The following is a 115,343-nucleotide window of genomic DNA, read 5'->3' on the forward strand; positions in this document are numbered from 1 at the left end:
GGACAGCTTTACGGGGATAGGCCTGAGTGCTAGTGGCTTGCTGGCGAATCTTGCGAAGACGGGCTTTGCGGCGGCCAACACGACGGATGAGAGAATGGAGGCGCTAAACGCCGCGGACATGGCGAGCCAGGGTCTCAACGCGGGATTGGGGAAGAGCGGGATCCTGACGGGAGCGTTTGCCCATGGAGCGGCGACAGACGTTGACTACAACCTTATAGGGATCACGGCGTCCTTCACGCATTCATCGAATAAGAGTCACATGACGTCGACGACGGTCACGGATACCGGATCGACCATAAAGGCTGGAGAGAGAGTGAGTGTGAATGCGGTGAAGGATATCAATGCCACGGCCAGCAGTATCAGCGGGAATGACGTGATATTCAACGCGGGCCGGGATATCAGCCTGGATGCGGGATACAGAACCAGTCGAAGCAAGACGACCATTTCCGGGAACAGGGAGGATATAGGGGCGAATGCCAATGTGGGAGCGCACGGGTTCGCGTTTGGAGCGAGAGGTGATGCATCGGTGAGCTGGGGCAAAACCACGACCTATGGCAGGACGGCCATTGACACGGTCGTGAACGGAACAAACTCGGTCACCATCAATAATGAAAACGGCAGGCTCGCTCTCAATGGGGCGCAGATTGTCAACAAAAATCCCGATGTGAAAAACGGGGATGGAACAATCACCAGGGGAACACCAAGCAACGGTTCCATCACCATCAACACAGGCAGCATGTCCATTGCCACACCGCAGAATGTCAACAGGTATCACAGCAACAACAAGACGGTTGGCATGGAGTTCAGCACACCCCTTAGCGACTATCACAATTGGGGTGAACAGCCTAAAGGTTCATCAAAACAAAATGATGTTCTTTTACAAAGTAATGACAAACCCAATAAACCAGACACGCCCTACACAAACGTTGATCTTTTCGGGGACATACGTGTCATTGACAATGATTACGCGTCAACAGAAAAGGAGATGTCCGGGATTTATGCCGGCACGGGAGGGCTGAATGTCAATGTGAGGGGAGACACGACCCTGACAGCCGGCGCCATCACCAGTGCCGCCGATGCCTCCAGAAACCAGATCACCACAGGAAGCCTGCAGGGCAATTCAGTCAGGAACCATTCGATATGGAGCGGTTTCGATATCCAGATGAAACAAAATCTTGATACCAAATATGGTATAGATACGGTTGGCACGGTTGAGGGTGGTAAGGAAGTCATAAGTATTCCTGGGAACATACTCGGGAACGGAACGGGCACGAGGATATCGGGCAACAGCATCGTTCACAACAAGCATTCAACGACTGAATCCGTGATCGGGGACAATATCGCCGTGAACGCGGGCAGCGTGAGTGGCCATTTCTCGCATGATATCAACGAGGCCAACGGCTATATGGAGGACAAGTTCAATCCTGGCAAGATCAACAATGATTTCAATCTCCAGAACAAGGCGACAGAGGTCATGAACAAGTATGGCAACATGATTGTCGACACGGTTGTCAGTGCGAACAAGCGTGCGGAGAACGTGAAAAACGAAGAGGACAAACTGGATCTCAATCATGCGCTTTCGGAAATCGGCCTGAATAAGAAACCTGATGAATCCCTGATCAATGGCGCGAACGCCACGGCGATAGTCGGGGCCGCGTCCTCGATTGGCGGGGCGATCATGGGGGGTGGCAATGTCGGGCCAACGGCAGCGGGTGCAGCCGGTGGATTGGCTGGCAACATCATCTATAACCACTTCTTCCCTGATGGTCCTTTCGGAAAGGATGACAATAGACTAAATCCCAATAGCCCTAATTATCATCAGGGTGGAAATACTGAAGAAAGAAAAGAGGGAATATATTTACATGAAAATCAAAATAATTCTTTAAAACAACAAGCACAAAATATTAACGGACATAATATAAAATACGATGACACGACGGACATAAACAAGATAGCCAGCGGCATGATCCATACCGGGATCATTGGCGGTGCGAGTGCGATTACCGGCATCATGGGTGGCAGTGACAATCTCAATGGCACCAACACAGCCATTGACGCCATCACGGGTGGCCTGACAGGACTTGCCCAAAACGCACCCAAAATTGAGAAGGGCAAAAACAAAGGCAAAAAGCCGACCGGTAAAGCGGGGTCAAAACCCAAAGCCGAACAGGCTGACAGGAACCCAAACCAGACTGAAAAGAAAGGGGATACAAAATGAGACTTCATTCTTTGGCAAGTTTAATGATGCTGTGTTTATCCTTAACTGCCTGTGCAAATAAATTTTTTATTCCTATCTGGAACGAGAAAGGGACAGCGAAGCCCCTTTCCAAAACGGATGATGTAATCAGGGTTGTAGTATCGGATAGACTTAAAAAATATGTTGAGAAAACACGAAGTGATGATCCTGATTGGTTAGAAGGATCAAAATTAGGGGCATATATAATGGCGGCAAAACTGAATACAGAAGACAGGTTGCAGAATTTAGGCTATCAGTTAACTGATACACGTTATATTAAAAATGATATTGGAAAATCAAAAAAAATCAAATGGATCAATAATCAGGGTAATACACAGTATGCCATGACACATGGAGGAAAGCCAACCGTATTTGCATTGGTTGATTCTAGATTAGTTAATACTTATACACAAAGATTCATATCCAACGAACCATATTCAAGTGATCCAGGCACAGGTGCGACCACCATGTGGACAAACCATGTCGATGAGGTCACCATGAATAAGGTGGCTATAGGAATTAAACTGGTAAGGCCCATTGGTGAAGATAATCCTCTTTATCAATGTAACAATTCCTCTTTAAGTGCTGATCTATGTATTTTTCCCGACAGTTTTTGGCTAGATACATCTCATTATGACACAATCTTTTACGGTGTGGGTACGATGACCACGAGTGCACGAGATCCTGATTACATTGAAAATCATTTGGTGTCATCGGTATTGTATCAATATCCCAACTTGCTGGGTAGAAAACGTGTAATTCAAATCAGCCAGCCTTTCTTCCAGGTCACCAAAGTCACCGATGATAAATAAAACATCATATATTCATATAATTCTCCCCTTTCAACAGGGACAGCTTTACGGGGATAGGCCTGAGTGCGAGTGGCCTGCTGGCGAATCTTGCGAAGACGGGCTTTGCGGCGGCCAACACGACGGACATAAACAAGATAGCCAGCGGCATGATCCATACCGGGATCATTGGCGGTGCGAGTGCGATTACCGGCATCATGGGTGGCAGTGACAGTCTCAATGGCACCAATACAGCCATTGATGCCATCACGGGTGGCCTGACAGGACTGGCCCAGAATGCACCCAAGATTGAGAAGCGCAAAAACAGGGGCAAAAAGCCGGCCGATAAAGCGGGGTCAAAACCCAAAGCCGAACAGGCTGACAGGAATCCGGAGCAGACTGAAAAGAAAGGGGATACAAAATGAGACTTTATTCTTTGGCTAGTTTAATGATGCTGTGTTTATCCTTAACCGCCTGTGCCAACAAATTTTACATTCCTATATGGAACGAGAAAGGGACAGCGAAACCCCTTTCCAAAACGGATGATGTAATCAGGGTCGTTGTTCCGGAAAGGTTGACAAAATATATAGCTAAAGCACGAAGTAACGATCCTAATTGGTATGATAAAGGTTCAAAACTTGCATTTTATATTGGTATGGCTAAACTTGATACAGAAGAAAGATTGCAAGATTTAGGATACCAATTAACTGATACAGGTCTTCATTCTGGTGATAGTGGACAAGCAAAAAAAATAGACTGGATTGATAGCCAGGGTAATGAAAGACAGGCCATGACGCATGGCGGAAAGCCAACCGTATTCGCATTGGTTGATTCTAGATTAGTTAATACCTATACACAAAGGTTTATATCCAACGAACCATATTCAAGTGATCCAGGCACAGGTGCAACCACCATGTGGACAAACCATGTCGATGAGGTCACCATGAATAAGGTGGCTATAGGAATTAAACTGGTAAGGCCCATTGGTAAAGACAATCCCCTTTATCAATGTAATTATTCCTCTTTGAGTACAAATTTTTGTACTTTTCCTGACAGTTATTGGCTAGATACCTCCCATTATGAAACAATCTTTTACGGTGTGGGCACGATGACCACAAGTGCACGAGATCCGGACTATATCGAAAATCATTTGGTGTCATCGATATTGTATCAATATCCCAACTTGCTGGGTAAAAAACGTGTAATTCAAATCAGCCAGCCTTTCTTCCAGGTCACCAAAGTCACCGATGATAAATAAAACATCATATTCTCATATAATTCTCCCCTTTCAACAGGGACAGCTTTACGGGGATAGGCCTGAGTGCTAGTGGCTTGCTGGCGAATCTTGCGAAGACGGGCTTTGCGGCGGCCAACACGACGGATGAGAGAATGGAGGCGCTAAACGCCGCGGACATGGCGAGCCAGGGTCTCAACGCGGGATTGGGGAAGAGCGGGATCCTGACGGGAGCGTTTGCCCATGGAGCGGCGACAGCCGTTGACTACAACCTTATAGGGATCACGGCGACCTTCACGCATTCAACGAATAAGAGTCACATGACGTCGACGACGGTCACGGATACCGGATCGACCATAAAGGCTGGAGAGAAAGTGAGTGTGAATGCGGTGAAGGATATCAATGCCACGGCCAGCAGTATCAGCGGGAACGACGTGATATTCAACGCGGGCCGGGATATCAGCCTGGATGCGGGATACAGAACCAGTCGAAGCAAGACGACCAGCTCCGGCAACAGGGAGGATATAGGGGCGAATGCCAATGTGGGAGCGCACGGGTTCGCGTTTGGAGCGAGAGGTGATGCATCGGTGAGCTGGGGCAAAACCACGACCTATGGCAAGACGGCCATTGACACGGTCGTGAACGGAACAAAATCGGTTACCATCAATAATGAAATTAAATTGTAGAAAAATATGTTAATAGTTTTTTAATGAATAACGATTGAGTAGTTATAAAAAATTAGATAATTTTATCATTAAAAATGATATGAATAATTAATGGAAATAAGTTAATAAGTTATTATACAAAACGTATAATATATATTATGCCAACTCGTTTTATAAAAAATATATATTTTTATCAATTAGTTCTTTAAAATTTTAAATATGACTCCAACCTAATTTCCCTAATTTGATTTCATTATCATATTCATCCAAAATGTGTATTTGACCATTGTTATATTCTATACAATAACCAATTTTTGTTAATTTGATACCAACACGTTTAGATTCTTCAAGTGCTTTATTTTCTTTGTTAACAGGTATTGTAAAAATAAGTTCATAATCATCACCGCCTGTAATATACGTTTGAAAATAATCCTTTTGAAATTTTTTAGCTTCATTTGATAATGGTATTGAATTGGTATATATAACTGCGTCAACCCTACTTTCTCGAGTTAAGTGACTAAGATCCTGTACAAGACCATCTGAAATATCCATGGCCGCTGATGCAATTTGATTTAATGATAATTCAATCCTAGGTTGAGGTATATGATAACGATCAATAAAATACTGATTGGTAGATATTTTACCATCCAATGCTAATAAACCCATGGCAGCATCACCAATGGTTCCTGTTACCCAAATCCCGTCAGTTGGTTTAGCAGTATTTCGACGTATTGCTTGACCTTTTCTAACTTTTCCTAACATTGTTACTGATAAGGTCATATTATTCAAATTTTTTGTTGTATCTCCTCCAAATAGAGAAAGACCATATTTCTTTTGATCATGGGCCAATCCTTTTGTGAAAAGATTCATCCACTGGTGGTTAAAATATTGATTCGGAAGTGATAATGCCAATAAATATCCATATGGTTTTGCCCCCATTGCAGCTATATCAGAAATATTACATCTCAACAATTTGCGAGCAATAAGATCAGCTGGATCATTTTTGAAAAAATGGACACCTTCAGACATAGCATCCATAGTCAAAACAATTTCTTCATTTTGATTCAAAGATACTATTGCAGCATCATCTGTGAGATCAAGAGCTTCAGGGCCACTTAATTTTTTAAAATATTGATCAATAATCTGAAATTCGGGTGGCAATTCCATAAATTAGGCCTTGTTTTCAATCTCTTTCCTTAAACGGTTAGCAAGATTATTTAGAATTCCATTAATCAATACAGATTCATCACCATTACTAAACGCATGTGAAACATCGATATATTCATTGATAATAACTTTTTTTGGTGGTTCAATATTATCAAGTAAAAGTTCTGTAACTGCAGCTCTTAATATGGCTCTAATAATAGGATCCAATCGTTGAAAAGGCCATTCATTTGGTAACGATGATTTAATTATTGTATCAATTTCTGGAGATCGATGTACAAATCCCTGAACAACAGAAGTAAAAAGTGGAATGTTAGGGATATGAGTTTTACCATCAATATAAGTTTCATCATGAAAATCAGGTGAAATACGATGAATCAGAAATTGCTCTATCAATAAATTTGCAGCTTTTTCAATACCCTGTTCCCATTGAAAAATAGCTTGGACAGCTGCAATTCGGGTTAACGTTCTTGGCCTCTTTATTATATTTTTTTGGTCGCTCATTATCATCCTAAAAATTAAAAAACTTATATTAATTATAATCTACTATTTTTCATGATGTTCAAGGGTAGGAAGAAGTTCGGCAAAATCTTCAATAACCTGAAAATCACAGTAAACACTGGCAAAACGTATATAGGCAACCTTGTCAATTTTTTTCAGCATTTCCATGGTTGCAGCACCTATAGATTCAGATGTAATAACATTGTCACCTAAATCAACAAATTGTTTTTCTAGTTTATTGGCAATCTGATCAATATCTGTAGCCCTAAAAGGACGTTTACGCATTGCAAGTTCGATTGAACGCACAAGCTTTTCTTTATCAAACGGAACTCTTTGTCCATTTCGTTTCAAAACCATCAAGTCTCTTGGTTGAATTCGTTCAATAGTTGTAAAACGCTGATTGCATTTAATACAAATGCGCCTACGTCGGATGGCAGTCCCGTCCTCTGTGGTGCGGCTATCCTTGACCTGGGTATCTTCATTTCCACAAAATGGACAGAACATTTTTTAACCTATATCCCTAATAAAATAATGAATGTAATAATATTTTATTAATAATAACAATAACGGATTAAAATACGGATATTGATATTCAATTTATCTTTAACTTAATAAAGAACATTGAAATCAAATATCAAGGTTTGCAACGGTCAACGCATTATCAACAATAAAATCTCTTCTTGGTTCCACAACATCACCCATCAATGTTGTGAAAATTTCATCTGCATTTTCCAAATCACCCACTTTTACCTGCAATAGAGTCCGTGTAGCAGGATCAAGAGTTGTATTCCAAAGCTGATCATCATTCATTTCACCAAGCCCTTTAAAGCGATTAATGGCCAAACCTTTTTTTCCGTTATTCATTAGCAATTTATATACTGAAGATGGACCGCTCACTTTTTCATCTCTTTTATCAATGGACAAGTTTGCAGGTTCATTAAAATCAGTAATCAATTTTTGCCTGTGCTGATTAATCCAAGCAGCATTTTTACTTTTAATAATGGATAAAGGTATAGAATAAGATTCCTTGACACCTCTCACTACACGATGAATTTTCATTCCATCTTCAACACTGATTTGCCATCCTCTTTCTGATTTTGCGGATAAACTGTCAAGTCGATCTTGTAATTCCTGGCGACATTTTGGATCATTCATATCATCTTCGTTTAAAACACCGCACATGACCGCTTGTTCGAGAATCCATAAAGGTACATATTTTTCAAAAAATCTCAAACGATGAAGTATAGATGAATAATCTTTTACATGATTTTCAAGCTCGTTTTCTCTAAGCTCTGTTCCATCAGCCAAATACAAAGCTGTATTATTTATCGCTTTTTTCAATAGATAATCTTCAAGCGCTTCATCATTTTTTAAATATCGTTCGTCATTACCTCTTTTTGCTCTGTATAGTGGGGGTTGCGCAATATAAACGTATCCTTTTTCAATCAGTTCAGGCATCTGACGGAAAAAGAAAGTTAATAATAATGTACGTATATGTGATCCATCCACATCTGCATCTGTCATAATAACAATCTTGTGGTATCTTAACTTTTCAAGAGAAAAGCCACCTTGTTCAACATCTCCTCTACCAATACCTGTTCCAAGGGCTGTTATAAGCGTACCAATTTCAGCAGAATTTAACATTCTGTCAAATCGTGCACGTTCAACATTCAAGATTTTGCCTTTTAGTGGCAAAATTGCTTGAAAACGGCGATCCCTTCCCTGTTTTGCAGTACCACCAGCTGAATCTCCCTCAACAATAAAGATTTCCGATTGTGCAGGATCTTTTTCCTGACAGTCAGCTAATTTACCGGGTAAGGAAGAAACGTCCAGAACGCCTTTTCTTCGGGTAAGTTCTCTGGCTTTACGTGCTGCTTCACGAGCTGAAGCAGCATCAAACGCTTTGGAAATGATTAGTTTTGCCTCTTTTGGATGGGTTTCAAACCAATGGCCAAGCATATCGGATATTGAATTCTGAACAGCTGGTTGAACTTCCGAGGATACAAGTTTATCTTTTGTTTGTGATGAAAATTTAGGATCTGGAACTTTTACAGATAATATAGCGGTCAACCCCTCACGCATATCATCTCCTATTAATCCAAGCGATCCTTTTTTATTATTAAAAACTTCATCCGCATATTTTCCCACTATACGTGTTAGGGATTGACGAAAACCTGCGAGATGAGTTCCACCATCCTTTTGGGGAATATTGTTTGTGAAACATAATACATGTTCATTATAGGTATCATTCCATACCAAGGAACATTCCACTTTAATGTTGGTTTTTTCGTTATAGAAACTACCGGTAATGGGATCAATAAGGTTATTTTTCGATTTAGTTAACCATTTGACAAATTCACTTAGACCACCCTCGTAATGGAATTCTTCCTTTACAACTTCATCTTCACGTTCATCTGTAACGATTATTTCCATACCTGAATTCAAAAAGGCCAGTTCACGTAGGCGGCGAGTTAATATTCCGAATTCAAATACAATATGCGTAAAAATTTCTTTACTTGGTTTAAAAGTGACTTCAGTACCAGTCGGTTCATCACTTGATCCTTTTTCCGTTAAGGATTGAACAGTTTCACCATTTTCAAAACGAATAAAATATTCCTTACCATTTCGCCAGATACGTACTTCCATCCATTCAGACAACGCATTGACAACTGCCGCACCCACCCCATGGAGCCCTCCTGAAACCTTATAGGAATTCTGGTTAAATTTTCCTCCTGCATGCAATTTTGTCAACACTACCTCTGCTGCACTTATTCGTTCTTCAGGATGAATATCAGTGGGTATGCCACGACCGTTGTCTCTGACCCTTATGCTGCCATCCTTGCATAACGTTAATATACACTGATCGGCAAATCCGGCTTGGGCTTCATCAACGGCATTGTCAACGATTTCAAATACCATATGATGCAATCCGGATCCATCATCTGTATCTCCAATATACATGCCGGGTCTTTTCCTAACTGCCTCCAGCCCTTTTAATACAGAAATTGAAGAGGCATCATATTCATTATCACTATCATTATTTAAATGAGATGAATGAATTGAATTATCGTTAGTATTAACCATGTTCAATGGGGCTCCAGAAATAATTAAATTTATATTTATATTTATTTTTATTTTTATTAAACAATAGATGGGTAATAATGCGCATAAAAGAACATTTATTTTACCAGAAAGAATAAATAATCATACTATTTTTCCGTGATTCAAGTTTAAAAAATCATAGTTTTTCTCAAAATCATAAAAATCAGATATCTCGTTCCCTGTGATAATAACAAAACTATCAATATCGAGAAGACTGGAAAGCAGAATCTTCCTATGATAGGAATCAAGATGCGTGAGTGGTTCGTCCAAAAGTAACAAAGGTTGAATTTTCTTATTTGTTTTAACTAATTCAAGCAGTTTTAATATAACACTAATTAAAATCGCTTTTTGCTGACCTGTACTCGCCATCTGCGCAGAAATATTACTTTTATTTTCAAAAAATACAACATCCATCCGATGGCAACCTAAAGCAGTTGATCTATTCTCCGCATCTTGAACTCGATTCATTTTCCATTTCTGTTTCAGATAGTCTTCCGTTACCAAGGCAGGATGTTTCATAAGATAATCGGCAATGGAACAATTTAATTTTAACAGGGTTTCAGGAAAAGCTTTTTGTATAATATTTATTTGATTTAATTGCTGGATAAAATTAATTCTCGCTGCAGTTATAGCCACGGCATGTCTTGCCATTGATTCTTCAACCGCTTTCAGCCAATTATGATCCAACACATTTGCTGAAAGTAATTTATTTCTTTGAAAAAGTGATTTTTCATAAGCTGCCAATTCTTTGGCATAATATCCCTCCAGACTAATTATAAGTTGATCAAGAAACCGTCTTCGACCAGATGGACCTTCTAAAAATAGTCGATCCATTTGAGGTGTTAACCAAACAGCCGCAAGATAGCGGGTAATTTCATTCTGATTTTGAATTATATTGCCGTTAATCCTGTATTGTCGTTTTGTTGAAAAAGGAAAACAGCCCGTAGAAAGTGTAAAATTGCTATCGTATTGCTGATTTGAAAATTCACCTACTATTCCCCATCCCTGAGTCTGATTATTATTTTTGGCCAAATCTTCAATTCTTGCTTTACGTAACCCTTTACCAGGAACCAACAAGGACAACGATTCTAATAAATTTGTTTTACCACTTGCATTTGGACCGTAAGCCACGATTTTTTGGCTTGGAACAGTCCAAACAAGTCGTTCAAAATTACGGAAATTTGTTAAAGTAAGACGTTCTAGCTTCGTCATACTCATTATATAAGCATTGAAATAAGAATATTAAACCCGCATTGGCATTAATACATATAATGCAGAAGGATCATCAACATCACGAACAATTGTCGGGGCTGAATTGTCAGCAAGAATAAATTCTACCTGATTGTCAATCTGGTCGGTTATGTCATTTAAATATCGTGCTTGAAATCCAATTTCCAACGGCGTGGATTCATATTGAACTTGTGAACTGTCAAGTTCTTCCTTTGCATTGCCTTGGTCAACGCTGCTCGCAGATAAAACAAGGGAATTGTTATCCAAAGACAATTTGACTGGACGGGATCTTTCCATACTAATTGCAGCCACTCTTGCCACAGCTGTAGCAAAATCTTGTTTTCCAACCCGTAAAACCTTTGTATTGTTTTTGGGAATGACCCTTTCATATTCCGGAAATGTACCATCAATTAACTTGGACGTTAATGTGACACTTCCAAAATTTAACTGAATACGAGTATCAGATAACATGATCTGGATATCTTCTTCCGCTTCTTCCAGCAATTTATATATTTCATATATAGTCTTGCGGGGTATTATTACACCAGGTATATTTTCTGCACCTTCAGGCATTGTACATTCGACCTTGGCAAGACGATGACCATCAGTTGCGACAGCGCATAATTTACTTTCATTTTCACTATTTGTAATATGAAAATATATGCCGTTCAAATAGTAGCGCGTTTCTTCAGTTGAAATAGCAAATCTTGTCTGTTCAATAAGTTTTCTGAGCACTTCTGTTGAAATCTGAAAATTATGGGGAAAATCACCAGACGTCATGGAAGGAAATTCTTCTACATCCAGAACATTTAGGCTGGTTGCATATTTGCCCGCCCTTAGCGATAATGGCATATCAATACTTGTATGGGTCAGTTCGATTATGGCACTGTCAGGTAGCTTGCGTACAATTTCATATAAAACCGAAGCCGGTGCGGTAACAGCGCCATTTTCCAATGATTCTGCTTGAATGGTTTCAACAATTGCGATTTCCATGTCTGTCGCAGTTAATGTCATTTGTCCATCCTGAACCTCAATTAAAACATTGGCAAGAATGGGAATAGTATTACGTTTTTCAGCCACACTTTGAATATGAGCCAGGGCTTTAAGTAATATTGTACGATCAACCTTTAGTTTCATTAACTAAAACCTATTCAAGATATATATAAACAATATAAAATGCTATAAATTATAATGTTTAGCAGTATTCTAAAATAAATACCACAGGAAAATGTCTTAAGTTTCCAACATTCTGCGAAGCAACTCCACATCTTCAGCAAATGCAGAATCTTTTTCCATCAATTCAGCCACTCTACTAATGGCATGCATCACGGTAGTATGATCCCTGTTCCCGAATTTTCTGCCAATTTCAGGTAATGACCTGCTTGTTAATTGTTTCGCCAAATACATTGCGATCTGTCTTGGTCGCGCAACTGCACGGGCTCGTCGGGCAGATGTCATGTCCGTTTGACGAATATTGCAGTGTTCAGCAACCTTTCTTTGAATCTCCTCAATTGTAACACGTCGTTCATGGGATTTTAAGATATCATGAAGAACTTCTTGGGTTGCTTCCAGTGTTATGGGACGTCCGAAAAGATTTGCATGTGCGATTAAACGGTTTAGAGCCCCTTCAAGCTCTCTTACATTTGTAGTAATTTTATGAGCCAGAAATTCCATTACTTTTGGTGAGATAACTACCTTGGCGGATGCCGCCTTAGCTTCTAGAATGGAAATTCTTAATTCATAAGTTGTAGCATGAATATCAGCAACCATTCCGCACCCTAATCGTGTACGCAAACGATCTTCCAGCCCCGATAAATCAGAAGGTGATTTATCGGCAGATACGATGATTTGGCGACCCGCATCAATCAAGGCATTGAATGTATGGAAAAATTCCTCTTGTGTATTGTCTTTGCCAATTAAAAACTGTAAATCATCAATCATCAAAACATCAACCGATCGCAATTCTTCCTTAAATTCTATTGTGGATTGAGAACGAATAGAGGCAATAAAACGGTACATAAATTTTTCAGCTGACATATAGGAAATTGAAATATTTCCTGCCTTTGCCAATTCAAATCCGATTGCATGCATCAAATGGGTCTTACCCAATCCTACCCCACCATATAGAAATAATGGATTAAACCCTGTGCTTGAAGGGCATTCAGCCACTCTTCTTGAACACGCATAGGCAAATTCATTTGGTTTACCGACTATAAAATTTTCGAAGGTAAATCGTGGATCTAACTGTAAATGTAAAGGAAGCTTATCTTCTTCTTTTGTCCTATCTCCCAAACTGGTATCATTATTAATAACATTTATAGAATGGGCTTCCTTAACATGATTGAGTTTAGTATCTGATTTTTGTTGGTTTGAGAATTCTGTTTTGATATTATCTATGCCAGAATATTTTTCCGTATCGGAATTATTTTTATGAGATAAATTTTGATCATTTTCAATTTTTGAAGTTAACTTTAACTCTACTCGACGAATTTGAGGCAATTCAGCATGCCATAACTGACTTAACTTGTTGTTGTATTGAGCTCTAACCCAATCTCTTAGAAAACGAGTGGGTAGATATAAGGTCAGTTCATCTTCATCAATTGCGCCAAGCGTTATTTGCTTCAACCATGTACGATATTCCACCTCACCAACTTCAACCTGCAGACGGCTACAAATACGCCCCCAATGTATTTCCAATATTGATTTAAGCGTATTGGGGTCTGCATCCTGAAGCGATAATTTAAATTCTTGAGATTCGTTTGTAGGTTCGGACATACGTGAAGAAAACTTATTGAATATGAAAAGTAAGCGGATGTTTTATAACGGTTTCTTTAAAATACACCTCTTTTACACTTTTATAAAGTACCAAAATTTTCCTGATTATAATTTATTATTTCAACATTTAAAGTAAAAAAAACCCGATGAATGATATTCATTCGTCGGTTTTCTTTTATAAAGCGAGTTTACAGCAAAATGTGTAATTTGCTGTATATATTTAAGCCAATAATTAAGCTGTTTTTAAATTCTTTATCTTTCCTGCCAAGCGAGAAATTTTACGAGCAACAGTATTTTTGTGCATAATACCTTTTGTGCATGCTCTTTGCAATTCTGGCTGTGCATGACGAAGTGCTTCAACAGCGCCTTCTTTGTTCCCTGCCAAAAGAGCTTCTTCAACTTTTTTTACAAAAGTACGAACCCGCGACTTGCGAGCTTTATTACGTTCAGTGCGTTTTAAAGTTTGACGTATACGCTTACGCGCAGATGCGATATTCGCCATGGATTTCCTGTTTGTCTATTTTCGTTTAAATGGGTTAATACTACACATTAATGCATGTTATTAATAGCTTACTGTTCATACGTCAAGCGAATTATTCAATGATTTTTTCATTTTTGGCAAATTTCGCAATAAAAACTTGAACGCCCTGCCTGAACCGCTCTTTTTATAACTGTTTTTCTTCCCTTTTGTAAACAGTAATTGCACAATTCGCCTTCTTTTCCATAAACATTCCATTGCATTTGGAAATAACCTTTTTCACCATTTGAATGAACATAATCACGCATACTAGATCCTCCTGCCTCGATCGCTTTAAGCAAAATGGATTGAATGGACTGAATCAACAACAGAATTTCTTGTCTTTTTAATTCACACGCACTTTGAAAAGGTGAAATTCCAGCAAGAAATAAAGATTCACAAACATAGATATTACCTAACCCAGCAATAACACGTTGATCAAGCATTGTATTTTTAATAGATTGTTTTTTAAGTTTAAATTTTTCATAAAGATAATCACATAATATCGCCTGGTAAGAGGAAACATTAATCCCTGTATCGGGCAAAGGTTCGGGTCCCATCATTTTTAAAAGATTATGTGTCGTATTTGTTGGAAACAAATCTATTATTCCAAAACGCCTTGGATCTATAAACTGAAGACATTCATCTTCATGGGTTAATATCGTTAGATGTTCGTGTTTTTGTTTTTCATAACCTGATCCAGAAGGTTGCACGATAATTTTTCCAGACATTCCCAAGTGAAATAAAACGGTCAATCCGTTGCTTAATTCCATTAAAATATATTTGCCACGTCTATTAAATTTTACAATTATGGTATTTGCCAAGCATGTTTCTAATGTTATAGGTATAGATTGACGTAGGTTAATTCGATGGCGTTGAACGCTTTGGATTGTATGATTAGTCAATTTTTTTTCCAATCCACGTCTAATTATTTCTACTTCAGGCAATTCTGGCATAAGTTTTTCTGAAAATTAATCGTATGAAAAATAATAATGATACCGCTTCTCAATCCAACGAACATATTACTGATTTTGGATTTCGACAAGTTAATGATAAAGAAAAACCTTCAATGGTAAAGGCTGTTTTTGATAGTGTCGCACAAAAATATGACATAATGAATGACTTAATGTCATTGGGCATTCATCGGGTTTGGAAACAGATTTTTATACAAGAGCTGCATCCCACCCCCAATTTAACATTACTTGATTTGGCTGGAGGTACAGGGGACATAAGTTTTGGTTGGTTAAATCGAGGAGGTGGCACGGTTTTTTTAACAGATATTAATTACAGTATGCTTCATGTAGGTCAGGAACGTGCACTTGACCGTGGATATGTGGACAATATCCATTTTTTTTGTGTTGATGGGGAGAAAATTTGTTTGCCTGATCGATCTGTTGATCGTGTAACTATTTCATTTGGCTTGAGAAATTGTACACACAAGAATCAAGTTCTAGAAGAGGCACGACGGGTATTGAAACCGGGGGGAAGATTTTTATGTCTTGAATTTTCTAAATTGATCATTCCCTTTTTACGCCCTCTATATGATGCATGGTCTTTTCAGGTATTGCCACGTATAGGTCAAATTATTGCCAAGGATCGTGATAGCTACCAATATCTGGCAGAAAGCATTCGTACTTTTCCAGATCAGGAAACACTTAAATCCCTGATGGAACAGGCTGGATTGGAACGTGTTACTTATCAAAACCTTTCCGGTGGTATAGCAGCAATCCATTCAGGTTGGCGCATATAATTAGTTACAATTTGAAAAAAAATTCCATGACACCCAAAAACATTTTACTTATCATTTCTGGCGGAATAGCAGCCTATAAAGCTTTAGAACTCATAAGTTTATTTCGCAAAAATCATCATAATGTAAAATGTGTTTTGACGCAATCAGGGGCTGAATTCATCACTCCCCTTTCCTTACAAACCTTAAGTGGCAATGAAGTTTACCAAGATTTATTTTCATTGACCCAAAATCATAATATTGAACATATTTCATTAACCAGAGAAGCGGATCTCATAATTATCTATCCCGCCTCTGCCAATTTGATTGCAAAAATTGCCTTGGGTATTGCCGATAATCTTGCCAGCACTATTATTTTAGCCGCTCCACCAACTATGCCTGTTCTTATTGCTCCGGCAATGAATGTTCATATGTGGGAAAATCCTATTACACAAAATCATATACAAACACTTAAAGAAAGAAATATGGTCATTGCAGGACCCGCAAAAGGAAAGATGGCCTGTGGAGAGTATGGTTATGGACGCCTTATCTCTCCAGATAAATTTACAGATCATATTCGTAATATCTTGGCGCCTGATCGCCCCTTGGAAGGCAAGAAAGCACTTGTCACAGCTGGTCCAACTTTCGAACCGATTGACCCTATCCGTTTTATAGGTAATTATTCATCAGGCAGACAAGGTTATGCCATTGCAGAAAGCTTACGAGATGCTGGTGCAGAGGTTACCCTGATTTCAGGACCCGTATCACTATCACCACCTGACAATATAAACATTGTAAAAATTAAGACAGCTAATGAAATGCTAGATGCATGTCTTGCACATTTACCTGTAGATATGGCTGTTATGACTGCTGCAGTTTCTGATTGGCGAGTCAGGAATGTTGCCAAACATAAAATCAAAAAGACAGCGGCTATTTTCCCACCAATTCTGGAAATGGAAATCAATCCTGATATTCTTGCAAAAATTTCTCAACTTAAAAATAATCGTCCAAAACTTGTTATCGGATTCGCAGCGGAGACTGAAAACCATTTAAAAAATGCAGTTGATAAAAGAATACGTAAAGGTTGCGATTGGATAGTTGTTAACGATGTCCAATCTTCAACAAATATCATGGGGGGCTCAGAAAATGAGGTGACAATTCTGTCATCCTCTGGTAAGCAGCATTTTGAGAGAGCCAGTAAAGAAAAGATTGGATATCTTTTGACGCAGGAAATCATTACATTTTTCAAATCAGAAAATAGGGGGTAATTAACATGTCCTTGGCACCCTTTCCTAGAATTCGAGTAAAAAGGCTGGCACATTCCATAGAACTGCCACTCCCTTCTTATGCAACCATTGGTGCGGCAGGAATGGACTTACTGGCTGCCGTTAATGAAACGATTACAATCTTATCGCAAGAAATAGCGCTTATTCCTACAGGGTTACAGATAGCTTTACCCCATAATTATGAGTTGCAAATTCGTCCCAGATCAGGATTGGCCCTGAAACATGGAATATTACTTCCCAATTCTCCCGGTACGATTGATGAAGATTATCGTGGTGAAGTTAAAGTGATTTTATTGAACACTGGGAAAGAATCCTTTGTCGTCGAACGTGGTATGCGCATTGCGCAAGCTATTATAGCCCCAGTTATTCGGGCAGTTTGGGAAGAAACAGATATTCTTGAAGAAACGGAACGATCGTGTGAAGGTTTTGGAAGTACGGGTGTCTGATCATTTTTTATAAAATATGATCGAGTTTAGTGAATAATTATCGTTCAATCTAACAATAAAATACAATTAAGAGGACTAGGCGGGCAAATGAAAAAACAGAATATTCCCGCCAGCGTAACTGTTCAATCGAAACCAAATATTTTTGATGCAATCACCATTATATGTGTGATTGCACTAGGGGTATCGATTGCAACAGCTACACGGCACGTTATACAACCCTTGAATATGCCAAATGCGCAAATTATACACCTGGATCCCATCTATTTGCCAGGATATGCCATGCGTACAACTTTACGCATGTTTGCCGCTCTTTTCGCTTCTTTACTTTTTACCTTTGGATACGCAGTCTTAGCAGCCAAAAGTCGTAAGGCGGAAATGCTGCTAATTCCTGTTCTCGATATATTGCAATCTGTGCCCATTTTAGGGTTTTTAACCTTTACAGTTGTCTTTTTTATGGGATTATTTCCCGGCAAAATTCTTGGTGCCGAACTGGCTGCAATATTTACGATTTTTACCAGTCAGGCATGGAATATGGCATTTAGTTTGTATCAATCCCTCAAAACGATACCTCCTGATATGGAAGAAGCCGCACGTTGTTTTGGTTTAACTGGATGGCAACGTTTTTGGAAACTGGAAGTTCCATTCGCTATTCCAGGATTGATCTGGAATATGATGATGTCCATGTCCGGTGGCTGGTTCATGATTGTCTATTCAGAAACAATCACTGTTGGAAATACAAACATTGTTTTGCCTGGAATAGGATCATATGTTGGAATGGCAATTGAACAAAGAAATCTGGCCGCAATTTTTTATGCAATTGGAGCAATGTTGTTTGTTATTTTGGCATATGACCAATTACTATTCCGTCCCTTGGTTGCATGGTCATCAAAATTTAGATTTGAAACTACACAAAGCGAAACAGACACTGCTCCTTGGTTTTTACGTCTTATACATAAAACCTATTTTATTCGGTGGGTAATGACCTTTATTGGTAAATTAATGCATAAGATTGCCAACCTGCCTCTTGGCAGGAAAAATAATTTCTTCAATGAAAAATTCATTGCAACAAAAACATCAGATGTCATTTATATTTCTGTATTATGTTTTCTGGGCATAATCGCTGGTTTTTACATTTATCACACTGTCCATAACCAATTGACCATTCATGAAATTTTATATGTTATCTGGCTGGGATTTTTAACACTTTTAAGAGTTATAAGCATGATAATTCTGGCAAGTATCATTTGGGTACCTGCAGGAATATGGTTGGGATTACGTCCCAAATGGGCAAAAAGAACACAGGTTATCGCGCAATTCATGGCTGCCTTTCCAGCCAATCTGTTTTTTCCGTTTTTTGTTGTTGGAATTGTTCATTTTCACTTAAGTAGTAATATTTGGTTGACGCCATTGATGATATTGGGAACACAATGGTACATTTTATTTAATGTTGTTGGTGGTGCCTCAAATTTTCCCGGTGATTTGAGAGAGGTGGTAAACAATTTACAAATCCATGGAAAACTATGGTGGTTTAAGGTTATGTTGCCTGCCATTTTTCCCTATTATGTTACAGGAGCACTCACTGCATGTGGAGGAGCTTGGAATGCTTCCATCGCTGCAGAATTAGCAAGTTGGGGCAATACAACCTTGATTGCTGAAGGTTTGGGATCATATATCGCACTTGCAACAGAAATGGGCAATACATTCAAGGTCGGACTTGGCATGGTTGTAATGTCGGCGTTTGTCATTCTTTTCAATCGGATTGTCTGGCACCCTTTATATAGTTTTGCTCAACGACGCTTGTCATTTATCTAAGGAAAAAACCATGAACCAAAAACAGGATATTTTACTTCAAATCAAGAATTGTCAAAAATCATATAAAAAAGATAATAATTCTGAATTGGTGGTTTTAGATAACGTCAATTTAACCTTGAAACAAGGGGAGATTGTCGGATTATTGGGACGCTCTGGCTCTGGAAAATCCACTTTATTGAGAATTATTGCTGGTTTAACCCCACCAAGCAAAGGAGAGGTAAAATGGAAAAACCAATTATTGTCAGGTCCGGCAAAGGATGTGGCAATGGTTTTTCAATCTTTCGCTCTTTTTCCATGGTTGACTGTACAAGATAATGTTCAGCTGGGACTTGAAGCAAAAAACACCCCACGAAAAAATATGGAACAGTTAAGTGAAGAGGCAATAGATCTTATTGGTTTAGGGGGTTATGAGAAGGCTTATCCAAAAGAGCTTTCGGGTGGAATGCGTCAACGTGTTGGATTGGCAAGAGCGTTGGTAGTGCATCCAGATCTTTTATTGATGGATGAACCCTTTTCTGCCCTTGATGTTCTTACAGCGGAAAATTTAAGAACTGATCTTATTGAACTGTGGGTAGAAAAAAAATTACCAGTAAAATCCATTTTGATTGTTACACATAGTATCGAGGAAGCTGTATTGATGTGTGACCGTTTACTTATATTTTCTTCAAATCCGGGTACAATTGCCCACGAGTTGGAAGTTACGTTTCCTCATCCCCGTAATCGGGAAGATCCGGCTTTTCGACAATTTGTTGACCGGATTTATATTCTCATGACTCATCGTGATCCAATCAATGTCGATCCAAACAATATCGATATGAAACAAGCGGTAAATAATCGTTACGCAGCGCTTCCACGTATGTCAATGAATCTTATGATCGGTATGATGGAAACATTATATACAGAACCCTATTGTGGAAAGGCAGATTTGCCTCAATTGGCCAAGAGTCTGCAAATGGAGCTTGATGATTTACTGCCTATTGGTGAAACCCTGCAAATGCTTGAATTCGCTGATATGGCCGAAGGTGATATCCGCCTAACTGAACTGGGAAAAAAACTTGTTAATTCTGAACTGGAAGAACGTAAGGATATTTTCCGTAAGAGCTTGATAAAGAATGTTTCATTGATTCGTTCGATACGTTCCATTCTGGATGAACGATCCAACCATAGAGCAAGTGCTGAAAGGTTCCGCGATGAATTGACTGATACCATGTCACCAAATTCAGCACGTCAGACTTTGTTAACCATTATCGGTTGGGTCAGATATGCAGAAATTTTTGATTTTGATGAGGAAACTGACCAGTTTTTTCTTGATGAAGATGATAAGAATATTGATAAAACATAATATTATTTTTTTAGGTGGTCGATAAATTTCTGTCGGAATTTCCTGACTTTTGGTTCAATTACAGTCTGACAATAAGCCACTTCAGGATGTAATTCAAAATAATTTTGATGTTCTTTTTCAGCTGGATAGAATTTATCCAGCATTTTAATTTCTGTTACAATTGGATTTTTCCATATTTTTTTATCTTGAATTTCTTTTTTAATTTTATAGGCAATTTTTTCCCGCTCTACAGATGCGGGTAAAATTATTGAACGATATTGCGAACCGATATCTCCACCTTGTCGATCTTTCGTCGTGGGATCGTGAATAACAAAAAATAATTTTAATATGTTATCAAGGCTAATAGTATCCGGATCATAAATGATTTTTACCACTTCGGCATGCCCAGTTTGATTGGTGCATACTTCCTTATAAGTTGGGTTTTCAGTATATCCTCCTGAATAACCTGGTATAATAGTATGGATACCCTTAACATTTTTTAAAATTGCTTCTATACACCAAAAACATCCACCACCCAAAACAATATTGTTTGTCAATTGATTTTTTTCATTTACATGCATATTTTTTCCTTTATACAAGATAAATTTTTTCGATGAATAATCAAACATGATATTTGTACAATTAAAAGGATATTGAATTACCTTTTCAACATCCTTAATAGTTGAAAAATTTTACTTTTAATTTAAATGCAATAAAGCGGTTTTAAATCGCTTCTCAGATTTTACCAACTGTTTTAACCGTTCACGATTTTCTTCAACAATTTCAGGTCTTGCCTTACTAAGAAAATTCTGGTTGGATAATTTTTTATTCAGTTGTTCAATTTCCAATGCGATTTTTTCGATTTCCTTTGTTAAGCGTTCTTTTTCTTTCTTTATATCAATAATGCCTTGTAAGGGTAAAACTAAGATTGTATCATCTATAATTGTTTGAATCGAACCAGATGGTATTTCATTCTGTAATTTGGCAATAGATTGCACTCTGGCCATTCTGCCAATAGCATCTGACCATTGTTCAATAATTTGGTAATGTTTTTGATCAATATCTTTAACCAGAACAGGTATTAATTTTGCTGGCGGGATATTCAATTCAGCTTTTAAAACACGAATTTCAGTTATTAATTTTATTATAAAGTCTATTTCATCATTTGCCTTTTGAGAAACAACTGTTTCCGATTCATAACTTTTTGGCCATGAAGACGTGATCAGGCTTCCTTTTTTACCAAATCCAAATTCAGCCCAAATAATTTCTGTTACAAACGGAATAACGGGATGTAGAATTTTTAACAAATTCTTTAATACAAAAGCAGTGATTGTTCTAACTTCTTTTACTGTATCGTGGTTATTTTTTTGAAACGCTGATTTTGCAAATTCTAAAAACCAATCACAAAATTTATCCCATGTAAAATGATAACAAACAGAAGCATATTCATCATAACGAAAATTATCCAGAGCAGCTGTGGCCTGTCTAATCGTTTTTGATAATTCTGCTAAAATCCATTGACTTAGGGATAACTGAATATCGGATAGTGAAAATTCAGTATTTTCAGTCACTTGATTCATTTCGCAAAATCGTGCAGCATTCCATAACTTGGTGATGAATGTACGATATTCCTCAATACGTTTTTTACCTAGTTTGATATCTCGACCCGGCCCTGTCAAAGCGCAAATAGTGAATCGCATTGCATCAGCACCGAACTCGTCGATTATTTCAATAGGATCGATACCATTCCCTTTGGTTTTGGACATTTTTTGACCTTTTTCGTCACGTACAAGTCCATGTAAATAAATGGTTTTAAAGGGAATATCTTTCATAAAATGCATTCCCATCATCATCATTCTCGCAACCCAAAAGAAAATGATATCAAAACCTGTTATCAACACGTTTCCGGGATAATAACGGTCTAGCTCTATTGTTTCATTTGGCCACCCCAATGTCGAAAATGGCCACAATGCAGATGAAAACCATGTATCCAAAACATCTTCATCTCTTCGTAATTCCTGCTCACATCCATAATATTCTAATGCTTGCTGTTTAGCCTCATTTTCATCATAGGCTACAAAAACAGTATTATCTGGACCATACCACGCGGGTATTTGATGCCCCCACCATAATTGGCGACTTATACACCATGGTTGCAGATCCCTCATCCAAGCAAAAAAAGTGTTTTCCCATTGTTTGGGAACGAATTTCATCCTTCCCGATTGTACCGCCCTGATAGCAGGTTCAGAAAGTGTTTTTGCGTCACAATACCATTGTGTGGTTAATCTAGGTTCAATAACTGCCCCTCCACGTTCAGCATGAGGAACCTGATGTTTATGCGATTCTATTTTTTCAATATATTCAAGCTTTTTTAATTCTTCGATAATGATTTTACGTGCTTTATCACGAGGTAATGATTGTAAAGAACATATAAAATCTGATTTTTCATTTTCAGATAACTCATTTAGATCAATTGCTGCACTTTCATCCAAAATTGTTATCAATTTCAGGTTGTGACGACGACCTACTTCAAAATCATTAAAATCATGAGCAGGTGTAATTTTCACTGCTCCTGTACCTTTTTCAGGATCTGAATATTCATCGGCAACAATTATAATTTCACGATTAGTTAATGGAACAACAACTTTTTTGCCTATTAGATCTTTATAACGGTCATCTTCTGGATGAACAGCGATTGCTGTATCACCCAACATTGTTTCTGGACGAGTTGTTGCAATAACGATAAATTGAGTATTATCCTTCACTAACGGGTATTTGATATACCAGAGATTTCCCTGTATTTCTCTATTCTCGACTTCAAGATCGGAAACGGCAGATCTGAAAACAGGATCCCAGTTCACCAAACGTTTATCCTGATAAATTAATCCTTCTCGATAAAGCGTGATGAAGACTTTTTTGACAGCTTCAGACAAACCTTCATCCATTGTAAAGCGCTCTCTCCTCCAATCAAGAGATGCACCAACTCGTCTCAATTGTTGGGTAATTTGACCACCAGATTCCTCTTTCCATTGCCAGACACGTTCAATAAATTTTTCCCTGCCCAAGGTTTTACGATCAATGCCTTGAGCTGTTAATTGACGATCAACAACCAATTGAGTCGAAATACCAGCATGATCCGTACCTGGTTGCCACAACACATCATATCCCTGCATACGACGAAACCTTACAAGGGTATCCTGTAAGGTCATCGTTAGGGCATGTCCTATGTGCAAGGTACCCGTCACATTTGGTGGCGGGATCATTATGGCAAAAGGTTTTCTTTCATTTATTTCCGGGTTGGCTGAAAAAGAACCATTTTTTTCCCATATATGGTATAAATCGTTTTCACAAGCAGATGGATTAAATTTTTTATCTAACATTTATTATTTTTATTATACTAAAGAAAAATTATTAACGTCCAGGTTGATCCTGTGCGTAGTCACTCATACCCCACCATCTGTTTTTAACAGCATTATAATATGCTGTATAATCATAATGGGGAACATTCAGTTTAAGGTCTTGTGCCGTTAAACGCCCAATGGCTGAAGCAATACTATAAGATGCCGTTACCATTGAGCTTAAATTCTGAATAAGTGTGGTTTGTGAATTTAACAAGGTTTGTTGCTGTTGTAACATTTCCAATGTTGTACTTGTTCCAACAACAGCCTGTTTTTCAACACCAGCCAAAGCAATAATATTTGACGCAATGGCGGCACGGTTGCTTGCTATGGCCGCTTTGGCTGCCATTAATTTTTGCCAGTTTGTAGAGGCAAGCTGCATGGCACTTCTTCGTTGAGAACTGACTTGACGATGTGCAGCCTGAGCCAACTGTTTTGCTTCACGTATTTTAGAATATTCCGCACCACTTTGATAAATGGGAATGTTTAATTGCAACATACCCATTTTTTGATCTGATGTATTCTGTCCTACTCCTTGATTGACCATGCGTTGATAGGATAAAGAAGCATTAAGCTTAGGCATAATTTCCGATATAGCCACATTTACATCATCTTTTTGTGATGCTTCAGTAAACAGGGCTGAAATCACGTCTGGATTATTTGATGCTGCCTGTGCAATTGCCTCTTGTTCTGTTTTGATCGGTAAAATCAGAGGTTGAGGTGGTTTGAGATTAGGAGCCGGCGCAATCCCCACAACTTGGGTATAGGTTGCCTCAGCACCACGCAAATCTCCTTCAGTCGTTTGACGCTGTGCTCGTGCTGCGGCTAATGCCGCTTCCGCCTGTGCAGAATCGGTTCGCGTAACTTCTCCAAGATTAAAACGCTGATGTGTGGCCTTGACCTGTTCAGCCAGAATTTTTTCATTGTTAATATTAATCTGTAACAGCTGCTGATATTGTATAACAGCTACATAAGCATCAATAACCTTGCTAAAAACCTTTTGTTCAGTTGATAAAAGTTTTGCCCTTTCAGCCATGACCTTGTTTATTGCCTCATGCGTTTGAGCAGTCGTTTTCCCACCCTGATAAATAGGTTGTGTTATATTAACATTTGCACCATATCCAAGTCGTCCACCTGATTTTTGTTCTGTAGTAGATTTAGGATAATGAACCCCTGCAGCACCTAATGCCGGTTCAGAAACACCTAAGTTATAACCCTCTGTCACAACACCAGTCAAACCTGTCGTGATAGTCGGTCTCCAACCTGCATGTGCTGTCGAAACCTGTTCATCCACGGCTCTCAAGCTGGCACGTTCCTGTTGCAAATCTGGATTGGTTAGATAAGCTGTCGCCAGAGCTTCTTCAAGCGTATGCGGAATAAAACTTGGCATACCTGATCCATCATAATTTTGAGCATATACAGTAGTCGATGCAAAAAATGTTAATAAACTTATTCCAAAATTACGATTAATGATCATGATAATACCTTATTAATAACACTTCAAAATAAAATAGCAGCTAAAAAATATAAATTATTTCATGAATTCTGGTAAATAAGGTAAGGCAGCATAAAAACTTTTTTGTATTACTATACCTTCATCAGTCTTTTTTGCTGTAACTGCATGACCTATATCACCATCTTTTTTTAATACCGTAATAATATGACCATTTTTATTTAATTGATCAATCAGTTTTTTTGAAATTTCCTTAATACAGCCGTCAATTATTATGGCATCATAAAATTTATTTTTTGGATATCCATCCTGTAATGTTCCATCACACCATTGCACGTCAGATGCATATTCATTACAGAATTTTTTTCCAATAACAGACAACTTTTCATTTTCTTCCAATGCATATACTTCCGCACCCATTAAGGAAATAATGGCCGAAAGATATCCAGTCCCTGCACCAATAACCAATATTTTTTGCTTTGCCTCAATATTTGCCAGTTGAACAAGTCTGGCAAGCACTCTTGGCTCACTAAGATACCGTTGATCAAAAAGTGAAATATTAATATCTGAATAAGCCATTTCTTTTTGGTTATTCAGAACACAATATTCGCGTGGTAAAACACGCATTATTTCTATTAATTTAACATGACTGACTTCAGCAGGACGTAACTGATTTTCAATCATGTTTTGCCGGGCCTGAACAAAATCAAAATTCGGATGGGTCATTGTTTATAAAATCTCTATATCTATGCTTTCAAAATTAATACCATGAACTACTCAAATATGAAAAGTAAAGTTTTTATACATTTTTTTCTTGACCTTTTTACCAATTTCATTGATATAGGCAATAGCTTGATCAAATGGTCCGGTGGCAGAGTGGCTCATGCAGCGGATTGCAAATCCGTTTACGGGGGTTCAATTCCCTCCCGGACCTCCAGATCTCAAGATTGTTTCACTTTAAGACGAGAGAGAATAAAGTCTTTTAATCTGTTAGGCATAACAAGATCAATCCATTTTAGATAAACAAACAATTTAGGCATAATTAGCTCTGCTTTTCCCTCATCAACCGCTTTAATTATTTTTTGAGTTGCGGTTTCTAATGAAATCATAAAAGGTTTGTTACATTCCAACCTTTGGCTCATGGGTGTATCGACAAATCCAGGAGTGATTAAAGTGATTTTTATATTCCATTTTTTCACGGAAATTCTCAAAGAATCAACAAAACGACTTAAACCGGCTTTTGAACTACTATAGGCAGTTGCAAAAGGCAATGAATGAAATGCAGCAACCGAACCGACAAAGACCAATTGTCCATAAATTCCACGATCAATCATTTGTTGAGCTATTTTATTACCCATGACACATGGTGTTACATAATTCAAATGCATCAGTTTCAATAATAACTCATCACTTTCCAAATTATTTTTATCCTCCCTTATATCCCCAGAACCGGCAGCCATGATTGCCATATCAATTGTATAATTGATTAATAATGTTTCCAGTTGGCGTAAGCTATTTTTTGAATCTGCAAGATCTATACTAAATATTTGAACCTTTGCCCCTCTGTTTAGACATAATTGTGCCGTTCTATCCAACTTTTCTTGAGAACGACCCCATAAAAAAAGAGTTTTGCCTTTGTTTGCACATGCTATTGCCAATGATTGGCCTATTCCACTGGAAGCCCCGGTAATCAGAATATTTTTTGCAGAATTAAATTGATTTTTTGGTTGATAATTTAAGGTTTGATTGTTTTTTGATAAATTTATATCTATCAAGACAAAATCCTTTTATATATAAAAGCAGAAAATGCTATTTTATAGTTTACATTGGTAAAATTCAAAAATAATAATTCATAATTTCTATGGTTTTTACATGTCCCTTAATTCTTGCTCCATCAATAATATTGATATTGTTCCTGTTCAAACCAAACAACAGCTTAAACTTTTTATTCAATTGCCACGTCTTCTATATAAAGGTTTATCTGGATATGTCCCTCCCTTGGACTGGCAAGAATCAAGCTTATTAGATCCAAAAAAATCAGCTTTTTTTCGATATGGTTCAGCAAAATATTTCATAGCATATAAAAATCATCAACCTGTTGGACGTATTTCAGCACAAATTGATCCGAATGCGTTAAGACAATGGAAGGAACCTGTCGGTTTGTTCGGTGCATTGGATGCAATTGATGATTTATGCGTCGTAAAAAAATTAATAGACGCTGCAACCAAATGGTTGAAACATAATGGTATGGAAAAAATCAGGGGACCTTATACTCTAAATGCCAATTCTGAAATAGGGATAATGATAACAGGGCAAAATGCCTTACCAACCGTTGCCATTCCCTGGCATCCAACTTGGCTTCATCACCATATTGAAGCAGTCGGTCTTGAAAAAGCCATGGATCTACTTTCATATCAGATGAAATTCGGTCCACGAGCTAAACAGGCCCATAAAATACCTGCAGGTTTGAAAATGGGATGTGGAAAATTGGGTAACATTACAACCAGAAAATTAAATACAAAAGAAATTGCGCGAGATGGTGAAATTCTTCGCCAACTTTACAATGATGCATGGCATGATACTTGGGGCTTTGTTCCTCTCACCTCAATCGAGATGTCTGTATTAATTAAAGATTTAAAATCCATGCTAAAACCTGATAATTTTGTTCTGGTTGAACAAAATTATATTCCAGTGGCTGTTGCTTTGGTAATTCCCAATATTTATGATTTAATCATTGATATCGGACCTGATCCATCCCTTTTGGGATATAGTAAATTGATCTATCGAATCTTACGACACCAATTTCATTCAGCCCGCGTTATTTTGCTTGGTATAAGTGGATCCATAAGAGATACAGCTCTGGGAGCTTTGATGCCATCATTGGTTATATCCGAACTTTTTGAACGTGGAGAAGTCTTACCCTATAAAACAATTGAATTGGGATGGATTTTGGAAACAAATCATGGTATGCGAAACTTAATTGAACGGATTGTTCCAGAACCCAATAAAATTCATCGAATGTATGAAATGAAAATATAAAAAAATTTTAGTACGTATAAAGCTGTTCAAATCGAACTCTATCTATAGGAGAAAGTAACAGCGTTATCTGAATGATTTTTTCGCTATCATGACGCTCAAGAATTTCTCCATGATCATAAAGCCATGCTAAAGCTGAACCATCAACAATATCAATAGCATATGTCAATTTTTCCATTGAACATTGCAATCTTTGATCAATTTTAGAAATGAGCGAGGGTAGATTTTGTCCTGTCAAGGCAGATACACCGACAATATTATCATTTTTGCCTGTTAATTCAGTATAATCTACGAGGTCGATTTTATTGAGAACTTCAATTGTCGATGACCTCCAGTTTTCACTCAATACATCATCTTTCACCATCATGTCCAATACAGAAGAAACATCTTGTTGTTGTTGACGGGTCTCTGGATGTGAAATGTCTCTTACATGTAATATGATATCCGCTTCGGAAATTTCTTCAAGCGTTGCTCTAAAAGCAGCTATCAATTCGGTTGGGAGGTCGCTAATAAAACCAACTGTATCAGAAAGAATGACTTTTTTTCCTGATGGCAGATCAATCTTGCGCATGGTTGGATCAAGTGTAGCAAAAAGTTGATCCTGAGCATGAACAGAAGCCCCTGTCAAATGATTGAATAAAGTGGATTTTCCTGCATTTGTATAGCCAACCAAGGCAATTATAGGAAAAGGGACTTTTCTTCGAGCCTTACGATGCAATCCTCTTGTCCTTCGAACCTGTTCAAGATCTTTTTTTAAACGGGTAATCCGTTCATCAATCAGCCTTCTATCCGCTTCAATTTGGGTTTCACCGGGCCCCCCCATAAACCCAAACCCACCTCTCTGCCTTTCTAAATGAGTCCATGATCTAACCAGTCGGCTACGCTGATATTGTAGGTGGGCAAGTTCAACCTGTAACACACCTTCTCTGGTCTGCGCTCTTTCACCAAAAATATCCAGTATTAAGGCTGTTCGATCTATAACCTTGCAATTAAGTTCTTTTTCAAGGTTTCGTTGTTGAATTGGACTTAAACGTGCATCAAAAACAACGACTTGAATCTTTTTCTCAATAATAACAGATTTTAAATTTTCGATATTTCCCCGCCCTATTAAGGTTGAAGAACGGAATGACCGAATATTTATAATCTCTCTATAGACAATATCAATTTTAATAGATGATACTAATCCAACAATCTCATCAAGCCTAGATTTAGAATTCCTATCATTTTGTTTTAGATTTACATCCCATGGAACAATGACTGCAGCAAAATTTGATGATTTCACTGAATCGGATTCAATCATAAAAATAAATTCTCACTTTTCTTCAGATGTTGTGGAAGTTGAAGTCGCTGCAGGTGCATTAAAGGGGAGTTGAACAGGTGACGAGGGCATAATCGTACTTACAGCATGTTTATAAACGAGCTGCGCATGACTTTCTCTACGTAATAATATGGAGAAATTATCAAATCCAGAAATGATTCCCTGTAATTTCACGCCATTCACTAAGAAAACAGTAACTGAAACTTTAGAACGGCGGATCTGATTTAAAAAAACATCTTGAATATTTTGATATGTATCTTTTGACAAAATAAAACCTTTACCAATCACATTATGAAATTGAAACTTGCATATATTAACAGTTTAATTATTTATATTATTATTATTTCTTTCTTCTGATCCGGTAACTCCTAACTGTTTCAATTTTCTGTGTAAAGCACTTCGTTCCATTCCAACAAAACCAGCAGTCCGGCTGATATTGCCACCAAACCGCATTAATTGAGCTTGTAAATATTGCGTTTCAAAAATATCACGAGCCTCTCTTAACGGAAGACTGATGATATCAGTTTGTGTATCGATTTTCAATAAACCCGGTGCGTTTTGACCGACATTTGATGGCAACATATCAGTACGGATGGCTTCATTAACATTTCCAGGCATCATGATTAAAAGCCGTTCCATTAAATTGCGTAATTCACGTACGTTTCCTGGCCATTCATAAGTCTGTAAGGTTGTTAGAGCATCTGCTGATAATTCAATGACTGGCACTCCGGTTAATTCAGAATAATGCTTCAAAAAGAAAGTTGCTAGTTCAGGTATATCTTCTCTTCTTTCCTTCAAGCTTGGAATCTTCAAAGGCACAACTGCAAGACGATAATATAAATCCTTGCGGAATCTGCCATTGGCAATTTCCTGGTTTAAATCCTTATTCGTAATGGCAATAACTCTCACATCAACCTTAACGCGGCTGGAACCGCCAACACGTTGAAATGTTTGATCCTGTAATGCTCGAACAATCTTTCCCTGTGTTTCAAGAGGCATGTCGGCAACCTCATCTAACACCAGCGTACCTCCATGAGCCTTTTCAAGAACACCGGTACGTCTTTGCAAATTATTTAGTGTATTGCCCTCAATACCAAACAATTCTTCTTCAAATCTTGTTGGAGAAAGGGTTGCGCAATTTAATACAAAAAAAGGTCCCTCTGCTCTTTTGGATAATTTATGTATAGCTCGAGCAGCCACTTCTTTTCCCGTACCTGGCGCACCATATATTAGAACTCGAGAATTCGTTGGCGCAACACGCTCAATTTGACTTTTGACAGAATTGATAGTTTGACTTTGTCCATTTAATTTAACTTCGTATCCACTTCGGAAACGTAATTCTTCATTTTCCCTTGCCAATTTTGCAGCTTCCAGAGCACGACGGACTACTACTAGTAGATGATCTGTCTTGAAGGGTTTTTCAATAAAATCATATGCACCATGTTGAAGTGCGGAAACAGCAGTTTCTATTGTTCCATGACCTGATATCATGATAGTGGGAACAGCAGGTTTTTCATTTTGTATGAGTTTAAGAATTTCCAAACCATCCATTTTTGACCCTTGCAACCATATATCAAGAATGACTAAGGATGGTCTTCTTGCATGAAAGGCCTTAATCGCTGAATCCGCATCCCCAGCAAGTCGAGTTTCATACCCCTCATCTTGTAAAATTCCCTCAATGAGTAGTCTAATATCTGGCTCATCATCGACGATTAAAATTTCATGCGTCATATTGTCCTCGTATTTGAAAAGTCAAAATTGATATTGTTCCCCGACCTTCGATCCGATCTTTTAACTGCAATGTCCCATTATGTTCTTCCATAATTTTTTTTACAATAGCGAGACCTAATCCTGTTCCCTTAGGTTTATGGGTTACATAAGGTTCAGTTAACCTTAACCTGTCTTCCTGTGGAAGACCAATTCCATCATCTTTTACTGAAATGATAATAGTATTCTTATTTAACTCTAATGTAACCCAAATATTTCCTATGTAATTTTCATGACCGTTACTTTTTTCATTTTCCATATTTATAGCATCTGATGCATTTTGAAACAAGTTAGTGAGAGCCTGACTTATCAATCGCGCATCACAATTCATTTCAATTTTGTCATTGGGTAAATCCGTATGATATCTTATTTCACAATGTGCATTCTGCTGAAGAAATAATGTTTCCCTAATAATGCGTGTCACTTCGTTTGTTTTGATAACAGGTTGGGGAAGTCTAGCAAAAGATGAAAACTCATCCACCATTCTACCTATATCACCAACGTGACGTACAATTGTATCAATACACTGATTATATATATCCTGATCTTTGGATATCTCTTTAAGAAAACGTCTTCGAAGTCGTTCTGCAGAAAGTTGGATAGGTGTTAAAGGGTTTTTGATTTCGTGCGCAATTCGACGGGCTATATCTGCCCAGGCGGCTTTTCTCTGCGCCGCTTGTAAATCCGTTATATCATCAAAGGTAATTACAAATCCCTCAATTTCATTTCCCCTGATTTCTGGCCCAATCTGGGCAAGCAACATTCTACTCCCAGCAGAGGTTTTGATCTGAATTTCCTTTTGAATTAATTTATGATTGTTATTGATGGTATCTCTTTCTTCGGAAATAATTGATAGCAAGGGAGAGAATTCTGGTACAACATTCGTAATTTTATGTCCTATATAATTCATTAAATCAATAGATAAAAGTTGATTTGCTGATCGATTAGGCAATTCAATTATTGCCTGCTTATCCAACCCAATCACTCCACTGGAAACACCGGATAAAACCGCTTCGGTGAAGCGTCTGCGTTCATCAATTTGCTGATTGGCCTCTATAAGTTCTTTATGCTGGAAAGAAAGTTGATTGGTCATTTGATTAAAGGCACGTGCCAAATCGGTTATTTCATCATCCTTACCATATTCAGGCACCCTAACATTGAGGTTACCCTTACTGATCTTTTGTGCAGCTAACGTCAATAACCCGACAGGACGAGCAATTTGGTTGGCAATAAAAAGGCCTATCAAAATGGCCACCAAAACAACAAGCAATGCAATCAATGCAAATATAATTACAAACATCACCTGAATTTTTGAACTTTTATTGTTTAAATCATTATACTGCATAACAACTTTTTCAGTTTTATGCATATGATTAAGAATAACTGGATCAACAGGCCTTATAATCAATAAAACGAGCGGCGGAGTATCGTTAATAGGAATGGCAGCACGAACTGTTTCCTCATCAGGTGAATCCAAAATTGCCACATCATTATGCGACATCAAGGTCGCTGATCGAGGTAATTGTTTGGCGTATGATGTGTTATTGAATAAACCGCCCGACGCAATTATTTTTTGGGTAAAAGAGTTATAGACAAAGGCAGCATTTAATCCTCTTAATGTTGCTTGAGAATCAAGAATCTGATCGAGGCTATTACCATCATCATATAGATCCTGACCTGCTTGAGCGTAATTGTTTTGAATACCTTGTATATAATTGGCCAAAGAAAAGGCTTCAGTACGTATATTATCATTATGTTCCTGTAAATAACCTTTTGAAGCCAGCAAAGCCTCGTTAAGCGCTGTGCTTACCCTGTTATTAAACCAGTTTTGAATGCCAAAATGAAATAAAATTGTCGCAAAAATTCCAACCAAAATGGTTGGAACTATGGCAATAATACTAAATAACACAATCAGCTTGATATGTATTTTTGAACCAACCAACCGTCGTCTATGTTCGGAAATCAAACGAAATATACAAAAGAATAAAGCTAGTATCAATAAAACAAGAACAAATCCGTTAATACTTAAAATAACAAATTGTACCGATGATTTATGAGATGTAACAATTCCACCTGAAAGAATAACAAAAGTGATGATTGTAAAAATCAAGGCCAGCACAACCAAAAAAATAGTGGCTTTTCTATTAGAAAATTTTTCAGTAACCTTATTCACTTTCTGCTTATAGATTTTTCCAGACATGTTGAGCCTTTATGTTTTTTACTCAATTCAAGAAGATTAAACATTTTCATTTTTTTACGTAACGTATTTCGATTTATTCCCAGCATCGAAGCCGTTTTTATTTGATTGCCTTCAGCTTCCACAAGAGCCATTTCAATTAAGGGTCGCTCAACTTCCATTATAATTTTTTCATGTAAATTTGAAATTGGTTGACCTTTATTTTCAATAAAGTAACGGTTTAGATGACTTTCAATCAGTTTTGACAAAGGCTTTAATCTGTCCAACTTGAATGATTTATCAATCATGGAAGAATCATTTAAAATCTTTTTTACAAAATCAACCTCGATTGTTTCATAGGGATATAAAATCAATAGACGAGTTATGATATTCTTTAATTCACGAATATTTCCTGGCCAACTATAAGTCAAAAAATAATCCATAGTCTCATTAGAAAAATTTATAATATTTTGATCATTTTTTAAAAAATGTTGGATAAGTAAAGGTATATCCTCAGTTCTCTCCCTTAAAGGGGGAAGATATAATGGTGCAATATTTAAACAATAAAAGAGATCTTCTCTAAAATGCCCGGTTTTAACCAACTCAAATAGATTGTTTTTTGACGTCGCTATGATACGGTAATTTTTTGTGTTTGAATTATTCGTTGAGAAACAAAAATTTTTTTCAAGAAATTTCAATAGATGAAATTGAGCAGATAATGATAACTCACCTATTTCATCCAAAAATAATGTACCTTTATAGTTTTTTTCCAGATTATCTATTTCTTTTTTATTTTCATGAATAAAAGGAGTATATTTCAAAAGCTCATTTTCAATATCATCATCTTGTAAAATAGCCAAATTTATCATTATAAATGAATTGTTTTTTCCATTACCATAATTGTGTAAAACTTTTGCAACGAGCTCTTTACCTGTTCCGCTTTCTCCCGTGATAAGAACAGTTAAATCAGATCGAATTAGCCTAGCGATCATACGATACAATTCCTGCATCGCTGTTGACTGACCAATTAAGGGTAAATTTTCTTCATGAATAATTCCATCAAAATTGTAAAAATTGACCTTTAAGGATTTTAATGCTTTTTGTACCGTTGCAATTAACTTATTAAGGTCAAAAGGCTTTGGAAAATATTCAAAAATATTCTTTCTTTCAACCTCTAATGCCGTTGAAAGTGTTGATAATGCACTTATAGCAATAATAGGTATGTCAATATTAAATGATTTAATCCTGTCAATAACATCAAAACCATTTATATCAGGCATCATTATATCTGTTATGACAAGATCAACTTTATTTTTCTTAACCCAATCCAATCCCAATTCAACTTTTGTCGTTGCCATTACATTATATTCTAGTCGTGTAAAGGCCTGACTTAAAACTGTTCTGATCGAGGCATCATCATCCAGAATTAAGATTGTTGATTTTTTTATAACCATTTTTAATTAATTACAACTTAATATCTCAGATTCGATCTGGATTGTTTGATGGGAAGATATATCTTAAAATCAGTGAATTTCTTATTTCGTTCAACATCAATCATACCTCCATGATTTTGAACAATTTTTTTACATAAAGCTAATCCAATTCCCAATCCATTTTCCTTGTCACTAATAAACGGATTAAAAAGATGATCTTTTATTTTTTCAGATATGCCTGCTCCAGTATCTCGAATAACAATCAATAATGGTAAAAAAATATAGTGATGACACGCCTCTTTTATCATCAAATCTGATTGATATTTGGTTATTATACTTATTTCATCTTGATTATCAAAATTTTGCAATGCTTCTGAAGCATTTTTGATAAGATTAAGAAATAATTGTATTAATGCATCTTTATCGCCCATTATTAAAGGTAAGGATGGATCGTATAATGCATTGATTCTGATATCTTTAGCAAAACCATTTTTTGCGATTTGAATAACATGATTCAAAATAGCATGAATATTCAACTTCGAATATTTGATATGTTTATGCGTTTCATCAATATATCTATCAAGCATATTACTTATCCGCTCAACTTCTGTACAAATTAAGCCGGTTAGCTTTTTATCTTCATTTGCAACAGTTTGTTGCAGCAATTGTGCCGCACCACGAATACCCGATAATGGATTTTTTATTTCATGCGAAAGCATTAGTGCCAGGTTTTTTTCAATTTGATTGAAATCAGTTGTTTCCCGTGAATTCCTGATCATATTAAATAAGGAATGATCATGAAATGTAACGATATATAGATCATCATTATTTTCAACTGGGGCCAGAGAAAGAAAAAATTCTTTATTATTATTACCGTTTTTCAATCTTAATTTCATTCCGTATTGCGTAACAACACGTCTATTTTCTTTTACTTGCGAAAATAATGTTGAAAAAGATATATTTTCCAGTAAAAAATCATTCAATTCACAACAATAGGCGGATTTTCTGGAAATATTCAAAAACAATTCTGCCTGATAATTCAGATAAACAATTTTTCCGAATTGATTGATAATCATCAATGGAAAAGGTAAAGCCTCAATTATCTCATTACTATCTGTAAAAACATGAATATTTTTGCTCATCATAAATTTCAATTAACAAATTCATGCCTTATTAAAAATTCATCACTATGGATATCATAGAATTCGTTAATTGCATAAATTACATCCCTGGCGTTGTCCATTTTATTAATTGATGCTCTGAATGAAGCGGAATCAGGTAAGCCCGCACAATACCATGATAAATGTTTACGGGCCAATCTTAATCCAGAATATTCCCCATAATAGGTTAACATGGAATCATAATGAGATAGAACGATCTCTTTTTCTTCCTGCAAGGTTATAGGTGCTGGAATATCCTTGCATTGCAAGTAATGGATAATCTTGGATAAAAGCCAGGGTTTTCCGTAAACACCTCGTCCAATCATAATTCCGTCAGCCTTTGATTGTTGCAAAGCAATCACAGAAGTATTGAAATCAACAATATCACCGTTAACGATTACTGGAATTTTAACAGCTTCCTTAACATACTTCACAAAAGACCAATCTGCTTTCCCCTTATATAATTGCTGTCGTGTTCTGCCATGCACTGTAATCATTTTAATCCCACATTCTTCAGCAATTCTGGCCAATTGCGGGGCATTTAGGGATTGATGATCCCATCCCATACGCATTTTAAGCGTAACCGGAACATCAACAGCTTTAACCACTGCTTCCAATATAATTGATGCTTTTAATTCATCCTTCATCAGGGCTGAGCCAGCTTGTTGACCCACAGCCACTTTCTTGACGGGGCAACCAAAATTAATATCAATAATATCAGCGCCTTTATCAACAGCGATTCGTGCAGCCTCAGCCATGGCTTGAGGATCTGAACCAGCCAATTGGGTAGAGTTCAAGCCCTTTGTAATGGGTTCAGCCATTTGCAACGTTGTCTTGTTTTCACGAATCATGGCCCATGAGGCTATCATTTCGGAAACAACCAGACCCGCACCGAATTTCTTGACCAATTGTCTGAATGGAAAATCTGTCACTCCTGCCATAGGTGCCAGAATAACAGGATAGTTGATTATTTTATCCCCAGCAAGGCAAATCGGCTTCAAATCAGGAATGTCTTTAGCGGTATCTGTAATCATTTTCAGTATTTTTTTCAATTTGATTTCGTAAAATTTATCACAATTGATTTATTATTTAAAACATGATTAATAAAGTCTTTTACTTTAATTATAGTTTAACAAAAATATCTTTTTTTATACAATTCAGTTATTATGCGCATCGCTCTTATTCTTCTATCTGCCGGTTCAGGTAAACGGTTCAATCAAAATGGAACGTTACCAAAACAGTATGTTCGATTGCTGGGCCATCCTGTCATCTTTCATGCTGCCAAAGCATTTTTACCTCATGTTGATCTTGTACAGCCCGTAGGTGATGCCTCATTGCTGTCTCCAGTTTTAAATGATCTAAAAAATAATAAGATTTTACCAATCATTCAAGGGGGGGAAGAACGACAGGATAGTGTAAAGGCCGGTCTGGAAGCATTGGCAAAACTTCCCGAACCTGAACAGCCTGATGTTGTTCTAATACATGATGGAGCAAGACCGAATGTATCATCTGAGATTATTACAAAGGTAATTGACGCTCTTAAACAATATCCTGCAGCTATTCCCGCCATTCCCGTTGCTGAAACACTTAAAAAATCTAAACAAAATATTATTGAGAATACAATTTCGAGAGATGATTTATATCGTGCACAAACACCTCAAGGATTTAATTTTCGCCAATTACTTAAAATTCATCGCGGTTCATTCTCCAAAGGAGCAACAGACGATGCAGCGCTTTTTGAACAGGCAGGATTACCCGTTATGTTGGTCATGGGTGATGAAAACAATATTAAATTAACTTACAAAAATGATTTGAAACGATTGGAATGCCTTATGTCTAAAGTGATGATTCCGAGAATAGGTTCCGGTTTTGACGTGCATGCTTTTGAAAAAGATCGTCCATTGATCCTGTGCGGTATTAATATACCCTATGAACATGGATTGGCAGGCCATTCAGATGCCGATGTTGCTTTGCATGCTTTATGTGATGCTATCTACGGTGCTTTGGCTGAAGGGGATATCGGCAGTCATTTTCCTCCCTCTGATCCTCAATGGAAAAATGCGGATAGCCAAAAATTTATTATTCATGCCGGAAAACGCATAATAGAACGTGGTGGTAAAATAAGTAATCTGGATATTACCCTGATTTGTGAAAAACCGAAAATGCGTCCGTATATCGCTTCAATGAGGCAAAAAATCTCAGAATTGTTGCAACTCAAACTTTCAGCTATATCCGTTAAAGCGACAACTACCGAAAAACTGGGATTTACAGGCCGCCAGGAAGGTATTGCCTGTCAAGCGGTAATATGTTTGCTTATGCCAGAAGAGGAAACTTGGTCTAAAATTTAACTTTCAAACTATTTTCTGAGGTTTGATAATCAATTTATTTGAACCTCAATTATTAACATATTCAAGATAATCTACACATTCATTGATTTCTTTCTGTATAAGGTTTAATCTTTGTTGTTGTTCTGCATCATAACCCCAAATTTGAGATTGAATATGTTCATCCAGATAAGCATACTCAAATCCTTGCTGTGCTGATAACTTTCTTTCAAAAATGGCAATTGATAATACAACACTTCCCAATAATGGTATAATTACAGCAAAAAAAGTCAACTCTTCATCAGAAAGCCTCATAATATAGGTTTTTATCTTATTGATTGTTTGTTTATCCTGCACAATAGGCATAACCCCTTTTGTCACCCTAAAGGTTATATGTAAAAACTCTTCAATCCATTGCAAAATAGGTTGCCATAGCTGATTTTGTCTATTTACTAATTGTTTAGGTTTTTCCGCACGATAGCAAAGCAATTCACCATTTACATAGGGAAGAAGGACATCAATATATTTCTTACGATCAGGTTTGATTTTTTCAATAAGAGTACTGATTATTCGCGTAATGGGTAAAGTATCAAATGAAAAAATATCTCCTTTTTTACAACCGGCATTTTGCCATTCATCTACTATTCTTTTTGCTAGCGTTTCGTTAGATACTTTTAATATCGATTTCTGCGGAAGACGTAATAATTGTTTATCAAGATATATCCTAAAACCATCATCATCTTTGATATAAGTTGCCTTATCCCAAAAACGGCGCAATTTTAATGGTTTGTTCATATAATTTTTCCAATATCAGGTATTTATAATTATTGTGCTCTAGCTTTTGATAAGGAATCTGAACAATAATTGGTGCGTTCAAGCATTTTTTTTATCGTATTAATACTTAGGGTAAAAACCTTATCTTTATTTTTTTCAAAGTTTATAATCGGTTTGTCAAGATTGCCTTTAATAATGATTGGCACGGAGGCACTGAATGAACCCAATGAGATATCGGGAACAATATGAAAATCAATTTGATGTGCGGGTATAGAATAATACCCTGTTCCATTCAGGGCAAATTTTTTAGCCTGAAGTGTAAATGTATCAAAATATAATTGATCATTTTTCAGGTTAAAATGTACCGCCAAGCATTGCGTTGAAAGATTCTTTTTCAATGGCAAAGTATCAGCCGCTTTACCTAGATAATGTCTTAATCCTTCAGCCTTGACGATTCCTCCAATTCCGGCCATTCCAACACGTCCAACCATTGAATGAATCCACTGATCATAATTTGAACCTTTAGCTGAAATATTTCCAGTCACTTCAATAGGACCACTATACAATTCTGCCAACTTATATCTTTGTTCCAGCCACTCCATCGGAAAAACGGATGGATGGATCGTAACATACAGTTTTTGATCATCATTGTTATGATTATAGGCGATATCAAGATTAAGATGATTTTGTTTATTAATGAACTGTGCATTGTTAATTTTTAACTGATTGTTATTCCAATTAAAATAATTTGAAAAATTATTAAAATTATATTGATTAAATTGAAGATTTTTACCGTTTATACTACCTTCTGCACCCAAATTGTGCAAAATTTCATCGCGAATATGATTGATTGACTGAATGTCAACTCTAAAAGGCAAATATATTTTACCACTATAAAATATATCATGTGCTTCAACAAAACCAATTTTAGAAAATTGATGGTCAATTTTTAATGCATTTAATTTTATTTTGAGAGATGGATTTTTTCCTCCCACTGTCCCATGAATCTGTGCCGAATAATTATCTGATGACAAATTTCCCTTTATGGGTATTTCCTTGAGATTATCTGAAAACAATATTTGTTGAAAATTATTCAATGTTCCCAAATCGCCAGCCCAACTGAATATATTGTCATTCAGTTTTCCCTTAAACTGGATATTTATATTTTCATTAAACTGATTGGCCATGATTTGGACATTCGTCAAATCGAAATCTTTGTATGATTCCCTAATTGGAATATAACCCATATTTAATTGTAACAGTTTTATTTTTGGTTTTGAATTTTTCTCCGTTTCTGTATCAATATCTTCAAGTAACGTATTGAAGGTAATATTTTCAACCAATGGTAAATTGGCATGTGGGAATAACAAATTAAGGTTCTGCAGGTTTAGAATCGCACCTCTTGCCGATATTGAGAAATTTTTCAAATTGATAGAATCTTTTACAGTTCCATTGACATGTATATTTCCGACATTTTGGTTTTGAAAATACTCTGTTAAAACCATTTGGAATTTAACAGGAGATGAAGAAACTACATTTCTATGCAATAGCAAAGCATCCGCATGATTGATACGTCCAGATAATGAAAAATTCGCTTGATGATTATGTCCATTAATTTCAAAACGTATCTTATTCCCTTCAAACTGATCAATATCAACAGTTTTCAAAAGAAAATGGGCATGTTTATTATTTCTAAAATTATCGTAACATGTCTGAACATGACTGAAATTGATTGTCCTGAAATTAACTGTCCATTTTTTCTTATTTTTTTTCTTATTTTTTTCAGACAGAATATCTGATTTTTTATAGGGATGAAATTCCCAGTTTTTTATACCTTCTTGATTTTCTTCCAAATTTAATTTTACATTTGAAAGTTCCAATGCATGAATATTGATATTTTTTTTTAACAAAGACAATAAATTAATTTTCGCTGAAAATTTCCCTGCATGAATGAAATAATCAGCCTTGCCATCTTTTATATTTTCCAAAGCAATATCCGATGCTTTGATTTCAGGCCAGGGAACCAATTGAAGAGACAAATGATTTAAATGGACTTTTCGTCCTGTTTTTTTCTCAATTATTTCTGATAATTGATCATTGATTTTTTGCCGGTCAATCATGTAATTGATTGCAAGGTTACTTCCCGCTATCAATAATACAGAGGCTCCCAAAACACCAATAAATATCTTTTTCTTTTTTAGCATCATTAATCTTTGGATTCATTTAATAATGGTAAGTTAAAAATATAAACTAATCAGAAATAACATGATGGTTTTTTTATGCAATCATAAAACGAAATTAATTTTTCAAATGAAACATTTTCAATTATATTTCTTATCTTTTATTAACTTTGACACAATTACCGGATGGCATATCAAATCCCAATCTCTTAAATGTTTCTTTCATATGGGATGACAATTCAACTTCAACCTCCAGATACCCACCCTGGGGATGAGGAATGATTATTGCGCGAGCATGAAGATGTAGTAATTCTGGAAAACCTTCGAGTGAGCCATTCACTTGATTATATTTTCTATCCCCCAATATAGGACAGTTCATGGCCGAACAATGAACACGAAGTTGATGCATACGTCCAGTAAGGGGATATAATTCGACCCAGGCAAATTTCCTGGCGGCATAATCTTTAACCATATATTCCGTTACAGCTTTTTGCGCATTTTTATTTTCTTCTGAAACAACGACATATGATTCGCCCGGACGTTCAACTTTCAATAATGGAAGCGTCACCCTACCACTTAATGAAACAGGACGACCTGTTGTAATGGCCCAGTATATTTTTTTTACTGCCCTGCCTCTGAACGCAGCAGTTAGTTTTGCTGCAGCAGCTGGATGACGAGCAATCAATAATACACCGGAAGTATCTTTATCCAAACGATGAACCAAACAGGGACGATAATTACTATTTTCCCTCAATGCTTCGAGCATTCCGTCAATATGAAATCTTACATTACTACCCCCCTGAACAGCAATACCGGACGGTTTATTTATAACAAATAAATCGCTATCTTCATAAATAATCCAGCTTTTAACTTTTTTTGAAAAATGGGAATCCATGTCATGATTTTTTTTTGATGATAGAACACCTTTTTCAACAAGAGGAAGCCGAACAACATTTCCAGTATTCAAATGTGTAGATGCCTGAATTCTTTTTTTATCAACCCTTATTTGACCGGTTCTGCACAATTTTTGAATCATGCCCTGCGTAAATTGGGGGTAATTTCTTTTTACCCAACGATCAAGACGCACTTCACCATCTTCATCTTTAACCGTAATATTTAAAATTTTCATATAATCTATTTATTTCTAAGTTTATTCCACTGTTCAAGACGTTTTGAAATGATCTCTTCTGTTCCCCGATGTGTGGGAAAATAAAACTGTTCACGTTTCATACGATCAGGAAAATAGTTTTGTCCAGAAAATCCCTCTTCTGTATCATGATCATACTGATATCCCTTGCCATAACCAAGTTCTTTCATCATTTTGGTTGGCGCGTTCAATATATGGGCGGGAGGCATCAAGCTTCCCGTTTTTTTTGCAACCGCTCTCGCTTTGTTAAAGGCTTTATAAACAGCATTGGATTTTGGTGCTGTTGCCAAGTAAACTACCAGTTCAGCCAATGCTATTTCCCCTTCAGGTGATCCTAACCGTTCATAACTCTCCCAAGCTGAAATTGCCAGTATTTGAGCATTAGGTGAGGCTAATCCAATATCTTCCGATGCAAAACGGGTCAATCTTCTTGCAATATATCTTGGATCCTCTCCACCCTCCAACATTCTAGCGAACCAGTACAAGGCAGCATCGGGATCCGAACCTCGAAGTGATTTATGCAGGGCTGAAATCAAATTATAATGCCCATCCCTATCCTTATCATACAATACTGCTTTTTGGCTTAGTAATTCATTTAACGCATTTTCATCAATTTTATGATCAAAATTTTGTTTGATTAATTGTTCTACCATATTCAAGAGATAGCGACCATCTCCATCTGCCATGGCAATAAGAACATGTAAGGCTTTATCCGTAAGAGGCAATTTCTTTTCAGTATTAATTTCAACACGCTGAATGAGTTGTTTCAACGCTTCTTCATCAAGACGTTTCAGTACCATCAATTGGCAACGGGATAACAAAGCACCATTTAACACGAAAGATGGATTTTCAGTGGTCGCCCCTATCAGAATAATAGTTCCATCTTCAACAACGGGTAAAAAACTGTCTTGTTGAGTACGGTTGAAACGGTGAATTTCATCCACAAATAATAGGCTACCCTTACCGGTTTGTTGTCTATATTTTCTTGCCTCGTCAAAAATTTTTTTTAATTCTGCCACCCCGGAAAAAATTGCGGATATTTGAACAAATCTCAAATTTGTATACTGGGAAATAATCCGGGCAATCGTCGTTTTCCCTGTTCCAGGATAACCCCACAAAATCAAACTTGATAAAGTACCATGATTAATCATACGGGTAATAATGCCCTTTTTACCAACCAAATGATTTTGTCCGACAACTTCCTCCAATTCCACTGGCCGCAATTGATCAGCCAGAGGAACCTTATTATCAATCATTGACTTCTTATTTGAATTCTCACTAAAAAAGGTGTGATCGGAGGCAAAAAGATCCTTATCATTCTTTGATGCGGAAAAGATCATGAGGAATTCCGAATTAACTTGTCAATTTTATTTATTTCGCGTGAACATTACCGTAGGAGGGCGCTCCCACACCAGGACAACTGCATGGAGAACCCAGAGGAACTTGATATGGAGTATGACAGCTATAAATTCCTGCCTTGCAAACAGATCCATAACCAACAGATGATTGTGTTCCTGCCGGAACTGGTGTTTCAGCTGTTCCTGAACATCCATCAAGAAACAGCGCGGATGAAACTAAACAGATACCGATACAAAAACAGTGTTTGATATTATTTATTCTTAAATTTACCATTTTCTTTCCATTCATGTTCTTCAATACTATTTTTATTAACTTCATGATTGAATATTATAATTCTCTATCCAAGGATTAATTTTTATCCGACATAAAGTTATCCACAATTTGGGGGATAAACTTGAGGAATAGTTTGTGTGTTATTATAGGATAATATGCTAAAAAACTGTATAAATATATCATTTATGTTATAAACATATATAATATAAAGGTTTTTATCTAACTTTAACAGCTGGATAACATAAACTTTGCAATTATGAAATCAAGCCTTAACTAGAGACTAAATTGAAAAATAGAACAAGATTTTTAACTTTTATAATCACCCTATTTCCCTTGACTGTTTATGGACAATCAAGTGATGAAAAATCAATCAGTTTTTCATATGAACAATTACAACCTATTTTCAAAATTTTACGAACCCAATCAACAACAATAAGTCCCTCATGTATTGAAACCTTAAAAGATATTCATGAATTGAAAAAACAAAAAGCCAATAACAAGTTTGACAATGACAGGGATGTCAACAGTAAAATATTAAGAGCCCTATACAACAATGCATTGGAATTTTGCAAAGTGGACGCGAGAAATATATGCAGTCACCAAGTTCCCATTTCCATACGCATGGAATGTAGAAAGCTTTCCGATTAACAATCTCCATACGCTGAAAAACCGGATCAATATATATATTTACAATTTTTTTATTTCCAACGCCAGTTTTTGATTTCTGGCATATCTTCACCATATTGGCGAATATATAATTCATGCTCAACAAGTTTGTCTCTCACAAACTGGTCTATATAAGCTATTTTTGATTTGTAACGATCAACCCTGTTCATGATATTTGATACCAAGTGATAACGATCAAGATTGTTCAATACAACCATATCAAAAGGTGTTGTGGTTGTTCCTTCTTCTCTGAAACCATGAACATGAAAATTTCTTGCATTGCTTCGTTTATAAATAAGCGAGTGAATTAATCTTGGAAAACCATGATAAGCAAAGATAACTGGTTTGTTGATTGTAAACAAGGCATCAAATTCTTGATTTGACAATCCATGTGGATGCTGATCATCTGTCATGAGAGTCATCAGGTCAACAACATTGATAAAACGAATTTTGAGATCTGGTACATATTCGTTAAGAATTTTGGTAGCCGCCAATGCTTCAAGCGTTGGCACATCACCAGCGCATGCCACAATGACATCGGGTTCTATTCCTTTATCGTTACTGGCCCATTCCCAAATGCCAAGGCCTTTATAACAATGTTTAATTGCCTCATCCATGGTAAGCCACTGGGGCTCTGGCTGCTTGCCGGCAACAATAACATTGATACGGTCCGAACTTTTTAAACAGTGACTCGTGACCAGCAACAGGGTATTAGCATCTGGTGGCAAATAAACCCTGCTCATTTTAGGTTTTTTCGAAACAATATGATCTATGAAACCGGGATCTTGATGACTGAACCCATTATGATCCTGCCGCCAAACATGTGAAGTCAAAAGGATATTTAAAGACGAAATTGGCCGCCGCCATTCCACCTTGCTCGCCTCGTCCAACCACTTTGCAAATTGATTGACCATTGAGTCGACAATATGGATAAAGGCCTCGTAACAGGAAAACAATCCATGTCTTCCAGTCAATAAATATCCTTCAAGCCAACCCTCAACCGTATGTTCACTTAAAATTTCCATCACCTGTCCCTTATGGGCCAAATGATCATCGTAATCATATATTTCGGCATTCCAGACCCGATCGGTTACTTCAAATACCTTATTCAAACGATTTGAATTATTTTCATCAGGGGAAAGAAGCAAAAATTTTTCAGGATTCTTTTTAATGACATCTCTTAAAAACTCCCCCATTATCCTGGTTGATTCAGCAATTACATGACCATGTTTCGTCATTTTTACTGCATATTGTCGATAATCAGGTAACTTCAAGGGTCGTCTGAGCAACCCGCCATTCCCATTGGGATTGGCGCTCATACGTTTATCTCCCTTGGGTGCCAATTCAGCAATTTCAGGAAATATTGCCCCTTTTTCATCAAATAACGCATCAGGATGATAGGATCTCATCCATTTTTCTAATAATTTCAGATGTTTTGGATTGCTCAAATCCCCAAAAGGAACCTGATGTGCACGCCAATAATCCTCCACTTTTTCTCCATCAATGGTTTTCGGACATGTCCAACCTTTTGGGCTTTTAAAAATAATGGCTGGCCATAATGGACGACCGGTATCATTATTTTTGCGTGCATTCTGTTGTATTCGATGAATACGATTGAATGCAGTATTCATGGCTGAAGCCATTTTCTGATGCATTGAATCTGGATCATTGTCTTCAACAAAAATTGGATCATAGCCGTACCCCTTGATTAAATTGATTAATTCCTGATGGGATATACGTGCCAATATAGTTGGGTTTGCAATTTTATAGCCATTCAAATGAAGAATGGGTAAGACAGCACCATCTGTTTTTGGATTAACAAATTTATTACTGTGCCATGATGTTGCCAAAGGTCCTGTTTCTGCCTCACCATCACCTATAACACATGCAACGGTCAGATCAGGATTGTCAAATATTGCCCCATATGCATGTGAAAGCGAATATCCAAGTTCTCCACCCTCATGAATGGATCCTGGTGTTGGTGCACCTGTATGGCTTGGAATGCCGCCGGGAAAGGAAAATTGTTTGAACAATTTCTGCATTCCCACTTCATCCTGTGTAATCTCGGGAAAAAGTTCTGTATAAGCCCCTTCAAGATAGGTTGACGCCACAACCCCAGGAGCCCCATGACCTGGCCCAGCTATAAAAAGAATATCGTTATCTCGTTCTCTGATAATACGGTTGAGATGAAGATAAATGAAATTGAGGCCCGGGGTTGTTCCCCAATGTCCAAGCAATCGTGGTTTGGTATGTTCCAGTTTCAATGGTTCCCTCAATAAAGGGTTATTCATTAGATAGATCTGTCCGATGGATAGATAATTGGCGGCATGCCACCATTTATTAAATAAGTCCACTTCATGTTCAGATAAAAGCTTTTTATCAGTCATTTTTTACTCCTTGATAAATAGCTATTGTTAAACTCAATAAGAGTTATTAAAACCCCGGATTCATGCACGCTGTTTCGAATTTAATAAAAGCTGTTGTATTTCTTTCAATATGATGAACTCCTCATTGGTCGGGATTGTATATACCTTGATATTGCTTTCCGAAGTACTGATCAGTTCATTTCCATCTTTATTTGCCTGTTCATCGATTTCAATCCCTAGCCAAGACAAAGTCTGACAGACTACAGACCGGACATATGTGGCATGTGCACCGATACCAGCTGTAAAAATCAATCCGTCAATCCCTTTTAGACAAACAATTAGCCGACCTATTTCTCCAATCAGTTTATAAATAAACAAATCCAGTGCCTGTTTGGCAAATTTCGATTTTGGTCCATTTTGGGCAATTTCATGAATAAGACCTCGCATATCACTTGAAACCTCGGATACACCTAACAAACCAGATTGTTTCCAGATTATATCCTCAATTTCATCGGGAGACCTTTTTTCTTCACGAGTCATATATAAGACGACATTTGGATCGATCTGTCCAGTACGTGTACCCATCACCAAACCGTCCAAGGGCGTAAAACTCATGGACGTATCAATGGACTTTCCCTTATTTATAGCCGCAACGCTTGAACCATTTCCAAGATGCGCCACAACTATCTTACCCTTAATCAGGGGGGATTTATTTTTTTGCAAATAATGCACGATATAATGATAGGAAAGACCGTGAAACCCATAACGTCTCAATCCACTATCATAATATTTTCTTGGAAGGGCAAAGCGTTTAGCTTTATCTGGCATCGTGGCATGAAAAGCGGTATCAAAACAAGCAACCTGAGTAATATCCGGATATTTATCCATTATGACTTTCATGGGAGCAAGGCTGGCCGGTTGATGCAAGGGTACAAACGGTGTTAATGAATCCAGATAACTGTAAATTTTTTGATCAATAACAACAGGACGGTAATATTTCATCCCACCATGAACCACACGGTGACCGATTGCCAGAATTCTATCTTTTTTCATAAAATCGAAAAGCCATTTCAAGACCTGATCCAACAATTCATCCCTGGCATCAAGTTTTGCATATTGACCATCTGTCCATTTTTTTTCATGAATGATTTTATCTTGACGATCGGTTATTTTCAAATGGGGTCCTGATCCAATCCCCTCTAGTAATCCTTTGGAATATAATTCAAAATCTGAATTATTCTGACTCCGATACAGAGAAAATTTTAGACTTGATGAACCCGCATTAATGATTAATACGACCGATGCCATACACGAAACCCTTCTAGAAAAATAACCTATATATCTAGAAAAGCATAAAGTTAAAAAACTGTTTTAATCAATCAATAGCATAAATAATTGTGGATAAATCAATTAATTCATAAATTTATATTCAGTTTCTCTTCAGCCTTTCACATACTTAATGATTAATCGTAATTCTTTTTTTGTCAAAAGGATAATGTTAAAATTTACTCCTTAATAATCTTGCCTGATCACGTTTCCAGTCACGATCAGCTATTGCCTGACGTTTATCCGCTTTTTTCTTACCCTGACCTAGACCTAGTGTTACCTTGGCTATCCCCCGGCTGTTAAAAAAAATATCCAGTGGAACCAATGTCATACCATTCCTACTTATAGCCCCTAGCAATTTAAAAATTTGTTTTTTATGAAGTAGCAGTTTCCTGGGGGCGCGTGGATCAAATTTTGAAAAAAATCCGCCCTGATATTCAGGAATATAGCTATTGAAAAGCCATATTTCCCCTTCCCTTTCCCCTGCATGGGCCTCGTTAATCGTGGCCCGTCCTAAACGCAAACTTTTTACTTCCGGACCCTTTAACATTAAACCCGCTTCCACCTTATCAACAATGGAATAGTTGAACGTGGCTTTACGGTTTTTTGCCACGTTTCCAAAAGAGATTAGAGAATTTTTCTTTTTTTCCGCCATTTAACCCAATAATCCCACTTTTTCCAATGCCTCTTTAACCCTAATCCGCGTTTTCTCCGCAACAGGCGCAAGCGGTAAACGGCAAGTCTCTCCTGCCAACCCCAAAACGGACGCTGCAAATTTAACGGGGCCTGGATTGCTCTCAATAAAAAGGGCATCATGTAAAACAGACAAACGATCCTGCATAGCCATTGCATTGGCAATATGACCATCCTTCCAGGCCTGTTGCATTTCTGCGCATAATTTTGGTGCAATATTAGCCGTCACACTGATACAACCATCACCACCAGCGGCCAAAAATGAAATCGCGGTACCATCTTCCCCCGACAACTGGTTAAAATTCTTTTTAACCGCCCGTCTTACCTGAATGGGTCGGACAAGATTAGCCGTCGCATCTTTGACACCAACAATATAGGGATTTTCTGCAAGTCTTGCCATAGTCTCCACAGACATGTCAATTACTGAGCGGGCTGGTATATTATAGATATAAACAGGAAATTCCGTCGCCTCTACAATTGACATATAATGACAATACAATCCTTCCTGGGTTGGTTTGTTATAATAAGGTGTTACGACCAAAGCAGCTGTCGCGCCAATTTCTTTTGCAAATTTAACCATTTCAATAGCTTCAGATGTACTATTTGATCCGGCTCCTGCCAAAACTGGAACCCTACCATTTGCAACCTTGACCGCCACTTCAACAATTTTCCGATGTTCTTCATGAGATAAAGTTGGACTTTCCCCTGTTGTACCAACGGGAGCCAGTACAGAAGTCCCCTCCTGGATCTGCCAATCCACAAATTTTTCAAAAGTAGGAATATCCAGTGAACCATCCTGTTTCATCGGGGTAATTAATGCCGTGATTGAACCTTCAAACCATATACTCATGTTGTCATTATTCCTTATCAATCATTGATATTCAATTATATATTAAATAAGTGTATCAAAATTTTATAAAATTATATATGGACTATACACTCTGACGATATTGTGAAGCAGGATACACCCCCAAAAGAACATAATCATCTGAATAAAATTTCAGTTCATTCAAGGCCTGATTTAACGGGTCATTGTGAACATGTCCTTCCACATCAACCAAAAATTTGGTTGCAACAAACCCCCCTTTATCCATACAGCTTTCCAAACGTGTCATATTTACATTATTTGTCGCAAAACCTCCCAATGCCTTGTAAAGGGCGGATGGAATATTTTTCGTTTTAAATAAAACAGTCGTCATCATGTTTTCACGTTGCGTTGGAATTTTCTTCTCACGTGAAACGATATAAAAGCGGGTTGTATTATAATTTTCATTTTCAACATTGTATCTTAATACATCCAGCCCATTCAATTCTGCCGCAAGTTCCGATGCAATTGCCGCATCTTCCCTGTTATTCATTTTTGCTATAATTTCAGCAGCACCTGCTGTATCAAATTCTGTTATCCGTTCAAGCGACAAATCATTGATTATTTCCGAAACCTGCCCCATTGCCACCGGATGTGTGTGAACCCTTTTGATATCAGAAATTTTTGCATTCTTGATACCTATTAGACAATGTTCAATCCTTTGGAAATGCTCACCAACAATAAAAAGTCCCGAAGAAGGCAAAAGATTATGAATATCAGGCACTCTTCCAACTAAATTATTTTCGCATGGCAACATGGCTTGTTCAGCCTTTCCAGACTGCACAGCTTTTATCGTTTCAATAAAATTTTCACAAGGTAACGTTACCCATCCCCGCCTTGCCGAACGACAGGCCATATCCGAATAGGCACCTGGTCGACCCTGAAAGGCAATAATTTTGGCAGTCATAAAATAATCCTATTAAATAATTCGTTTTCTTATCCGTTCAAGATCGTCTGGTGTATCAATTCCCAATGGCGCTTCATCTATTACAGCACAACCAATATTCATTCCAGCTTCCAAAGCTCTCAATTGCTCGAGTTTTTCTCGTTTCTCAAGTAAAGATTGAGGCAAGTTTATAAAACGGTTGAGAGATTTTCGCGTATATGCATAAATACCGACATGATGCCATAATGGACCCTTTCCCCATGGAATTGTTGCACGAGAAAAATACAGAGCCTTCGCAAATAATAAATCCTCAATAAAACTGCAAGCCACCTTTACTACGGAAAAAGCCGTCTTTTCAAATTCATTTTTCACGGGAGCTATTAAGGTTCCGATATCTATTCCAGAATACTTCAGCGGTATCATTGATTTACAAATATCTGATGGATCAATGAGGGGTAAATCGCCCTGAACATTGATAATCGTATCAATGTGATCATATTCCCGCAGTAAGGATAGCGCCTGATAAATTCGGTCTGAACCAGATAAAAGATTTGGATCCGTATCAATTGCCCTGCCCCCGTTCTCCCTGACAATCTCCGAAATTTCCCTGTCACCTGAAGCTACAACCACTGGTCCGATTTTCGTTTTTAAAGCCTGTTCCATCACCCTGACTATCATAGGTTTTCCACCGATATCAACCAGGGATTTTCGTGGCAGTCGAGTTGAGGCCAATCGTGTTGGAATAAGGATCAAAGCAGGCTTCATCAACAATTCTCTATAAATAATATATATATCAGTTTTTCTTTATGTTGTATTATTAATAATAAGCTTTTATTCTATAATCAATTTAATAATCATAGTTGTTGTTCAAGAAACCAAAGAAAAATAAAATGGATAGTTTTGACTGGAACCGTATAGCTGCAGCTTGTGTCATATCCTGTGAAATATTGTTTGGTAGCTGGTTGATAAGTAAGATCCTGATTCCTTACTCACCGCTTACATCATCAGTATATGCTAGTGAAAATCAAGAAACCATTGATCTCAAAACCGCCGATATAGGCAAAGGAAAAATCATTGCCTCACAACAATGCGGAGTATGCCACAGTTTCAGACAGGGTGAACCTGATAAAATAGGGCCTTCACTTTTTAATATCAAAAATAAAAAAATTGCCTCCAGTCCAAACTTTAATTACTCTTCCTCGCTTAAAATTCATGAAAACGAATACTGGACAGTGGAAAATCTAAATAAATGGCTTGCCAAACCACTCGCTTTTGCTCCCGCTACTCTAATGGCTTATGGTGGTCTTTCATCTAATAAGGATCGGGCGGATGTTATTGCATATCTGAATTCTCTGACAGGCAATAATCCTCCTTCAGGACAAAAATAAAAAAACTAAAATAAAGAACCATTTGCATATGTAATAAATTGCAACTATGCTTACCCCAAAAAATGATTTTTGAAAAATTATAATATATTAAATTTTATTGATTTCAAATAATAGGTTTTATAGTCTTTATACTCCAACAATTTTAATGTTAAAATTATAAATCAATTAATTTTTTACCCTTATCACCTATTGTCTAATCAGGAAAATATAGTGAAGAATTTAAATTCTTATCTTCAGATTGCTGAACATGCCCTTCAAGAGGCACAAAAAGTTATTTGTCCCTATTTTAGACATTCAATTCATGTAGATGACAAATTTGATGAATCCCCCGTAACAAAAGCCGATCGTGAAGCTGAACAAACAATCCGGCAAATCCTAAAACAAGAAACACCCGGTTTTGGAATTATTGGGGAGGAATATGGATCAGATAATATAAATTCCAAATTTCAATGGGTTATAGATCCAATTGATGGAACCAGAGCTTTTATAACAGGCCGTCCCTTATTTGGAATATTAATCGCCTTATTGTATGAGGGTAATCCTGTATTGGGAATCATTGACCAACCGATACTCAAAGAGCGCTGGATTGGTCTTGAAGGGTATGAAAGCCAATTTATTTCAGAATTTGGTGGTCATATAGGTACAAGAAAATGTATTGACCTTTCCATAGCCGAAGGTTCTTGCACTGCACCTGAAATCCTTGATCATTCTCCAAACACCCGCTGGAAATCATTGTGCAAAAAAATCAAGAGAATGAGCTGGGGTGGAGATTGTTACGCGTATGGTTTATTGGCATTGGGTCAAATTGACCTCATAATTGAATATGGCAATAAAATTTGGGATTGGGCGGCCTTGGTTCCAATCATAAAAGGAGCCGGAGGATCAATAACCGACTGGAATGGAAATTCCCTATCTCTTCAAAACAATAATAAATCTGTGCTAGCTTTGGGTGATCCAGGCTTAAAACAGGACGTTATCAAAATTTTAAATTTTTAGTTTCTATATATTAAAGAGAAAATTAATGAATTCAAATCTATCATTACCCAAAGACAAAATTCATATTCTTTTATTAGAAGGTGTTCATCAAAGTGCCGTCGATTTATTAAAAAAGAATGGGTATAACAACATTACCTATCTTAAAACAGCCTTGGAGGGCGATGCTTTAAAAAAAGCGATCAAAGGTGTACATTTAATCGGTATTCGCTCCCGTACACAATTAACCAAAGAAATCTTGGATGAGGCCGATAAACTGATTGCTATTGGATGTTTTTGTATCGGCACAAATCAAGTTGATCTTAATGCTGCACGCAATCTGGGTATTCCTGTTTTTAATGCCCCCTTCAGCAATACCCGTTCGGTGGCGGAATTGGTAATGGGTGAAATCGTCATGCTGTTAAGGCGCATTTTTGTTCGCTCATCCGAATGTCATAAAGGACTCTGGGACAAAAGCAGTATAAACAGCTGGGAGGTAAGAGGCAAAACTTTAGGAATTGTGGGATATGGATCCATCGGATCACAATTATCAATTTTAGCCGAATCTTTTGGATTACAGGTTATATATTATGACATAGTTGATAAGTTAAGTCATGGAAATGCGCGTCCTGTCCAGTCATTGAAAGATCTTTTACAAATAAGTGACATTGTTAGCCTGCATGTGCCTCATAATAAAGGCACTATCAATCTGATAGGCGAAAAAGAGATAGCCTTGATGAAACCCGGTTCATTTCTTATCAATAACGCTAGAGGACAGGTTGTTGATATTGATGCCCTTGTACAAGCATTGAAATCCAATCATCTTTTAGGTGCGGCAATTGATGTATTTCCTGTAGAACCCAAAGTTAAAGGTGAGGAATTCACTTCACCATTACGCGGATTGGATAATGTTATCCTAACACCTCATATAGGTGGATCCACAATCGAGGCGCAAGAACGAATTGGTCGGGAAGTAGGAAATAAGTTTATTGAATATTCGGATGTCGGTTCAACCCTAAGTGCCGTAAATTTTCCAGAGGTTCAGTTGCCAATCCGTTTAAAGGGCACACGATATATGCATGTTCATCAAAACATTCCTGGCATTATGCAAAAAATTAACAACATATTTACCAAGATCAACGCCAATATTTCCGCTCAATATTTACAGACGGATGGTGAAGTGGGTTATGTTGTCATTGAGGCAACAACCGATGGGGATAAGGAAATTGATATTGAAATTTTGCGAGCCTTACGCAATCTTGAGGGAACGATCAGGGCTCGAATCCTTTATCGTCCAAATGAGTTATAATTAATTAAAATTTTAAAGTCAGGATCCATATTCTATAATGGCAATAACCAGAATATCAACTTTTGCCTTTTCTGGTATTGATCCTATTTCTGTGGAAATTCAGGTTCAAATTTCTCGAGGCTTACCCGCATTTACAATTGTTGGCCTGGCTGATAAGGCCGTGACTGAATCCCGTGAACGGGTTAAGGCCGCCCTTATCTCAATGGGTATAGCCTTACCACCGAAACGGATTTTGATAAATCTTTCTCCAGCCGATATTATTAAAGAGGGCACTCATTATGATTTGCCTATTGCATTGGGACTGTTGGTCGCTTTGGATATTATTCCTGAAGGAATGTTATTGAATTATGCAGCTGTTGGCGAATTATCACTTGATGGAAAAATTAGTGCTGTCAACAATGTAATTTCAGCAACTATTGGAGCTGTTTCTCAAGAAAAAGGTTTGATTTGTCCAGCCATACAAGGAAGCGAAGCCCTATTGGGTGGAGATATAGATATAATTGCTGCTCCCGATCTGCTTTCTATCATCCAGCATTTTTTGGGAAAACAGATTTTAACGCCTCCTAAAATGTTACAGTCTCCAAAAACCTCCCATGATTATGATTTGTTTGATATCAAAGGTATGGAAAGTGCAAAACGTGCCCTGGAAATTGCCGCTTCAGGTGGGCATTCAATGTTAATGATTGGGCCGCCAGGATCTGGCAAATCCATGCTTGCAACAAGATTGCCCAGCATTTTACCTGATTTAACCGCACAACAATCTTTAGAGGTTACTCGTATTTATAGTGCTGCGGGATTATTAAACGGTTCTGTCCCTATCAGACAACCTCCCTTTCGAAACCCGCATCATTCTGCCAGTCAAGTTTCATTAACTGGAGGAGGAATAAAAGTGAAACCGGGTGAAATAAGCTTGGCTCATCATGGAATATTATTTTTGGATGAATTTCCTGAATTTACGAGGAACAGTCTTGAAGCATTAAGACAACCGCTTGAAAATGGTAAAATATCTATTGCCAGAGCGATGAATCATATAACTTTCCCTGCGAAATTTCAATTAATTGCCGCAATGAATCCCTGTCGATGTGGATATATGGGCGATACAGAACGTGAGTGTCATCGTGTCCCCCGCTGTGGTGAAGAATATACTCGTAAGATTTCTGGTCCATTATTGGATCGTATCGATATTGTTACCTATATTGAACCGATACCACCACGCGATATCGTTTCCATACCGAATGGTGAAAAAAGTGTAAAAGTTGCAAAACGTGTTAAAAAAGCCAGAGAAAAACAATTTGAAAGACAGAAAAATTTAAATTGTGAATTAAATAATAATCAAATATCTTTATCTGACTCCGTGGCGGAAATAGTAGAAAAAGCTTCAATGCAATTACGCCTTTCTGCCCGAGGCATCACAAGATTATTGAGGGTGGCTCTTACAATCGCAGATCTTTCAGAAAAGGATGAAATTGATATTTCCAGTATTACTGAAGCGTTGTCCTATCGAAAACGTAATCTACTTTAACGTTTTATCAAAAGCTTGTTTTAAATCTTCAATCAAATCATTTTCATTTTCTAAACCGATATGAAACCTACAAGCCGAACCAGTTAAAGTTCTGCTTTTATATTTCCTTCTTATCTCTCCATCAGTGAGTAAAACCAGACTTTCATATCCCCCCCAAGAAGCACCAATTGAAAAAAATTTAAGATGATTAATCATTTCAATAACTTTTTGCAAAATAATATTTTTTTTGAAAACCACTCCAAATACACTGCTTGCACCTGTAAAATCTCGTTTCCAAAATTCATGCCCATAACAACTTGGCAATGCGGGATGAAGAACCCGTTCAACATAAGGTTGCCGACTGCACCATTGTGCAATTTTTAATCCGGTCACTGATTGTTTTTCGAGTCGCGCTGCCATAGTTCTCAACCCACGCAATGTTAACCAGCATACATCTGGTGCTGCCACCTCTCCCATGGCGACAGCATAATCCCTTAAAATATGCCAGTCATCATCACATTTAACTGTAATGGCACCAAGTACTAAATCTGAATGACCATTGGCATATTTTGTTAATGCCTGAACAGATATATCCACTCCATGCTCGAAGGGCTTAAATATACCTATTCCCCATGTATTGTCTAATATTAGTTTAGCTCCATATCTATGAGCTATTTCAGCCGTACCGGCAATATTCTGAATTTCAAAACTATGACTACCGGGACTTTCCGTAAATATTAATTTCGTATTGTTTTGAATATAGGTTTCAATTTCATCAAGATTACAATCAGCGGGGTAGTAGCTGATTTTAACTCCAAATTTTTCCAAAACAGTCTCTGCAAACCGTTTGGTTGGCCCATAGATACTGTCAATTATCAAACAATGATCACCTGACGATAAAAAACCTAATAGAGGTATAGTACAAGCTGCCAAACCCGATGATACTACTTGACAATGTGATCCTCCTTCAATTTGGGCTATAACTTGCTCAAGCTGATGCTGATTTGGTGAACCCATTGCTCCATAAAGCGTTTCATGTTCATACTTACCTTTTTCCGAACGACGCATAGCCTCAACTGAAGGATATATAACTGTCGATCCCCGTGCGAGCGGATCATTTACAAACACACCTTTCTCGGGTAATGAGTATGTCTGTCTACCTATTTGGACCAAAAATGTTGACAAAATTTTCCATCCATAGGAAACGGCCAATTCTTCAGATGATATATAAGACATGCTTTAACCTTTTTGATAAAAAATCTTTTACTTTCTGAAAAATCATTTTATAAAGATTCGTCATATTTTTATATTTAAATACTGTTAGCAATAATTGAAATTCATACTTTATAATATTTGCCAATTAGTAATTGTTATCGATAATTAATTATCCCAAAAATGTTACTAAAATTCTTATATATTGAAAAACAAAGATTAATTCTTAAATTTGTTGGATCAGAAATAGGTAGTAATATTAATTATATTATCAGATAACTATCCAAGAATATCAATTCATGACCCTTTCAATTACGCCACATTACAAAATTTCTAACATTCCTAAAATATTTTCTCAAATGAAAATTATCAGCTGGAATTTGTTAAGAAAAATTGGAGCATCCCCATATGACGTTGCTTATTTGATCAATAATCACAAACCTGATTTATTGTTAATGCAGGAAGCAACAGAGGAAATTAATATTTTACCCGATCTTGTTGGTGGTTATTACAGTCGTTTTCCATTACCTGGCAGAATTCATGGTGTTGCTTGCTGGAGTCCTTACCCATTTTTTTCGCCACCCACGATTTGCGATTTACCCCGAGGCACGTTAATCAAACGTGTTGCCCAATTGATCGATTATGGAAATTTCTGGATAGCTAATGTCCACCTATCCCATGGTCAGATATTGAACCGTAAACAATTACAGGCTCTTGCCGGTATTCTACCTGATCACGCTGCAGTTTTAGGTGACTTTAACCAGATTGGTCCCGCATTATTACATGGATTCAGAGATGTTGGGCCCAATGAACCAACACATAAAATGGCCAATCTTGTGCCAATTCGTCTCGATCGTTGCTTGATCAAGGGTATGGAGTGTATTGCAAGTCAGGTTTTATCCAGATTTACATCCGATCATCATCCAATAATGGTGATACTGCGTCCAGTCTTATAAATATGGAAGCAGCAATCGAGTGGTAGCATCTCTTAATTTTACCAGGAAGAATCTTTTTTCAAGCTCTTTTAATTTTAATGGCTTGTTTCTATGCAATATAATGAAATCGTCGATTTTTTCTGAAAATTTTTCATGATAAACTTCCATATTGATTTCAAAATTCAATCTTAAACTGCGCATGTCAATATTTGAACTACCAACAAAGGACCATAAACGGTCAATAACCATCAGTTTGGAATGATTGAAAGGGGGTTTGGCCAACCAGATTTTACATCCATAACGTAAGGGTAATTTATTGTTTATGTTTCTGGCCCAATCAACCAAAAACTGATTGCTTTGTTCAGGGGTAATTATATCAATTTCCACCCCTCGAATGGCAGCCATACATAACAATGATAGAAAACGGTCATCTGGCAAAAAGTAAGGGGTCATAATCCTTATTGATTTACGCGCCAAACTTATTGCCTGCATCATTGTATATTTGATTTTTTCCATATCTGAATCAGGACCAGCGGTTATAATGCGACATACCATATCTCCCTCCTCTTTCACTTCTGGAAAAAATTTTTCATCATCCAGCTTTTCCGATGTAATAAAAAACCAGTCCTGCAAAAAAGCTTCGGTTAATTCATGAACAATGGCGCCTTTTACCCTAAAATGAGTGTCTGAAACCGGATTTTTAGGGCATTTTGATAACACATTTACAGCAGCGATATTTAAACCTCCTATAAACCCAATCTTTCCATCTACCACCAAAATCTTCTTATGAGTTCTTAGGTTTATAAATGCCATTTTCCAGGGAAGAAATGTATGCATAAACCTGTCTATACGAACGCCATGAGCTTTTAAATATTTGGCAATGGGACAATAGAAATAACCGCTACCTATTCCATCGACAAGTACACGGACAACAGCGCCCCTTTCATGTGCCCTGATTATTGCATCGGCAAATTTCCTGCCAATATCATCACTTTTAAGAATATAAGAGGATAAGAAAACGCAACTTTTTGCAGAATTTATTGATTCCAGCATAACGGGATAGGCTTCATCCCCATTATGATATATATCAATATTATTTCCCTTTAATAATGCCCTTTGTGTAAAGCTTTCTACAACTTTAGCCAATGGATAAAAATGACCTTGAACTGTATAATTAAAATTGCTTTTGGTAAATTTATGATGCCAAGGCCTGTGTGTGGCCAATTTTTGTGCCTTTCGGGTAACACGATTTATACCAAACATAAAATACAGAATAAAACCCGTAATTGGCATTATCCACGAGAATCCGATCCATCCTATCGCAGCTTTGGTATCTCTCACATGTTTCAAAACATGATATGTAACCACTATTAATAAAAATAATCTTAGAACCGCCATTACCCAATCTTGCTTGACATCAATAAAAAACAGATAAGTATAAAAGGCAGTCATAAAATTCCATTCCAAATAATTAACAACATATATTTTTATTCTATTTTAATTATGTTATGCTTTAATTATGATCAAATTTAGTAATCGTCAAAACGATTTTAATTCTTATTCTTTCACCAATAAAAACTATTCTGCTGGATTATTTGCTGAAGAAAAAGTAGCGATCTATTTAAAAAAACTTGACTGGAACATATTGAATCAAAGATACCGCTGTCCATTTGGAGAAATTGATTTAATTGCACAACGTGCTGACTATATATTGTTTGTGGAAGTAAAAAAAGAAAAACCTTGCGAAAAGCTCTTTTCGCTCTTACCAATAGACAAAAACTAAGATTGATTAATTCCGCGAATTGTTATCTTGAAACATATAACTTGAATAATATCAACAATGTTCAATTTGATTATATTATACTAGATTCTCAAAATCGAATTGAACGTCTTGAAAATATTACCGCTTATTAGCTGCGATGACGACGAGCTTTAGATTTTTTATGGGATGAAACATTATATAAAACATTTCTTACCCTCATTTTTCCTAGATTTCTTTGTCTATAGGAAATTTTATGAACCAATGACGAATAACTTTTTTTTGAACTCGTGTGATAGGCAACATTCCTTAGCATTGGATGTCTTGATTTTCTCACAGAACGTTTGACAGGACGGTAATGATGCACTATAGGTGCAGCCGTAAGGGATGCAAGGGTTAACTTACCAGCTTCCGATTCCGTAACAATATGTTGTGCCTTAACAAAAGAAGGCGTTGAACATCCTAATATTGTAACCCCTAAAACCCAATAAAAAGTTTTTTTTACATTTTTTATCATTATCCCAGACCCTTAAACCAAATACCAACCTAGATATCAAGAAACACATTAAAGGATAATTTAGCAAGAATAAAAAGAAATAAAATAGAATTTTTATTCTTGCGTTGTAAAAATTCTACTATTTACTTGCTGATAATATTTTCATCCTGAAAAAGGGTTTTCAATTCGCCAGTGGCATACATCTCGCGAACAATATCACAACCACCGACAAGCTTTCCCTTGACATAAAGCTGAGGAAAAGTTGGCCAACTGGAAAACTCCTTTAATCCCTGCCTTAATTCATCATTTTCAAGAATATTTACATCCTTGAATGAAACGCCCATATCAGAAAGAATATGAACCACTTTTGCAGAAAAACCGCAACTAGGAAAGTCTGCTGTACCCTTCATGAAAAGAACAACAGGATTGTTATCAATTTCTTTTTGGATTTGTTGAAATAACGGATTACTCATTTATTGTATAATTCCTTGATTAGATTATTTTAACACAGACGTTTGTAAAGCCAAGGCATGTAAATCTTTATCCATATAATTTTCCAATGCCTTATAGACAAGCTGATGTTGCTGAACTTTGCTCAATCCATCAAATTCTTTAGCGCTGATCTTGCAATAGAAATGTCTTCCATCATTTTTCAATGCACCAACATCAATAATAGCATCAGGAAATACTTCGACTAAGCGATCTTTAATTTCTGAAATATTCATCTTTAAACTTTCATTAAATTTTCAAAGAAGGACTTGGACGCAGCTTTCATTCTTGCAATTGTAATCATGGCACCTGATGGCATGACAAGGCTATCCCCACCAGTATACCCTATTAATCTTGCAGCAACACCCTGTTCTTTTGCTTTTGATATCATTAAATCGGCATCGGAAGTCATGACAATATAACGTCCCTGATCTTCACCAAACCAATAGGCTTCTGGTCGCATACCACTTTCAGGAACATCAAGCGTGCAACCGGTATTTCCTGCCATTGCCATTTCAGCAATTGAAATAAGAAGACCACCATCAGATACATCATGACAAGCTGTAACTAGTCCCTGGTTAATAATGGTGCGAACAAAATCACCATTGAGACGTTCGGTATTTAAATCAACAGGTGGTGGGTAACCTGCCTCTTGTCCCATAATTTCCCTGAGCCATAGCGTTTGACCCAAATGACCTTCCGTCTTACCGATTAGAACAAGTTTGTAATTTTTCTGTAAAGCGTTACCCACTGATTTTGAAATATCTTCAATAACACCTAAACCACCAATGGCAGGTGTAGGCAATACTGAAACATTTTCATTTTGTGCATTACGTGTTTCATTGTAAAGTGAAACATTTCCACTGACAACAGGAAAATCTAGTGCGTTACAGGCATCTTTCATACCTTCAATAGCAGCAATAATCTGTCCCATTATTTCAGGTTTTTCCGGATTACCAAAATTTAAATTATCGGTTATTGCCAGTGGTTTGGCACCTACTGCGGTAATGTTGCGCCATGCTTCGGCAACAGCCTGTGCTCCACCCTGATATGCATCGGCTTGACAGTAACGGGGTGTACAGTCTGTTGTTAACGCAAGACCTAAATGATGACCATCAACCTTTACCACCGCTGCATCACCTTGTCCTGGACGATAGACTGTCTGACCGCCAATCGTGCTGTCATATTGATCCCATATCCAGGAACGGGACGCCAAATCGGCACAACCCAGCAATTTTATAACGGATTTTTCAATATCGATAGTAATATTTAAAGGCGCGATAGGTTGTGGTGCAGGATAATTGGAGGATGGTCGTTTATAAAGTGGTGCCTCATCAGCCAAGGGTGCAAGGGGAATATCAGCTTCTGTCTGGTTATTATGTTTGATAACAATACAACCCGTATCTGTCAGATGTCCAATAATGGCAAAATCCAACTCCCATTTTTCAAAAATTTGCTTGGCAATCTCCGTTCGATCTGCACGCAAGACCATCAGCATTCTTTCCTGACTTTCGGAAAGCATCATTTCATATGCTGTCATCTGGTCTTCACGTTGCGGAACGTGATCCAAATTCAGCTCAATACCGACACCACCTTTTCCGGCCATTTCCACAGCCGATGAGGTCAGACCAGCAGCGCCCATATCTTGGATGGCAACAATGGCATCCGTTGCCATTAATTCTAGACAGGCCTCAATCAGCAATTTTTCAACAAATGGATCTCCAACCTGGACGGTAGGTCGCCTTGATGCTGAATCCTCATCAAATTCCGCAGAAGCCATTGTTGCCCCATGAATGCCATCACGACCCGTTTTGGAACCAACATAAATTACAGGGTTACCTACCCCAGCTGCAGCTGATAAAAATATACGGTCTTTTCTTGCAATTCCAACCGTCATTGCATTGACAAGCGGATTGCCGTTATAACTTTCATGAAAATTGACTTCACCACCGACCGTAGGAACTCCTACACAATTTCCATATCCCCCGATACCCCGAACCACTCCATCCACAATATGACGAGTCTGGGGATTGTCGGGACTACCAAATCTTAGAGCGTTCAGGTTGGCAACCGGTCGTGCACCCATGGTAAAAACATCACGCAAGATACCGCCAACACCTGTTGCCGCACCTTGATAAGGTTCAATAAAAGAGGGATGGTTATGGCTTTCCATTTTAAAAACGGCCGCCAAACCCTCGCCAATATCGACAACACCAGCATTCTCACCTGGACCGTGAATAACCCATGGAGCTTTTGTCGGAAGATTTTTCAACCATGCACGGGAAGATTTATAAGAGCAATGTTCTGACCACATGACCGAAAAAATACCCAATTCGGTCAGGCTGGGTGTACGCCCCATGATAGACAAGACTTTATGATATTCATCAGCAGATAAACCGAACTGTTTTGCCAAAGCTTCATTTACAACCAATTTTTGTATCTTACTCATCAAGCCAAGGTCTCCATAATACCCCGGAATAAAGGTTTTCCATCTTCACTTCCCATTAAGGGATTCACCATATCTTCAGGGTGAGGCATCATTCCACAGATTCTTCCATTCAAACTTACAATACCAGCTATGGCATAAATGCTGCCATTTGGGTTTAACTGTCTATCTTCCGGATTTACAATTCCATTTGCTGAGCTATATCTGAAGACAATCTGTCCCTCTCCTTCAAGCTGTCTTAAGGTTTCTGAATCACAGAAATAATTTCCATCTCCATGCGCAGTTGCTGTCTTGAAAACATCACCTTTATTCCACCCGCATGTAAAAGCGGTATCATTTCGTTCAATCTTTAAATGACAATCACGAGATAAAAATCTCAGGCTTGCATTCGGTAGCAAAGCACCGGGAAGTAATTTGGCCTCTGTCAAAATCTGAAAACCATTACAAATTCCAAGAATATATCCCCCTTTATTCGCAAAATCACAGATTTCTCTCATTATTGGTGAATGCGCCGCCATTGCTCCACAACGCAAATAATCCCCATAACTAAATCCACCAGGCAAAACGATCATATCCAAAGAAGGTAAAGTTGTTTCACGATGCCAAATGATAACGGGAGTTACACCCGTTACCTGTTCAAAGGCAATCACAACATCTCGCTCACGATTGGTACCTGGAAAAACAACGATACCTATTTTCATTATTTTACCCCAACAGATGCGTTTTTACATGGATAAGATTCATGCAAAGCACTAAAGACAGTCGCTCCTGCTGGCTGGTTCAATTGATCTGGATGTGCCTTCATATAATCAATAACTTTTTGACGCATTTCATTGCCAGATACGGAGGGATCAATGCAAAAACCGGCCGGTGCCTTGGGATCGCCTTCATTTTTGGCATAGACTTTTGAAAATGCGACAGAATCAGCAATACCGCTAATATAAATATTACATGCCCTAACCGTCTGCGATCTTTGACATAATTGCAGAAAATCGGCAGCTTTAACTTTACTCACTCTTTGCGCCTGCACTGTTGTATTTGCGCAAGCCATTAACAAAGCGATACCGGATACAGTAAATAATATTTTCTTACCTATACTCATGATAAAACCTCGACTTCAAAATCTTCGATAACATTATTGGCCAATAAATTTTGAGCCATTTCTGTTGCCTTTTTTTTGGCTTCACTTACTGACATTTCAGATAATTCAAGATCAACTACACGTCCAACGCGTACATCTTTTACTTCATTAAAAGACAGATTATGCAATGCATGGTTAATCGCCTTACCTTGTGGATCGAGAACACCCTGTTTCAACTGAATAATCAAACGTAATTTCATTCCATATGCTCCGGATTGCTACTTTCTATAACCTCAAATTTTTTTTCAGGAATAATTTTCAATCGCTTGGCGATTTCCTGATAGGCTTCTTCCACTTTACCAAGATCACGACGGAAGCGATCCTTGTCAAGTTTTTCACCACTTGCCATATCCCAAAAACGACAATTATCAGGTGAGATTTCATCTGCCAAAACGATATGAAATTCATCATCTTTCCATAAACGTCCATATTCAAGCTTGAAATCGATCAGCCTGATTCCGATACCCGCGAACAATCCTCTGAGAAAATCATTGATACGTAAAGTATAACTTACGATTTCATCCATTTCCTGCAAGGTCGCCCAATTGAATGTTGTAATATGATCTTCCAGAACCAGTGGATCATTCAGTTCATCATTTTTCAAATAATATTCGACAATGGGACGGGGAAGTTTTTTCCCCTCATCCAATCCCAGACGTTTGACAATACTACCCGCCGCAACATTTCTGACCACAATTTCCAAGGGAATGATCTCAACAGATTTTACCAGTTGTTCCCGCATATTCAAACGACGGATAAAATGGGTGGGTATATTAATTTCAGAAAGCTGCAACATCAAATATTCGCTTATGCGATTATTCAATACACCCTTCCCCGTGATTGTACCCTTTTTTGCACCGTTACCAGCCGTTGCATCATCTTTAAAATATTGAACAATTGTTCCAGGTTCAGGTCCTTCGTAAAGAATTTTTGCCTTACCTTCATAAATTTTTCGCCGACGGGTCATCATGTCCCTTAATTTTACAATGTGATTAAAATAAATTGAAATAATAAGTACTTGAAATGCAAGCAAATATTATATGAACTTAAATCCATAATATTGCGAGAATTACTGGATTTACAAGCTCTTTTATTCAAGAATGTTTATTCTGGTACAGGCCCGGTTTCACCAAAAACATTCGCATAAATATAATCAAGATTTTTTGTATGCATACTGCCATCCATGGCTTTATCCAGAACCTCAGGACTAATTTTCCCCATAATTTCTGGATCATTTTCCAGATTTTCCCTGAATGTTTTTCCATCTGCTGTATTCAATTTTGTCCAGGTAGCCATGGCACACCGTTGAACGATACGATAGGCCGCCTCTCGTGATAAACCTGCCTTGGCCAATACCAGCAATACCTCACCAGAATGAACAACACCTCCAAGACTTTCAAGATTTGCCTTCATTTGGTCAGGATAAACGACCAGTTTTTCCATTACCCCTGCCAATCTATTCAAGGCAAAATCAAGAGTTACGGTTCCATCAGGACAAATCATTCTTTCCACTGAAGAATGACTGATATCTCTTTCATGCCACAATGCTACATTTTCAAGTGCTGGAATAACATGTGATCTTACAATTCTTGCCAATCCTGTTAAATTTTCTGATAAAACGGGATTGCGTTTATGAGGCATTGCGGAAGAACCTTTTTGATCAGGATGGAAATATTCTTCCGCCTCACGCACTTCAGAGCGTTGCAAATGTCTTATCTCGATTGCTAGACGTTCAATAGAACTTGCAATAATAGCCAAGGTTGAAAAAAAGGCAGCATGCCGATCACGAGGAATAACCTGTGTTGACACGAGTTCCTTTTGCAGTCCCAAATGTTCGGCGACATAAGCCTCGATCCGTGGATCAATATGCGCATAGGTACCGACGGCACCAGATATGGCGCAAATGGCAATTTCCTTACGGGCAACGGTCAAACGTTCCTTGTTCCGTTTAAATTCCGCATAATATCCAGCCAATTTCAAACCAAAGGTTAGTGGTTCTGCATGTATCCCATGACTTCGACCAATGGTCATGGTATATTTATGGTCATAAGCCTGCATCTTTAGAGCTTCAAGAACTCGGTCAAGATCTTTTATCAAAAGGTCAGCAGCTTGTGTCAACTGAACAGAGAGACATGTATCCAACACATCCGAAGATGTCATTCCCAAGTGAACAAAACGACTATCTTCCCCTATTTTTCCTGCCAACCATGTTAAAAAAGCGATAACATCATGACGAACCTTGGCCTCGATTGCATCAATAACCTGAACATCCTCTTTATTGAATGTGGCCATTGCATGATCCCCATTCTGTCGAATTTTTTTTGCTGAATTCGCCGGGATATACCCATAATTCGACATTGCTTCACAAGCCAAAGCTTCAATTTCAAACCAAATACGATAACGATTCTCAGCATCCCATATAGAAGTCATTTCAGGACGGCTATAACGTGGAATCATTCTCTGGTTTCCTTTCTTCTTTCCGATAGCTTAAAAAAAGTTTATATCATAGATTTTATATAATTCGTCCAGCCTTATTTTGAATAAAATTAAGTTAAATCATCATGAAAGTAATTAATTCCCGATGCTTGATTATATCCTTTCCATTTTTATCGGTCTTATTCGGATAATCCTGCTTGATATAACGCTTGCCGCAGATAATGCCATCGCAATCGGTCTGGCGGTGAATGGATTGCCCGAAAGCCAGAAAAAGAAAGCAATATTCTGGGGATTGGGAGCGGCCGCAATTATCCGGATAATGTTTGCCCTTGTTGTACAGTATCTCCTAAAGATCCCCGGACTGAATTTGATCGGTGGTTTCCTTCTTTTATGGGTCTGCTGGGAGATAGTCGATGGAATAAAAAATTCCAGTCATGATAAACACAATATCACCCCACCGATTCATAATACTTTAAAAAAATCCATAAGAAGTATCATTATTGCGGATATTTCAATGAGTCTCGATAATGTTTTGGGTGTTGCAGGTGCTGCAGGAAACAATTTATGGTTAATGGCGGGAGGAATTTTCCTGTCCGTTACTTTGATGGGAATGGCTGCTTCCTATATCGCAAAATTATTGAACCGTTATAAATGGCTTGCATGGATCGGTGCATTGGTTATTTTAAGTGTTGCTATCGAACTTATCTATAAAGGTGGTGTGCAGCTATATAATCTATTGGGTTAAATTTTAGACTTATAAGGATAATTTTAATGAGTTTTTTGATTATTAACAAAAGTAAAATACCTTTCATTTCAATTTTAACTTTTATATCCTTATCATCTATTGGCTGCAGCCAGAGTCATTCAGTGCAAACAAGATCCAGTCATGTCTCTCCTTCACAAAAACTGGCCGTTTCTTTATCTCACGAAACCGGCAAAAATCTCAAAATAAACGATAAGCTCAATCTATACTTACAATTACTTCAGACAAATAACTTTTCAGCAACAACCTATGCTGATTTCATAACCAACAATCCGACATGGCCCAATCAAAATGTTCTCTTAGATCGTATGCAAAAGCAACTTTTGAATGAGACAGATAAAAATGCCGTTTCAAACATTTGTAAAACCCAACCCATAAAAAAGGCATCTGCTCTTAAATTTTGTGCACAACAAACTGAGGTTAAACCTGAATTAATTCAAAAAGCTCGATCAGCATGGATATTCTCCATCAATTTACCTGCTGATGAACAAGATATTTTATCTGCTTATAAACAATATTTCACCAAACAAGACAATTGGAACCGATTTGATAGGCTGGAAAACGCGGGTTTAACACTTGCAGCGTCCCGTCAGGTTATGTATCTTACCTCCGAACAAAGCAATTTGGCTTTGGCACGTCTTGCATTTAGAAAAAAACAACTAAATGCGGAAAATTACCTAAGTAAACTTTCAAAATCCGATTTAAATGATACAAGTTTAATATACAATCGCCTAAGATGGTTACGGTTACAGAACCGCAAAGAAGAAGCATTGAAATATTGGCGGTTTACAGGATTAAATGAAGAATTGAAATCAAACCAACAACGTTTTTGGTTAGAGCGAAACAATCTTATTCGTGAATTTTTGAAAAATAATAATATTAAACAGGCGGCTTCATTAATTACGGATGCCAGTTGCAATCCATCCTCATGTCAACAAGATGAAATATTCTTGGGGGGGTGGATACAATTAAGAAAACTGAATAATGCTTTAAAATCAATAGATTATTTTAAAAAATTAATTCAATCCAATAACATATCAATTAAGTCTCGTGGATATTATTGGCTTGGACGTGCCTATCAAGCAAATAATAATAATAATGAGGCAAATCAGGCATGGAGGGCGGCCTCTAAATATCCTGTTACATTCTATGGACAACTTTCCATTGCTCAACTACACCATTTGAATGTTCAGAATTTACTATTAAATCCAAATTCACTACAAAAAATTCTTCAAACATATCTTACCAATATCAAGGAAGCTTCCTCTTCCAATTCTCAATATATTTTTTTTAAAAACAATGAGTTAATACAAGCGGCTCAAATTTTGATTGAACAGGGTGATTATAATCATGCCCGTCCTTTTTTAGCAGCCTATAACAAATTACATTTTGATATTGCAAATCAGATCATTAATGCAAATTATGCCAATCAGATACATTTACCGGACAATGCTGTAACCATATCTCGTCAAGCAGCAGCAAAAGGTTATATATTTTTGAAAAATGGCTGGCCAAGACCTTATGAATCACTTGCAAACGAAGGATTGCCATCGGGTTTATCCTTGGCAATTATGCGCCAAGAAAGTAGCTTTAATCCAGTTATTGTTAGTCGTGCCCATGCATATGGTCTTATGCAGCTTCTTCCCTCAACCGCTCGTGAATTGTGTCATCAGAAAAAAATACCCCTCAATATGGGTAACCCTGGCAATCTTATTGTTGCTGACAACAATATTCGTTTGGGTACCGCCTATCTAGCAAAACTGATGGAAAGATTTGATAATAATCTCATTTTCACAATCGCGAGTTATAACGCTGGACCCAACCGTGTGAAAAACTGGTTAAATTCATCAGAAAATAATTCAGTACAAACTTATACTGATATGATAGATTGGATTGAAATGATTCCATATACCGAAACAAGAAATTATGTTCAGCATGTAATGGAAAATCTAATGATTTACCAAACCAATATAAATAAATAAAGCCTCTTAGTTTATCAATGAAGGGAATTTGTTTATGAATATGACATTATTGAAAAATAAATGTGATAAGCTTTGTCAGGATATCGCTTTGCTATCACAAAAATTTCCTTTAAAAATTGTCACAGCTGAAAGTTGTACAGCTGGCCTGATTTGTTCAAGTCTCACCAATTTAGCAGGTTCTTCGCACTATATTGAGGGTGGACTGATCACCTACTCCAATGAAATGAAAAAAAATATTCTGGACGTTTCAGAAAACAGCCTAAACCAATTTGGTGCAGTCAGTGAACAAGTTGCCAAAGAAATGGTTCATGGAGCATTAAAAAAAACACCCAATGCCAATTGTGCTGTTTCAGTAACGGGTATTGCAGGTCCAGATGGTGGTTCTTTTAATAAACCTGTAGGATTAGTCTGGATAGCGTTTAAACAATTAGATCATCAGTCTGTTGTGCAAAAAAACAATTTTTACGGTAATCGAGATGAAATTCGATTACAGGCCACCATAAACGCTTTGGTATTAATTAAAAAACATTTTACTTGGGTATAGATTTTTTATTTCTTATATCAGCAGATCATTTTAAAAAGATCTGCTGACAAACCAATTTTATATAAAATTAATTTGCAGGAGGCATATTATTTGGATTGACTGCACCCTGCGCATTCGCGGGTCCAACAGGTGCCCCCATTGTAGGAGGTGCCGAAGCGTTAATTGGTCCATTTACAGAGGGAGAGGACTGCATAGGAGGTTGTCCCACAACAGGTGTTGAGGGTTGTTGACCCGCTGGACTTTGTGGAGCAAGTACACCAGTGTTGGGATCACGATTTACTGATTGTGCAGTCTGCAAACTACGGGCATTCAAATCACGCGTGGCTTGATTTTGGCTGTCTTTATCTTGATTATAGGCAGAATGATGATGTCTCGATTTATGAGACTTACCATGTCTTACTTTATGATTGGCAACATGAGAAGCACGATGACCATGCGTTGCCGCCATTGTTGTAGCAGGTAAAGCAAAGGCAAAAGCAGCAGCCATTAGAGATAATTTAAATGTAGAATTCATGATTCTATCCTTTAATATATATAATCAACATTTTAATTTTTATTTTTAATTAATAAAAATCAGTTCATGTTTATTTGTGTTATTAGTCACAGTTTCATTATACTTTATTATCATTTAAATAGCTACAATCAGTAAAGTAAATAATCCCTCATTATGGGCTTAAACTGGCATCCATAATAAAAAATTATTATGCTGTTGCATAGATATCATCGGCACGCTTGATAAAAGCGGAAACCATTTTTTGGACCGCTTCATGAAAGATCAACCCCATAGCTTTTTGCATTAACTTTGACTTGAACTCGAAATCGACAAAAAAATCAATTGTGCACCCTCTTTCATCGGGTAGGAAAACCCAATGATTACTTAAATATTTCAAGGGCCCCCGATCATAGGTCACTTCAATCTTATCAGGACGATATAACTCAACACGACTACCAAATACCTCGGTAAAAGGTCCAAAACCGACTTTTAAATCAGCGAGTAAAAGTTCACTATCCTTATATCGAATATACGCTCCGTTACACCAAGGCAAAAATTCTGGGTATAAATCAACCGCGGCAACCAGATCAAACATTTGTTCGGGTGTATGGTTAATTAAACATTGTTCGGTATGCGTAGGCATCAATCATCACTCCAGAATATTTTATTATATACACAACAGCTTAATGCAATGCATACCGTTTACGTTTCAACACCGTAAAATCTGCATCAGCATGATAAGATGAACGTGTTAAAGGAGAAGCGCTTACCATTAAGAAACCTTTTGATTTAGCCAATTTTTCCAATTCTTTAAATTCATCAGGATGAACATATTCCATAACAGGTGCATGTTTGGAAGACGGTTGTAAATATTGACCCAACGTTAAAAAATCTACCTCAGCACATCTTAAATCATCCATAACCTGAATGATTTCTTCCTTTGTTTCTCCCAGACCAAGCATTAACCCCGATTTTGTGAATATGGACGGATTCAGTATTTTTGCCTCATGCAAAATTCTCATTGATTGAAAATAACGGGCGCCTGGACGAATGGATGGATATAAACGTGGAACTGTTTCCATATTATGGTTGAAAACATCGGGTTTGGCTGCGCTGATAACAGCCAACGCCCCATCTTTTCTAAGAAAATCAGGTGTCAGCACCTCAATTGTAACAGTTGAAGAAATATTTCTTATAGCCTTGACAACATTTGCAAAATGGGAGGCCCCACCATCTTTTAAATCATCACGATCAACAGATGTAATTACAACATGACGCAATTTTAATTTTTGAACCATATCAGCAATTTTTGATGGTTCATCATGATCAATTGGGTCAGGTTTTCCCGTTGCAACATTACAGAACTTACATGCTCTTGTGCAAATGCTTCCCAAAATCATTACTGTTGCGTGACCCTCTGACCAGCATTCACCAATATTTGGACAAGCAGCCTCTGCACAAACGGTATTTAGTTGATAATTCTGAAGCAAAGTATCCGTTTCATTAAAACTGGAACTATGTTTAATCCTTGTTTTAATCCACGCCGGTTTAGGAAGTTTCGCAATATTCTCACCAGATAAAACTGTCTGATGACGAACTACAATACGTTTTACAGTCATTTTAGATCATATTCCCGATTGTAAAAAAACAGATACGCAAAACAACATAAAACAATTTTATTTAATTCCTAATAGATTTCTGGCCGCTGCCCCTGCATTTTTTTGTGATAATAGGCTTTCACCCACCAATACTGCACCAGCTCCAACTTTCTGGACAGCCTGAATATCCTCAAACGTTTTTAATCCACTTTCTGAAACAATAATACGGTCAGGAGGAACCAATGGAGCAAGATGTTGAGTTATCGATATATCCGTTTTCAGGGTTTTCAAATTTCTATTATTGATGCCAATAAGAGAAACATCCAATGCCAGCGCCCTGTTCAATTCTTCCCTGTCATGTACTTCTACAAGCACATCCAGCTCCAAACATGTAGCCAATTCCAGTAAGGCGGCCGCTTCCTTATCTTTTAGTGCGGCCATGATCAATAAGATACAATCTGCTTCAATCACGCGACTTTCGTAAACTTGATAAGGTTCAAGAATAAAATCTTTACGTAGAACAGGAAGGGAACAAGCATCTCTTGCAATTTTGAGATCCTCATTATTTCCATGAAAATATGCATTTTCTGTTAAAACGGATAAACAACAAGCTCCTGCATTTTCATATTGAACCGCGATCATCGCCGGATCATAGTCAGGACGAATAATTCCTGCAGATGGAGACGCTTTTTTACATTCAGCAATTAATCCAATCTGTTTTTTTGCCACCTGGTCTTTTATTATTTTAGCAAAACCGCGAGTTGGCGTATTTTTATTTTTTGCTTCTCGAATAATATCCTTGAAGGATTTTATTTCCGCCCTTTTTGCAACTTCGGCCCTTGTTCTTGCACAAATTCGCTCCAATACATCAGAAGGATGATTTTCAGATTGCAAAATGGCATTCAAAACGGAATTGGATTTTTCTTCGTCATTCATGATATTGTCTAATTAAAAATGGTTTTCATTTTGTATGGCCCGAAGAACTGATAAAGCCTTACCGCTATCGATCGCTTCAGACGCTTGGTTTATAAGTCTCTTCAAGATACAAGGATCAATTTCACCATGTGAATTTATCAAAGAATAACCTTTTACAATATGTAGCGCAATAGCGGTATTTATCAAGACTGTATCACGATAGGCACCTTTTTCACCATAAAGAAGATCCAGCAATGCCTTCGCATTTTCGGAAGGTGTTCCACCCTGTATCTCTGTAAGTGGGGTATGTCTCAGACCGGCCGCTTCCATAGTGGATAATGTTAAATCAACCGGTACAATCCTGTTATTTTCCAGGGCCAGTATCGTTGATGGTCCTGCCAACGTAATTTCATCAACACCGTGTTCGGATTTATTGGGATCAATAAACCCATGAACAGCCCATACCCGTTTTGAACCCAGTTTTTGCAAGACCTTGATTAGAGGATACAACCATTTTTCATGATATACCCCAATCATTTGATATGAAACATTTGCCGGATTGGATAAAGGACCCAGTAAATTAAATATAGTCCGAATTCCAAGTTCTTTACGTACAATATTAATTTCTTTAAGAGCCGGATGATGAATAAAGGCCGATAAAAAAGCCAATTTATTATCACGCAAATTATTTTCAATAACTTCAAAATCATCCTCTGGCATAATACCCAGAGCAGATAGTACATCAACACCACCACTTTTGGATGACTGTGCCCGATTTCCATGTTTGGCAACCGGTATTCCAAGAGCGGCCAGAACAAAACTGACAGCAGTAGAAATATTCAAAGTGCTACGTCCATCTCCGCCTGTTCCACATACATCAATTGTTTCATCATCAATCAGTTTTATGGACAGCATGCGTTGACGCATTGATTGAACAGCCCCTAAAAGCTCTTCAACCGTTTCACCCCGCATTCGTAATATTATTAAAAAAGCCGCTATTTGAGCGTTTGGGACATTACCAGAAAATATATGCTCGAAAATTTCATAGGACTTTTCCGTAGAAAACTTTTGTCCTTGTAAGGCTTGTTGTAAAATATGTGTAAAAGACAAAGTTAAATCCTGTTTTTCAATGACTTTTTTTCATTCCATTCATTTGATAAAAAAAGGAAGTTTTTCAATAAATCATGACCTTGTTCAGAAGCAATGCTTTCTGGATGAAATTGCACACCATATAAAGGAAATCTTTTATGTTGCAAAGCCATTAAAATATTATCGTCGGTGAATGCCGTTAAATTAAAATCATCAGGGAGACTTTCCGTTTCAATAATTAAAGAATGATAACGAGTTACCTTTAGGGGATTGTGCAAATTCTTAAATATTCCTTTTCCATCATGTTTGATTTTAGAAATTTTTCCATGCATGGGATTTGTCTTGATAATTTTGGCTCCAAATGCCTGCCCAATAGCCTGATGTCCAAGACAAACACCCAAAATGGGGATTTTTGATGCGGCACTTTTAATCAATTCACAACATATCCCTGCATCAGAAGGTGTACAAGGGCCAGGTGAGATAACAATTGCCTCGGGTTTTAATGATATGGCTTCACTTACAGAGATTGAATCATTTCTGTAAACCTGACAGTCACATCCCAAATCACCAAGATATTGGACGAGATTATATGTAAAACTGTCATAATTATCGATAAGTAAAATCATGATTTCTTCGAATTCCAAAAATTTGATTAAAGCATATGATTAATTTGCTTTTTTAGAAAAATTCTTGTTGGTAAACGTATAACGCCAAGCCTCTTCAGCGGCACGAAATAATGCTTTTGCCTTATGTTTTGTCTCTTGGTATTCCGCTTCCGGATCGCTGTCAGCAACCACCCCACACCCTGCTTGAACATACATATGCTGATCTTTAATGAGAGCTGTTCGCAATCCTATACAGGTATCCATACTTCCATCCGCTCCAAAATAGCCAATACATCCTGCATAGGTTGTTCTGCGTGTTGGTTCTACCTCATCAAGAATTTCCATCGCTCTTATTTTGGGTGCTCCCGTCAATGTTCCAGCTGGAAAACCGGCAATCAAAGCATCCAGAGCGGTTAGCCCTTTACGCAATTTCCCTTCAACATTTGATGAAATATGCATTACATGGCTAAATCGTTCAATAACAAATTTTTCTGTTACTTTTACACTTCCAATTTCACTGACACGCCCAACATCATTCCGACCCAAATCAATCAGCATAAGATGTTCGGCCAATTCTTTTTTATCAGCCAACAATTCTTTTTCTAACTTGAGGTCTTCTTCATAACTTTTACCTCTTGGACGAGTGCCCGCCAAGGGGCGAACCGTTACTTTTCCACCTCTCAACCTGACAAGAATCTCAGGTGACGAGCCAACCAGGGCAAAATTTTCAAGTTGAAGACAAAACAAGAAAGGTGCCGGATTGATTCGTCTTAACGCACGATATAATGATACTGGTGATAAAGCAAAAGGAACAGAAAAGCGTTGACTGGGGACAACCTGAAAGACATCACCATCATAAATATATTTTTTGATATTTTGAACAATATCCCTAAACTGATCTTTGGTTAATGTTGATTGCGGTTTTGGTAATGTTAATGGATTGATATTCGAAGTTTTTTGTTCTAAAGGAAAAGGCTCAGCCAATGCTTCTTGAATTTTTTGCAAGTTTTTTTTTGCCTGAAATTCTGTTTTGTCTGACGTATCCCTTAGAGGTGCCGCCAAAATCAGTTCGTCCTTAACAGCATCAAAAATTGCAAAAACAGAAGGTCTGATCATGATTCCTTCAGGCAAATGAAGATCATTGACCGGAGGATTGGGCAGATCTTCCATCTGTCTGACCATATCATATCCCAAATATCCAAAGATCCCACCAACCATGGGTGGAATATCCATATCAATTTCTAATTGGCTTTCAGAAATCAATGCACGCAGAGATTCCAGAGGCTTTTTATTTTCCTTAATGTAATTTTCCGCATTGTCTGATGGATTTCGATTAATATAGGCAATTCCATCTATAGATTTCCATATCAAATCGGGAAATAAACCGATAATGGAATAACGTGCTTTGTTTATTCCTCCTTGCACGCTTTCCAGCAAAAAAATATTGGTCAGATTCTTTCCAACCAATTCGGATAATCTTAAAAACGCAGCAACAGGGGTCAGTAAATCAGCTGATTTAATTGAATATATTACTGTTTTTTGTTGATTAATCTGAAAATCTTCATTCAACACGAAATCTTAATCCCTTTTGAGTTAATGGCTCAGCTGATCAATTAACGCATCAAGCGCTTTTTTATTGATTGTGGGTTTACTTGATTGTTCTAATGATATTGCATAACTAGCCTCAATATCGTTTTGTAAAGACTGAGCTAATTTATCTTTCAAAATTTGGTAATTGTCCTGATCATTTTTCGATTGCGGTGTTTCAATCAAATTCAAACTTGCCACCACAAAACCATCATTTGATTCAATCATAGTGACATCACCAAGTTTCATTGAAAAAGCTGCATTCTGCAATACTGGCGATAGATTCTGGGCTGGCTTTTGTCTAGTAAATCCCTGACTTAACTGTAAGGGAAAACCTGACTTTACTTCTTCAAGTTTCTTTTTCTGAACAAAAACAGCTTTATATATGTCTGTAGCGGCAATATTTGCCTGATGATAAATATCTGCATTTTGCCAGGCTTTTATAACCTTGTTTTTTGCTTTATCATAAGATTCCTCATGAGCAGGCAATATATCCTCAATTAAAAATGCATAATATGAATTATTTCCGCCATCCATCACAGAAGGATAGGTATTTTTGGCAGTTGAGAAAATTTTGGTCAACATATTCTGTCTGAATTTTCCACTTGCGGGTATAGGTGCCTGTTCTCCATTAAGGGTCAATCCCTGTTCATTAATTGTTCCTTCCACTGCATCAGCACCTATATCAGATGTAATTTTATCAAGACTACTTCCTTCTGCCAAAATGTTCTGTAATTTGGAAACACGACTTCCCAATTCCTGTTTGGCTTGTTCATTTGCAATTTCAGCTTTCAATTGTGATTTGGCCTGTTCAAAACTAACAATTTTGGAAGGTAGTATCCGGGTTACTTTAACTACCGACCAACCTAAAGTTGTTTTGAATGGTTCTGTCACTGTTTCAGGATTTGCATTGAAAACCTCATTACCCAGTTCGGGCAGAGGAATTGCCGTTTTTTCTAGACCTGTCATTTCCAAAGCCGTTCCTTGATTATTATGCGCATACTCCTGTATTTTTTCCCAGTTGTTTTGATGACGCCAATATACAGATGCTGTCTGCGCCTGACTTTGCTGGTTAAAAGTCAAGACTTGAAAACTTCTGGCTTCAGAATGAACAAATTGCTTTTTCTTGTATTCATAGGCTTGATGTAAACTTTTATCATCAATCTCCAGACTTTTGGCTATTGTATCAGGCGATAGAATGACAATTTTTACCCTTCTATATTCAGGGATTTTAAATTCCCATAAGTGATTGTCATAATAACGCTTCAATATTTCTTCCTTTGGCGTTTCTCCTGAATGAAAATGACTATATGGCACTGAAACAAAGGATAATTTTCGCGTCTGATTCAAAAATTGATAATAGGGCTGCACAAAACTATCAGAAACTTTAACCCCCGATACAATTGGATCAATCATGTTTTGAATGGATATTTGATCCCGAACCATGGAAAGAAAATATTTTTCGGATATATTTGCCGCTTTTAACTGCAAATTGAATTTCTCACGATCAAATTTTCCATCTGTTTGATATTCAGGCATATTCCAGATTGTATCTCTAATCACCGTATCAGGAACATTAAGCCCCAATGAATGAGCGTTATTAATCAAAATATTTTGCAAAATCAGCTGCTGCAACGTTTGATTAATTGTCATATTTTTAACTATGGGTGGAATTTGGGAAATATCCGAATATCCCTCTTTCATAGCCTCTTGGTATATTTGCTTTTGGGAAAGGTTATCCAATTCCATTACAGAAATTTTTCTATCACCAACCTTGGCAACAACATTAGGATCACCATTAAGGCCATTGTTCCAGACATTCATGAATATGTCACTGACGCCCCATCCAACAAATACAATAAATATGAGTGCGACGAGAATTCGCCCAAACCAGGAATCAATAAATAAATGCCTTAACCGAGATAACATGTGATATAACCCAACCGCGTTATTTTAATTGATAATGAATCATTCTATAATTGATAAGACCAAACTGATCCACAAAAACATTTGAAAATATTATTCATAAACAGCTTTAAAAAACATCCTTTCATAACATATCCACATTATATACTATAAGCTTTATATCTTATCTATCCTGATTATCAAACATTACCTTATTCAAAGGAGTATATTAAAATGAGCAGCCCGATTATTATTGGTAATTGGAAAATGAACGGATTAACCCAAGAGGCAAAACATATTGTTTCAACTTTGCTTACCTATGCAACAAATCATCAGAATTTTGCAAAGACAGTCGTGTGCCCACCGTTCACCCAGTTACAACTTGTTAAAGAAATGATCGAAAGCAGCCCTTTTGGACTTGGTGCTCAGGATTGCCATTTTGAAGATAAAGGTGCACATACGGGTGATATTTCCCCTGCCATGTTACAGGATATTGGAGTGAAATACGTTGTTTTGGGTCATTCTGAACGGAGAAAAGATCATCAGGAGAGTAATCAACTGGTTTTAAAAAAAACAATCGCAGCACAAAACAAAGGGCTATTACCTGTTGTATGTATCGGTGAAACCAAACAAGAGCGAGAAACAAACCAACAAGAAAAAATTGTAGAGGCACAGTTAAAAGCTTCCCTACCTCAAAATTTTAATGGGTTAGTCGCTTATGAACCTATTTGGGCCATTGGTACCGGATTAACTGCCAATAATGATCAGATTTCTGAAATGATTCAATTCATTCGCAAAAAACTTGTTGCTCAATATGGAGAAAATGGTAAAAAAATATCTATATTATATGGGGGTTCTGTAAAACCTGGTAATGTTAGGGATATTTATGCCACTCCTGAACTGGGCGGTGTTCTAGTTGGAGGTGTCAGCATTGTTCCTGATGATTTCATAAAATTAATTGACATAGCTCAAGAATTTATTAGGTCTTAATCTTTATTATCCCTATCGATTGTGAAAGTATATATACACCATGATGACTGCTCTATTAATTTTGCATATAATCGTAACCTTTGCACTGATCGGAATTGTTTTAATTCAAAGAAGTGAAGGTGGAGGATTAGGTATTGGAACCAGTCAAGGCATGGGGGCATTTATGACCGGTCGAGGAACAACCAATCTTTTGACTCGCACTACAGCGATTCTTGCAGCCATTTTTATGATCTTATGCATTACAATGGCTGTTATGAACAAAGGGGCTTCGACCAAAACAAATGATATACTTGCACAACCAGTGCCCAATGGAAAAAACATTCCCCAAAAATAGTTTTTCCCTTAATTACTCCAACTCTTATAAAAGCTACTCCGTGTAAAGAAAGCTGCATGACACGATATATATTCATTACTGGTGGTGTTGTATCCTCATTAGGCAAAGGCATTGCCTCTGCCGCTTTGGCAAGTTTATTGCAATCTCGTGGTTATTCTGTCCGACTGAGAAAACTTGATCCCTATTTGAATGTGGATCCGGGAACCATGAGCCCTTACCAACATGGGGAAGTGTTTGTTACGGATGATGGAGCTGAAACCGACCTGGATTTAGGTCATTACGAACGTTTTACAGGAGTCAATGCAACTAAAAATGATAATGCAACGACCGGTCGTATTTATTCTGATGTAATCATGCGCGAAAGACGTGGAGACTATCTTGGCGCAACCGTTCAGGTAATTCCCCATATTACTAATGCAATCAAGTCCGTTATCCTGAACAATTCTGGAGATGTGGATTTCATGTTGGTTGAAATTGGGGGAACAGTCGGTGATATTGAAAGTCTGCCTTTTCTTGAAGCCATACGACAATTAAAAAATGAACTCGGAACAGATCATACATTATTCATTCATCTCACTCTTGTACCATGGATTGCTTCTGCGGGTGAGCTTAAGACAAAACCTACCCAGCATTCTGTCAAAGAATTGCAGAATGTTGGAATACAACCCCAAATTTTATTATGTCGTTGCGATCGCCCTATTCCCAAAAATGAACGACAAAAAATTGCGAATTTTTGTAATGTAAAACCTGAAGCTGTCGTCCCCGCCTTAAACGTTGACACTATTTATGACTGTCCAATTGCCTATCATCAAGAAGGACTTGATACGGAAGTGTTGAAACATTTCAATTTACCATATCAAACTGAACCTGATTTGAGCAAATGGCAGGAAATTGTCGATGCCATTCGTCATCCTCGTTCAGAGGTTAATGTTGCAATCGTGGGTAAATATACTGCCTTGCTCGATAGTTACAAATCCCTCATTGAAGCGTTAATTCACGGTGGAATTGCCAATAAGGTTAAAGTCAACTTTCAATGGATTGAAGCCCAAAAACTTGAAACAATGGATAATCTTTCCGGATTTTTTAAAAATGCAAATGCCATTCTGGTTCCGGGTGGATTTGGTGAACGTGGCAGCGAAGGCAAAATCAAGGCCATACAATATGCAAGGGAGCATAATATCCCTTTCCTTGGTATTTGCTTTGGAATGCAAATGGCGGTTATTGAATGTGCCCGTAATCTGGCAAATCTTACAAATGCTTCCTCTTCTGAATTTGGACCAACGGATGAACCTCTTATTGGTATTTTAACTGAATGGATTGATGCTGATCAGGTCAAACATCGATATTCAGGAAATAATATGGGAGGCACAATGCGTTTGGGATCTTATCAAGCTGTTTTGACCCCAAATTCAAAAGTTGCCGAAATCTATGGAGATGTCAAGATTCAAGAACGGCATCGTCATCGTTATGAAGTTAACATTCATTACAAAGATCAACTTGAAAAAACCGGCCTTAGATTTTCAGGACTTTCTCCGGATGGTGTTTTGCCAGAAATCGTAGAATATACCGACCATCCCTGGTTTATTGCAGTACAGTATCATCCCGAACTCAAATCCAAGCCATTTTCACCTCATCCTCTTTTTTCAAGCTTTATTAAAGCTGCAACAGAACAGGCCATTCCAAAATGATTCTGAATAAATCAGTCAATGTTCAATCCCTGACACTTGCAAATAATTTGCCTTTCATATTAATTGCGGGTCCTTGTCAAATTGAATCTCTAGATCATGCACTTGAAACGGCTGGTATTTTAAAAAATATTTGTCGGGAATTAAATATTGGGCTGGTTTATAAAAGTTCTTTTGATAAAGCTAATCGCACCAGTATTGAAACGAAAAGAGGGCCAGGAATGGATAAGGGTCTATCCATTCTTGAAGAGGTAAAGTCAAAGTTAAAAATTCCTGTTTTGACTGATATTCATCTACCAGAACAATGTGCGGAAGTGGCATCAGTTGTAGATATATTACAAATACCTGCTTTTTTATGCAGACAAACGGATTTGTTGATAGCTGCGGCGAAAACTGGAAAAGTTATCAACGTCAAAAAAGGTCAGTTTCTTGCACCGTGGGACATGAAAAATGTGGCCAAAAAAATATCATCTACAGGCAATGAAAATATTTTGCTATGCGATCGTGGCACATCTTTTGGATATAACACGCTGGTTAGCGATATGCGGGGATTGCCTATAATGGCGCAAACAGGTTATCCAGTTATATTTGACGCTACCCATTCTGTTCAGCAACCCGGTGGAATGGGAGGATCATCAGGTGGTCAGAGAGAATTTGTTCCATATTTATCCAGAGCCGCTGTTGCTGTGGGAGTTGCAGGTCTGTTTATTGAAACGCATGAGAATCCAGATCAGGCCCCGAGCGATGGACCAAACATGTTACATTTAAAAGATGTTACCCCATTAATGAAAACCTTGATTAAAATTGATCAAATTGTTAAATCAGACGGGCAATAAAAACGCTTATCAAACAAACTTCAATCATGATTGTCAATATCCAGCGAATTGAATAATATCCACCTGGCAACTCGCTGGAAAGATAAATTTTTTTCTCATAAGAGAATAATAGCATATAACTTGATATCAAAAGAAAAATTGCGATCAGATCATATTTATAAATTGTCAGTACAATTGTTATTTCACCTATAATGCAGGGTGATATGGCCAGCAACATTCTTTTTTTATTTATTTCCTCACTCTCTGATTGCAAATAGAGAATTGGTTTTTGCATTGCAAGTATCCAGTTTATTCCCCCAGTGAAAGACAAAAGAATTACCGCATAACTGACAAAAGAAATTATCAATTTTTGAATTGAAACAGAAGCAGGATAAAATAGAATGAAAATTGTCATTAAGAACAAGGGTAAAGGCGACAGTATTCCTGTAATAAAAAATATAAAGGGAATACGATTCATAGATTTCTCCATAATGATCAATTATTTTTTTAAAATTAGCTGAATATTGTAAATAGCTGGCAATTTGACCATTTCTTGATTATACTTGGTAATGTTTAACAAAATGTCCAATATTCTTGGCATTTTACTAAGTTATCAATCTAGTTAAATAGATTTGGAAATACAAATTTTTACTCTTATTAAAAATAAAAATGTAAGGATTAAATAATGAGTACAATTGTTGATATTCATGCTCGGGAAATCCTCGATAGTCGCGGAACCCCAACAATTGAAGTCGATGTAGAACTGGAAACAGGCGTTATTGGACGTGCCGCTGTTCCATCCGGCGCTTCTACCGGCGTTCATGAAGCCGTTGAACTTCGTGATAATGATAAAAACCGTTATAATGGCAAGGGTGTTCAAACAGCTGTTAAAAACGTCAATAGCGAAATATTCGAAGCAATCGTTGGTCTTGAATCCTTGGATCAGTTACAAATTGATCAAACCATGATCGAACTCGATGGTACTCCGAATAAAGGACGTCTTGGCGCTAATGCACTTTTGGGTGTTTCAATGGCTGCTGCCAAGGCGTCAGCAGAGGAATTGGGTCTTCCATTATATCGTTATATAGGTTCTCCATATTCACATATTCTTCCAGTTCCAATGATGAACATCCTGAATGGTGGTAAGCATGCCGACAATCCTATCGACATTCAAGAATTCATGATTGTTCCTCACGGGGCATCTTCAATTGCTGAAGCTGTGCGCATGGGTTCTGAAGTTTTCAATGCATTGAAAAAAGACCTTAAAGCAGCGGGACTAAACACGAATGTTGGTGATGAAGGAGGATTTGCCCCTAACCTCAAATCAGCACATGAAGCATTGTCCTATATCGTAAAAGCTATTGAAAAAGCTGGATACAAAGCTGGTGAGGAGATTTCCCTGGCGCTAGATCTTGCCTCTTCAGAATTTTTCAAGGACGGTAAATATAATATGACAGGTGAAGGGAAAATTTTCAATTCCAGTCAGATGGTTGATTATATTGCCGAACTTTGCAACAGTTTCCCGATTATTTCTGCAGAAGATGGATGTGCTGAAGATGATTGGGAAGGATGGACTGAATTAACACAAAAACTGGGAAATAAAATCCAATTGGTCGGCGATGATTTATTTGTAACCAATCCTGAAAGACTTGCAAAGGGAATTAAAGCCCATGTAGGTAATTCATTGTTGGTTAAAGTCAATCAAATCGGAACATTATCTGAAACTTTCAAGGCGATGGAATTGGCACATCGTCATGGTTATACAACCGTTGTAAGCCACCGTTCTGGTGAAACTGAAGATGCTACTATCGCTGATTTGGCTGTTGCAACCAATGCAGGACAAATTAAAACCGGTTCCCTTTCCCGTTCTGACCGCATGGCAAAATATAATCAATTAATCAGAATTGAGGAAGATTTGGGAAATACAGCCAAATATGCTGGTCGTAACGCCTTTAGAGCTTTAGAAACCTTGTAATTCTTTTTCAATTGATAAACACGGGGAGAAAATCAATGCATATCATACATGCAATCAAAAGATTTGTAAAAGCAACGATTCCTCCCCTTTTCTTCTTGTTACTGACAGCATATTTTGTAAAAAATACCTTTGATGGGGATCATGGCCTAAAAAGTTATCATATTCAACAGGAACAGATGATAAGAGCACAGCAAAGTCAGCAAGATGCAATTTCCGAACAAGCGGCCTGGGAAAGAAGAGTAAAAGGATTAAAAGAAAATGCCCTTGATGCAGACCTTTTAGATGAGCGAACACGGGTTATGTTAAGTTATTCAAACCAGGAAGAAATTGTTATTCCTTATAGAACAAATGAACATCTTTATTAATATAAAAGATTATTGATTTATTGAAACAAATCTGAATAAAAAAACCCTGACTAAATCAATAGCCAAAGTTTCTTTTTGATCCATAAATTAATTTAAGATTAATTACTTAATTTTCGCTTCACGGAAAACAACGTGTTTACGAACAACTGGATCGTATTTTTTCAATTCCATCTTGCCGGTATGGGCTCTTGCATTTTTTCTGGTTACATAGAAAAAACCAGTTTCCGCCGTTGAAAGCAATTTAATTTGTATTGTGTTACTTTTCGCCATTCTGTCCTCATTTTGATCAGGCTGATTTACTAAAATATAACTATATATTTTAGAGTTATATTTTACATATAAAAGCAAGTCTATTCTTTAATTCAACTTACTTACAAAATTTTAAGATTTTGTCAAATATTATTTGTTCATAATATTTTACGGATTTTAGACCATTTCTTCAGGAATGGAAATACATTCACATAACGTGGAAAGATTATCTGGATTTACATTTGATAGAAAAGGCACTTGTCCCAAAATCTTGACTTTTCCATGACTTATTATAGAATTTTTACAATCCTCGTTCAACGGCCCATTTAAAATTACCCCTGAAATTTTTATATTTCTATTTCTTAAAGCCTCGATTGTCATTAGGGTATGATTCAATGTTCCCAAAATAGTTCGGGCTACAATTATAACGGGTAAATTAATCTTTTCAATAAGATCAATGATAAACAAATGATCATTGATAGGTACAAAAATCCCACCCGCCCCTTCAACTATGTATTTGTTTTCTTGTTTCAAATCAGATACATTCACGTGATCAAGGCTTAATTCACGATTTTCCAGCCTTGCGGCATCTTCAGGAGATAAAGGTGCTTGCAATTTTATAATTGGGGATAAATATTGTGTCTCGGAAAGTTCGGCTAAATGGCAAACTGTATCTGTATCTCCAATATCGCAATTTAAACCTGTTTGAATAGGTTTCCAATAAACCGCATTTAGCAATTTTGTTAAACATGCAGAAATTAGTGTTTTTCCAATATCTGTATCAGTTCCCGTAACAAAAAAACCTTTGGCGGAAAATTTACGGAAAACACCATAGGCTATATGATAAGAACAATAATTGTAATTTTTACTAAAATCAGAAAGAACTTTCTTAAACTGAGATAACTTCAAGGGTTTTGAGGTTTCGAGAGGAACAGAAGCTCCTATAGAACGAAGTCCTTTGAAAAAATCAATTGCTGTGTCAATTTGAACAATGATCTCATCAGTTTCCCAACGACCGGTTCCTGTTTCTGGCCAAACTGATTGAATAGATTCAATTGATGGATAAGTCTGTAAATTACAGCTAAAATCATTGTCGTTATAGATAGAACGCCATTCTTTAAACGTTTCAAACGTTAGGGTAGAACAAATCAAATAGCCATTTTGTTTCAAATAATTTGTAAGAGTCCTGATTGCACTTGCAACATTATCAAACCATTGGAAAGTCAGGCTTGAACAAATCAAATCATATTTTTCATCCAATTCTGGATATTCACCATCCATAAGCTTAAATGTTAAATCGTATTTATGGTTTTTGAACTTATTTTTTGCACGATTCAGCATTTCAGGTGATATATCCGTCAATACAAAATGTGCATCAGGAAAAAAGTCGATAAGATATTGAGTTAATAATCCAGTTCCACAACCAATTTCAAGAATTGATATTTTTTCTTTACGATCGACTGAAGTTCTGAACTGTTTCCGAATACAATCAGACAATTTTTTCGCAACAATTTTTTGTATTGAGGCAAATTTTTCATATTGATCCGCCTGATCAAAAGCTTTGATTATTTTTTCTTTATAATTTCTAGACATTATTTATAAGTTCTCTGATGATTTCCGCACAGGCATTCGTTTTTGATAAAGGCAATATATGTGTATCATCGTCAAGCCACAAATAGTTGCATTCTTGAAATGATTGTATGGTCATGGTTTCATTAACAACAGGATCTTTTTTTGAAGCTATAACTGTGAGTTTATTTCTGATCTGTGGAATGATATTTCGAACATCCCCAAATTTAAGAAATTCAAGTCCTTTTTGCAATTCTTCAATATTAAAGCTGGGCAAAAAATTTACTACTTGACCACATTGCTGATAAAACTGTTTCATTATAAGATTTGAATCAGTGGATAATCCTCTGGACATACGATCCAGAACCCTTAATGCCACACCTTTCGGAAATGCAGGATCTCTGGAAAATCTGGCGAAACTGTTAATAGCCACGTAATATTTGAAACGAAAAGAAAAATTTTTTAAGAGATATAAAAAACCTAAAGAGTGTCCTACAGCAATATATTTCTCTTGTAAGTTTAAAATTGATTTAAGATTACAATTTTTACCCGTGTTTTTCCCTATAAAACCCAAATCAATTGTTTCCGAGTGGTATTCTTTTAGATTATTTTGTAATTTTTGCCAAAATGATGATGAATATCCCCATCCATGGACAAATAGCAAACGATAATTATTTTTCATGATCAATGAATTGAAATTAGATCAATTGAATGAAAAGATTTTAGTAAATACTCTATTTCATCCTCTCGATGACCGGCACTAAGGGTCAATCGTAAACGACTTCCATAAGAGGGAACGGTGGGTGGACGAATTGGGGTAATCCAGATATTTTTTTCTTTCAAAGCATTTGCCATTAATTGGGCCTTTATCGGTGATCCGACAATAATGGGAATTATATGTGAAATAGACTGACCACATTGATATCCCATTGACTCTAATTGTTTTCTAACCTTTTCAGACTGTTTAACCAAAAAGGCACGTTGGTTTGTTAATGAAGGCATTAATTCTAGTGCTGCCTCAATGCTACCGATTACGGCGGCGGGCAAAGCAGTCGTGTGGATAAAAGCAGAACAAAAATTCACCAGCCATTCACATAAATCTCTGGATCCAGCTATATAGGCTCCAAAACTTCCCCACGCTTTACTAAATGTTCCCATCGTTAAATCAGCAAAGGCAGGGGCCAATCCCTCGCCCTTACTTCCAAATATTCCGGTTGCATGTGCGTCATCTAGAAATAAAAATGCATTAAACTGGTCGGCAACTGATCTCAATCTTTTCAAGTCACAAACATCACCATCCATACTGAATATGGTTTCCGTTAAAATTATTCTTGAACCTTTTTCCCCCTCAATTTTTTTCAATCGTGTTTGTAGATGGTCAAGATCATTGTGACTAAAACGGATCTGTTTAACTTGACCAGCTTTGCATCCATAATGCAAACTGGCATGATTCAATTTATCCGTAAATACCCATACTGGTTTTGGAAAATTTTCAATGAGGGAAGCAACAACCCCAACATTTGCCTGCCAACCTGATGGAAATATTAATGCCGCTTCAGTTCCTAGAAAATTAGCTAGTTTCTCCTCGATTTTACCATAATATGAAGCATTGGACGAAATTAATCTGGATGCCCCGCTTCCAGTACCATATTGTCTTAAAAACTCCTCACCTTTAATTTTTAAATTTGCATTGTTTGATAATCCCAGATAATCATTACTGGAAAAATTTATATAACTTTTACCCTTATTTTTTATATGTAATGAATCAATTATTTCAAATGTTGGCAATTCTCTTTTTAAATCCTCTTTAGCTCTTTTGTCTAATTCCCGAGAAAAAAAAATATCAAATCGGTTCATTAAGTTAGTCTTTTCAAGTTTTAAAATTTTTGTTTAGTTATGCAAACTCTATCTTAACAATTATAGGCAAAATCCCATGTTTCATTCAACTTTAAAAAATATATGGTTACCCTATACGCAAATGAATAATTGTAATGCCCCAATTGTTGCAAAAGCCACGCATGGAAGTACAATTATCCTAAATGATGGCACCAAATTGATTGATGGTATTGCTTCATGGTGGACAGCCTGTCATGGGTATAATCACCCACATATTATCAAAACGGTAAAAAAACAACTTGAACTAATGCCTCATATTATGTTTGGTGGCATTATTCATCAACCTGCAATTGATTTGGCAAAACATCTGGCAAACCTGTTGCCTGGAGATTTAAACAAAGTTTTTTTTTCTGAATCAGGCTCCGTATCTGTGGAAGTGGCACTAAAAATTGCAGCCCAATTCTGGTTAAACCAAAATAACAATATCAAAAACAAAATCATTTCTTTTCATGGTGGATATCATGGTGATACCATGGCGACAATGGCGGTTTGTGATCCTGAAGAAGGAATGCATAATTTATTCAAGAATATTATTCCCCACCAATACAACATTCCTTTGCCTGATACCTCGGAGAAACAAAAGGATTTCATTCAGTTTCTAGAAAAGCATCATAAAACCATTGCTGCAATTTTAATTGAACCTTTGATACAGGGAGCTGGAGGCATGTTATTTCATTCTCCAGAAGTTTTAAGATTTTTGCGAAAACAAGCTGATCATTTTGAAATTTTATTGATATTTGACGAAATTTTTACCGGGTTTGGCAGAACGGGAAGTTTTTTTGCCTGTGAACAGGCAGATGTCATTCCGGATATTATTACACTTTCGAAAGCATTAAGTGGAGGCACTATGGCATTGGCTGCAACCATTGCGAAAGAATATATATTTGACGGGTTTTTATCTGATAGTGATCAACATGCCCTGATGCATGGACCAACATTTATGGCCAATCCCCTGGCCTGTTCCGCTGCCAATGCATCCTTGGAAGTTTTTGATCAATACAATTGGAAGAATGCAGTCAGTTCCATTGAAAGACAAATGAAAAAAGAATTGACACAATGTAAAAATTTAAAAAATGTCAAGGATGTTAGGGTAAAAGGGGCCGTTGCCGTTGTTGAGTTATACAATATTTCAAACTTAAACCGTCTAAAGACAAAATTTATCCAACAAAATGTATGGATACGTCCCTTCAGAAATATCGTTTATCTTACACCCTCTTTCACCATAACACCTGAAGAATTATCCTTGTTAACTAATTCAATATATGATGTGATCAAACATGAATATTAATTTTCACCATCATTTTTTGATGATTTATTTTTACCTTTTTTACTTTCATTTTTAGATGTCGGCAATTGGCTATCCGGGATAATCTTTACAACACCCCTGGAATTGATAATGGTACTGGTTCCATCCCCATTCGGAACGATTACTGGGGCGTCCTTACCTTTTTCAATATATTTCGCTCCCTGATCCTTAATTGAGTCAGGCAGCCTTCCATTGATGAAATCCGTCATTCCATTTTTGATCTGATATTGTTCCCCAACATTCAGATTACCATCTTCTGGAAAATCAACAGGAACAGATTGCTTATTGATTTGATCATGCGTTACGCTGTCTACATCACCACCTGCCGCTCTACTGTAATCTGATAGGGAGAAACTTTTATCATCACTCGCAACATCACTCAACGTAGGTAATGCAGGAGGACGAGAGGGCCAAATATTTTCACTTTGAGGTAACAAAGGGGTTGTAGCTATCGCCATATTGCCTTTTACCCTTTGCATATTTTCCGCATATCCTTCTGGAGCCTCGGGATTATTTCCTGGTAAAGAAACGGTATCATCAAAAAATTTATCTATCCCGGAACACCCACTTAATATCAAAAATGTGGTAATAAGTGCAGCATAATTCCGCATGATTGTTCTCCATCCGTTTTAAAAATTTGATGATACATAATTTAAAAAAATACATATCCAACAAGATAAAATTCAAATATAAGCTTTTTAAAAATCCGTTTTATTAATAAATCTGATACCCGTATGAATATAACCCCAACCCGTAATCATAGTTAAAATTGCCGCAATCCATAATAATATCGATCCGATAACATTAACCGGAAACCAGTTAATGTTCAATAATTCTGCACTGCTATCTCCAGCAAGTAAAAAACCAATAGCCACCATTTGAAAAGTTGTTTTCCATTTTGCCAGTTTTGTGACAGGTAGGCTGATCTCGAAAGAGGAAAGATATTCTCTTAATCCGCTGACCAGTATTTCTCTTGCCAAGATAATCATTGCAGGAATCAGTCCACCGTATGGAAGACGATCGTAACCAGCCATAACAATCAATATGATACCTACCAGTAATTTATCCGCAATGGGATCAAACATTTTTCCAAAGTCGGAAAGCTGTTGCCATGCACGGGCAAGCTTACCGTCTAAATAATCCGTAATACCAGCGATAATAAATAGTATACAGGCCAATAAATCTGTTACCGGCTTATGAACCATTACAAGAACAGCCACCAATGGTATTATAATTATACGGGACAAGGTAAGACAATTAGGTAAATTATAAAACATTTCTATTTAGGATCACGGCTGAACATTTATCAAAATAGTTATTTAACATTTTATAAAAAAAATGGAATAAAAAATATATATTTTCTTATATTTGTTACTTATATACACCAGGTCTAAAATAATCATATATTGATTCAGCCAATACTCTATTAATACCTGGAATATTTTCTAAATCCGCAACACTGGCCTCTTTAACGGCGCTGGCAGAACCAAAATGGTTTAGTAGATTACGTTTTCTCTTATTACCTATACCCGGAATTGAATCCAGTTCGGATTTTTCTATGCTTTTTAATCTTCCCACTCTATGAGTGGTAATGGCAAATCGATGCGCCTCATCTCTTAATCGTTGCAGATAATACAGAACAGGATCTCTTTCGGACAATTGAAAAGGATTTTGATCACGTGTAAAAAACCACTCTCTCCCTGCATTCCGGTCCGGTCCTTTGGCAATACTGACCAAGGCGACATTTTCAATCCCGAGCTCTTTCAAAATTGCATCAACAGCCGAAAACTGTCCCGCACCACCATCTATTAACAGTAAATCAGGGAAATTCTGCCAATCAGCAATTTTACCCTTGTTAAAACGTCTGAATAAAACTTCACGCATCATACCAAAGTCATCTCCAGGGGTGATATCAGATTTAATTGAAAATTTACGATAACCAGACTTGATAAAACCTTCAGGTCCAGCCACAACCATTGCCCCATATGCATTGGTACCCATTATGTGACTATTATCGTAAATCTCAATTCTTTTCGGAATATCAGACAGATGAAAAATATCACGAACCTGTTCTAATAATTTTGTTTGTGATGCAGTTTCAGCCAATTTCCGATCAAGCGCCATATGGGCATTATGTACCGCATGATCAACAACTGCCCTTTTCTCCCCTATTTTTGGTACATACAAGCTTACCTTTTTCGATGCCCTCATACTTAATGCCTTACTCATCAGCGCTTGGTCAGATAATTTAATATTCATGTATATTTGTGATGGCGGCGGCTTATTTTCATAGAATTGTCCCAAAAAGGCGTCCAAAATTTCTTCGGGGCTTTGATCCTCTGTTTGTATCGGGAATAAAGCACGATTGCCATTATTTCTTCCCCCCCTAATAAAAAACACCTGAATACAGGTTAGATAACCTTTTTGCGCAAATGCTATTATATCAGCGTTGTCAATTGTAGCAGGATTAATTACTCCATTTGTTTGAACATAGGTAAAGGCCCGAATACGATCACGCATCACCGCGGCACGTTCAAAATCCAATTGTTCTGACGCCTTTTCCATTTCGTTAGCCAATTGCCGCTGAATAATGTTTGTTTCTCCAGAAAGAAATGATTTTGCTTGATTTATGAGATCATCATAATCTGTTTTACTAACACGATTATCACAAGGACCAGAACATCGTTTGATCTGATAAAGCAAACATGGACGCTTTCTGGAATTGAAAATACTGTCTTCACAACTTCTTAACAGAAATATTTTCTGTAAAAGCTCAAGAGTCTGATTGACTGCCCCAACCGAAGCAAACGGCCCCCAATAATAATTTCTCTTGGATATTTTTCCCCGATGTTTATCAATTCTAGGCCATTTTTCTTTTGTTATAACTAACCAGGGGTATGATTTATCATCCCTCAACAAAATATTATATCGTGGTTTAAGACTTTTAATCAGATTGGCTTCAAGTAGTAGAGCCTCAGCTTCCGTATAGGTTGTTATAATTTCCATGGAAGTCGTTTGCAAAATCATTTTACGTATACGCTCGGTCAATTGTGTCAAGCGTGTATAGGAGGATACGCGTTTTTTTAAATTTTTTGCTTTACCAACATATAAAACTTCCCCTTTTTCATTAAGCATACGATAAACCCCTGCCGTTTTGGGCATTGTTTTTAAAGCATGCTTAATTGCTTTTGTTCCCTTATACGAATCCAAAGGTTTGTAATCATGAAGTTTCATTGCATTTTTTTTACCATCATCACAAATAAGTTCTGTTATCCTTTTATTTTCTAAGACTTATCTTACTTCTCCACTGATCTTGTGGATAACTCTATGGATGAATATCTAATATATGGATGTAAAAGGCAGTTTATCAAGCCCTTATATATTTTGCCTAATTTTTAAGCAATTAATATAACTCATTGATTTTTAATCATTTTTATTGTTACATGGAATTATTCAATATTTTTAACTAATTTATCACAAACCCTAAAATCACTGTCAAGTCCAATAGTGGACAAAATGAAAATTTTAATTTCAATAATGTAATTATCCACAATTTTCAATATTAAGATTTATTTATTTTTTACTGGACATTTACTGATTAAATTCCTAAATTGACCTTCTTCTCTTAATTTGAATTTATTTTAAATTATAATCATTTTCCCCTTTCAAATTTGAAATTTCTATATGCGTATTATTAGTTGGAACATTAATTCATTAAGGTTACGCTTGCCCTTGTTAAAACAACTGATAGAATTAGCAAATCCCGATATTTTATGCCTTCAGGAAACAAAAGTCCCTGATCCTCTTTTTCCCCGATCTGAAATAGAATTGCTCGGTTTTCACAATTGTCTTTTTAAAGGAATGAAAAGTTATAACGGCGTTTGTATTTTATCAAAACATCCATTAGGATACCATGTTTCCAATACCAGACAATGGTGCGGTAAAAGTGACTGCAGACATATTTCAGTTCAATTCAATTATAAAAATAAAAAAATAAACCTTCATAATTTCTATATTCCTGCAGGTGGGGATGAACCTGATCCAACTATAAATCCAAAATTCAAACATAAATTAGATTTCCTGACAGAAACAAAAGAATGGTTTTCTCAAAATAAGGAGACCAGTTCAATTCTTGTAGGTGATTTTAATATTGCACCCTTGGAAAATGATGTATGGAACCACAAACAATTATTGAAAATTGTCAGTCATACACCCATTGAAACTGAAAAACTCAATCAATGGTTACATACGGGTTATATTGATGCAATGCGTGAAATAATTCCTCCCCACGAAAAACTATATACCTGGTGGTCTTATAGAAACCGTAACTGGGAAAAGTCAAACCGGGGAAGAAGATTGGATCATTTATGGATTTCCCCAGATCTACGATCACACCTAAAAACAATTCAGGTTTTTAAAGAGGCTAGAAACTGGGACAAACCTTCTGATCATGTCCCAATCATGCTTGAATTAAAATAAATAACTATTCTTCTTTTTTATCAGAAATTGAGCTCAGCCGATATCCACCAGCCTCAGTTATCAGAAGGGTTACATTCGAAGGATCAGGCTCGATTTTTTGGCGTAAACGATAAATATGGGTCTCAAGTGTATGGGTTGTCACCGCTGAATTATATCCCCAAACCTCATTCAACAAAACTTGTCTTGGTACTGGTCTTGATCCTGACCGATATAAAAATTTGAGTATGGCAGCCTCTTTTTCAGTTAAACGGATCCGACGATTTGAATCCTGTTCCTGCAACGACTTTGCAGACGGACGAAAAATATAATTGCCAATTGTGAAAACAGCATCCTCACTACTAGCAAAAATACGCATCTGTGCCCTTAATCTTGCCAGTAACTCGGCAATGCGAAATGGTTTTGATACATAATCATTACCGCCTGCATCAAGCCCCCTCACAACATCCTCTTCATTATCTGAACCCGTCAGCATGATAATGGGCGTTCTGCAACCTTCCTTACGTAAATAGGCACATAGATCACATCCATCGCCATCTGGAAGCATCACATCCAATATGATTGCATCATAATGCTTATCAGAATCCAGAATTTTGTTTTTGGCCTCTTTTACCGTTAAGGCACTTGAAACCTCAAATTCCTGATTTTCTTGCAATTGTTCGGTTAGCGTTTCAATTAACTTTGGATCATCATCAACCACTAAAACAGGATGAATGCCTGTCATTGAATTTACCCTTCTTTTAAAACCATATCCCTATTACATATAAGGATGAAGTTAGAGATTAGTATCTTTATACTCAAAATTACGTTAATTTTTAATAATTTTTAACTAAAAATTACAAAAATTTTCAATTTTATAGCTCAAAAATAATTTACTTAAACTCAAATTACCCTAAAATTATATCTATGATAATAAAGGGAAATTAACATGAGTATACTGACCCTTATTTCTTTATTGTTTCTTCTTACCGCAATTTGCGGGGCAATTAATCTGAAATATCTCAAACTTCCCATGACCATAGGGATCATGATTGCCGCATTCATATTTTCAATAATCCTGTTTATCTCGGATTATTTCCTTTCATTTGTTTCCGGATATTCATTTGCACAGAAAATTATCTCACAAATCAATTTTCCCACTTTGCTTCTCAATGGTGCTCTAGCATTTCTGCTTTTTGCAGGAAGTTTGCAAATTTCATTACATGAGTTGTGGAAAGCTCGCTATAATATTGCTTCCTTGACAATTATTGGCACTTTATTATCGATATTATTTCTCGGTCTTGTTTTTTGGGTTCTGTTTTATCTATTTTCTATTCCCATTTCTTTACTCTGGTGTCTCACCCTAGGCGCTATTATAGCCCCGACAGATCCGGTTTCAGTTATCAGTATGTTCGGCAGACTAGGCCTTTCCAAACGGTTACAAGCAATTTTTGCTGGAGAAAGTCTTTTCAATGATGGTATAGCTTTAATTGCTTTTACAACATTTTTATCCGTAATCATTCATCAAAAGACCCCATCCACAACCAGTCTATTCTTGATTAGCATAAAAGAGATTGTTGGCAGTGGTCTTCTGGGTATTATAACCGCCACCATTGTTATTTTTATAATCAGACGATTGTCCCACAACGAAATTACCATATTATTTTCACTGGCTTTGGCGGCAGGTACCTTTTCTATCGCAAGTGATCTTAACATGTCAGGTCCCATTGCAGTTGTGGCAAGCGGTTTATTGATCGGTAACCATCTTCAAAAACAGCCTGCGGAAAAAAGTGATTCGGTTATTTACTGCTGGCATGTAATTGATGAAATCCTCAACACAATGCTATTTTTGATAATTGGGTTGCAGATTGTCATCATCCCTTTCAGTTATCATATTCTGGTTATCACATTCCTGGCTTTTCCATTTCTGGCAATTACACGTTTCATAGCCCTCAGTCTAAGTGGTTTTGTATTATTATATCAGGATTCAAACCCGAAGGGTTTGATTTCCATTCTAACATGGGGAGGACTAAGAGGAGGCATTTCCCTGGCAATAGCCTTATCTCTCCCCAATATATTTCCAAAAAATGAAATCCTGCTCATATGTTATGGGTGCGTAGTGTTAACCGTTTTAATTCAGGGATTAACCATGGAATATGTTGTTAATTATTTTTACAGGAAAGAAATAAATTAATTCTTCACCATAACCGTGCAAAAGAAACCATCCGTTTGATTTTGCGCTGGTGTTAATTGAAAACTTGTTTTCTTCATGAATTCTTTGGGTAACAATTCTGGAATCGTATCAGGCTCTACGAGTGAAAAATTGTTATTTCTTTCCAGAAAATTATTGATTTGATCTTGATTTTCCTGACGTAATATTGAACAGGTTGCATATATCAATCTTCCACCTTTTTTTACCATTCTCGCTGCAGAATCAAGAATGTGGGCCTGTTTTTCAACAAGTTCCAATAAATCATTTTCCTTAAACTTTAAACGCGCATCAGGATTACGTCTCCAAGTTCCGGTACCGCTACAAGGTGCATCAACCAAAACACGATCGAAACTTTCAACACGCCTTTTTAACCATTTTGCATCTTCAGCAAAAATATGGGTTTCACAATTAAAAACACCTGCCCTTCGCAAACGACTTTGAGCGGCATTTAACCGAGCGGGAAAAATATCTGATGCAATAATATGCCCCTTATTTTCCATCATCATCGCCATAGCCAACGTTTTACCTCCGGCTCCCGCGCAATAATCCAGGACACGCATTGACGATTTAACACCGGTCATGAGTGCAATTAATTGGCTACCTTCGTCTTGAATTTCAACCAGACCATTTTTGAAAGCATTTGTGGATGTTATGGATTGTCTTCCTTGCGCTCTCAATCCCCATGGAGAAATATTCATTAATTCTGTTTGTATATTTTCAGATGCTAGAATCTCCCTAGCCTTATATCGATCTTCCACTTTTAGAAAATTGACGCGCAAATCAAGAGTGGCTGGTTCCAACAACGTTGAAAGTTCTTTTTCTGTCTGATCCCCGTATTGGCCATTTATGATAGGATATACCCAATCTGGAACTTCATAAATTACCGCTTTGGACATTTCATCGGAAACAAACGGTTTGTTTACCAAAGATTGCAAATATAAAATTTCGTTACTATTTAACAATAATGGAGCATATTTTTCACCCGAATAAAAATTATGCACTTTAGGTATAGAATTTCCTGACAAAACCAAATAAGCTGCGACCATCATACGAGGATTGATCGGACTACCTATTCTTTTCAGCCACCATTCCAACTTTCGGTAACAACGTAAAATTTCCCAAACTTTGCCTGAAACAAAACGACGATCCCCTCCTCCAATATAACGGCGCCGCCTGAAAAACCGATTGGCTGTTGAATCTGCCGGAATATATTTTTCTTTCTGAATAGCTAAAAGCAGTTCAATCACTGCCGATATTTGTGCTGAAGGGGTCATACGTCTTTACTTAAATATCTGATAGACAAATTTATTATTTAATTATGATGATAGTTAGGCGCTTCACGCGTAATTACAACATCATGAACATGGCTTTCCCTCAATCCCGCTCCCGTAATTTTACGGAACTGAACATTTTTTTTCATTTCTTCAATCGTCGCATTGCCAGTATATCCCATACCTGCTTTCAAGCCGCCAACCATCTGATGTATAACTCCTTCTGCCGCCCCTTTGTATGGTACCTGCCCTTCAATGCCTTCAGGAACAAGCTTATGGCTTTCCTTGATATCCTGTTGAAAATAACGGTCAGCAGATCCACGAGCCATGGCACCAAGACTTCCCATTCCGCGGTATGATTTATAGGAACGTCCCTGATATAGAAATACTTCACCAGGAGCTTCATCAGTACCTGCCAGTAAAGATCCAATCATGACAACATCTGCACCCGCACCGATAGCTTTAACAATATCGCCAGACGTGCGAATTCCACCATCTGCTATTAAAGGAATATTGGCAGCATGACAAATTTCAGACACTTCCATTACTGCCGAAAATTGGGGAACTCCTACCCCTGCAACAACACGGGTTGTACAGATTGAACCTGGACCAATTCCAACTTTTACTGCATCAGCGCCAACATCAATCAATGCTTGAGCACCTTCTGGTGTCGCAATATTTCCCGCAATAATTTGAACGTCAGCATAATTTTTCTTGAGGCGCCCTATCGAGTCCAAAACACCCTGGGAATGTCCATGTGCCGTATCTACGACCAAAACGTCAACACCAGCCTCTATAAGCGTGACAGCCCGTTTATATCCGTCCTCACCAACACCTGTGGCAGCAGCACAACGTAAACGACCATATTGATCCTTGTTGGCCAAAGGATAAACGACTGATTTTTCCATATCCTTGACAGTCATTATTCCGACACAACAATCATTTTTATCAACGACAAGCAATTTTTCAATACGATTTTGATGAAGCAGTTTTTTAGCTTCATCGGGACTCACACCCTCTTTGACTGTAACCAGGTTATCTTTTGTCATTAACTCCGCAACGGGTTGTTTTGCATTTGTTGCAAACCGGACATCACGATGCGTGACAATACCAACAAGCCGATTCGTATTTTTTTCAATAACAGGGAGTCCACTTATGTTATGGCGTTTCATTGTTGCAATAACTTCTTCTAAAGTCTGTTCAGGATGAACAGTTACCGGATCAACCACCATTCCCGATTCAAAGCGCTTTACCTGCTTGACCTGATTGGCCTGTTCCTGAATGGATAGATTTTTATGAATAACCCCTATTCCTCCATTTTGTGCCATAGCAATGGCCATTGCACATTCTGTTACTGTATCCATGGCTGATGAAATCAAGGGTATATTCAAACGGATAGATCGGGTCAAATTGGACCGAACATCAGCCTGATTAGGCAATACATTAGATTTTGCTGGAATAATCAAAACATCATCAAAAGCAAGGGCTTCTCGAATATGTTTTTGGGAAATAGAAGAATGTGCCATTTATGGTACCCTTTATTAAAAATTAGAAAATTAAAGATAAAAAGGGATAACCGAAAAAAAAATCGGGTTCCAATTATTGGCAATTCTTCATACCTAAAAAATTGTGATTAGACAAGTCAAAAATCAATTTTGTGTCAAATAGTGACAAAATCAAATTATCCTTGAAATTTTATCAACACATTCACGATTTATCTTCGGAATTATTCCCTTTAAACCCTGTAGCAATCACATATAACTCTCTGGATTCCTTACGACTTGCTGGAGGTTTTGCATGTTTTACAATTTTAAAGGATCGCTTGAGGTTATTTAACATCAATTTTTCACTTCCCCCCTGGAAAACTTTGGCAATGAAAACTCCATTCAAATTTAAAATTTTTATTGCAAAGTCCAAAGCCTGTTCTGTCAAATTAACTATTCTTATATGATCCGTTGCTGCATGTCCTGTCGTATTAGGGGCCATATCAGACATGACCAGATCCGCCTTACCCTCTAATTTATCCAGTAAAACTTCAAGATTATGGGGCTCTGTAAAATCTCCCTGAAAAATATCAGCTCCCATAACTGGTTCAACTTGCAACAAATCAATACCCACAACTTTGGATGCCTTGTGATATACCGCAACCTGAGACCATCCTCCTGGCGCTGCACCCAGATCAACAACCTTTATCCCCTTTTTTAAAAAATGAAATTTATCATTTAACTCTATCAGCTTATAAGCGGCACGGGACCGCCAGCCATGCTGTTGCGCAGCTTTTACATAAGGATCATTCAACTGACGCGTCAACCATCTTTGTTGAGATGTTGAACGTCCTTTTGTTTTTTTTAAGGTAACCGTCAATCCAGTATCAAAACGCGATTTCTTTTTTTTGCGCGAATTCGAATTCGCATTATCTTTATTCATAGTTTTTACTTTAATTATACTGATTAATTAAATTTATTACTGGTTTAACAAATAATGATGATTTTTATAATAGTTTCTTAACTTGTTTGTCATCATTTTGGCAATTATTCCATCCCGAATACCCCGATCGGCAACGACAATGTCATTGGCGGGCCACAAGGTATGTATGGCATCAAATATTGCGCATCCAGGTAAAAGATAATGAATTCTTTTTTTATATCGGTCAGAAAGAATTTCAGTCTCTTTGAATTTCTGATCTAGCAAAGTCCTGATTATTTCCTTAAGTTGGGCTGTTTGCAAAGACAAACCATCAATCGCCGCACGATTATACTTGTTTTGATTTAACAAAATGCTTGCAAGGGTGGTTATAGTTCCACTTACCCCTATGAATTGAACCTGATTTCTTACAATCTCTGCCTGAATACGGTGAATGGCCTCGAATTCCATGACCTTGGATAAAACAAAATCAAACATTTGATAGTAATTCTGCAAAGTGGCAATATTGAATTGCTCCCTTAACGTAAGAATGCCAACAGGTATACTGAAACATCCAATCAAAATATATTTTCGTCGCGCAAAATCAATTTTAACCCATGCAATTTCAGTGGAACCACCTCCAATATCAAATAATAGTGCCTTAGTCTTATTACGTTTCAACACATTGTCATATAAAAATGAATTGCAGCCGGCCAAAGCCAGCTCAACCTCTTCCCGTGGTGAAATAACCTTAATTTTCAGTCCTGTTTCATATAAAACCTGACTAAGAAAATGATCAGCATTTGAGGCGCGTCGACAAGCTTCGGTAGCGACAGCATAAAAGGCGGAAAATCTTTTACCTTCAATTTTGGATGCACAATGTCGGAGCGCAACCATTGTACGTTCCATGGCAGCTTGACTCAACTGACCTGTTTCATACAATCCCTCACCCAATCGAACTACTCGATTATAATGGTCAACAATTCTCAACCTGCCACGATCAGATGACACGATCAGCAGACGACAATTATTTGTGCCTAAATCCAATGCCGCAAACATATTTACGCCCTAATTACTTTATCCAGTCAAAGTTAATTCCTTATTTTTTGTATAGCTCCTTAATATTAACACAATTTATTATTAATTTGGATTTTTTTATTAAAATAACTAAAAATTTTTGTAATTAATTTATTTTACCATACCCTTGTTTTATAATTTTTTACATGATATAAGCATCCACATTAAATATATTGGGAGATAGTTTAGCGGTAGAACTACCGGCTCTGACCCGGTCAGCCCTGGTTCGAATCCAGGTCTCCCAGCCAAAAATGTTTCCGTTATGACATTCAAAGATAATAAAATGGAATGGAAAACATTTGCTTTATACCCAGAATGTTCCGTAAAACTGATAGATTATAAAACTGAATTATCTATAAATCTTGAAAAACGGATTGAAAATTTATGGGTTGCCAAAAAAAGATTATACCCAAAATTGTTTAATGGACGTGTATTTACCGCTACTTTGATATTACCCCATCAAATAGCGGGATATTGGACAGAATATAGATATGTTTCGGCCCAAATGGAAAATAAGGAATTCAATGAATTTCTTTGTCTTAAACCTTTGGCTGTAACAGGTTTAATTTTTTGCGATGATGGTTTTATTCTTGGAAAAAGAAACAGTAACAGCGTTTATCTACCCAATTACTGGCAATGTGCCCCTGCAGGTAGCGTGGAATCACGTCATGAAGAAAAGACTGTAAATTTGCATGAACAATTATTTGTGGAGGCAAGAGAAGAACTTGGATTAAAAAAAGATTTTTTTTCAAATAGCCGCATTCTTATTGCAACTCAACATCCCGAAAAAGGAATAATCGATATCGGAATAATGCTGAAAACACACTTGAATTTTCAACAAATATATAATTATTGGCAAAAAGAAGGCAACTCAGAATATGATGAACTTATATGCATATCCGATTTAACCCTTTTACCTAAACCAATAATTCCATCCACCAGATATTTAATCAAGGCCAGCTATAAAGATAATAATAGGATATGACTAGCTGTTTTTAACAATGCCGATCTGTTTGATATCATGAAATTTTAAGTCTTTTTGCATTTCAACAGTCCGTTGCATCATGAATTCAGAAGTGGCCAGAAATACTGGATCTCCGTCTATGTCATCAGCAATGGCACTTCTGTTGGAATTAATAAATTTCTCAATTTTGTTTTTTTCACCCTCAAACCAACGGACCTGTGTAAAAGATACAGTATCAAATCCTATTTCAACGCAGTACTCATGTTTCAAACGCGTCTGTAAGACATCAAGTTGCAATATTCCAACCACACCAACAATAGGCGAAGACCCGTCCTGTGGTTTAAAAAGCTGGACAACGCCCTCTTCTGCAAGCTCAATTAATGCCTGTTTTAATTTCTTGGCTTTCATCGCATCAGCAAGGCGAACCCGTCGTAATATTTCAGGGGCAAAATAGGGTACTCCTGTAAATTGAAGCTCCTCTCCTTCCGTCAAGGTATCTCCAATACGTAATGTGCCATGATTGGGAATTCCAACAACATCTCCTGCAAAAGCCTCTTCTGCCAATTGTCTGTCTCGTGCAAAGAAAAACTGAGGCGTATGTAACGCAAAAGTTTTTCCTGTACGGGTATGTTTCAATTTCATACCTCGTTCTAAACGTCCAGAACAAATACGGGCAAAGGCGATACGATCCCGATGATTTGGATCCATATTTGCCTGAATTTTAAATACAAGGGCAGTCATTGATGGTTCATTTGCCGCCACCAGACGTTGATCACTTTCCTGATTTCGTGGACTTGGGCCAAATTCAACCAATGCATCCAAAAGATCATGAACCCCCAATTCCTTAATCGCACTTCCAAAAAAAACCGGAGTTAAAAAACCTGCCTTAAAATCATCAATATTAAATTCCGGCAGAGCAGCCTTAACTAATTCCACTTCTTCTTTTAATGCTATAACACGATCATCTGTTTCTGGAATTCCCTCTTTTAGGCGCATGGTTTGTTTCCGAACATCATAAGCACCCAAAAATTTGACAGCCCGTCCCACAGGCCATGTTAAAGGTGTTGTTTCAAGAGCCAGTGTAGAGGCCACTTCATCAAGCAATTCAAAAGGATCCTGAGATTCCCTGTCCATCTTGTTGATAAAGGTTACAATCGGTATATCGCGCAAACGACAAATTTCAAAAAGTTTCCGTGTTCTTGCCTCAATCCCTTTTGCCGCATCAATAACCATAACTGCGGCATCAACAGCCGTCAAAGTCCTGTATGTATCTTCAGAAAAATCTTCGTGGCCAGGCGTATCCAACAAGTTAAAAATGCAACCACCATATTCAAACGTCATAACAGAAGTTACAACTGAAATACCGCGATCCTTTTCAATATTCATCCAGTCCGAACGAGTTCGACGCTGTTCCCTTTTAGCACGGACATTTCCCGCCATCTGTATAGCCCCGCCAGCATGCAATATACGTTCAGTCAAAGTCGTCTTACCCGCATCAGGATGGGAAATAATAGCGAAAGTGCGACGACGGGAAATTTCTTTATCCAGACTCTGAACTGTATCTAACATCAAGCAGACCTAAATTTATATTGAAAACAATAAACGCACAAAAGCCGAGCAAAAAAATTGCTCGGCATTTTTGTATAAAAATAAAATGTGATTAACGAGAATAAAACTCGACAACCAAATTGGGTTCCATAGTTACAGGATATGGAACATCATTTAATTTTGGCGTACGAACAAATGAACCCTTCATTTGACGATGATCAACCTCTAAATATTCAGGAATATCCCGTTCTTTACTTTGAACAGCATCCAGTACAATGGCAAGTTGTTTTGATCTTTCCCTAACTTCAACAACATCATTATCTTTTAATGAATATGATGGAATATTAACACGCTTGCCATTTACTAAAATATGTCCATGATTAATGAACTGACGTGCAGCAAATGGAGTGGATGCAAATTTTAACCGATAAACAACAGCATCCAAACGACGTTCCAACAAATTGATCAAGTTTTCAGAAGTATCACCTTTACGACGAGATGCTTCAGCGTAATAACGACGGAATTGCTTTTCACTGATATTTCCGTAATATCCCTTGAGTTTTTGTTTAGCCATTAACTGAACGCTAAAATCGGAAGGCTTTGCACGGCGGCGTTGACCGTGTTGACCAGGACCATATTCACGCTTGTTAACCGGTGATTTAGCACGTCCCCACAAATTAACCCCTAAACGACGGTTAATTTTATATTTGCTTTGTAAACGCTTACTCATACGTCTAAATATCTTTCTTTATATATGTTAAAACATCGCATTGAGGTAAAGCAATATTAGATTTTATTGTACCAGTAGTTCTTTAACTCGCATCAAAGACGGGTTTATATTTGATACAAAGTAACCTCATCACTTCTTTGGATAAAGATAAACCACTTTTCTGGCAGTAGAAGCCTATATATTCAAACTTTAATGAATTGTCAAATAATTAACAGTTTGAATAATATTAAAAAAAATTTAAAATTATTTCGTATTCAACAACCTATATTTGTCGCAGCCTTTTTGAGATCTATTTAAACATGATTGTTTAAAATACTCTTTTGCCGTGGCCTCATCTTGAGGAACCAACTTCCCTTCATGATATATTTCCCCAAGTCGCAATTGGGCATCCGTATTTTCTTGATCTGCAGCTTTATGATAATAGAAAAGAGCCATCTGAAAATCCTGTAATACACCGTGACCCGCTTCATACATTGTTCCCAACTTGTATAAAGCGCCCTCATATCCCTGATCAGCTGACTTCTGATACAATTCTTTCGCCTTGAAATAATCTAAATCTGTGCCTTTACCTGTATCATATAATGATCCCAGGATATACTGGGCAAAACTATTTCCTTGTTCTGCAGATTTACGGGTCCATTGAAAGGCTTTGAAAAAATCTTGTTTACATCCCTTACCTTCTAAATACATAATTCCAAGAGCGGATTGAGCCATTAGATTCCCTTGCAAAGCAGCCTTATGAAAATAATCAAACGCTTTGTCATAATTCTGCTCAATCCCTTCACCATTCTGATACAAATTACCTAAATAAAACTGAGCTTCAGCATTCCCCTGTCCTGCGGAATAGTTAAACCATTCAATCGCTTTATTATAATCTTGCGGCACAATAACACCCAAGGCATAAAATCGACCTAAAACAAATTGTGCTGGCGCAAATCCTCCGCTGGCAGATTGTGTAAAAAATATAAGGGCTAATCTCTCATTTTTCTGAACCCCTTTACCTGTTAAATAATTTACACCTAATCTGTAACAATATTCAGCAGAGGGTAGATAGAGAATTTTTTCAAATTGACCGAACCAGTATGATAAATGGCTTTCATATGCATGGGAACGAACAGGATATGTGCATATAAAAAAAGTAGCGGCAAGAATAACAATAATGTTTTTCATTATGAACCTTAATGATTTATAAAATGAAATAAAAAAATATCGTTAACTATCTGTTCATACCAAATTATGACTGATTTTATTAATAAATAAATAGATTAATTTCATAAAAAAAATTAAACTAACTACAATTAACCGCTTTACAAAATTATAAAATATTTTTTCGGAGATCATAATGGATCAATTAATAGCCCAAAAATGGAAATGGTTCGTAGGATTGGGAATATTGTGTTTGATTACCGGCATTCTGTGCCTAATTGACACGGTTTTTGTAACAATTGCAATGGTTATAATTATTGGAATTTTATTAATTATTACAGGTTTGGCCCAACTCATTCACGCCTGTTATCTTAAAGATTGGAGCAGTTTTCTCTGGTCAGCCCTATGCGGTATCATTTATCTTATTGGCGGTATATTATTGATTCGTGAACCTGTTAATGGTTCGGTTATAATTACCATTTTTCTTGGTATTTGTTTTTGTTTTGGTGGAATCATGCGTCTTATGATTGCTTTTAACAATAAAAATACCAAAGGATGGGGGTTGTTGGTATTCAGTGGTATTCTTGGCTTGATTTTAGGGTTTATTCTTTTTGTCAATCCAATAAACGGCCTGTGGTTTATCGGATTCATGGTTGGTTTTGACCTTATCTTCAATGGAACTGCATGGTTGCAACTTGGCTTTACGCTCAAATCCCAAATCAAATAATTTAATTATTTCATGGGGCCCTTAACCAATTCCGCCACAACACCATGAAGGGTTCGTAATTCCTGTTCTGTCACTTCTCCCCTTTGAAAAAGATGATACAGATTACGAATCATTCCTGGCCGTTTTTCCTGATTGCGTAGAAATCCACAATGATCAAGCTCCCTGATCAAATGATTCATAAAATTATTCAGCTCTCCTTTAGTAGCGATATGCGTTTTGTTAGTCTGCAACTGCCGCTCCGGTGTTTCTTCAGTGGACATCCACCACTCATAAGCCATAATCATAACCGCTTGTGATAAATTCAATGACATGAATCTTGGATCCAAGGGATAACGGATCCAATAATCAGTTTGAACAAAATCCTCATTTTCCAACCCGGTTCGCTCTGGCCCAAACAAAATACCGATTTTCAATCCACGATTGGTCATTTCCCGCATTTCACATGCGCCACCACGCGCCGTTAATAAAGGTTTGATAATTTGACGAGGTCTGGGACAGGTTGCAAAAACATGCTGTAAATCCGCAACAGCGGCTTCTACCGTATCGAAAACTTTTGTATGATCCAATAAACGGTCTGCACCAGATGCTGCTCTCCAGGCTTTTGGCTGTGGCCATCCATCTCGCGGGGCCACCAACCGCAAATGGAACAATCCCCCGTTCGCCATCGCTCGAGCTACACTGCCAATATTATCAGCAAGCTGTGGGCGAACCAAAATAACGACAGGTGTATTTCCAACTGGGATCAAATCAGCACCACCATCACGACCTGTCATATTTTTCTCCATGTCGTACCTTGTGGACTGTCTTCCAATAAGATACCCTGAGCTTTGAGCTGGTCACGTATTTTATCCGCCTTGATAAAATCTTTCGATTTTTTTGCATTATTTCTTTCTTGAATTAAGATCTTAATCTCATCTTCATTATCAATATCTTGAAACCATTGAGTTGGTAGACTATTAAACAAGCCAAGCTGTTGACCCGCCTGTTTCAATTTTAAGGCAGAATGTTTATCACCTTGTAAGGCTTTATCTGCAAGTTGATGCATAAACACCAAAGCTTGGGGTGTGTTTAAATCATTTGCCAAAGCATCCATGACTAATTCTGGTAAATCCATTTCTGAATTAAAATTCTGTTCATAAGGCAACAAGGCGCGATAGAAACGATCCATAACCTTTTTAGCATCTTTTAAGGCTTCATCAGTGAAATTCAAAACAGAACGGTAATGAGATTGCAATAATAATAACCGTAATGCTTCTGGATTATGCTTTGTCAATATTTCCCGTATTGTAAAAAAATTGCCCAGAGACTTGGACATTTTTTCACCATTTACCAACAGCATGGCATTATGTAGCCAATAATTGGCAAACTGACTGCCTGGAAAACAACATAGACTTTGTGCACATTCATTTTCGTGGTGGGGAAAAATAAGATCCTGACCACCGCCATGAATATCAAAATTTTCACCGAGGTAACGATGGGACATTGCAGAACATTCAATATGCCAGCCTGGCCTACCCTTTCCCCAGGGACTATCCCATCCTGGTTCATCCTCATTTGAAGGTTTCCATAAAACAAAATCACCGGGATTTTTTTTGTAAGTCGCGATCTCAACTCTTGCCCCAGCCAGCAATTCATCTGGATTGCGGCCCGATAAACTCCCATATTTCTTGTATTGATGGACAGAGAAAAGAACATGACCATCAGCTTCATAGGCATATCCCTGACTGACAAGACTGATAATCATCTCTTGTATGTCTTCAATATGTTCTGTAGCTTTTGGTTCAATATCAGGGGGCAAGATAAACATTGAAGCCATATCTTGATGAAATTCTTCAATCGTTCGACAGGTCAATGCTTGAATAGATTCATGATTGGCTCTGGCACGGGCATTTATCTTATCATCAACATCCGTAATATTCCGTACATAAGTCACTTTAGGATAAATTTTCCGCAACAATCTTACCAAAATATCGGCTGTTAACATTGCACGCAAATTGCCAATATGTAAAAAATCGTATACTGTAGGGCCACAAAAATATAAACGGATATTTAAAGAATCTAATGGTTTAAAAGGTAAAATCTTATGATGACGACTGTCATATAGGGAAATTTCTGGCTTATTCATTGTTTTACCTTGTTCATATCCTGTATTCGATTGTGTCCAAACAACACTCAATAAATTAAATCTTTATTCTTTATTAGTCATAAATAAATATAATGCAACTTTCTCAACCAGCTTTTCTGAAAAAAGAACTTTCTGCGATCTTTTTTATTGCCATACCAATCGCATTTGCCCAACTATGTCAAATGGCTATGGGTGTAACCGATACGATTTTATTGGGAAAAGTCGATAAAGAAACCTTAGCAATCGGTGGATTTACAACACAGTTATTTTTTACTGTTTGTGTTGTTTTGCAATCGGCGTTGAGTTCAGCTGCAATTTTAATTGCTGAATATATAGGATCAAGAAGAATTTCACAGATATCCAAAATTTATTGGACAACCTATATATTTGGATTAATTCTCTGTATTCCCTGCTATTTTCTTTTGAAATCGACAAACTTTATATTGATGTGGACAGGTGAAAATCCTGATATGATTGCAAAATCCAGTCATTTTATGGATATTCTCTTATGGGGTATGCCCCCTGTTCTTGTTGGAACAGGTTTAATAAGAGTTGTTTTACCAGCTTTTAATGCCTCGAAAATTCTTTTGCAAATAACACCTTTAACAACAATTATCAACGCCTTGTTAAATGCAGCCTTTATTTATGGTTTATGGGGCGCCCCTAAAATGGGCTTGTATGGTTCAGCAATTGGCAGCACAATTACTTTGTGGGTTTCAACAATTTTATTTATTGGAGTAACCCATTGCAAAAAGAATTTAAAACAATATCTTTATCCTTTTAAAATTGATTTGTCCTTGCTTTTACCCTTGATGCGTCTGGGGCTGCCCATCTGTGTCAGTTCAGCAGCTGAAATGCTTCTTTTCCTTGCAACTTCTTTCCGGGCAGGACTACTTGGAACCGATGCACTTGCCGCCCATCAAATTGCCAACAGCTTTGCCACTTTTACGTTCATGATACCCCTTGCCATTTCTCAGGCCGCCAATGTTCGGGTAAGTTATTGGGTTGGCGCTCAAAAACCTTTGTATGCAAAAAATTCAGGTTTTTTATCTATCGGTCTTGGTTCTGTTTTTATGGGGCTAATTGGTATAATCATTTTCATTTTCCCGAAAACCATTGTCAGTCTTTTTATTGATATTCATTCAGTCAGTAATCAATCAACAATTGAAATCGCGGTCGTTATATTGAAAATTGTTGCTCTTTTCCAGATTGTTGACGGTATGCAAGGCGTTGCGATGGGTGCATTACGCGGATTGAAAGATACCACAATCCCAATGATCTTTGCTTTGATAAGCTATTGGGTAATTGGATATACACTGAGTGGTTGGTTTGCATTTTCATTGAACTATAAAGCTCCAGGATTGTGGACAGGCATGGCTATTGGCCTTGCTGTTATTGCTGTATTGGCAACAGCACGTTTTTATTATCTTACCTATCGTCCAAGCAGAATAATGGAACGTGCCTTACGTTAGAGAAAAATCAAAATTTAAAGGATACGGAAACAGATCCATAATTAAATAATCCACTTTTTTGTCCCCTGAATTCTTGGGTCTGCCAAGTTTGGGTATAAGCGATTTTATATCCTTTGATAATTAAAGCGGCCCCTGCAAGAATTTCGCCAACATCTGATCTTTTTGAAACATGTTGCGCATGTGATTTAGAGGGATCCCCTTGCAAAGTGGCATTATAGGCTACAGCCTGACCATCTACACCACCAAATAAATACCAGTTAACAAAACGGGTTCCAACATAGGCATCAGTACCGTCATTTCCCGAACCAATTCTTGCAGGTCCGAAATCACTTTCAAGACCCTGTCCAAAACGGAATAGGGAACCGATTTGCCCATAAATTCTATAAATCCCCATTGCACCATTAGCTGAAGGTAAGATATCAAAATCAACCGGTCCAGCATGCCCTGCGAGAAATCTCCATGTTCTACCCATTTGAACCTGAAAAACAGGCACACTCTTTAACTGGTTGTGCCAGCCACGGTTTTTGTGATCCCCAGTAATGGCATGAAAACCATTTTGAACCTGACGTCCCATAGCTCCGGGGCCTAAAACACCGGCTTGAATACCAAACACACTCCTCGTATCATCCGTGTCACTTATAAGATTAACGGTTGTTAATAAAACCCCGGCATAAGGTCGATCATGTGGCAATCTCTGGCTCGATTGAGTATCACGTGGTGTAAATATCGACTGCTGCAATCCCCAATGAATTCGTTGCATTCCCTTTCCCAAAAGAAACGTATTCATATCCGCAACAGGTTGAGGCAACGTGTCAGTAGGAGATGTCCACCCTATTCTAAGTCCGTTTGTATAATATTGATCAGACGTTCCTTTCAAGGTTGAGGCTGCATCATTTTCCCATTGTATTGTTAGGGTATTATATGGATCTTGTTTTGGTGTTGAAAAAGAAGGATGAGAATAGAATAAACCCATTGAACAGATGGAAAAACATGATAATAAATTTGTTAATGACAAATAATCCCGTTTGCCCATTTTCAACCTTTTGACTCTAAATATTCTATTTAACCTAAACTTATAAAATCAAAAAACAAAATTTGAATATAGTATATTAAAATAAAAGATTATTTTCTTAATATGCAACCTATTCACAAATTAAATTATTGAATAATCAATTTTTATTCATAAAATGATTCCATAAGGCATTTGGTATTTTCTCATTCAAAAATTCCTTGTGAATCTTCAATTCTTTTTCAGTGGCTTTCATGAAAACGGGTTGATGAATATGATTTTTTTTATAGGTTTTTCTTATTTTTTCCTTTGTTTGATTATCAAAGCTCAATCCTCTCTGACGGCCTCCCGTAAGCTGAATATACACCTCTGACAATAATTTACAGTCCAACAACGCGTTATGTGTTGTGCGTTCTGACAAATCTATTGAAAACCGTCGACATAATGCATCCAGGCTATTTGGCGAGGATGGATATTGAGCGCGGGCAATTTGTAAGGTATCAACCATTCTGTCCAGTGATAATGTTGGACGATTGATATATTTCAGTTCTGAATTTACAAATTTAAAATCAAACGGTGCATTATGCGCGATCAGGGGATCATTTTGAATAAAATTCAGAAACTCGTCAGCAATATCCTTGAATTTTGGCTTACCTTGCAGATCTTCAATTGTAAATCCATGAATTCGTGTTGCCTCAACAGGAATATCTCGCCCTGGATCAATCAAAACATGATAAAAATTATCTGTTGGCAAATCATTGACTAACTCTATTGCGGCAATTTCTATAATTCGATCGCCATTATCTGGATTGACACCTGTTGTTTCCGTATCAAAAAGGACAGACCTTTTTTTCATAATTGATCTTTCTTCATTAATATAGCCAAGCGCTTTACCTGAATGTAAGTATATGCCCTATTCAATCCTGTTTGAATAACCCTATCCGCCCATTGACATTTCAAACTATTGGGAAGCTGATGGGAAATAAGTATTTCAGCCTGTTGCCATGAAATTCCACCTCGATTGATAATGCGTATTTTTTGAATTTGCTTTGGTGCATTAACCAAAAGAGTTTTGGTGCATACTTGATCTATCTTTTTTTCGAACAACAAGGGAATATCCAATACACACCATAATTTTCTTTTTCCCTGCCAAAATTGGATGAATTTTTTTCGTTCCATATCAACCAATGGAAGGATAATGTTTTCAATTTTTTTTAGATTATTCCGATCCTGTGAAATTAATTTCCTCAAATAGGATCGATCAAGTATATTGTCATGCACTGACCCGGGAAAAGCTTTGGCAAGAAATGGTAAAGCTTTACCATCAGATCCCTGTAATTGATGCACAACATGGTCTGCATCAAAAACTGGGAAACCCTCTTTACGCAACTGGGAACATACAGTGGTTTTACCCATACCCATTCCACCTGTTACGCCCAATATCTTCATAATGAAATATTATTCTCTAATTGTTTTGGCAACATATTCGATTGTCTCGGAATCAACCTTGGGATCCACTCCAAACCATTCGCGAAAACCGAAACGGGCCTGGTGAAGCAGCATCCCCAATCCTTCAATGGTCTTCAAATTGAATTCTTTTGCCACTTTTAACAGAGGGGTTAAACGAGGAACATAGACAATATCCGTAACAACCAAACCTGATTTTGCTTTGGATAGATCAAAATCAAAACTTTCTTTCCCTTCCATTCCCAAAGAGGTTGTATTTACCAGTAAGTCATATTGACCCAATAAAGATGTCCAGGCATCCCATGCGATGACATTACCTGTCCCAAGATCTTGAGCAAGCTGCAATGCCCTGGAATTTGTGCGATTTGCTATTGTAATCTTCGCTTTCTCATGGGCAAGCGATGAAATAACCGAACGTGCAGCCCCACCCGCTCCAAGTATTAGTACATTACAATTTTTAATTCTGATGTTATGATCCCTAAGGGATTCTATAAAACCAGCACCATCTGTAGAAGTGCCAAATATCTTACCGTCATTTTTAAAAGTCAAGGTATTGACAGAACCTATTTTCCTCGCGATTTCATCAACCTCATCACAACATGAAAAGGCAATTTCTTTATTGGGGATGGTTATATTGCATCCTTTAAATCCCGAAGCTGACAGGCCAATTATGACTTTTTTGAAATTTTCAGGCTTAACGGCCAGAGGAATGTAAACCCCGTCAATTCCATACCGATTCAACCAAAAATTATGAAGCAGAGGAGATCGGGAATGTTCAACTGGCCATCCAAGAACCGCAGCCACTTTAGCCTTTCCTGTTATAATATTCATCTTTTTCCGTATTCCTGTAAAGTCAGTGGCAATAAGTAAGCCAGACGAACCGCCCATTCCCTTTGCTGAATTTCCGATCTTATTAAATCCTGTCGAATCTCCAGTTCCAAATATGGCAATTTTCTTCCAAACGCATGACAAGGAACAGAATAATCATTCTTCTCATTTAATCGATAGGGTTCATTATCTCCAATTGGAAATTCATAATATCGCTCAAGATATTTTTTGAATATTAATCCGAATTCCGGATAACGATCATGCAAAATACCCGCATGCCAAGGTCTTTCAATATTATCCATTTGAGGTGTAAAACTGTGCAGCGCTATTAAACAGGTTGAAATCTGCGCATTTTGTCGACGTTCAATATCCTGTTCAATACAAGCATGATAGGAATTGTAAATTGATGAAACACGTGATTTTTTTTCCTCATCAGACAAATCAAGATTACCTTTTATAACTGTTTTATCGCTAATTTCAATAATCAGGTTTTCATGATTTGGATTTCTGTTGCAATCAATGACAAGTCTTGAATAGTTTTGAAGAATTAACGTGGCATTTAATTTTTTTGCAAGTTTTTTCCCTACCCCTTTTATTCCAATATCAAAAGCAATATGTCGCTCAAGATCATTTGGCTCCAATCCAAGGTTATTTAGTTTTTCAGGAATGAATTTCCCTGCATGATCACAAATAATCAAAAAGGGTGAAATCGAATGTCGGTTTATCATATTCACAGGATCAGGATCATTGACTGATAAAATACTGGATGATTTTGATTTGTAAAACATAAACGCAGTCAGTTTGTTGGGTTCTGGATTATTTTAATATACTAACATAATGATGATTAACACAAAATAAATGTTCACTGAGATTTAAATCAAAAAAACCAACCTTTGATTGCAACATTTTGGAGAATTGTTCAATCTGATATTTCATATCAGGATTTATTTCGTCATTAACATAATGTACCAATACAATTTGAGCCGCATCATTTTCAATTGCTTTCTTTAGTATAGACGCAACAGAATTTTTTGATGGATACACCATAAAATATTCTTTGATGAAGTTATATTGACTGTTTAAATAAATTATCCTCAAGGATTTAAGATTGATTTTATCCTGTTTTGGAAAGTTTTTTTCCAAAAAAACAACCATTTCATTCAAGCGTTTAAAACTTGTTGGCACAATTAAATCAGACATGCATAGACGCAAAGCCACCAATTGAATGAATTGTATCAATTCAGTAAATCTCTTACTGTATATGATCTGATCAATACAATCTGTATTTGCTTTGATAACATGCCCCAAAGAACCATGCTGGTTAATCAACTGTTTTGCCAAAGGTTTTGTATCCTTTCTGGGAATGACTGAATATAACAGCATTTCAAGGATCTCGTAATCTTCGAGAACATCTGTTCCCCTGGATAAAATTTTTGAACGCATACGGTTGCGATGTCCCCTACCGTCCAAATTTTTAAAAGGTTTGCTTCCTTTATCATTCGAGGGTAAAGAAGAATTATGATCCATTAATATGTTCAACCTGTTATCATTTGATTTCATCAATCACCTTATCAACAATATTGAAAATTAATTCAATCCTGTAAAGCGTAATGACCCAATATCTAAGCCAACTTAACGAAACGCAAAAAAAAGCTGTTGAAACAACAGAAGGTCCTATTCTAGTGCTGGCTGGTGCCGGAACCGGTAAAACTCGTGTTTTAACATCACGTTTTGCCCATATTCTCCTTTCAGGAAAA

At 37.1% G+C, this 115,343-nt stretch carries 113 protein-coding genes, 2 tRNA genes and 1 pseudogene (1 of these 116 running past the window's edge); 39 read left to right on the forward strand and 77 right to left on the reverse strand.

The window, feature by feature from the left end:
• Positions 1-118 precede the first annotated feature (118 nt).
• Positions 119-637, forward strand: a pseudogene (locus GM552_RS09060) (hemagglutinin repeat-containing protein); the annotation flags it as partial.
• A 40-nt stretch (positions 638-677) separates the two neighbouring features.
• Complete coding sequence (locus GM552_RS08950) at positions 678-1,019, forward strand: hypothetical protein (protein ID WP_230882754.1); 342 nt, start codon at positions 678-680, stop codon at positions 1,017-1,019.
• A 101-nt stretch (positions 1,020-1,120) separates the two neighbouring features.
• Here GM552_RS08950 and GM552_RS08955 read toward each other — a convergent pair whose 3' ends face one another.
• Positions 1,121-1,309, reverse strand: a complete 189-nt coding sequence (locus GM552_RS08955) for a hypothetical protein (protein WP_230882755.1) — start codon at positions 1,307-1,309, stop codon at positions 1,121-1,123.
• 165 nt (positions 1,310-1,474) lie between these two features.
• On the opposite strand from GM552_RS08955, the gene GM552_RS08960 reads away from it, so the two are divergent.
• Both GM552_RS08960 and GM552_RS04235 read left to right on the forward strand, forming a co-directional pair.
• On the forward strand, positions 1,475-2,218 hold the full coding sequence (locus GM552_RS08960) for a hypothetical protein (RefSeq protein WP_230882756.1): 744 nt from the start codon (positions 1,475-1,477) through the stop codon (positions 2,216-2,218).
• The gene (locus GM552_RS04235) at positions 2,215-3,048 is read left to right on the forward strand and encodes a hypothetical protein (protein ID WP_155565418.1); all 834 of its coding nucleotides are present in this window, start codon (positions 2,215-2,217) and stop codon (positions 3,046-3,048) included. Before GM552_RS08960 ends, GM552_RS04235 begins: the two co-directional genes overlap by 4 nt.
• Here the strand turns inward: GM552_RS04235 and GM552_RS04240 are convergent.
• Positions 2,997-3,203 carry a hypothetical protein gene (locus tag GM552_RS04240; protein WP_155565419.1) on the reverse strand — a complete coding sequence of 69 codons (207 nt, stop codon included), beginning with the start codon at positions 3,201-3,203 and terminating at the stop codon, positions 2,997-2,999. The genes GM552_RS04235 and GM552_RS04240 overlap by 52 nt on opposite strands.
• Between GM552_RS04240 and GM552_RS04245 the strand changes: the two genes are divergently transcribed.
• The 3 genes from GM552_RS04245 to GM552_RS04255 all read left to right on the forward strand — a co-directional run bounded on the left by GM552_RS04245 (position 3,195) and on the right by GM552_RS04255 (position 4,944).
• Positions 3,195-3,449: a hypothetical protein gene (locus tag GM552_RS04245; RefSeq protein WP_155565420.1), complete on the forward strand. Its 255-nt coding sequence runs from the start codon at positions 3,195-3,197 to the stop codon at positions 3,447-3,449. The two genes, GM552_RS04240 and GM552_RS04245, sit on opposite strands and share 9 nt — an antisense overlap.
• The gene (locus GM552_RS04250) at positions 3,446-4,282 is read left to right on the forward strand and encodes a hypothetical protein (protein ID WP_155565421.1); all 837 of its coding nucleotides are present in this window, start codon (positions 3,446-3,448) and stop codon (positions 4,280-4,282) included. The genes GM552_RS04245 and GM552_RS04250 overlap by 4 nt, the downstream gene beginning before the upstream one ends.
• Before the next feature lie 74 nt (positions 4,283-4,356).
• Positions 4,357-4,944, forward strand: a complete 588-nt coding sequence (locus GM552_RS04255; RefSeq protein WP_155565422.1) for a hemagglutinin repeat-containing protein — start codon at positions 4,357-4,359, stop codon at positions 4,942-4,944.
• A 192-nt stretch (positions 4,945-5,136) separates the two neighbouring features.
• Here GM552_RS04255 and thiL read toward each other — a convergent pair whose 3' ends face one another.
• The 9 genes from thiL to mutM all read right to left on the reverse strand — a co-directional run bounded on the left by thiL (position 5,137) and on the right by mutM (position 15,168).
• Positions 5,137-6,090, reverse strand: coding sequence for a thiamine-phosphate kinase (thiL, locus tag GM552_RS04260; RefSeq protein WP_155565423.1), 954 nt, complete (start codon positions 6,088-6,090; stop codon positions 5,137-5,139).
• A gap of 3 nt (positions 6,091-6,093) precedes the next feature.
• The gene (nusB, locus tag GM552_RS04265; protein WP_196424851.1) at positions 6,094-6,591 is read right to left on the reverse strand and encodes a transcription antitermination factor NusB; all 498 of its coding nucleotides are present in this window, start codon (positions 6,589-6,591) and stop codon (positions 6,094-6,096) included.
• Between the two features lie 42 nt (positions 6,592-6,633).
• The gene (nrdR, locus tag GM552_RS04270) at positions 6,634-7,092 is read right to left on the reverse strand and encodes a transcriptional regulator NrdR (RefSeq protein WP_155565425.1); all 459 of its coding nucleotides are present in this window, start codon (positions 7,090-7,092) and stop codon (positions 6,634-6,636) included.
• 123 nt (positions 7,093-7,215) lie between these two features.
• A complete protein-coding gene (gene gyrB / locus GM552_RS04275) occupies positions 7,216-9,672 on the reverse strand; it encodes a DNA topoisomerase (ATP-hydrolyzing) subunit B (protein ID WP_155565426.1) in 2,457 nt (818 codons plus the stop codon).
• 120 nt (positions 9,673-9,792) lie between these two features.
• Positions 9,793-10,908: a DNA replication/repair protein RecF gene (gene recF, locus GM552_RS04280; protein WP_155565427.1), complete on the reverse strand. Its 1,116-nt coding sequence runs from the start codon at positions 10,906-10,908 to the stop codon at positions 9,793-9,795.
• 24 nt (positions 10,909-10,932) lie between these two features.
• Positions 10,933-12,057 carry a DNA polymerase III subunit beta gene (gene dnaN, locus GM552_RS04285; RefSeq protein WP_155565428.1) on the reverse strand — a complete coding sequence of 375 codons (1,125 nt, stop codon included), beginning with the start codon at positions 12,055-12,057 and terminating at the stop codon, positions 10,933-10,935.
• Between the two features lie 96 nt (positions 12,058-12,153).
• A complete protein-coding gene (dnaA, locus tag GM552_RS04290) occupies positions 12,154-13,695 on the reverse strand; it encodes a chromosomal replication initiator protein DnaA (RefSeq protein ID WP_155565429.1) in 1,542 nt (513 codons plus the stop codon).
• 232 nt (positions 13,696-13,927) lie between these two features.
• Positions 13,928-14,197, reverse strand: a complete 270-nt coding sequence (gene rpsT / locus GM552_RS04295; RefSeq protein ID WP_110437968.1) for a 30S ribosomal protein S20 — start codon at positions 14,195-14,197, stop codon at positions 13,928-13,930.
• 107 nt (positions 14,198-14,304) lie between these two features.
• Positions 14,305-15,168, reverse strand: coding sequence for a bifunctional DNA-formamidopyrimidine glycosylase/DNA-(apurinic or apyrimidinic site) lyase (gene mutM / locus GM552_RS04300; protein WP_155565430.1), 864 nt, complete (start codon positions 15,166-15,168; stop codon positions 14,305-14,307).
• A gap of 23 nt (positions 15,169-15,191) precedes the next feature.
• Here mutM and GM552_RS04305 point away from each other — a divergent pair, with 23 nt between their 5' ends.
• The 5 genes from GM552_RS04305 (at position 15,192) to GM552_RS04325 (ending at position 20,824) form a co-directional block, all read left to right on the forward strand.
• The gene (locus tag GM552_RS04305; RefSeq protein WP_155565431.1) at positions 15,192-15,962 is read left to right on the forward strand and encodes a class I SAM-dependent methyltransferase; all 771 of its coding nucleotides are present in this window, start codon (positions 15,192-15,194) and stop codon (positions 15,960-15,962) included.
• Between the two features lie 26 nt (positions 15,963-15,988).
• Positions 15,989-17,206: a bifunctional phosphopantothenoylcysteine decarboxylase/phosphopantothenate--cysteine ligase CoaBC gene (gene coaBC / locus GM552_RS04310; protein ID WP_155565432.1), complete on the forward strand. Its 1,218-nt coding sequence runs from the start codon at positions 15,989-15,991 to the stop codon at positions 17,204-17,206.
• A 5-nt stretch (positions 17,207-17,211) separates the two neighbouring features.
• Complete coding sequence (gene dut / locus GM552_RS04315) at positions 17,212-17,670, forward strand: dUTP diphosphatase (protein ID WP_155565433.1); 459 nt, start codon at positions 17,212-17,214, stop codon at positions 17,668-17,670.
• A gap of 87 nt (positions 17,671-17,757) precedes the next feature.
• Positions 17,758-19,482 (forward strand): ABC transporter permease subunit, encoded by a 1,725-nt coding sequence (locus GM552_RS04320; RefSeq protein WP_155565434.1) that lies wholly within the window; start codon positions 17,758-17,760, stop codon positions 19,480-19,482.
• 10 nt (positions 19,483-19,492) lie between these two features.
• Positions 19,493-20,824, forward strand: a complete 1,332-nt coding sequence (locus GM552_RS04325) for an AAA-associated domain-containing protein (RefSeq protein WP_155565435.1) — start codon at positions 19,493-19,495, stop codon at positions 20,822-20,824.
• A 2-nt stretch (positions 20,825-20,826) separates the two neighbouring features.
• Here GM552_RS04325 and msrA read toward each other — a convergent pair whose 3' ends face one another.
• The 4 genes from msrA to GM552_RS04345 all read right to left on the reverse strand — a co-directional run bounded on the left by msrA (position 20,827) and on the right by GM552_RS04345 (position 26,380).
• Positions 20,827-21,384, reverse strand: coding sequence for a peptide-methionine (S)-S-oxide reductase MsrA (gene msrA, locus GM552_RS04330; protein ID WP_155565436.1), 558 nt, complete (start codon positions 21,382-21,384; stop codon positions 20,827-20,829).
• A 117-nt stretch (positions 21,385-21,501) separates the two neighbouring features.
• On the reverse strand, positions 21,502-24,183 hold the full coding sequence (locus GM552_RS04335; protein WP_155565437.1) for a valine--tRNA ligase: 2,682 nt from the start codon (positions 24,181-24,183) through the stop codon (positions 21,502-21,504).
• 31 nt (positions 24,184-24,214) lie between these two features.
• On the reverse strand, positions 24,215-25,678 hold the full coding sequence (locus tag GM552_RS04340) for a TolC family outer membrane protein (protein ID WP_155565438.1): 1,464 nt from the start codon (positions 25,676-25,678) through the stop codon (positions 24,215-24,217).
• 54 nt (positions 25,679-25,732) lie between these two features.
• A complete protein-coding gene (locus GM552_RS04345) occupies positions 25,733-26,380 on the reverse strand; it encodes a protein-L-isoaspartate O-methyltransferase (protein WP_155565439.1) in 648 nt (215 codons plus the stop codon).
• Between the two features lie 136 nt (positions 26,381-26,516).
• On the opposite strand from GM552_RS04345, the gene GM552_RS04350 reads away from it, so the two are divergent.
• Positions 26,517-26,591, forward strand: a tRNA-Cys gene (locus GM552_RS04350).
• A 4-nt stretch (positions 26,592-26,595) separates the two neighbouring features.
• On the opposite strand, the gene GM552_RS04355 is transcribed toward GM552_RS04350, so the two are convergent.
• Complete coding sequence (locus tag GM552_RS04355; protein WP_155565440.1) at positions 26,596-27,429, reverse strand: SDR family oxidoreductase; 834 nt, start codon at positions 27,427-27,429, stop codon at positions 26,596-26,598.
• Between the two features lie 97 nt (positions 27,430-27,526).
• Between GM552_RS04355 and GM552_RS04360 the strand changes: the two genes are divergently transcribed.
• Positions 27,527-28,693, forward strand: coding sequence for a hypothetical protein (locus GM552_RS04360; protein WP_122123567.1), 1,167 nt, complete (start codon positions 27,527-27,529; stop codon positions 28,691-28,693).
• 7 nt (positions 28,694-28,700) lie between these two features.
• Here GM552_RS04360 and hflX read toward each other — a convergent pair whose 3' ends face one another.
• Genes hflX through dusB form a run of 7 tightly spaced genes read right to left on the reverse strand, consistent with a single transcriptional unit; the run spans position 28,701 to position 37,578 of the window.
• Positions 28,701-29,990, reverse strand: coding sequence for a GTPase HflX (gene hflX, locus GM552_RS04365; RefSeq protein WP_155565441.1), 1,290 nt, complete (start codon positions 29,988-29,990; stop codon positions 28,701-28,703).
• Positions 29,991-30,002: 12 nt separating this feature from the next.
• Positions 30,003-30,275, reverse strand: coding sequence for an RNA chaperone Hfq (hfq, locus tag GM552_RS04370; protein WP_122124269.1), 273 nt, complete (start codon positions 30,273-30,275; stop codon positions 30,003-30,005).
• 54 nt (positions 30,276-30,329) lie between these two features.
• Positions 30,330-31,739 (reverse strand): sigma-54 dependent transcriptional regulator, encoded by a 1,410-nt coding sequence (locus tag GM552_RS04375; protein WP_155565442.1) that lies wholly within the window; start codon positions 31,737-31,739, stop codon positions 30,330-30,332.
• Positions 31,729-33,975 carry a PAS domain-containing sensor histidine kinase gene (locus tag GM552_RS04380; RefSeq protein ID WP_155565443.1) on the reverse strand — a complete coding sequence of 749 codons (2,247 nt, stop codon included), beginning with the start codon at positions 33,973-33,975 and terminating at the stop codon, positions 31,729-31,731. Before GM552_RS04380 ends, GM552_RS04375 begins: the two co-directional genes overlap by 11 nt.
• Positions 33,945-35,405 carry a sigma-54 dependent transcriptional regulator gene (locus GM552_RS04385; protein ID WP_155565444.1) on the reverse strand — a complete coding sequence of 487 codons (1,461 nt, stop codon included), beginning with the start codon at positions 35,403-35,405 and terminating at the stop codon, positions 33,945-33,947. Before GM552_RS04385 ends, GM552_RS04380 begins: the two co-directional genes overlap by 31 nt.
• A gap of 17 nt (positions 35,406-35,422) precedes the next feature.
• Entirely contained in the window at positions 35,423-36,526 is a 1,104-nt protein-coding gene (locus tag GM552_RS04390) for a nitrogen regulation protein NR(II) (RefSeq protein WP_196424852.1), read from the reverse strand.
• Between the two features lie 8 nt (positions 36,527-36,534).
• Complete coding sequence (gene dusB / locus GM552_RS04395) at positions 36,535-37,578, reverse strand: tRNA dihydrouridine synthase DusB (protein WP_155565446.1); 1,044 nt, start codon at positions 37,576-37,578, stop codon at positions 36,535-36,537.
• Positions 37,579-37,710: 132 nt separating this feature from the next.
• Here dusB and GM552_RS04400 point away from each other — a divergent pair, with 132 nt between their 5' ends.
• On the forward strand, positions 37,711-38,892 hold the full coding sequence (locus GM552_RS04400) for a bifunctional 2-C-methyl-D-erythritol 4-phosphate cytidylyltransferase/2-C-methyl-D-erythritol 2,4-cyclodiphosphate synthase (RefSeq protein ID WP_155565447.1): 1,182 nt from the start codon (positions 37,711-37,713) through the stop codon (positions 38,890-38,892).
• A 45-nt stretch (positions 38,893-38,937) separates the two neighbouring features.
• Here GM552_RS04400 and GM552_RS04405 read toward each other — a convergent pair whose 3' ends face one another.
• The 5 genes from GM552_RS04405 to GM552_RS04425 form a co-directional block, all read right to left on the reverse strand.
• On the reverse strand, positions 38,938-39,663 hold the full coding sequence (locus tag GM552_RS04405) for an ATP12 family chaperone protein (RefSeq protein ID WP_155565448.1): 726 nt from the start codon (positions 39,661-39,663) through the stop codon (positions 38,938-38,940).
• Positions 39,664-39,692: 29 nt separating this feature from the next.
• Positions 39,693-41,849, reverse strand: a complete 2,157-nt coding sequence (locus GM552_RS04410; protein WP_155565449.1) for an AsmA family protein — start codon at positions 41,847-41,849, stop codon at positions 39,693-39,695.
• A 127-nt stretch (positions 41,850-41,976) separates the two neighbouring features.
• On the reverse strand, positions 41,977-42,951 hold the full coding sequence (locus GM552_RS04415) for an RluA family pseudouridine synthase (RefSeq protein ID WP_155565450.1): 975 nt from the start codon (positions 42,949-42,951) through the stop codon (positions 41,977-41,979).
• A 5-nt stretch (positions 42,952-42,956) separates the two neighbouring features.
• Entirely contained in the window at positions 42,957-44,225 is a 1,269-nt protein-coding gene (locus GM552_RS04420) for a replication-associated recombination protein A (RefSeq protein ID WP_230882776.1), read from the reverse strand.
• A 115-nt stretch (positions 44,226-44,340) separates the two neighbouring features.
• The gene (locus tag GM552_RS04425; protein WP_122123578.1) at positions 44,341-44,601 is read right to left on the reverse strand and encodes a hypothetical protein; all 261 of its coding nucleotides are present in this window, start codon (positions 44,599-44,601) and stop codon (positions 44,341-44,343) included.
• 285 nt (positions 44,602-44,886) lie between these two features.
• Between GM552_RS04425 and GM552_RS04430 the strand changes: the two genes are divergently transcribed.
• On the forward strand, positions 44,887-45,249 hold the full coding sequence (locus GM552_RS04430) for a hypothetical protein (RefSeq protein WP_155565452.1): 363 nt from the start codon (positions 44,887-44,889) through the stop codon (positions 45,247-45,249).
• A gap of 50 nt (positions 45,250-45,299) precedes the next feature.
• Here GM552_RS04430 and GM552_RS04435 read toward each other — a convergent pair whose 3' ends face one another.
• The 6 genes from GM552_RS04435 to GM552_RS04460 all read right to left on the reverse strand — a co-directional run bounded on the left by GM552_RS04435 (position 45,300) and on the right by GM552_RS04460 (position 52,168).
• A complete protein-coding gene (locus GM552_RS04435) occupies positions 45,300-47,654 on the reverse strand; it encodes a phosphoketolase (protein ID WP_155565453.1) in 2,355 nt (784 codons plus the stop codon).
• A 60-nt stretch (positions 47,655-47,714) separates the two neighbouring features.
• Positions 47,715-48,941, reverse strand: coding sequence for an acetate/propionate family kinase (locus tag GM552_RS04440; protein WP_155565454.1), 1,227 nt, complete (start codon positions 48,939-48,941; stop codon positions 47,715-47,717).
• A gap of 190 nt (positions 48,942-49,131) precedes the next feature.
• Complete coding sequence (gene smpB / locus GM552_RS04445; RefSeq protein ID WP_155565455.1) at positions 49,132-49,614, reverse strand: SsrA-binding protein SmpB; 483 nt, start codon at positions 49,612-49,614, stop codon at positions 49,132-49,134.
• Positions 49,615-50,502, reverse strand: coding sequence for a 4-hydroxy-tetrahydrodipicolinate synthase (gene dapA / locus GM552_RS04450; protein WP_122123581.1), 888 nt, complete (start codon positions 50,500-50,502; stop codon positions 49,615-49,617).
• A gap of 82 nt (positions 50,503-50,584) precedes the next feature.
• Complete coding sequence (locus GM552_RS04455; protein ID WP_155565456.1) at positions 50,585-51,424, reverse strand: prephenate dehydratase; 840 nt, start codon at positions 51,422-51,424, stop codon at positions 50,585-50,587.
• 12 nt (positions 51,425-51,436) lie between these two features.
• Entirely contained in the window at positions 51,437-52,168 is a 732-nt protein-coding gene (locus tag GM552_RS04460) for a 3-deoxy-manno-octulosonate cytidylyltransferase (RefSeq protein ID WP_155565457.1), read from the reverse strand.
• Positions 52,169-52,293: 125 nt separating this feature from the next.
• Here GM552_RS04460 and GM552_RS04465 point away from each other — a divergent pair, with 125 nt between their 5' ends.
• From GM552_RS04465 to GM552_RS04480, 4 genes are all read left to right on the forward strand, one after another.
• Entirely contained in the window at positions 52,294-52,791 is a 498-nt protein-coding gene (locus GM552_RS04465) for a cytochrome c family protein (RefSeq protein WP_155565458.1), read from the forward strand.
• Positions 52,792-53,001: 210 nt separating this feature from the next.
• The gene (locus GM552_RS04470; protein WP_370533593.1) at positions 53,002-53,787 is read left to right on the forward strand and encodes an inositol monophosphatase family protein; all 786 of its coding nucleotides are present in this window, start codon (positions 53,002-53,004) and stop codon (positions 53,785-53,787) included.
• 25 nt (positions 53,788-53,812) lie between these two features.
• On the forward strand, positions 53,813-55,072 hold the full coding sequence (gene serA, locus GM552_RS04475; protein ID WP_155565460.1) for a phosphoglycerate dehydrogenase: 1,260 nt from the start codon (positions 53,813-53,815) through the stop codon (positions 55,070-55,072).
• 37 nt (positions 55,073-55,109) lie between these two features.
• Positions 55,110-56,594 (forward strand): YifB family Mg chelatase-like AAA ATPase, encoded by a 1,485-nt coding sequence (locus tag GM552_RS04480; protein ID WP_155565461.1) that lies wholly within the window; start codon positions 55,110-55,112, stop codon positions 56,592-56,594.
• Here the strand turns inward: GM552_RS04480 and metC are convergent.
• Positions 56,586-57,809: a cystathionine beta-lyase gene (metC, locus tag GM552_RS04485; RefSeq protein ID WP_155565462.1), complete on the reverse strand. Its 1,224-nt coding sequence runs from the start codon at positions 57,807-57,809 to the stop codon at positions 56,586-56,588. The two genes, GM552_RS04480 and metC, sit on opposite strands and share 9 nt — an antisense overlap.
• A gap of 275 nt (positions 57,810-58,084) precedes the next feature.
• On the opposite strand from metC, the gene GM552_RS04490 reads away from it, so the two are divergent.
• Positions 58,085-58,741, forward strand: a complete 657-nt coding sequence (locus GM552_RS04490; protein ID WP_155565463.1) for an endonuclease/exonuclease/phosphatase family protein — start codon at positions 58,085-58,087, stop codon at positions 58,739-58,741.
• On the opposite strand, the gene cls is transcribed toward GM552_RS04490, so the two are convergent.
• Complete coding sequence (gene cls / locus GM552_RS04495) at positions 58,736-60,172, reverse strand: cardiolipin synthase (protein ID WP_155565464.1); 1,437 nt, start codon at positions 60,170-60,172, stop codon at positions 58,736-58,738. The two genes, GM552_RS04490 and cls, sit on opposite strands and share 6 nt — an antisense overlap.
• Before the next feature lie 67 nt (positions 60,173-60,239).
• Between cls and GM552_RS04500 the strand changes: the two genes are divergently transcribed.
• Positions 60,240-60,503 carry a YraN family protein gene (locus GM552_RS04500; RefSeq protein WP_155565465.1) on the forward strand — a complete coding sequence of 88 codons (264 nt, stop codon included), beginning with the start codon at positions 60,240-60,242 and terminating at the stop codon, positions 60,501-60,503.
• A 127-nt stretch (positions 60,504-60,630) separates the two neighbouring features.
• On the opposite strand, the gene GM552_RS04505 is transcribed toward GM552_RS04500, so the two are convergent.
• The 9 genes from GM552_RS04505 to purB form a co-directional block, all read right to left on the reverse strand.
• On the reverse strand, positions 60,631-60,996 hold the full coding sequence (locus GM552_RS04505) for a hypothetical protein (protein ID WP_155565466.1): 366 nt from the start codon (positions 60,994-60,996) through the stop codon (positions 60,631-60,633).
• 122 nt (positions 60,997-61,118) lie between these two features.
• Positions 61,119-61,448, reverse strand: coding sequence for a Grx4 family monothiol glutaredoxin (gene grxD / locus GM552_RS04510; protein ID WP_155565467.1), 330 nt, complete (start codon positions 61,446-61,448; stop codon positions 61,119-61,121).
• A 24-nt stretch (positions 61,449-61,472) separates the two neighbouring features.
• On the reverse strand, positions 61,473-61,700 hold the full coding sequence (locus tag GM552_RS04515) for a BolA/IbaG family iron-sulfur metabolism protein (RefSeq protein ID WP_110438007.1): 228 nt from the start codon (positions 61,698-61,700) through the stop codon (positions 61,473-61,475).
• Positions 61,701-61,702: 2 nt separating this feature from the next.
• Positions 61,703-63,913 carry a phosphoribosylformylglycinamidine synthase subunit PurL gene (purL, locus tag GM552_RS04520; RefSeq protein WP_155565468.1) on the reverse strand — a complete coding sequence of 737 codons (2,211 nt, stop codon included), beginning with the start codon at positions 63,911-63,913 and terminating at the stop codon, positions 61,703-61,705.
• On the reverse strand, positions 63,913-64,611 hold the full coding sequence (purQ, locus tag GM552_RS04525; protein ID WP_155565469.1) for a phosphoribosylformylglycinamidine synthase subunit PurQ: 699 nt from the start codon (positions 64,609-64,611) through the stop codon (positions 63,913-63,915). The genes purL and purQ overlap by 1 nt, the downstream gene beginning before the upstream one ends.
• Positions 64,611-65,012, reverse strand: coding sequence for a Rap1a/Tai family immunity protein (locus GM552_RS04530; protein ID WP_155565470.1), 402 nt, complete (start codon positions 65,010-65,012; stop codon positions 64,611-64,613). The genes purQ and GM552_RS04530 overlap by 1 nt, the downstream gene beginning before the upstream one ends.
• Positions 65,009-65,251 (reverse strand): phosphoribosylformylglycinamidine synthase subunit PurS, encoded by a 243-nt coding sequence (purS, locus tag GM552_RS04535; protein ID WP_155565471.1) that lies wholly within the window; start codon positions 65,249-65,251, stop codon positions 65,009-65,011. Before purS ends, GM552_RS04530 begins: the two co-directional genes overlap by 4 nt.
• The gene (purC, locus tag GM552_RS04540; RefSeq protein WP_155565929.1) at positions 65,248-66,018 is read right to left on the reverse strand and encodes a phosphoribosylaminoimidazolesuccinocarboxamide synthase; all 771 of its coding nucleotides are present in this window, start codon (positions 66,016-66,018) and stop codon (positions 65,248-65,250) included. The genes purS and purC overlap by 4 nt, the downstream gene beginning before the upstream one ends.
• Before the next feature lie 137 nt (positions 66,019-66,155).
• Positions 66,156-67,508, reverse strand: a complete 1,353-nt coding sequence (purB, locus tag GM552_RS04545) for an adenylosuccinate lyase (protein ID WP_155565472.1) — start codon at positions 67,506-67,508, stop codon at positions 66,156-66,158.
• Between the two features lie 124 nt (positions 67,509-67,632).
• Between purB and GM552_RS04550 the strand changes: the two genes are divergently transcribed.
• From GM552_RS04550 to GM552_RS04560, 3 genes are read left to right on the forward strand one after another with little or no spacing between them, the layout of a single operon-like run.
• On the forward strand, positions 67,633-68,232 hold the full coding sequence (locus tag GM552_RS04550) for a YjbE family putative metal transport protein (RefSeq protein ID WP_155565473.1): 600 nt from the start codon (positions 67,633-67,635) through the stop codon (positions 68,230-68,232).
• A 26-nt stretch (positions 68,233-68,258) separates the two neighbouring features.
• Positions 68,259-70,232, forward strand: coding sequence for a lytic transglycosylase domain-containing protein (locus tag GM552_RS04555; protein WP_155565474.1), 1,974 nt, complete (start codon positions 68,259-68,261; stop codon positions 70,230-70,232).
• Positions 70,233-70,266: 34 nt separating this feature from the next.
• Complete coding sequence (locus tag GM552_RS04560) at positions 70,267-70,776, forward strand: CinA family protein (protein WP_155565475.1); 510 nt, start codon at positions 70,267-70,269, stop codon at positions 70,774-70,776.
• A gap of 67 nt (positions 70,777-70,843) precedes the next feature.
• On the opposite strand, the gene GM552_RS04565 is transcribed toward GM552_RS04560, so the two are convergent.
• From GM552_RS04565 to GM552_RS04600, 8 genes are all read right to left on the reverse strand, one after another.
• Positions 70,844-71,290, reverse strand: coding sequence for a hypothetical protein (locus GM552_RS04565; protein WP_155565476.1), 447 nt, complete (start codon positions 71,288-71,290; stop codon positions 70,844-70,846).
• Between the two features lie 187 nt (positions 71,291-71,477).
• Entirely contained in the window at positions 71,478-71,912 is a 435-nt protein-coding gene (locus tag GM552_RS04570) for a type II toxin-antitoxin system RatA family toxin (protein ID WP_155565477.1), read from the reverse strand.
• 40 nt (positions 71,913-71,952) lie between these two features.
• A complete protein-coding gene (gene lipA / locus GM552_RS04575; protein WP_155565478.1) occupies positions 71,953-72,888 on the reverse strand; it encodes a lipoyl synthase in 936 nt (311 codons plus the stop codon).
• A gap of 57 nt (positions 72,889-72,945) precedes the next feature.
• Positions 72,946-73,803, reverse strand: a complete 858-nt coding sequence (gene trpC, locus GM552_RS04580; RefSeq protein WP_122123602.1) for an indole-3-glycerol phosphate synthase TrpC — start codon at positions 73,801-73,803, stop codon at positions 72,946-72,948.
• Positions 73,804-73,815: 12 nt separating this feature from the next.
• Complete coding sequence (gene trpD / locus GM552_RS04585) at positions 73,816-74,892, reverse strand: anthranilate phosphoribosyltransferase (protein ID WP_155565479.1); 1,077 nt, start codon at positions 74,890-74,892, stop codon at positions 73,816-73,818.
• Positions 74,893-74,894: 2 nt separating this feature from the next.
• On the reverse strand, positions 74,895-75,497 hold the full coding sequence (locus GM552_RS04590; RefSeq protein ID WP_155565480.1) for an aminodeoxychorismate/anthranilate synthase component II: 603 nt from the start codon (positions 75,495-75,497) through the stop codon (positions 74,895-74,897).
• Between the two features lie 39 nt (positions 75,498-75,536).
• Entirely contained in the window at positions 75,537-77,048 is a 1,512-nt protein-coding gene (trpE, locus tag GM552_RS04595) for an anthranilate synthase component I (RefSeq protein WP_110438023.1), read from the reverse strand.
• A 21-nt stretch (positions 77,049-77,069) separates the two neighbouring features.
• Positions 77,070-78,992: a peptidylprolyl isomerase gene (locus tag GM552_RS04600; protein WP_155565481.1), complete on the reverse strand. Its 1,923-nt coding sequence runs from the start codon at positions 78,990-78,992 to the stop codon at positions 77,070-77,072.
• Between the two features lie 210 nt (positions 78,993-79,202).
• On the opposite strand from GM552_RS04600, the gene tpiA reads away from it, so the two are divergent.
• Genes tpiA through kdsA form a run of 4 tightly spaced genes read left to right on the forward strand, consistent with a single transcriptional unit; the run spans position 79,203 to position 82,813 of the window.
• A complete protein-coding gene (gene tpiA, locus GM552_RS04605; RefSeq protein WP_155565482.1) occupies positions 79,203-79,958 on the forward strand; it encodes a triose-phosphate isomerase in 756 nt (251 codons plus the stop codon).
• Positions 79,959-79,998: 40 nt separating this feature from the next.
• Positions 79,999-80,292: a preprotein translocase subunit SecG gene (gene secG, locus GM552_RS04610; RefSeq protein WP_155565483.1), complete on the forward strand. Its 294-nt coding sequence runs from the start codon at positions 79,999-80,001 to the stop codon at positions 80,290-80,292.
• A gap of 56 nt (positions 80,293-80,348) precedes the next feature.
• Positions 80,349-81,980 carry a CTP synthase gene (locus GM552_RS04615; protein ID WP_155565484.1) on the forward strand — a complete coding sequence of 544 codons (1,632 nt, stop codon included), beginning with the start codon at positions 80,349-80,351 and terminating at the stop codon, positions 81,978-81,980.
• A complete protein-coding gene (gene kdsA / locus GM552_RS04620; protein ID WP_155565485.1) occupies positions 81,977-82,813 on the forward strand; it encodes a 3-deoxy-8-phosphooctulonate synthase in 837 nt (278 codons plus the stop codon). Before GM552_RS04615 ends, kdsA begins: the two co-directional genes overlap by 4 nt.
• Here kdsA and GM552_RS04625 read toward each other — a convergent pair.
• Complete coding sequence (locus GM552_RS04625; protein WP_196424853.1) at positions 82,794-83,270, reverse strand: DUF3429 domain-containing protein; 477 nt, start codon at positions 83,268-83,270, stop codon at positions 82,794-82,796. The two genes, kdsA and GM552_RS04625, sit on opposite strands and share 20 nt — an antisense overlap.
• Positions 83,271-83,477: 207 nt before the next feature.
• On the opposite strand from GM552_RS04625, the gene eno reads away from it, so the two are divergent.
• Positions 83,478-84,767: a phosphopyruvate hydratase gene (gene eno / locus GM552_RS04630; protein ID WP_155565487.1), complete on the forward strand. Its 1,290-nt coding sequence runs from the start codon at positions 83,478-83,480 to the stop codon at positions 84,765-84,767.
• A gap of 35 nt (positions 84,768-84,802) precedes the next feature.
• A complete protein-coding gene (locus tag GM552_RS04635; RefSeq protein ID WP_155565488.1) occupies positions 84,803-85,132 on the forward strand; it encodes a septum formation initiator family protein in 330 nt (109 codons plus the stop codon).
• A gap of 102 nt (positions 85,133-85,234) precedes the next feature.
• Here the strand turns inward: GM552_RS04635 and rpmG are convergent, their stop codons facing one another.
• The 4 genes from rpmG to GM552_RS04655 form a co-directional block, all read right to left on the reverse strand.
• The gene (gene rpmG / locus GM552_RS04640; protein ID WP_008853818.1) at positions 85,235-85,402 is read right to left on the reverse strand and encodes a 50S ribosomal protein L33; all 168 of its coding nucleotides are present in this window, start codon (positions 85,400-85,402) and stop codon (positions 85,235-85,237) included.
• A 156-nt stretch (positions 85,403-85,558) separates the two neighbouring features.
• Entirely contained in the window at positions 85,559-86,974 is a 1,416-nt protein-coding gene (gene bioD, locus GM552_RS04645; RefSeq protein WP_155565489.1) for a dethiobiotin synthase, read from the reverse strand.
• Entirely contained in the window at positions 86,967-87,632 is a 666-nt protein-coding gene (locus tag GM552_RS04650; protein WP_155565490.1) for a hypothetical protein, read from the reverse strand. Before GM552_RS04650 ends, bioD begins: the two co-directional genes overlap by 8 nt.
• A 2-nt stretch (positions 87,633-87,634) precedes the next feature.
• Positions 87,635-88,807, reverse strand: a complete 1,173-nt coding sequence (locus GM552_RS04655; RefSeq protein ID WP_155565491.1) for a pyridoxal phosphate-dependent aminotransferase family protein — start codon at positions 88,805-88,807, stop codon at positions 87,635-87,637.
• A 76-nt stretch (positions 88,808-88,883) separates the two neighbouring features.
• Between GM552_RS04655 and GM552_RS04660 the strand changes: the two genes are divergently transcribed.
• On the forward strand, positions 88,884-90,134 hold the full coding sequence (locus tag GM552_RS04660; RefSeq protein WP_155565492.1) for an adenosylmethionine--8-amino-7-oxononanoate transaminase: 1,251 nt from the start codon (positions 88,884-88,886) through the stop codon (positions 90,132-90,134).
• On the opposite strand, the gene GM552_RS04665 is transcribed toward GM552_RS04660, so the two are convergent.
• The 3 genes from GM552_RS04665 to uvrC form a co-directional block, all read right to left on the reverse strand.
• On the reverse strand, positions 90,131-90,763 hold the full coding sequence (locus GM552_RS04665; RefSeq protein WP_155565493.1) for a hypothetical protein: 633 nt from the start codon (positions 90,761-90,763) through the stop codon (positions 90,131-90,133). The two genes, GM552_RS04660 and GM552_RS04665, sit on opposite strands and share 4 nt — an antisense overlap.
• Before the next feature lie 87 nt (positions 90,764-90,850).
• Entirely contained in the window at positions 90,851-91,429 is a 579-nt protein-coding gene (gene pgsA / locus GM552_RS04670) for a CDP-diacylglycerol--glycerol-3-phosphate 3-phosphatidyltransferase (RefSeq protein ID WP_155565494.1), read from the reverse strand.
• A 94-nt stretch (positions 91,430-91,523) separates the two neighbouring features.
• The gene (uvrC, locus tag GM552_RS04675; protein ID WP_155565495.1) at positions 91,524-93,386 is read right to left on the reverse strand and encodes an excinuclease ABC subunit UvrC; all 1,863 of its coding nucleotides are present in this window, start codon (positions 93,384-93,386) and stop codon (positions 91,524-91,526) included.
• Positions 93,387-93,836: 450 nt separating this feature from the next.
• On the opposite strand from uvrC, the gene xth reads away from it, so the two are divergent.
• Positions 93,837-94,631, forward strand: a complete 795-nt coding sequence (xth, locus tag GM552_RS04680; RefSeq protein WP_155565496.1) for an exodeoxyribonuclease III — start codon at positions 93,837-93,839, stop codon at positions 94,629-94,631.
• Positions 94,632-94,635: 4 nt separating this feature from the next.
• On the opposite strand, the gene GM552_RS04685 is transcribed toward xth, so the two are convergent.
• A complete protein-coding gene (locus GM552_RS04685; RefSeq protein ID WP_110438040.1) occupies positions 94,636-95,352 on the reverse strand; it encodes a response regulator transcription factor in 717 nt (238 codons plus the stop codon).
• Positions 95,353-95,556: 204 nt separating this feature from the next.
• Here GM552_RS04685 and GM552_RS04690 point away from each other — a divergent pair, with 204 nt between their 5' ends.
• Entirely contained in the window at positions 95,557-96,801 is a 1,245-nt protein-coding gene (locus GM552_RS04690) for a sodium:proton antiporter (protein WP_155565497.1), read from the forward strand.
• Here the strand turns inward: GM552_RS04690 and GM552_RS04695 are convergent.
• The 4 genes from GM552_RS04695 to GM552_RS04710 form a co-directional block, all read right to left on the reverse strand.
• A complete protein-coding gene (locus GM552_RS04695) occupies positions 96,798-98,093 on the reverse strand; it encodes an RsmB/NOP family class I SAM-dependent RNA methyltransferase (RefSeq protein WP_155565498.1) in 1,296 nt (431 codons plus the stop codon). The genes GM552_RS04690 and GM552_RS04695 overlap by 4 nt on opposite strands.
• 38 nt (positions 98,094-98,131) lie before the next feature.
• A complete protein-coding gene (gene guaB / locus GM552_RS04700; protein ID WP_155565499.1) occupies positions 98,132-99,616 on the reverse strand; it encodes an IMP dehydrogenase in 1,485 nt (494 codons plus the stop codon).
• A gap of 181 nt (positions 99,617-99,797) precedes the next feature.
• Positions 99,798-100,517, reverse strand: coding sequence for an RlmE family RNA methyltransferase (locus tag GM552_RS04705; RefSeq protein WP_155565500.1), 720 nt, complete (start codon positions 100,515-100,517; stop codon positions 99,798-99,800).
• Positions 100,518-100,553: 36 nt separating this feature from the next.
• Complete coding sequence (locus tag GM552_RS04710) at positions 100,554-101,552, reverse strand: Ppx/GppA phosphatase family protein (protein WP_155565501.1); 999 nt, start codon at positions 101,550-101,552, stop codon at positions 100,554-100,556.
• A gap of 192 nt (positions 101,553-101,744) precedes the next feature.
• On the opposite strand from GM552_RS04710, the gene GM552_RS04715 reads away from it, so the two are divergent.
• Positions 101,745-101,818 (forward strand) — tRNA-Gln (locus GM552_RS04715).
• Positions 101,819-101,853: 35 nt separating this feature from the next.
• A complete protein-coding gene (locus GM552_RS04720) occupies positions 101,854-102,555 on the forward strand; it encodes an NUDIX hydrolase (RefSeq protein WP_155565502.1) in 702 nt (233 codons plus the stop codon).
• Here GM552_RS04720 and GM552_RS04725 read toward each other — a convergent pair whose 3' ends face one another.
• From GM552_RS04725 to GM552_RS04735, 3 genes are all read right to left on the reverse strand, one after another.
• Positions 102,556-104,103, reverse strand: coding sequence for a peptide chain release factor 3 (locus GM552_RS04725; RefSeq protein WP_155565503.1), 1,548 nt, complete (start codon positions 104,101-104,103; stop codon positions 102,556-102,558).
• 91 nt (positions 104,104-104,194) lie between these two features.
• On the reverse strand, positions 104,195-104,812 hold the full coding sequence (gene rpsD, locus GM552_RS04730; RefSeq protein WP_110438048.1) for a 30S ribosomal protein S4: 618 nt from the start codon (positions 104,810-104,812) through the stop codon (positions 104,195-104,197).
• A gap of 243 nt (positions 104,813-105,055) precedes the next feature.
• Complete coding sequence (locus GM552_RS04735; protein ID WP_155565504.1) at positions 105,056-105,982, reverse strand: SEL1-like repeat protein; 927 nt, start codon at positions 105,980-105,982, stop codon at positions 105,056-105,058.
• A gap of 172 nt (positions 105,983-106,154) precedes the next feature.
• Here GM552_RS04735 and GM552_RS04740 point away from each other — a divergent pair, with 172 nt between their 5' ends.
• The gene (locus tag GM552_RS04740; RefSeq protein ID WP_110438050.1) at positions 106,155-106,685 is read left to right on the forward strand and encodes an HdeD family acid-resistance protein; all 531 of its coding nucleotides are present in this window, start codon (positions 106,155-106,157) and stop codon (positions 106,683-106,685) included.
• Between the two features lie 5 nt (positions 106,686-106,690).
• On the opposite strand, the gene GM552_RS04745 is transcribed toward GM552_RS04740, so the two are convergent.
• Both GM552_RS04745 and cysS read right to left on the reverse strand, forming a co-directional pair.
• Entirely contained in the window at positions 106,691-107,458 is a 768-nt protein-coding gene (locus GM552_RS04745) for an RNA methyltransferase (protein ID WP_196424250.1), read from the reverse strand.
• On the reverse strand, positions 107,455-108,810 hold the full coding sequence (gene cysS, locus GM552_RS04750; protein ID WP_155565931.1) for a cysteine--tRNA ligase: 1,356 nt from the start codon (positions 108,808-108,810) through the stop codon (positions 107,455-107,457). The genes GM552_RS04745 and cysS overlap by 4 nt, the downstream gene beginning before the upstream one ends.
• A gap of 92 nt (positions 108,811-108,902) precedes the next feature.
• On the opposite strand from cysS, the gene GM552_RS04755 reads away from it, so the two are divergent.
• On the forward strand, positions 108,903-110,282 hold the full coding sequence (locus GM552_RS04755) for an MATE family efflux transporter (protein WP_155565505.1): 1,380 nt from the start codon (positions 108,903-108,905) through the stop codon (positions 110,280-110,282).
• A 7-nt stretch (positions 110,283-110,289) separates the two neighbouring features.
• Here the strand turns inward: GM552_RS04755 and GM552_RS04760 are convergent, their stop codons facing one another.
• From GM552_RS04760 to GM552_RS04785, 6 genes are all read right to left on the reverse strand, one after another.
• The gene (locus tag GM552_RS04760; protein WP_155565506.1) at positions 110,290-111,315 is read right to left on the reverse strand and encodes a lipid A deacylase LpxR family protein; all 1,026 of its coding nucleotides are present in this window, start codon (positions 111,313-111,315) and stop codon (positions 110,290-110,292) included.
• Between the two features lie 136 nt (positions 111,316-111,451).
• Positions 111,452-112,147 carry a DNA polymerase III subunit epsilon gene (dnaQ, locus tag GM552_RS04765; protein WP_155565507.1) on the reverse strand — a complete coding sequence of 232 codons (696 nt, stop codon included), beginning with the start codon at positions 112,145-112,147 and terminating at the stop codon, positions 111,452-111,454.
• Entirely contained in the window at positions 112,144-112,740 is a 597-nt protein-coding gene (gene coaE, locus GM552_RS04770; protein WP_122123632.1) for a dephospho-CoA kinase, read from the reverse strand. Before coaE ends, dnaQ begins: the two co-directional genes overlap by 4 nt.
• Positions 112,741-112,749: 9 nt before the next feature.
• Positions 112,750-113,589 (reverse strand): shikimate dehydrogenase, encoded by an 840-nt coding sequence (locus GM552_RS04775; protein WP_155565508.1) that lies wholly within the window; start codon positions 113,587-113,589, stop codon positions 112,750-112,752.
• Complete coding sequence (locus GM552_RS04780) at positions 113,586-114,374, reverse strand: N-formylglutamate amidohydrolase (protein ID WP_155565509.1); 789 nt, start codon at positions 114,372-114,374, stop codon at positions 113,586-113,588. Before GM552_RS04780 ends, GM552_RS04775 begins: the two co-directional genes overlap by 4 nt.
• Before the next feature lie 28 nt (positions 114,375-114,402).
• Entirely contained in the window at positions 114,403-115,146 is a 744-nt protein-coding gene (locus GM552_RS04785) for a JAB domain-containing protein (protein ID WP_155565510.1), read from the reverse strand.
• A gap of 50 nt (positions 115,147-115,196) precedes the next feature.
• Here GM552_RS04785 and GM552_RS04790 point away from each other — a divergent pair, with 50 nt between their 5' ends.
• Positions 115,197-115,343 carry the beginning of an ATP-dependent helicase gene (locus GM552_RS04790; protein WP_155565511.1) on the forward strand. The gene runs 2,067 nt beyond the window's last position, so only the first 147 of its 2,214 coding nucleotides appear in the window; the start codon lies at positions 115,197-115,199; its stop codon lies beyond the right edge, outside the window.

Source organism: Commensalibacter sp. ESL0382, assembly GCF_009725775.1.
Classification (GTDB): domain Bacteria; phylum Pseudomonadota; class Alphaproteobacteria; order Acetobacterales; family Acetobacteraceae; genus Commensalibacter; species Commensalibacter melissae.

Bases quoted from the DNA above. Each gene is read 5' to 3' on its own strand.
- GM552_RS04405 (WP_155565448.1), bottom strand. From the start codon at position 39,663: ATGAACAAACCATTAAAATTGCGCCGTTTTTGGGATAAGGCAACTTAT.
- xth (WP_155565496.1), top strand. From the start codon at position 93,837: ATGCGTATTATTAGTTGGAACATTAATTCATTAAGGTTACGCTTGCCC.
- GM552_RS04335 (WP_155565437.1), bottom strand. From the start codon at position 24,183: ATGTTAGATAAAAAATTTAATCCATCTGCTTGTGAAAACGATTTATAC.
- cysS (WP_155565931.1), bottom strand. From the start codon at position 108,810: ATGAATAAGCCAGAAATTTCCCTATATGACAGTCGTCATCATAAGATT.
- GM552_RS04500 (WP_155565465.1), top strand. From the start codon at position 60,240: ATGATCAAATTTAGTAATCGTCAAAACGATTTTAATTCTTATTCTTTC.
- GM552_RS08950 (WP_230882754.1), top strand. From the start codon at position 678: ATGGAACAATCACCAGGGGAACACCAAGCAACGGTTCCATCACCATCA.
- guaB (WP_155565499.1), bottom strand. From the start codon at position 99,616: ATGGCACATTCTTCTATTTCCCAAAAACATATTCGAGAAGCCCTTGCT.
- GM552_RS04390 (WP_196424852.1), bottom strand. From the start codon at position 36,526: ATGAGCAAAAATATTCATGTTTTTACAGATAGTAATGAGATAATTGAG.
- dnaN (WP_155565428.1), bottom strand. From the start codon at position 12,057: ATGAAACTAAAGGTTGATCGTACAATATTACTTAAAGCCCTGGCTCAT.
- GM552_RS04530 (WP_155565470.1), bottom strand. From the start codon at position 65,012: ATGAGTATAGGTAAGAAAATATTATTTACTGTATCCGGTATCGCTTTG.
- GM552_RS04340 (WP_155565438.1), bottom strand. From the start codon at position 25,678: ATGATCATTAATCGTAATTTTGGAATAAGTTTATTAACATTTTTTGCA.
- purB (WP_155565472.1), bottom strand. From the start codon at position 67,508: ATGATTCCACGTTATAGCCGTCCTGAAATGACTTCTATATGGGATGCT.
- GM552_RS04245 (WP_155565420.1), top strand. From the start codon at position 3,195: ATGATCCATACCGGGATCATTGGCGGTGCGAGTGCGATTACCGGCATC.
- GM552_RS04760 (WP_155565506.1), bottom strand. From the start codon at position 111,315: ATGGGCAAACGGGATTATTTGTCATTAACAAATTTATTATCATGTTTT.
- recF (WP_155565427.1), bottom strand. From the start codon at position 10,908: ATGAGTATGACGAAGCTAGAACGTCTTACTTTAACAAATTTCCGTAAT.
- eno (WP_155565487.1), top strand. From the start codon at position 83,478: ATGAGTACAATTGTTGATATTCATGCTCGGGAAATCCTCGATAGTCGC.
- GM552_RS04465 (WP_155565458.1), top strand. From the start codon at position 52,294: ATGGATAGTTTTGACTGGAACCGTATAGCTGCAGCTTGTGTCATATCC.
- GM552_RS04725 (WP_155565503.1), bottom strand. From the start codon at position 104,103: ATGTTAGATACAGTTCAGAGTCTGGATAAAGAAATTTCCCGTCGTCGC.
- GM552_RS04775 (WP_155565508.1), bottom strand. From the start codon at position 113,589: ATGAATATTATAACAGGAAAGGCTAAAGTGGCTGCGGTTCTTGGATGG.
- GM552_RS04705 (WP_155565500.1), bottom strand. From the start codon at position 100,517: ATGAATAAAGATAATGCGAATTCGAATTCGCGCAAAAAAAAGAAATCG.
- coaE (WP_122123632.1), bottom strand. From the start codon at position 112,740: ATGAAGATATTGGGCGTAACAGGTGGAATGGGTATGGGTAAAACCACT.
- rpmG (WP_008853818.1), bottom strand. From the start codon at position 85,402: ATGGCGAAAAGTAACACAATACAAATTAAATTGCTTTCAACGGCGGAA.
- dusB (WP_155565446.1), bottom strand. From the start codon at position 37,578: ATGATTACAGATACCGCTAAAGACATTCCTGATTTGAAGCCGATTTGC.
- GM552_RS04380 (WP_155565443.1), bottom strand. From the start codon at position 33,975: ATGTCTGGAAAAATCTATAAGCAGAAAGTGAATAAGGTTACTGAAAAA.
- cls (WP_155565464.1), bottom strand. From the start codon at position 60,172: ATGACTGCCTTTTATACTTATCTGTTTTTTATTGATGTCAAGCAAGAT.
- purS (WP_155565471.1), bottom strand. From the start codon at position 65,251: ATGAAATTACGTTTGATTATTCAGTTGAAACAGGGTGTTCTCGATCCA.
- GM552_RS04325 (WP_155565435.1), top strand. From the start codon at position 19,493: ATGAACCAAAAACAGGATATTTTACTTCAAATCAAGAATTGTCAAAAA.
- dapA (WP_122123581.1), bottom strand. From the start codon at position 50,502: ATGAGTATATGGTTTGAAGGTTCAATCACGGCATTAATTACCCCGATG.
- GM552_RS04785 (WP_155565510.1), bottom strand. From the start codon at position 115,146: ATGAAATCAAATGATAACAGGTTGAACATATTAATGGATCATAATTCT.
- GM552_RS04740 (WP_110438050.1), top strand. From the start codon at position 106,155: ATGGATCAATTAATAGCCCAAAAATGGAAATGGTTCGTAGGATTGGGA.
- uvrC (WP_155565495.1), bottom strand. From the start codon at position 93,386: ATGAAACTTCATGATTACAAACCTTTGGATTCGTATAAGGGAACAAAA.
- GM552_RS04600 (WP_155565481.1), bottom strand. From the start codon at position 78,992: ATGTTATCTCGGTTAAGGCATTTATTTATTGATTCCTGGTTTGGGCGA.
- GM552_RS04425 (WP_122123578.1), bottom strand. From the start codon at position 44,601: ATGGTAAATTTAAGAATAAATAATATCAAACACTGTTTTTGTATCGGT.
- purQ (WP_155565469.1), bottom strand. From the start codon at position 64,611: ATGAAAATAGGTATCGTTGTTTTTCCAGGTACCAATCGTGAGCGAGAT.
- GM552_RS04505 (WP_155565466.1), bottom strand. From the start codon at position 60,996: ATGATAAAAAATGTAAAAAAAACTTTTTATTGGGTTTTAGGGGTTACA.
- nusB (WP_196424851.1), bottom strand. From the start codon at position 6,591: ATGAGCGACCAAAAAAATATAATAAAGAGGCCAAGAACGTTAACCCGA.
- GM552_RS04320 (WP_155565434.1), top strand. From the start codon at position 17,758: ATGAAAAAACAGAATATTCCCGCCAGCGTAACTGTTCAATCGAAACCA.
- smpB (WP_155565455.1), bottom strand. From the start codon at position 49,614: ATGGCGGAAAAAAAGAAAAATTCTCTAATCTCTTTTGGAAACGTGGCA.
- GM552_RS04435 (WP_155565453.1), bottom strand. From the start codon at position 47,654: ATGACTGATAAAAAGCTTTTATCTGAACATGAAGTGGACTTATTTAAT.
- trpC (WP_122123602.1), bottom strand. From the start codon at position 73,803: ATGAATGACGAAGAAAAATCCAATTCCGTTTTGAATGCCATTTTGCAA.
- msrA (WP_155565436.1), bottom strand. From the start codon at position 21,384: ATGCATGTAAATGAAAAAAATCAATTGACAAACAATATTGTTTTGGGT.
- purC (WP_155565929.1), bottom strand. From the start codon at position 66,018: ATGACCCGTCGGCGAAAAATTTATGAAGGTAAGGCAAAAATTCTTTAC.
- GM552_RS04780 (WP_155565509.1), bottom strand. From the start codon at position 114,374: ATGTTTTACAAATCAAAATCATCCAGTATTTTATCAGTCAATGATCCT.
- GM552_RS04410 (WP_155565449.1), bottom strand. From the start codon at position 41,849: ATGATGCTAAAAAAGAAAAAGATATTTATTGGTGTTTTGGGAGCCTCT.
- GM552_RS04590 (WP_155565480.1), bottom strand. From the start codon at position 75,497: ATGATTTTACTTATCGATAATTATGACAGTTTTACATATAATCTCGTC.
- GM552_RS04360 (WP_122123567.1), top strand. From the start codon at position 27,527: ATGTCCCTTAATTCTTGCTCCATCAATAATATTGATATTGTTCCTGTT.
- grxD (WP_155565467.1), bottom strand. From the start codon at position 61,448: ATGAGTAATCCGTTATTTCAACAAATCCAAAAAGAAATTGATAACAAT.
- tpiA (WP_155565482.1), top strand. From the start codon at position 79,203: ATGAGCAGCCCGATTATTATTGGTAATTGGAAAATGAACGGATTAACC.
- rpsD (WP_110438048.1), bottom strand. From the start codon at position 104,812: ATGAGTAAGCGTTTACAAAGCAAATATAAAATTAACCGTCGTTTAGGG.
- GM552_RS04415 (WP_155565450.1), bottom strand. From the start codon at position 42,951: ATGAAAATTTTAAATATTACGGTTAAAGATGAAGATGGTGAAGTGCGT.
- GM552_RS04685 (WP_110438040.1), bottom strand. From the start codon at position 95,352: ATGACAGGCATTCATCCTGTTTTAGTGGTTGATGATGATCCAAAGTTA.
- GM552_RS04490 (WP_155565463.1), top strand. From the start codon at position 58,085: ATGACCCTTTCAATTACGCCACATTACAAAATTTCTAACATTCCTAAA.
- metC (WP_155565462.1), bottom strand. From the start codon at position 57,809: ATGTCTTATATATCATCTGAAGAATTGGCCGTTTCCTATGGATGGAAA.
- rpsT (WP_110437968.1), bottom strand. From the start codon at position 14,197: ATGGCGAATATCGCATCTGCGCGTAAGCGTATACGTCAAACTTTAAAA.
- GM552_RS04565 (WP_155565476.1), bottom strand. From the start codon at position 71,290: ATGAATTCTACATTTAAATTATCTCTAATGGCTGCTGCTTTTGCCTTT.
- GM552_RS04345 (WP_155565439.1), bottom strand. From the start codon at position 26,380: ATGACCCATCCGAATTTTGATTTTGTTCAGGCCCGGCAAAACATGATT.
- GM552_RS04555 (WP_155565474.1), top strand. From the start codon at position 68,259: ATGAGTTTTTTGATTATTAACAAAAGTAAAATACCTTTCATTTCAATT.
- GM552_RS04735 (WP_155565504.1), bottom strand. From the start codon at position 105,982: ATGAAAAACATTATTGTTATTCTTGCCGCTACTTTTTTTATATGCACA.
- GM552_RS04690 (WP_155565497.1), top strand. From the start codon at position 95,557: ATGAGTATACTGACCCTTATTTCTTTATTGTTTCTTCTTACCGCAATT.
- GM552_RS04655 (WP_155565491.1), bottom strand. From the start codon at position 88,807: ATGAACCGATTTGATATTTTTTTTTCTCGGGAATTAGACAAAAGAGCT.
- kdsA (WP_155565485.1), top strand. From the start codon at position 81,977: ATGATTCTGAATAAATCAGTCAATGTTCAATCCCTGACACTTGCAAAT.
- GM552_RS04720 (WP_155565502.1), top strand. From the start codon at position 101,854: ATGGAATGGAAAACATTTGCTTTATACCCAGAATGTTCCGTAAAACTG.
- GM552_RS04440 (WP_155565454.1), bottom strand. From the start codon at position 48,941: ATGGCATCGGTCGTATTAATCATTAATGCGGGTTCATCAAGTCTAAAA.
- dnaQ (WP_155565507.1), bottom strand. From the start codon at position 112,147: ATGAAAAAAAGGTCTGTCCTTTTTGATACGGAAACAACAGGTGTCAAT.
- mutM (WP_155565430.1), bottom strand. From the start codon at position 15,168: ATGCCAGAATTGCCTGAAGTAGAAATAATTAGACGTGGATTGGAAAAA.
- GM552_RS04660 (WP_155565492.1), top strand. From the start codon at position 88,884: ATGTTTCATTCAACTTTAAAAAATATATGGTTACCCTATACGCAAATG.
- dut (WP_155565433.1), top strand. From the start codon at position 17,212: ATGTCCTTGGCACCCTTTCCTAGAATTCGAGTAAAAAGGCTGGCACAT.
- bioD (WP_155565489.1), bottom strand. From the start codon at position 86,974: ATGTCTAGAAATTATAAAGAAAAAATAATCAAAGCTTTTGATCAGGCG.
- GM552_RS04550 (WP_155565473.1), top strand. From the start codon at position 67,633: ATGCTTGATTATATCCTTTCCATTTTTATCGGTCTTATTCGGATAATC.
- serA (WP_155565460.1), top strand. From the start codon at position 53,813: ATGAATTCAAATCTATCATTACCCAAAGACAAAATTCATATTCTTTTA.
- dnaA (WP_155565429.1), bottom strand. From the start codon at position 13,695: ATGTCCGAACCTACAAACGAATCTCAAGAATTTAAATTATCGCTTCAG.
- secG (WP_155565483.1), top strand. From the start codon at position 79,999: ATGATGACTGCTCTATTAATTTTGCATATAATCGTAACCTTTGCACTG.
- GM552_RS04250 (WP_155565421.1), top strand. From the start codon at position 3,446: ATGAGACTTTATTCTTTGGCTAGTTTAATGATGCTGTGTTTATCCTTA.
- GM552_RS04305 (WP_155565431.1), top strand. From the start codon at position 15,192: ATGAAAAATAATAATGATACCGCTTCTCAATCCAACGAACATATTACT.
- GM552_RS04710 (WP_155565501.1), bottom strand. From the start codon at position 101,552: ATGTTTGCGGCATTGGATTTAGGCACAAATAATTGTCGTCTGCTGATC.
- purL (WP_155565468.1), bottom strand. From the start codon at position 63,913: ATGAGTAAGATACAAAAATTGGTTGTAAATGAAGCTTTGGCAAAACAG.
- GM552_RS04240 (WP_155565419.1), bottom strand. From the start codon at position 3,203: ATGGATCATGCCGCTGGCTATCTTGTTTATGTCCGTCGTGTTGGCCGC.
- GM552_RS04460 (WP_155565457.1), bottom strand. From the start codon at position 52,168: ATGAAGCCTGCTTTGATCCTTATTCCAACACGATTGGCCTCAACTCGA.
- GM552_RS04665 (WP_155565493.1), bottom strand. From the start codon at position 90,763: ATGCGGAATTATGCTGCACTTATTACCACATTTTTGATATTAAGTGGG.
- GM552_RS04400 (WP_155565447.1), top strand. From the start codon at position 37,711: ATGCGCATCGCTCTTATTCTTCTATCTGCCGGTTCAGGTAAACGGTTC.
- GM552_RS04420 (WP_230882776.1), bottom strand. From the start codon at position 44,225: ATGATTGATAATAAGGTTCCTCTGGCTGATCAATTGCGGCCAGTGGAA.
- GM552_RS04695 (WP_155565498.1), bottom strand. From the start codon at position 98,093: ATGACCCCTTCAGCACAAATATCGGCAGTGATTGAACTGCTTTTAGCT.
- GM552_RS04375 (WP_155565442.1), bottom strand. From the start codon at position 31,739: ATGACGCATGAAATTTTAATCGTCGATGATGAGCCAGATATTAGACTA.
- GM552_RS04625 (WP_196424853.1), bottom strand. From the start codon at position 83,270: ATGAATCGTATTCCCTTTATATTTTTTATTACAGGAATACTGTCGCCT.
- nrdR (WP_155565425.1), bottom strand. From the start codon at position 7,092: ATGTTCTGTCCATTTTGTGGAAATGAAGATACCCAGGTCAAGGATAGC.
- GM552_RS04635 (WP_155565488.1), top strand. From the start codon at position 84,803: ATGCATATCATACATGCAATCAAAAGATTTGTAAAAGCAACGATTCCT.
- GM552_RS04480 (WP_155565461.1), top strand. From the start codon at position 55,110: ATGGCAATAACCAGAATATCAACTTTTGCCTTTTCTGGTATTGATCCT.
- pgsA (WP_155565494.1), bottom strand. From the start codon at position 91,429: ATGTTTTATAATTTACCTAATTGTCTTACCTTGTCCCGTATAATTATA.
- GM552_RS04615 (WP_155565484.1), top strand. From the start codon at position 80,349: ATGACACGATATATATTCATTACTGGTGGTGTTGTATCCTCATTAGGC.
- GM552_RS04650 (WP_155565490.1), bottom strand. From the start codon at position 87,632: ATGAAAAATAATTATCGTTTGCTATTTGTCCATGGATGGGGATATTCA.
- GM552_RS04515 (WP_110438007.1), bottom strand. From the start codon at position 61,700: ATGAATATTTCAGAAATTAAAGATCGCTTAGTCGAAGTATTTCCTGAT.
- GM552_RS04560 (WP_155565475.1), top strand. From the start codon at position 70,267: ATGAATATGACATTATTGAAAAATAAATGTGATAAGCTTTGTCAGGAT.
- hflX (WP_155565441.1), bottom strand. From the start codon at position 29,990: ATGATTGAATCCGATTCAGTGAAATCATCAAATTTTGCTGCAGTCATT.
- coaBC (WP_155565432.1), top strand. From the start codon at position 15,989: ATGACACCCAAAAACATTTTACTTATCATTTCTGGCGGAATAGCAGCC.
- GM552_RS04385 (WP_155565444.1), bottom strand. From the start codon at position 35,405: ATGGTTATAAAAAAATCAACAATCTTAATTCTGGATGATGATGCCTCG.
- GM552_RS08960 (WP_230882756.1), top strand. From the start codon at position 1,475: ATGAACAAGTATGGCAACATGATTGTCGACACGGTTGTCAGTGCGAAC.
- GM552_RS08955 (WP_230882755.1), bottom strand. From the start codon at position 1,309: ATGCTTGTTGTGAACGATGCTGTTGCCCGATATCCTCGTGCCCGTTCC.
- GM552_RS04755 (WP_155565505.1), top strand. From the start codon at position 108,903: ATGCAACTTTCTCAACCAGCTTTTCTGAAAAAAGAACTTTCTGCGATC.
- thiL (WP_155565423.1), bottom strand. From the start codon at position 6,090: ATGGAATTGCCACCCGAATTTCAGATTATTGATCAATATTTTAAAAAA.
- GM552_RS04570 (WP_155565477.1), bottom strand. From the start codon at position 71,912: ATGCCTACGCATACCGAACAATGTTTAATTAACCATACACCCGAACAA.
- GM552_RS04455 (WP_155565456.1), bottom strand. From the start codon at position 51,424: ATGACTGCCAAAATTATTGCCTTTCAGGGTCGACCAGGTGCCTATTCG.
- lipA (WP_155565478.1), bottom strand. From the start codon at position 72,888: ATGACTGTAAAACGTATTGTAGTTCGTCATCAGACAGTTTTATCTGGT.
- GM552_RS04745 (WP_196424250.1), bottom strand. From the start codon at position 107,458: ATGACAGGTCGTGATGGTGGTGCTGATTTGATCCCAGTTGGAAATACA.
- gyrB (WP_155565426.1), bottom strand. From the start codon at position 9,672: ATGGTTAATACTAACGATAATTCAATTCATTCATCTCATTTAAATAAT.
- GM552_RS04235 (WP_155565418.1), top strand. From the start codon at position 2,215: ATGAGACTTCATTCTTTGGCAAGTTTAATGATGCTGTGTTTATCCTTA.